This window comes from Comamonas sp. SY3 (assembly GCF_041730275.1).
GTDB classification, from domain to species: Bacteria; Pseudomonadota; Gammaproteobacteria; order Burkholderiales; family Burkholderiaceae_C; genus Comamonas; species Comamonas sediminis.
Genome location: NZ_JBGTYN010000015.1, coordinates 1 through 114,359 on the forward strand (window position 1 = coordinate 1; position 114,359 = coordinate 114,359).

Below are 114,359 nucleotides of genomic sequence, written 5' to 3' on the forward strand. Positions count from 1 at the left end.
CCAAAGACCGCTGACAGCCAGCAGTGCTGCGCGCTGCTGCGGGCCTGTAAGGCCCTGAGCGTAGCGAGTTTGTCGGTTCTTCGGCGCAGGCTCACATCGCTCGCGATGTGAAGGGCCGCCAGGCCCGGCCGAAGCCAACGTACGGACAAGGCTGCGCTGCTGCGTGCTGCTGCCGGTCTGAAGTAATTCAGGTCTGTCTTCACAAGAAATCCGCTCGGAATGATCCAGCGGATTTTTTTATGGGTACTCGTCAGCCAAGGCAACGCACTCACAGTCCTCTAGCACTCAGCGCCAGCTGCTGCCTGAACTCCGGCCGCACCCGGTGCAGCTGCGCCGGCCGGTGCGCGCCACCAGCCTGCATTTCGCCGGGCACGGGCTCGAGCATGCCCAGCTCGTCCATCTTGCGGCGAAAGCTCACCTTGTTCAGCGGCTCGCCCAAAATGCTTTCATAGACCTGCTGCAACTGCGGCAAGGTAAAGCTCTCGCCGAAGAAATGCACCGGCAGCGAGGAGTACTGGCTCTTGCTGCGCACCCGCGCCACTGCGGCCTGCAGGATTTGTGCATGGTCAAACGGCAACTGGCCGGTGGCAGTGACCGGCACCAGCTTCAGCCCGGGCCGATGGGTCGGCAGCTTCTGCTGCGGGATCAGTGCGCAATAGCTGATGGCGACCGACCAGCCGCGCGGGTCCCGTGCCGGGCCGGTAAACGTGGCCAGTTGCTCCAGATAAGCGTCTTCAATCCCCGCCTTGCTGCGCAGCACACGGGCGGCACTGGCATGGGCATCGGCGTCTTCTTGCGCATGGATGTAGCCGCCCGGCAAAGCCCACACCCCGGCAAACGGCGCGCGCTCGCGCTGCACCAGCACGACGCTCAACACCCCGTCCACCAAGGTCAGCACCACCACATCCACGGTGGTCAGCACCTGGCCCAAGGCGGTTTCACTTTGATTCATTTTTGCACCAAGTCTTTCTCATAAAGGGAAGTATGCCGCCGCAGCTACCCGGAATCAATACAAACATAGGCTTCAGGCCAAGGATTTGCTGCCGACCACCACAATCAGTTAGTTGCAAAATTATTTTAACAGGCGTAGACTGGCATTCATTGAAGGAGAAAGACATGCGCCAACGCACACAGCTGCTCATCATCGACCCGCAAAACGACTTTTGCGACCTGCCGCCAGATTGGCGCCCCAGCAGTGCGGCAAACCCCTCGCCATTTGCCCCCAGCCTGCCTGTGGCGGGCGCCCATGCAGACATGCAACGCCTGGCGCAATGGCTGCTGCAGCATGCCTCTCAGCTCGATGGCATCACCGTCACGCTCGACTCCCACCAGGCCTACGACATTGCGCATCCCGCCTTCTGGCAGCAAGGCGATGGCAGCCCGGTGCAGCCCTTTACCGCCATCACGGCCGCGCAGCTGCGCGACGGCAGCTTCAGGCCCCGCAACCCGGACGAGCAGGACCGCAGCCTCGCCTATTTGGATGCACTGGAAGCCCAGGGCCGCTACACCTTGATGGTCTGGCCGCTGCACTGCGAAATCGGCAGCATCGGCCACGGCGTGCACGCCGGCATCCTGAGTGCCTGCCGCCAATGGCAAAGCCAGCGCCAACGCGCCGTCAAGCATGTGTTCAAGGGCATGAACCCCTACACCGAACACTACAGCGCCATCTGCGCCGAGGTGCCCGATCCGCAGGATGCGGACACCGGACTCAACACCGCCCTGCTGCAGCAGCTGGCACAGGCCGATACGCTGGTGATTGCCGGTGAGGCGGGCAGCCACTGCGTGCGTGCCACCACCGAGCACATCGTGCAGCATATGGGGCCGCTTTGGGGTGCCGAGGATTTCTCGCGCATCGTCCTGCTGACCGACTGCATGAGCCCCGTCGCTGGCTTTGAAGCGGCACAAGAAACCTTTTTGCAGCAGATGCGCGCCATCGGTGTACGCTGCTGCACCAGCACTGCTTTCCATTTATAAATACTTCAGCGCCAGCACGGACTGAACTGGCGCTGGCAGCTCTCATTTTTGACAGAGAAAGACGCGGTATGCAGCCCATCATCACCAGCCTGCTCGACACCGATTTGTACAAGTTCACGATGTGGCAGGCCATGCTCCATCGCCATCCGCAGACCCAGTCCACCTACCGCTTTGTCTGCCGCTCGCAGACCGAGTTTCCGCTGGTCGATCTGCTGGCCGAGGTGCGCGCCGAGATCGACGCGCTGTGCGCGCTGAAGTTCAAGAAGGATGAGCTCGACTACCTGGCCAGCCTGCGCTTCATGAAGAGCGACTTCATCGACTTTCTGCGCATCTTCCAGTTCCAGCGTGATTTCATCGAGGTCGAGCCCGATGGCGATGGCCTGCATATCGTCGCCCATGGCCCCCAGGTGCATGTGATGGGCTTCGAGATCTTTGTGCTCTCCATTGTCAACGAGCTGTACTTCCGCCGCTTTGACCAGGCCAGCGCGCTGGCCGAAGGGCGCAAGCGCCTGGGCGCCAAGATCGTGCGGCTGCAAGAGTTGGCGCAAGAGGCCAAGCACCGCCATCCTTTTGAGCTGTTTGACTTTGGCGTGCGCCGGCGCTTTTCGGCCCCCTGGCAGCGCGAGGTGGTACAAGCTTTTGCCACGCAGACGGCGCAGTGGTTCAAGGGCACCTCCAATGTGCTGCTGGCCCGTGATCTGAACCTGGTGCCGATCGGCACCATGGCCCATGAATACCTGCAAAGCTACCAGGCCCACGGCGTGCGGCTGCGCGATTTCCAGATCGCCGCGCTCGAAGACTGGGTGCAAGAGTACCGGGGCGACCTGGGAATCGCACTGACCGACACGGTGGGCATGGATGCCTTCCTCGCCGATTTCGACATGTACTTTGCCAAGCTGTTCGACGGCTTGCGCCATGACTCCGGTGACCCCTATGAATGGGGCGAAAAAGCGCTGGCCCACTACGCCAAGCTGCGCATCAATGCGCATTCCAAGCGCCTGGTGTTCTCCGATGGACTGACCCTGGACAGCGCGCTGGCACTCTACCAGCACTTCGCCGATCGCATCCAGTGCGGTTTTGGCATAGGTACGCAACTTGCCAATGACATGGGTCTCAAGCAGCTCAACATCGTGATGAAGCTCACCCACGCCAATGGCCAACCGGTGGCCAAGCTCAGTGACAGCCCAGGCAAGACCCTGTGCGACGACGAGACCTACCTCGCCTACCTCAAGCAAGTGTTCCATGTGACGCATTAAGGAGCCGCCATGCTCAAGATCACCCTGGCCCAACTGAACCCCACTGTCGGCGACATGGATGGCAATATCGACCAGATGGTCGCCGCCGCCCGCCAGGCGCAGGCCGAAGGCGCGCAGCTGGTCGTCTTTGCCGAGCTGTCACTGACCGCCTACTACCCCGGCGATCTGCTCGACGAGCCCGATTTTCTGGCCCGCGTGGATGCCGGCATTGCGCGCCTGTTGCAAGAGAGCCAACAGCTGCCCGATCTGCACTGGGTATTGGGCGCGCCTACCCGCGCCGCCGGCCCGGGCAAGCATCTGCACAACAGCCTGCTGGTGCTGCACAACGGCGCCATCCGCCTGCAGTACGACAAGCAGCTGCTGCCCACCTACAACATCTTTGACGAGCGCCGCCACTTCGAGCCGGGCCGCGATGTGGCCAAGGTGCTGCGCATCGGCCAGATGCAGGTCGGCTTTCTGATCTGTGAGGACGGCTGGAACGACAGCGGTGCCGACTACGCGACCAACCCCTTCGAGCGCATGGCCGATGCGGCCCCCGATGTGGTCGTCAGCATCAACGCCAGCCCCAGCCACCTGGGCAAGCGCGAGGAGCGCCACCAGATCTTCAGCCAGGCCGCGCGCCGCCACGGCCTGCCGATCCTGTATGTCAACCAGATCGGGGGCCAGGATCAGATCGTGTTCGATGGTGCATCGTTTGCGGTGCAGCCCGAGCGCGGCATCGTCTGGGAAGCGCCGCGCTTTGTGCAAACCGTCTGCACCCTGGGCTTTGACAACGGCGGCTTCTGCCTGCCCGATGGCACGCCACCTGCCCGCCCACCGGCAGAAGGCCTGCCGACGATGGAGTTCTACCGCCAGCAGATCATTCTGGGTCTGCGCGACTATGCGCGCCGCTGCGGCTTTCGCCAGGTCGTCGTGGGCAGCTCGGGCGGCATCGATTCCGCGCTCACCCTGGCGCTGGCAGCAGAGGCACTCGGCCCCGAGAACGTGGTCGGCATCACCATGCCCTCGCACTACTCCTCCAGCGGCTCGGTGGACGACTCGGTGGCACTGTGCCGCAACCTGGGCATTGCGCTGCACACCCACCCGATTGCCGACCTGGTACAGGGCTATGCCCGGCAGTTTGAGACCAGCTTTGGCGCGCCACTGCAGGGCCTGCCGCTGGAGAACGTTCAGGCCCGCATTCGCGGCACCATCCTGATGGAGTACAGCAATGCCTTCGGCCATCTGCTGCTGACCACGGGCAACAAGTCCGAAATCTCCGTAGGCTATTGCACCCTGTATGGTGACACCAATGGCGGCCTGGGACTGCTGGGCGACCTCTACAAGACGGAGGTCTTCGCGCTCTCGCGCCACCTCAACGCCAGCGCCGGGCGCGAGTTGATCCCCGAGGCCATCATCGACAAGCCGCCATCGGCCGAGCTGGCCCCCGACCAGAAGGACGAGGACAGCCTGCCACCCTATGCGGTGCTCGACGAGATCCTCAAGATCCTGATTGAAGGCCAGCGCCTGTCGACCCTGGAATACAACGCCGCCCAGCAGTTCGTCGAGCGGCTGGCGCAGACGGACGCGGGCCGCCAGACCGTCGCCAAGGTGCAGCGCATGGTCCACCGCAGCGAATACAAGCGCCGCCAGGCGCCGCCCATTCTGCGCCTGCGCCCCCGCGCCTTTGGCACCGGCCGGCAAATGCCGATTGCGGCCTACTACCCCTGAAGCGAGCCGGCGCATGCCCAGCGCATAATCCCCAACAAACACACCAGCAGGCACCAAGACAACGAGATATGAGCGCAGCTAACGAGCACTATGACCTGGCGGTATTGATTGGCCGCTTCCAGCCGCCGCACCTGGGCCACCTGGCCTTGCTGCAGCACGCGCTTGCCCGCGCCAGCAAGGTGGTGGTGGTATTGGGATCGGCACTGCAGGCCCGCAGCCCGAAAAACCCCTTCACCTGGCAAGAGCGTGCGCAGATGTTTGCCGCAGCACTGAGCCCGGCCGATGCGGCGCGCCTGGTGTTTGTGCCCATCCGCGATTACTACGACGAGCCGCGCTGGGTCACGGCCGTGCGCGAAGCCGTCACCAGCCACAGCCAACCTGGCGCCCGCATTGGCCTGGTGGGCCACTTCAAGGACGAGAGCAGCAGCTACCTGGCCCACTTCCCTGGCTGGGAGCTGGTCAGCCTGCCGCGCCAAAACAGCATTGACGCCACCCCCATCCGCGACGCCTACTTTGGCTTGCAAGGCAATGATTCCGCAGCAGGCCTGTCCGCCTTGGCCGGCATGCTGCCGGCCAGCTCGCTGCAGTTTCTGCAGCAGTTCCGCGCCACCCCCGAATACGCCGCACTGCAAACCGAATGGCAGATGCTGCGCCGCTACCAGGCCTCCTGGGCGGCAGCACCCTACCCGCCGGTCTTCGTGACCGTCGATGCGCTGCTGCGCTGCGGCAATGATGTGCTGGTGATTCGCCGAGGCCATGCGCCGGGCAAGGGTCTGCTGGCCTTGCCCGGCGGCTTTGTCGAGCCGCGCGACAGCCTCTGGCAATCGTGCCTGCGCGAGCTGCAGGAAGAGACGCATTGCGCGTTGAATGAGGCCCAGTTGCAGGCCAGCTTGCAGTCGGTCACCGTGTTCGACCACCCGGACCGCAGCCAGCGTGGCCGCACTATCACCCATGTGCACTATTTCGACCTGCAGCGCAGCCCCAAGCCTGCGGTGCGTGCCGACGATGATGCAGCCGAGGCCTTCTGGCTCAGCATCGATGCGATACGCGCCCGCGAGGCCGAGTTTTTTGAGGACCATTTCCAGATCGTGCAGAAAGTGCTGGCGGGCAACGGACAATAGCGCCCATGCAAGCCTTTGTCTCCAACCGCCCAGGTGCCCGCTGGCCCTGGCTGCTCATTGCCGTGCTGGTGCTGCTGGGTACAGTTCGTTTTCTGGTGTTCAGCGCGCACTCGCCTGTGCTCGGCTACCCCAACAATTTCGATTTCCTGCGCACCTCCGGCTGCGTAGGCATCTGGAACTTTGACGCCCAGTCCGAAGCCTTCCACAGCCCTGCGCCTGACCGGGTGGTCGCGCAGCTGCACTACAACGGCGAAAGGCTGTGGCAGTTTTGCAATCCGACGGCTGAAACCATTTACCTCAGCGCACTCAAGCTGGGCCACAGCGTGGGCGACACCTTCCCCATCCAGCACCTGGCCTATGCCAAATGGGTCATCGTGCTGCTGGCCTATACCGCGCTGATGTGGGCCTTGCGCAGCATGCGCCTGCGCGTGTTTCTCAGTGCCTGTTTTGTGCTGCTGTGGTGGGACATGAGCACCTTGCTGTATTTCCAGTCGCTCTACCCGGTCTTCAGCAGCCTGTTCTTTTCTTTGTTCGTGGTGACGGTGCTGCTGGCCTGCCGCCTGGATGCGTTCTCGCGCAGTCCCTGGGCCTCGCTGCTGCTCGCGTTGCTGACTTTCATGCTCGGGTTTTCCAACCAGCAGTACTTTTACCTGGCCATCGTGCTGACGGCCGTCTTCCTGCTCCTCAATGGCCGGCAGTACCGCCTGCACAGTGCCGCCATGCTCTGCGCCGTACTGGTGGCCAGCCTGTGCCATAGCTATCTGCGCCCCGCACAAAGCCAGGAGTTCTATGCTGGCATCGACCGCGTCAACCGCACCGACACCATCTTTTATGGCGTGCTGATGCACTCCCGCAACCCTGAAGAAGCTGCAGTCAGCCTGGGTCTGCGCCCTGAATGCGCCCAGATGGCCGGCATTGGTGCACATGCCTTCAACCATGGCCTCAAACAGAATATCTGCCCGGAGGTTGCCAGCATCAGCCGCTTAAAGCTGCTGAACCTGGCAGTCAAGCAACCGTCGACTATTGCCAAGACGCTGCTCGCGGGCGTGGAGGCCTACAAACCGGTCTATGGCTTTTTCCCGCAACTCTATCCTTACCATGCCAGTGAGCTGTCTCCGGGCATGTATGCCAGTTCGCCCTCATCGCTGATCGTCAGTGCCCCACGAGGTCTGTACCTGGCAATGGTTGCTGTCATGGCCATGCTGGCAGCAGCGGCATTTGTCTATGCGCTCCTGCCTCGTGGTCGCCAATCCCTGTGCGCACATGCCATCTGGATCGGCGGCTTGCTGTGCTTCTACAGCATCTTCAGCTCGGTATTTGGCGACGGTATGGTCGAGGTAGAGCGCCATGCAGCCGTCTTCCTGCCGGGCTTTATCCTGCTCTGGTTAGGTGCCATTTTTGGCGTACTAGAGCGTCTGCGTGCTGCAAGATAGCGCCATGCCCGCGACCACTGCTTCGCCCTCTCAACGCCTGCTCGGCTTGCTGCGCCTGATGCGGCCACGCCAGTGGATCAAGAACGGTTTTGTGCTGGCACCGCTGGTATTCACCGGCTCGTTCACCGACCGGCATGCCGTAGTCCAGGCGCTGCTGGCCATGCTGCTGTTTTGTGTGGCCTCCTCGGCTACCTACATCGTCAACGACCTGCGTGATATCGATCAGGACCGCAAGCACCCCCGCAAATCCCGGACCCGCCCCCTCGCCGCGGGCCTGGTCACGGTGCGCCAGGCGCTGCTGCTGCTGCTGGTGCTGTATGCGCTGCTGCTGGCCGCCTGGCCATGGGCCCCGCAGGTGCTGCCAGTGATTGCCGCCTACCTGGTGCTGAATCTGGCCTACAGCTACTACCTCAAGCACCAGCCAGTCCTCGATATTTTCACGATCGCCATCGGCTTTGTACTGCGCGTATGGGGCGGCGCGCAGGCGCTGCAGGTGCCAATCAGCTCCTGGATGTTTGTCACCACCTTGTGTCTGGCGCTGTATCTTGCGGCGCTCAAGCGGCGCCAGGAATTGCTGCAAACGGGTACCGAAGCCCGGGCAGTCTTGCAGAAATATTCGGTGTCGCTGGTGGAGCGCTATGCCGAGATCGCTGCGACCGGTGCCCTGCTGTTCTACAGCATGTTTGTGATGTCGGTCCGCCCGCAACTCGTGGTGTCGATTCCGCTGGTCCTGTTTGGGCTGTTTCGCTACTGGTATGTGGTGGAAAAGCTCGACGGCGGTGAGTCGCCCACCGATGCCTTGCTCAGCGATCTGCCGCTGCTGCTGACGGTACTGGCATGGGTGCTGGTGTGCCTGTGGGCGCTGGCGGGACTGAAAGGATAAGCATGGATCTGTCCTATCTGCTGACCCCGCTGCTGGCCTGGCTGGTGGCCGGCTCACTGAAGTTTCTGATCAACAGCTGGCGCGCGGGCAAGCCCGCCTTTGGCTTGATCGGCTATGGCGGCATGCCCAGCAACCACAGCGCGATTGTCAGCAGCATGGCTGCGCTCGTCGCGTTCAAGCATGGCATTGACCATCCGGCTTTTGGCGTTGCCCTGACCCTGGCATTCATCGTCGTGTTGGATGCCAGCAGCCTGCGCCGGCAGGTAGGCAAGCATGCGCAGGCCATCAACCGTCTACAGCAGCAGGCCCCGGCGGCGACCACCACTGCACTGCGCGAACGCATGGGCCACAGCCTTGCCGAGATTCTGGGTGGCGTGGTTTGCGGCATTGTGCTGGCCTGGGCCGTGCACGCCTGGCTGCCGTTGTACGATTGAGCTTTTGCTTGCCAGCGCCCCACGCGGCTTTTCCGTATGCCATTGACCATTCGCCCCGCCACCATCGACGACACCGATACCATCCTGCGCTTTGTGCGCGATCTGGCGGTCTATGAAAACGCCGAGCACGAGGTGCTCTCCACACCCGCCCATGTGCACAAGACCATGTTCAGTGCAGGTGCCACCGCGCACGGCCTGATCTGCGCGGAGGATGGCCTGGCCATCGGCTTTGCGGTGTATTTCTTCAATTACTCCACCTGGCAGGGGCGCAATGGCCTGTACCTGGAAGACCTGTACGTGGACCCCAGCCACCGCGGCAGCGGCGCGGGCAAGGCCTTGCTGCGCCATCTGGCGCGCATTGCGCTGGACAAGGACTGCGGGCGCTTCGAATGGAGCGTGCTGGACTGGAACACCCCATCGATCCAGTTCTATGACAGCCTGGGCGCCAAGCCGCAGAGCGAATGGATCAAATACCGGATGACCGGCGAGGCGCTGGAAGCCTTTGCGAAGGGTTGATGCTGGGGCCCGCTCAGAGGAGCGCTTGCCCCGCCTCAGCCCATCGGGCGCATTTCCCGCGTTGGCCCCGTTGAACCAGCGTGACGGCAAGGCGCAACCCAGAGGGTTTGCGCCGCCGCCTCAGACCGCTGCAGGGTCAAAATCCAGCTGGTAGTTTTGCGGCCCGCGTGCTGCGATCTTCAGCGAGCCCATGCGGTTGCCCAGTTCCACGCATTGGCGCAGCGGGCGGCCATGCTCCAGGCCCCACAACAAACCACCGCGCCAGGCGTCGCCACAGCCGGTCGGATCGACGACCGCAGCGGCCTGGATGCCAGGCACATGGGTGCGCTCGCCGTTTTCCCACAGATCGCAGCCCTCGGCGCCCAGGGTCACCATCAGGCCCTGCACCTGGGTCGAGATATCGGCAAACGACAGGCCAGTGCGCTCGCTCAGCATCTTGCCTTCGTAGTCGTTCACGGTCACCCAGGTGGCCAGGCTGATGAAGTGGCGCAGGTCATTGCCATCGAACATCGGCAGGCCCTGGCCGGGGTCAAACACAAAGGGAATGCCGGCGGCATGCAGCTGCTCGGCGTGCTGGAGCATGGCGTCACGGCCATCGGGCGCCACGATGCCAATGGCTGCGCCGCAGTCCTTGGTGATGGTGTTTTGATGGGCCTGCATCATCGCGCCGGGGTGGAAGGCGGTGATCTGGTTGTTGTCCATGTCGGTGGTGATCATGCACTGGGCGGTGTAATGGTCGTCGAGCTTCTTGATGAAGCGCGTGTCGATGCCCAGCTGCTTGAAATGCGCTACGTAGCCATCACCGTCATGACCGACGACGGCCATCGGCAGGGCTTTGCCGCCCAGCAGGTTCAGCGCGTAGGCGATATTGCCGGCGCAGCCGCCAAAATCCCGCCGCAGGGTCGGCACCAGAAAGGACACGTTCAGGATATGAATCTGATCGGGCATGATCTGGTCGGCAAAGCGGCCAGAGAAGGTCATGATGTTGTCAAACGCGAGCGAGCCGCAGATCAGCGAAGCCATGAAGCTATTCTTTCTGTTATCAAAATTTCAAGGGTAGAACGCGAGTACGCGGTAGCCCACCACATCGCCGGCAGCCTCTGCCACCTGGATGACCATCTCCGCCGTCCACTCGCCATGCGCTTGTAGCTCGGCAGGTGCCTGCAGCTCCTGCGGGCGCAGCACGCGGCGCAGCACCAGCTTTTCTGCCGCGTCGTTGAGGCTCAACTCCAGCGCAGGGACTGCCACCGGATAGTCCGCCCCATTGCGCAACACCACCCGCAGCCGGAACTGGCGTGGCCCCACGGCGTTGAAACTGGTGCTGTCGATAGAGACGGACTGCAGTTGCCGAAGCGGCGCTATCTCGCAACCCGCCAGGCGGCAGGCCGCTTGCAGCGCTGGCCGCCACTGGGGCTGGGCCAGCGCCAGGCGGTCCCGCTGGGTCAGCGCCATCTGCAGCAGCAAGGCCGCCAACAGCAGCAGACCGAGCAGCAGCGACAGCACCACCACCCAGGGCTTGCGCCAGAACGCCTTGCGTTTGGCAGCGCGTACAAAGCCGGGCTCGGCGGCCCTATCCATGCCAACGGCAGCCGCGGCATCGGCCGCCGCGGCATCGGCCGCCGCAACGGCCTCATCCATCTGCGCCACATAGTTGGTCGGCCCGGACAGCGAGGGCTCTACCTTACCCGCATGCAGGCTTCTGCCCGCCATCTCGGGCGCCAGCAGCAGTTCATCCTCTTGCCGCGCTACCGGGGCGGGGTCGGACAGACCATGGGCGCTGCTCTGCCGCAAATACGGCGGAGGTGAAGCAGGTTCCGGGACATGCCGGTCGTTTGCAACAGGGTCAACAGGGGCAACAGGTGCCACCACCTCCGCAGCGAAGGGCAGCGGAGCATCATCCACAGCAGCGGGCTGCACTGGCGCTGGCGGCACAGGCACAGTTGCGGGCTTTTGACGCTCGGCAATGGCCTCCAGCAAGCGGCCCTCACGGGCTTGCAGCTCTGCCAGATCGTCGGTCGCCGAAAAATCCACCCGGCTGCTGCGCAGCGATTCCGGGCGCTGGTCGGCCATCGGCTGCCATTCGCTTTCCAGACCGCTGCGGTCCTGCGATGCAGGTGGCGCGGCGGGGGTCTGCGCTTCGGCCTCGTCCCCATAAGCCTGCATCCAGGACGAGTCCACATAGCCCGAATCCCCGCTGGCATTGGCACGGCGAGGAAACACCAGCACCGACAGCTCGGGCACCTGGGCATGGGGGTCGACCTGCAGCGAGTTCTCGGTCCGCAGCACCGCCGCCCCGTCCTGCGTGGGCTCGGGGCTGAGCGCCGCCGCCATGGACGGAGCCGCCACCGGGGCCTGCGCTGCAACAGGGGCATGTTCCACAGACGGCGCCCGCGGGCCGGCAGGCGCTGCCGGCGCACTGGCTACCAGGTGCGTGAGCGCGTCAAATACCGCCTTGCATTTGCCGCAGCGCACCCAGCCATCGGAGATGCGCAACTGGTCATCCACCACCTTGAAGCGGGTCTGGCACTGGGGGCAACGCGTTATCTGGCTCATCGCAGTGGATTGTAGGGTCAGAAACTCAGCGGCCTGTCCCGGTGGCGGAATCTGCTGCGCGCCGTGCCGTCATCAGCACCCAACCGTCTTCGCTATCGGCCACGTCCAGCTGCAGGTAAGGCGCATAGGCGGCCTTCAGCTCATCGGTCTGGCGCTCCAGAATACCGGCCAGCACCAGGTGGCCGCCTTCAGCCACATGGGCGCACAGCAAGGGGGCCAGCACCTTCAGCGGCGTCGCCAGGATGTTGGCCAGCACCGTCTGGTACACGCCCTGTGCGGCATCGGGCAAGCCGGCGCGCAGCTGCACGTGGTTGGCCTGGGCGTTGTACTCGGTCGATTCCACGGCAGCGGTGTCGATGTCCACCGCGTCGATGTCCAGCGCGCCAAACTTGGCGGCGCCAATGGCCAGAATGCCGGAGCCGCAGCCGTAATCCAGCACGCGGCCCAGATCCTGCCCCTCGGCGCCGCGCTGCGCAATCCAGCGCAGGCACATGCGGGTGGTGGGGTGGGTGCCGGTGCCAAAGGCGAGGCCCGGGTCCAGGCGGATGCTGCGGGTGGCAGCTGCCGGCAGTTCGTGCCAGGTGGGCACAATCCAGAAATCCGGCGTGATGTCCACCGGCGCGAACTGCGATTGGGTCAGGCGCACCCAGTCCTGCTCGGCCACTTCACGGATGCCCAGCAGGCTGCAGCCTGCAAAGAAATCCTGCAGCTGCAGCAGGCTCTGCGCCTCTTCGGCTGCAGCGCGCTGCGGGAACAGCGCCACGATGCGGCTGCGCTGCCAGCCATCCTTGGGCGGCGGCATGCCGGGTTCGCCAAACAGCGCCTGCTCGGCATCGGTCTGGGCATCGGCATCTTCGACCGAGACGCTGAGCGCATCGAGCGCATCCAGCGCTTCGCTCACGCTCTCGACCCGGTCTTCCGGGCACATCAGGCACAGTTCGTACATGACAGGGTTTCCTTAATGCAAAAAGCTGGCATTCCCTTGGAAATGCCAGCATCTATCACGATGAAAGGGGGTGCATCAACGCTTGCGCGCAGCCAGCCACTCTTCCAGATAGTGGATATTGGTGCCGCCGGCATTGAACTTGGCATCCACCATCAGTTCCGAGTGCAGCGGAATATTCGTCGAAATACCCTCGACCGCCGTCTCCAGCAGCGCGGTGCGCATGCGGGCAATGGCTTGTTCGCGGGTGTCGCCATAGACGATCAGCTTGCCAATCATCGAGTCGTAGTTCGGTGGCACGAAGTAGTTCGCATACACATGCGAATCGACCCGCACACCGGGGCCGCCGGGCATGTGCCAGGTAGTGACACGGCCAGGCGACGGCGTGAACTTGTAGGCATCTTCGGCGTTGATCCGGCATTCGATCGCATGACCGCGCATCTGTGCGTTGATCTGGCGCTGCGTGAACGGCAGTTTCTCACCAGCGGCGACCATGATCTGGGTGCCGACGATGTCGACGCCAGTGATCCATTCGGTCACCGGGTGCTCAACCTGCACGCGGGTGTTCATCTCGATGAAGTAGAACTCGCCGTTTTCGTACAGAAATTCGAACGTGCCCGCACCGCGGTAGCCGATCTTCTTGCAGGCGGCCACGCAGCGGTCGCCAATCTTTTCGATCAGACGGCGTGGAATGCCTGGGGCCGGCGCCTCTTCGATCACCTTCTGGTGGCGGCGCTGCATCGAGCAATCGCGCTCGCCCAGATACACGGCGTTCTTGAACTTGTCGGCCATCACCTGGATTTCGATGTGGCGCGGGTTCTGCAGGTACTTTTCCATGTACACCGCAGGATTGCCGAATGCAGCACCGGCTTCCGCCTTGGTCATCTGCACCGCATTGACCAGCGCTGCCTCGGTATGCACCACACGCATGCCCCGGCCACCACCGCCGCCAGCGGCCTTGATGATCACCGGGTAGCCGATGGCCTTGGCAATGCGGCGGATCAGCGCCGGGTCGTCGGGCAGTTCGCCGTCCGAACCAGGCACGCAAGGCACACCAGCCTTGATCATTGCCTGCTTGGCAGACACCTTGTCACCCATGATGCGGATGGACTCGGGCGTCGGGCCAATGAACTGGAAACCGCTCTTTTCCACGCGCTCGGCAAAATCGGCGTTCTCGGACAGAAAGCCATAACCAGGGTGGATCGCCTCGGCGTCGGTCACCTCGGCAGCCGAGATGATCGCAGGCATGTTCAGGTAGCTTTGGGCCGACGGCGCCGGGCCAATGCAAACCGCCTCATCGGCCAGCTTCACATACTTGGCGTCGCGGTCCGCCTCTGAATAGACCATCACGGCCTTGATGCCCAGCTCGCGGCACGCGCGCTGCACACGCAGTGCGATCTCTCCGCGGTTGGCAACCAGAATTTTCTTGAACATGGGCGAGGCCTTATTCAATGATGAACAGAGGCTGACCAAATTCCACGGCCTGGCCGTTCTCACCCAGGATCTGCTTGATCGTGCCGGACTTGTCGGCTTCGATCTCATTGAGGATCTTCATCGCTTCAATGATGCACACGGTATCGCCTTCCTTGACCTGGCTGCCCACTTCGACAAAGGCCTTGGCGCCCGGTGCCGACGAGCGGTAGAAAGTACCCACCATCGGCGACTTCACCGTATGGCCTTGCGCTGCAGCCGGAGCTGCCTCGGCCGGCGCAGCGGCTGCAGCAGGCGCTGCCGCTGCCGGGGCCGCAGCGGGCAGCACGGGCGCAGCCATCACTTGCTGCACCACAGCACCGCCGCCCTTCACAATGCGAACCTTGCCTTCTGCTTCGGTGATTTCCAACTCCGATACATTCGACTCGGACACGAGATCGATCAGGGTTTTCAGCTTGCGTAAATCCATGGGAGCTCCAACGGCTAAAAATCAAACAGGGCGCAAATTTACTCCAATTTCGCCCTATTTGACTCAATATCTTCGATTTTTGATCAACGGCAACACTGCCGTCCCGGCTTGCATGCCTTATAGACTTGCCCAATTTTGCAAGTCAGATGCAAGAAGTTGCCCCATTTTACGATGCTGTACGTTACCTTGCCTACCAAATACCACAGTGAACGGTAGGCCGCCGGCAGAATTGCCCAGGTCGCGTGTCAGTTGTGTGCCGCTCAGGCCCGCGATGCCGACGGGGAACGCGAGGGGCAGACGCTGCAAAAAGCGCTGCACTGCAGCATCCTGGTCCACGGCCAGACCCAGAACCTGCCAGCCCTTGCTTTGTTGCGCTGCATAGAATGCGTTGAGCATCGGCAACTCTTCCACACAAGGCGGGCACCAGGTTGCCCAAAAATTAAGCAGCAGCGGCTTGCCCTGGAACGCCTGCATGCGCACCTCGGTCTGGCCACCCGGTGCGGCAAAGGTCTGGTTCCACAGCCCGTCCAGCGCCGGGCTGCTGGGCTCGGAAAGACGGTGGCGCCACCAGGCCCAGCCCGCTCCCGCTGCCAAGGCCGCTGCGGCCACGCCTCCGGTCAGCAGCCGCCTGCGGCCGGCGCTGGCAGGCGGTAATGGCAAGGTTTGCGGGGTATCGACAGGGGGGCGTTCAGGTGTCGGCATCAGGCATCACTCCGTGGCGGGGATCAACAGGCGGCGCACCGCCTCCAGCGAGCCACGCGGGGTGCGCCCCTGCGCATCAGGCTTCAAGGCACCACGCAAGTCATCAAGGTCATAGACCAGGTAGTGCACGCCAATGCTTTCGTTCAGCGGCTTGCAAAAACTGCTGATCGACAAGGCGTCGACGGTCTCGCCGTGGAAACCGTTGATCGACGATACCTCATAGCGCACACCATGGTCAATCAGCGCAATCTCAGCGGATTTGGAGTCATCACAGAACAACTGTATATATATGTCAGACAGCCGCGTGGCGGTGCCATTCCAGACCGCCCCCGCCAGATAGGGCCGGAAGGCCTCCATGCGCTCCATCCACAGTACGGCCAGCTCGCGCAATGCACGCAGTTCGGTGGGTTGGGTGTCACCACAGAACAGCTCGAGGTAGTCGCGCACCGCTGCTTCAAGCAGATCGTTGTCGGGCAGCGCGGTGCGGCCCGGCAGCCCCAGTTGCTTGACGGCGCGCTTCTTGGCCGGCCCCCATTCCAGGCCTTCTTCCACCACCATGCGTGCGGCGGTATTGGCGATTTCCCAGCTTGCATCAGTCTTCATGCATTCCATTGTGTCGGATTTGCGCGGGCTGCGCGGCACTTGCTTGCAATTACGGCCGCCATCAGCGCGGGTTCTGCCTGGGCGCGCCGTAGAATCGATCTCCATGCACATTCATATTCTGGGTATTTGTGGCACCTTCATGGGTGGCGTGGCCGCCTTGGCCCGTGAGGCCGGGCACAAGGTAACGGGCTGCGACAGCGGCGTCTACCCGCCGATGAGCGACCAGCTGCGCGCGCTGGGCATTGAGCTGATCGAAGGCTTTGGCGCCGACCAGCTCGCACTGCAGCCTGACATGTATGTGGTGGGCAATGTGGTCAGCCGGGCCCGCCTGGATGATGGCTCGCCCAAGTTTCCGCTGATGGAAGCCATTCTGGATACCGGCGCCCCGTACACCAGCGGCCCCCAATGGCTGGCCGAGCATGTGCTGCAGGGCCGCCATGTGTTGGCCGTGGCCGGCACCCATGGCAAGACCACGACGACCTCGATGCTCACCTGGATTCTGGAGGCTGCCGGCCTGCAGCCAGGCTTTCTGGTCGGCGGCGTGCCACTGGATTTTGGCGTCTCCGCACGCCTGGGTGCGCCCACCCGGCCCGGCGATGGCGACCCGCGCCCCGTGTTTGTGATCGAGGCCGACGAGTACGACACCGCATTTTTCGACAAGCGCAGCAAGTTTGTGCATTACCGCCCCCGCACGGCCGTGCTGAACAATCTGGAGTTCGACCACGCCGACATCTTTGATGACCTGGCTGCCATTGAGCGCCAGTTCCACCACCTGGTACGCACCGTGCCCGCCAGCGGCCGGGTGGTGGCCAATGGCGTCGAGGAGAGCCTGACCCGCGTGCTGCACCAAGGCTGCTGGAGCGAGGTCGTGCGTTTTGGCGCGGCCATCGACGATATGCGCGCCGAGGGTGACCCGTCGAACTTTGAAGTGTTCTACAAAGATGCGCCCGCCGGTAAGGTGCAGTGGAGCCTGAGCGGTGTGCACAACCAGATGAATGCGCTCGCCGCCATGGCAGCCGCCCAGCATGTGGGCGTGGCGCCCGCAGAGGCAGCCCAAGCCTTATCGCGCTTTCAGAATGTCAAGCGGCGCATGGAACTGCGCGGCAGTGCCGCCGGCATCCAGGTCTATGATGATTTCGCCCACCACCCGACGGCCATCCGCACCACCTTGGATGGCCTGCGCCAGCAGGTGGGTGCGCAAACCCGCATTCTTGCGGTGTTCGAGCCACGCAGCAACACGATGAAGCTCGGCACGATGAAGTCGCAGCTGCCCTGGTCGCTGGAATCGGCCGATCTGGCCTTTTGCCACACCGCCGGCCTGGACTGGGACGCTGCGCAGGCGCTGGCCCCGATGGGCGCACGCGCGCAGACTGCAGGGGACATCGACAGCCTGATCGCCCAGGTGCTGCAGGCAGCCCAGCCGGGCGATGTGATCGTTGGCATGAGCAATGGCGGCTTTGGCGGTATCCAGGACAAACTGCTGAAGGCGCTCGCAGCCCGCCACTGATCGGCCGGCGCGACCGCACTCCCCAAGAAAAAGGCGAGCCTCCGGTGCTCGCCTTGGTCTGGATAGCGGTGTCGCACCAGGCCCGCTGCCCTGCCTCAGACAGCGGCCTCCTGCGCTCGATGGCGTTTTACCAGCCACCGGTAGCCCATGGGCCCCAGCACCACGGCCGCAGCCAGCACCCAGAGGACCATGCAGACCGTGCTGGCCCAAAGAATGGACACATCGCCATTGGTGATGGACAGCGCGCGCCGCAGGTTTTGCTCCATCATCGTGCCCAGAACGACACCCAACACCATCGGCGCCATCGGAACGTGGAGCTTGCGCAGCAGGTAACCGACCACGCCGATCGCGACCACCGCCATCAGGTCGAAGGTCGTGGCACTGATGGCGTAGACACCAATGAAGCTGATCGCCAGGATGCCCGGCACCAGCAGCCAGCCGGGGATGGACAGCATCGCGGCAAACACCCGCACCATCGGGATGTTCATCACCAGCAGCATCACATTGGCAATCAGCAGTGAGGCAATCAGACCCCAGACCAGCGCGGGCTGCTGCTCAAACAGCACCGGCCCGGGCGTGATGTTGTAGAGCGTGAGCGCGCCCATCATCACCGCCGTCGTACCCGAGCCGGGCACGCCCAGGGTGAGCATCGGAATGAAGGAGCCGGTCGCTGCACTGTTGTTGGCCGCCTCGGGTGCAGCCAGGCCGCGCATATCCCCCTGGCCGAATTTGGCGTCCGGGTCCTTGTCTTCTATATAGCGCTTCTCGTTGGCGTAGGCCACGGCCGATGCGACGCTGGCGCCAGCGCCGGGCAGCACGCCGAGCACAAAACCGAGCAGACTGCCCCGTGCAGTGCTGCCCGAGGTCAAACGCAGCTCACGCAGATTGAAAAGTTTGCGTTGGCTCGGCGGCACTTCGACGCTTTGGCCCGACAGCTTGTTCTCCAGCATCTGCAGCATTTCAGCGACGGCAAACAAGCCAATGACGACCACGACAAAATCCAGGCCATCGGTCAGGTGCGGAATTCCGAAGGTGTAGCGGTAAACGCCCGAGTTGGCATCCACGCCGATCGTCGCGATCGACAGGCCGATGGCAGCCGCCAAAACGCCTTTGACAGGCTGCTCACCCAGCAGGCTGGTCAGCGCACAAAAGGCAAACACCATCAGGACAAAATACTCTGCCGGACCAAAGGCCAACGCCCACTGCGCCAGAAAGGGCGCAAACGCCGCGATGCCGACGATCGCGATGAGCGAGCCGACAAAGGAGGACCAGGCCGACAGCGACAAGGCCACGCTTCCCAGACCCTGCCGCGCCAGCGGATAGCCATCCAAAGTCGTCATCACCGCTGCGGCCTCGCCCGGCACATTGATCAGAATCGACGTGATCCGGCCCCCATATTCAGCACCCACATAGACTGCGGCGAGCAAGATCAACGCGGTATCTGCCGGCAGGCCCATGGCAAAGGCGATCGGCACCAGCATCGCCACACCATTGGTGGGACCCAGGCCGGGCAGCACCCCAACGATGGTGCCAAAAAAGGAGCCGATCAGTGCGACCAGCAGGTTGGTACCTGAAAAGGCAACGCCAAAACCCAGCGACAGGTTGTCCAGCATCGAACTCATAACAGGCCCTCCAACCAGCCCAGCGGCAGCACGACGTCCAGCACGCGGTCAAAAAGAAAATAGAAAAGCAGGCTCAGGCTGGCGCCGCCGATGCCGCACTGCATCCAACTGCCGCCGAAGAGCCGGCCCACGCAAGCGGCCGTGACAGCCGTTGCCACGACAAAGCCGACGACCTGGAACAACCCGGCATACACCACCACGAGCACCACCATCCAGGCGATGCGCATGTTGGCGCCCAACGGGTTAGGCGCTGCCGGGTTGCCGCCCTTAACGACCAGGCGCAGACCGCACAGCGCAATCACGGCCGCCAGCAACAGCGGAAACGCCCGTGGGCCCACGGGCTCGTAGGCAAAAGGCGCCTCTAGTCCACGCCCAAACCATGCCAAGAAAGCAGATAGCAGCAGTGCTGCCACGCCAAGAACGCGATCATTGAGAACCATCGATATATCTCCGGATGAGTGGCGGCCGCGAACACCTGTCGCTGCGCCGCGAGGGGTAAGAGCCCCTGCCTGCGGCCCCGTGCCGAAGCAAGACCATTGCGCCGCCCTATAGGACAAGGCCTTACTTGAGCAGATCGAACGAGCGGGCCAATTCGCTGTAATGCCGTGTGCGGTCTTTCACATAAGCCTCCAGCTCGGCGCCGGTTTTATTGAAAGGCATGAGCCCCAGCTGTGCCTGGGCTTTGCCGAACTCCGGGGTGGCCATGGCCTTGTCAAAGGCTTGCTGCCACCAGCGGTAATCTGCATCCGACACTTTGGGGCCCACATAGAAGCCACGGATGATGGGCCATTCAATGTTGAAGCCCTGCTCTGCCGCGGTGGGTACCTGGGCAAGCGCACCGGGCAAACGTTCCGAGTGGTAGACCGCGAGCACCCGGATCGGAGCGCCCCCTTCCAGCATCGTGACGGCCTCTGCCGCATCGCCCATGAAGGCCTGGATATGGCCACCCCGCAATGCGGTCACCGCTTCGCCGCCGCCTTCGAAGGCGACAAAGCGCATCTTCTTGTAATCGACGCCGGCGGCACGGGCGGTCAGCGCGGCCTTCATCCAGTCCTGGCTGCCGATGGAGCCACCGGCGCCCAGCACGATCTTCGCAGGGTCCGCCTTGAAAGCAGCCATCAGGCTCGGGAGATCCTGGTAAGGTGAATCCGCGCGCACCATCGCTACGCCATAATCGGCGCCGACGGTGGCCAGCCAGCGCACATCCTCGACGCTGTACTTGCCAAATTTTCCCTGTGCCAGGTTGAGCAGTGAACCACTGGAGAACGCCGCGATGGCTCCACCATCGGCAGGACGCTGGGTGATGATGCTGTTGTAGGCCACCGCACCGATGCCGCCCGGCATGTAGACGATGCGCATGGGCCGCTGCAGCGCTTTGGACTCGCGCATGCCGGTCTGCGCCAGGCGGCAGGTCAGATCAAATCCACCGCCGGGCTGGGCCGGGGCAATGCACTCCGGACGGCGGGGCTCGGTCTGCGCCATCGCGGGCGCCACCGTGCCCGCTGCAAGGGCGGCACTGGTGAAGAGGCGCAAGGCCTGGCCTGATAAACGGCTGGTAAACATATGCTGTGTCTCCTGAACTGGAATGAACGCTTGAGCGCCGTTGCTGCGGTACCGGTCACGACACGCAGGACGGACGGCACGCGAAACCTTGCCTGGCAAAGGAATCACCCTCAAGGTAGACAAAGACTAAACAGATATGGCTTTCAATAGCCTTTCATTTTGGGGTTATTCCTAGGTCTGCTGCCGCCCGTGGCAATCGGAAGCGGCAATGCAAACCCAGCTTCCCCTGGGCATCGTGTCCATTGCTCAACGTCAACTCCGCGCCATGCATGCCTGCAATGGCCTGCACAATGGCGAGCCCCAGCCCTGCGCCTTGTTGGTGCTTTCCAGCCGCGCCACGCCGGAAGCGGCTGCCGGCCCGTTCCCTGTCGTGATCGCTCATCCCCCCGCCACTGTCGATGACGACCAGGCTGATCGATGTGGCATGGCCGATTACCTGCAAGGTGACCTGGCCATGCCTGGGTGTGTAGCGAATCGCGTTATCCACCAGGTTGCTGATGGCTTCGCGCAGCAGCCATTCCACAGACAGCAGCCGGCGCTCCTGGCCGTCTGCAAAACCGTTCAGCTCCAGCCCCAGGTCAATCTGCTTGGCACGTGCCAGCGGCCACAGCGTCGCGACGACCTCTTCCGCCAGCACCACGACATCGACATGGGCAAACTGCGACCGGAGACTGTTGGCCGCCCCGGCATCCCGCGCGCGCGCCAGCGCCAGCATCTGCTGGGTCAGGCGTTCAGCATGTCCTAGACCGTCCTGCATCGCATGCAATGCAGCACGTATCTCGGCCGGGTCTCGCTCACGCAATGCATAGCCCATCTGTGTGCGCAGCAGCGCCAGCGGTGTCCGCAGTTGGTGAGAGGCATCATCCAGAAACTGCCGCTGGGCGGCGGCGCTGTGCGCATAGCGCTCCACCAGGAGGTTCAGCGATTGCACCAGTGGCCGCACTTCTGCCGGCAAGCTGGCGGCGTCGATAGGCGACAGGTCATCCCAGGCACGCGCATCGAGACGCTGGCGCAGGTGCTTCAAAGGCCTGAGTGCGCGCACCACACCAGCGACCAGCAGCACCACACTGATGGCGACCAGCAGCATGTCGCGCAGGATGGCATTCGCCACCATGCGCCTCTCCACCAGCGCGCGCTGCTGAAGATTTTCTGCCACCTGCACGATGATGCGGCCCTGCGGGTTGCCAGACACCGGCGGGTTTGCGAGGCGTGCCCAGGCGGCCACGCGAATCGGCTCGCCCAGGTACATGGCGTCATAGAACTGGGGCACATCGGGTTCCAGTTCGCCATCAGGCAAAGGCAGTCCAGGATTGCCAATTTCGACCAGCCCGTCCTCGGTCGCGACCCGAAAGTAGACCCGGCCATTGACGGTCAACTCGAAGAATTCCAACAACAAATAGGGCTGCTCCACACTGAGGCCGCCGCTGGCCGTGGAGATGTTGTAGTTGATCGCGCGCAGTGCACCGGCCAGCGCGCGGTCATAGGCCTCATCGACCTGGGTGCGCTGGCTGTAGACAGACCACAGCAGACTGCCGCCCATGCCCACCAGCAAGCCCGGCACCAGCCACATCAGCAGCGCAGCCTTGAGAGACTGCGTGCCCCACTGCGCCAGCTCAAGAAAATCCGCCTTCTGCCAGATCATGCTTGCGGCATGGCAGCGCTGGCCACCAAGCGGCTGTGCACTTCTTCAAGGCAGTAGCCCATTCCTCGCAATGTGACAATCTGAACGCCACGGCCAACGAGCTTCTTGCGCAGCCGAAACACCAGGACCTCAATGACCTGGAGATTCACATCGCGGTCTCCGTTGAACACGCGGTCCAAAATACTCTGCTTGCCCACCGGCTCCCCGCTGCGCTGTATCAGGGCCAGCAGCACCGCATGCTCTCGCGGCGTCAGCGGCAGGGTCTCCCCGCCCATCGAAAAGCGCTGCGCTGCCACATCGAACAGCAAAGGTCCACAGGACAGCCGGGGATGGGCCCGCCCCCGGCTGCGACGCACCAGCGCCTGCAGGCGCGCCTCCAATTCATCAAGCAGGCAGGGCTTGGCCAGAAAGTCGTCAGCGCCGTTTTTCAGCGTGCCTACGCGCTCGGTCAAGGAATCACGCGCGGTCAGCACAATCACCGGCGTGCGGTCATCGCGCCCGCGCATGCGCTCCAACACGGTACGGCCGTCCATGCCGGGCAGACCCAGATCGAGCACCACGGCATCAAAATCCTCCTGCTGCAGGCGCAGATCGGCCATCCGCCCATCGCCTGCCCAGTCCACGAGGATGCCGGACTGCTGCGCCAAGCTCCTGGCTAGCCAATGCGCCAGGTCTTGTTCATCCTCCACCAACAGTATTCGCATCGGCTTTTCTCCCAGTGCCATTGACCAGATGACACTGCTGATGCGAATGACACCCTCTCCAGCCCCATTGATAGCGGCTGTTTAACGATGCATTCTCCACAATAGAAAAAACCTGCTTTAGATAAGCAGGTTTTTTTGGACACACCAGCGGGCGTTGGCCCCGCTTTTGCACGTCAGCGCATACCGGACACCCGAGGCCTCAAAACGAGGCCGTCATCGCCTTGGTGTTCACCACCACCGTGGGGCGGCCTACCGCACCCACGCTGGCACGGGCAAACTGGGCCAGCCACTGGGCATCGCCCAGCAACTGCGCGCCGGCCGCCTTGGCAACGACGACGACCTTGTCGACGATCAGCACCTTGCCACTGGCGCGCAATGGCTCGCAGTCCATGCGCAGAAATTCCTGGTCCAGCCAGCGGCGGCCCTCCTCGTTGGACATCGCCTCGTCACTGTCAAAGCCATGGACAAACTCTTGTCCATCCTCGAGCAGAACCCGTACCTCATTGCGCATGACAATCCCTTGTTGATGGTGCTGAGGGGCAAGCAACGGCCCCCAAAGTCGCCAGCTTACACCGTTGCAGCGGCGGTCTCCTCGGTGTTTGCGCGCACCCGGCGGGCCTGCACGGCGTCGGACAGCTCAGCCAGGGTAGCCAACGAATCGTCCCAGCCCAGGCAGGCGTCGGTGATGCTCTTGCCGTATTCCAGGCTGTCCGGGTCGTTCTTGCCCGGGGTGAACTTTTGCGCACCAGCCTGCAGGTGGCTCTCGATCATCACGCCAAACACACTGCGCGAGCCGCCTTCGATCTGCTGCGCGATATCACGCGCGACCTCTTTTTGCTTCTCGTGCTGCTTGCTGCTGTTGGCATGGCTGCAGTCGACCATCAAAGTCGCGGGCAGGTGTGCGGCCTCCAGATCCTTGCAGGCCGCAGCGACGTGGGCGGCATCGTAATTGGGCGTCTTGCCGCCACGCAGAATCACGTGGCAGTTCGTATTGCCCTTGGTGTGCACGATGGCGACCTGGCCATTCTTGTGCACCGACAGGAAGTGGTGCGGGCGGCTGGCCGACTGGATCGCATCGGTGGCGATGCGGATATTGCCATCGGTGCCATTCTTGAAACCCACCGGTGCCGAGATGCCCGAGGCCAGCTCGCGGTGCACCTGGCTTTCGGTGGTGCGCGCGCCAATCGCACCCCAGCTGATCAGGTCACCAATGTACTGGGGCGAGATCATGTCCAGGAACTCGCTGCCGGCCGGGACGCCCTGGCGGTTGATCTCGATCAGCAGCTGGCGCGCAATGCGCAGGCCTTCGTCGATGCGGTAGCTCTCGTCGAGGTAGGGGTCGTTGATCAGGCCCTTCCAGCCGACCGTGGTGCGGGGCTTTTCGAAGTAGACCCGCATGACGATCTCCAACGTGCCTTCGTACTGCTTGCGCACGGCCTTGAGGCGGCGGGCGTATTCCAGCGCAGCCTGCGGATCATGGATCGAGCAAGGGCCGATGATGACCAGCAGGCGGTCATCGGTGCCGGACATGATGTTGTGGATGTTTTGGCGGGTGTTGCTGATCAGCGATTCAACGGGCGTTCCGTTGATGGGGAAGAAGCGGATCAGATGCTCGGGTGGCGGCAGCACAGTAATGTCCTTGATACGTTGGTCGTCGGTTTGGCTGGTTTTCTCGACACCGCGATACCAAGCATCGCTTGTGGGTTGGGCTTGCTGAGTCATCTGAGGATCCTGAATGTGTGGGTGGTTTATGCAACAAAAAACCGCCGGGCTTTGCAGCTTCGGCGGTTGTCTGGGAGGTTTAGGTGCTCGCGCGCTCTTAGACCTCTCGTCCGCCTGGGACAGAGAACCAAAAGTAAAAGGTAAAAGCGCTACGTGCTTGCATGTTTTTCAATGTACCACATCCGCAGGCAGCGTAATTCATCATTCTGTACAAAACGCACAAAAATTGCAAAAATCCCGATTTCCACATTGAAATCACATCAATATATTACCGATTTGTCGTTATACGCAGTTTTATTGCAACCCTCAGAAAGACACGCTGAAGAAAGATGTCTAAAAACAAACGCCTGCGCGGCAGAAGCCGCGCAGGCGCTGGGTTGCATCTGGCTTTTAGCCGCAGACCATCAAGCGGCTGGCGTGGGCCATCAGGCCGTACCGCCGACTGTCAAACCGTCGATGCGCATGGTCGGCTGGCCCACGCCGACTGGCACACTCTGGCCTTCCTTGCCGCAGGTGCCCACGCCACTGTCAAGGCGCATGTCGTTGCCGATCATGCTGACATGCTTGAGGCACTCGGGGCCGCTGCCCACAATGGTGGCGCCCTTGACCGGGTACTGGATCTTGCCGTTTTCCACCCAGTAGGCTTCGCTGGCCGAGAACACAAACTTGCCGCTGGTGATGTCGACCTGGCCGCCACCAAAATTGGTCGCGTACAAGCCCTTTTTCATCGACGCGATGATCTCCTGCGGGTCTTTGTCGCCCCCGAGCATGTAGGTATTGGTCATGCGCGGCATGGGGATGTGGGCATAGCTCTCGCGCCGGCCGTTGCCTGTCGGCTTGACCTTCATCAGGCGTGCATTCATCGCATCCTGGATATAGCCCTTCAGAATGCCATCCTCGATCAGCACATTGCGCTGCGTGGGCTGGCCTTCGTCGTCCACATTGAGCGAGCCGCGGCGGTCGGCGATCGTGCCGTCGTCCAGCACCGTCACGCCCTTGGCCGCCACGCGCTGGCCGATCATGCCGCTGAAGGCGCTCGAGCCCTTGCGGTTGAAGTCACCTTCAAGGCCATGGCCCACCGCCTCATGCAGCAGCACGCCGGGCCAGCCCGGGCCCAGTACCACGGTCATCACACCGGCAGGCGCAGGGCGCGATTCCAGGTTGACCAGCGCCGCCTTGACGGCCTCGTCGACATACTGCTGCACCAGCGCGTCGTCAAAATAGGCCAGACCGAAACGGCCACCGCCGCCGGCCGAGCCCACTTCACGGCGGCTCTTGCTCTCGGCAATCACCGTGACCGACAGGCGTACCAGCGGGCGCACATCGGCCGCCAGGGTGCCATCGGCACGGGCCACCAGCACCACATCGTGCTCGGCTGCCAGGCCGGCCATCACCTGCTTGACACGCGGGTCCTTGGCGCGGGCCAGCTTCTCGACCTTCTCCAGCAAGGCCACCTTGGCGTTGCTGTCGAGGCTGGCAATCGGGTCCAGATCCGGGTAGAGCGAGCGGCTCAGTGCAATCTTCCTGCCCGGCACACGCACTTGGCGCGACTGGCTTTGCGCGCCAATGCTGCGCACCGTATGGGCGGCGTCCAACAGCGACGCCAGCGAGATGTCATCCGAATAGGCAAAGGCCGTCTTCTCCCCGGCGACGGCACGCACGCCCACACCTTGGTCGATCGAGAAGGAGCCCGTCTTGACAATGCCCTCTTCCAGGCTCCAGCCTTCGGCCCGGGTGTACTGGAAGTACAGGTCTGCATCGTCCACCTTGTGGGCGCGGATGTCCGCCAGCGCACGCGTGAGGTGGCTTTCATCGAGACCAAAGGGTGTCAGCAGCAGGCTGCGCGCCATCTCCAGTCGTTGTTCGGTGGAAGCCGCCAGCGGCTGGGCCACAGCAAGGTCAAAAGGTGCATTCATAACGGAGATTTTAGGGCTTGCGCAATGGCCGTGGGCCCATGCGTTGATTTGTGGCGGTCAGCAACGCAGCCGCTGCCTCCCCAGCATCTGCGGCTGACGGGGGTATTTTCAATGGCGGAGCCCCTGGCAACGCTGCCCAAAGGGGCTCACAGGCGCGGCGCCTGCTCCCGCGCCAACTGGCGCTGCGATCTGGCGACCGACATCAGGATGCCCAGCGCCAGCCCCAGGGTGACCATGGCCGTGCCCCCGTAGCTGACGAAGGGCAAGGGGACGCCCACCACCGGCAGGATGCCACTGACCATGCCCATGTTGACAAAGGCATAGGTGAAAAAGATCATCGCCACCGCACCGGCCATCAGGCGGCCAAACAAGGTCGGCGCGCGCATCGCAATGGCCAGCCCGCGCCAGACCAGCAGCAGAAAGAAAAAGATCAGCAGCAGGTTGCCGGCAAGACCGAACTCTTCGGAAAACGCAGCGAAGATGAAGTCGGTGGTGCGCTCGGGAATGAACTCCAGATGGGTCTGCGTGCCTGCCATGAAACCCTTGCCCATGAAGCCCCCCGAGCCAATCGCGATCATCCCCTGGATGATGTGAAAGCCCTTGCCCAGCGGATCCCGGGTCGGGTCCAGCAAGGTGCAGATGCGTTGCCGCTGGTATTCATGCAGCACCACCAGGTCCATGCCGTCTTCGCACAGGTGGTGGCCATAGATGGCGATCAGCAGCAGCCCGACCACGCCCACCAGCACCGGCGGGATGATCAGCTTCCACGACAGGCCGGCAAAATAGATCACCGCCAGGCCGGCGGCCATGACCAGCAAAGAAGTCCCCAAATCCGGCTGTTTCATGATCAGCCCAACGGGAATGATGAGAATCGCAAACGCGACGACAAAGTCGGCCGGGCGCAAGGCCCCTTCGCGGCGCTGGAACCACCAGGCCAGCATCAGCGGCATCGCAATCTTCAGCAGCTCACTGGGCTGGATGACAATGCCCAGGTTCACCCAGCGCTGCGCGCCTTTCTTGGTGATACCGAACAGGGCCACCGCAACCAGCAACGCAACGCCCAAGCCATACAACGGCAACGCAAAGCTGGCCAGCCGGTGCGGAGGGATCTGCGAGACCACCAGCAGGATGCCCAGCGCCAGCAGCATGTTGCGGCCATGGTCGGAAAAGCGGCTGCCATGGTCGAATCCGGCGGAATACATGGCCGTCAGTCCGATGGCGGCCAGCATGCCGATGATGAAGATCAGTGGCCAGTCATAACCGCGCAGCATCGGCAACAGACGCTGGAACAGATTCGGTTTATCAAGAACTTCGGACATGGCCGCCATTATCCCTGCTTGGCACAGAACGCCCGAAAGCGCTAGCGGTAAAGACCGGTTTTACATGTGTCACCCGAACCACATCAATTCAACAAAACAACTAAGGTTGTCAATGCCTTAGCGGTGGCGGTCTGCGCGCTATCATTTGTGCATGACGACCACCCACTTGCTCTATCTGCACGGCTTTCGCTCCTCCCCCCAATCGGCCAAGGCCCAGCGCCTGCAGCGCCATATAGAAGACACCCGCCCGCATGTCGTGTGGTGCGCACCACAGCTGCCCCCTTCGCCCCGGCAGGCAGCCGATCTGCTGCTGGAGACCACCCGCAGCTGGGCCGGCCTGCCTCCCGAGAGCCTGGCAGTCGTCGGCTCCTCGCTCGGCGGCTTCTATGCCAGCTGGGTGGCCCAGCAGTTGCGCTGCAAGAGCGTGATGATCAACCCGTCGACAACGCCCTGGGTCACGCTCGAGCAGCACTTGGGCGAGCAAACCGCCTGGCACAAGCCCGAGGAATCTTTCTTCTTCCGTCCGGAATACCTGGACGAGCTGCAGGCGCTGAATGTCGGCGGCCAGCCCCCCGCTGCTGCCCAGCTGCTGATCGCTGCGATGGGCGACGAGGTGCTGCACTGGCAGGACATGGTGGCGCGCTACCCTGCCGCACAGCTGCTGCTGGACGAGGGCAGCGACCACGCGCTGTCCAACTTTGAGAGCTACCTGCCGCAGATCGACAAGTTCCTGGGCTGGTAAAACCCGCGCCGGCTGGCCCGCCCGCAGGGGGCCGGCCAGAACCCCCACGCAAAAAAACCTGCGGCCGCGCCCCGGGACCATCCCGCATGGGAAAATGCGCGGCTATGTATGCACTGTTCGACGACGCTGGCAAATTTCTGGCCGGCCGTATCCTCTCCGAAGCTGAAAGCTCTGCACAAATTGAACTGGACTCCGGCAAACGGGTCAAGGTCAAGGCCGCGAACCTGCTTCTCAAATTTGACAAGCCCACGCCTGCCGAGCTGATCGCACAGGCGCAAACCCTATCGGACGACATCGACCCCCAGCTCGCCTGGGAATTTGCGCCCGAGCAGGAGTTTGGCTTTGCCGACCTGGCACGCGACTACTTCTCCGAGAACGCCTCGATCACCGAACAGGTGGCCGCGCTCTTCAAACTGTTCGAGGCACCGCACTACTTCCGCCGCGCGGGCAAGGGCCGCTTCAAGAAGGCGCCGGCCGAGATCGTGCAGCAAGCGCTGGCCGCGATCGAGAAAAAGGCCCAGCTCCAGGCGCAGATCGACGCCTGGGCGGTCGAGCTCGTCAATGGCCAGTGCCCGGCCCCGGTGCAGCAGCAGCTCTACAAGATTCTGTTCCGCCCCGACAAGAACGCGCCGGAGTACAAGGCGGTCGTCGAGGCCAGCCGCAAGGCGCAGCTGGCACCGCTGGCGCTGCTGCAAAAGGCCGGCGCTATCGATTCGTCCTACCAGTTCCACTGGCAGCGCTTCCTGTTTGACAACTTTCCCAAGGGCACGGGCTTTCCCGCGGTCACGGCGCCGCTGCCACCGGCCGATTTGCCGCTGGCCACGGTGGAGGCCTACTCCATCGACGATTCGGCCACGACCGAAATCGACGATGCGCTGTCGGTACAGGGCCTGGGCTCTGGCCAGGTGATCGTCGGCGTGCACATTGCCGCGCCTGGTCTGGCGATCGAGCCCGGCTCGGCGCTCGACCACCTGGGCCGCAGTCGCTACTCCACCGTCTACATGCCGGGCTACAAGGTCACGATGCTGCCCGACGAAGTGGTGCAGATCTACACGCTGGATGAAGGCCGCGCCAACCCGGCAGTGTCGCTCTACGTCACCTATGACGAAGCAACGCTGGAAGTGCTGAACAAGGAAACGCGCCTGGAGCGCGTGCCCGTCGTCACCAACTTCCGCTACGACAAGCTCGACCATATCGCCACCGAAGCCTGGCTGACCGATCCGGCGCTGCAGGTCGAAGACACGCCCCAGTCCCTGCTGGACAAGCGCGCCGAGCTGAGCTTTCTCTACCGCCTCTCGCGCCACCTCAAGGCCGGCCGCGAAGAGGTGCGCGGCAAGCCCGAGAACTTCAACCGCCCCGACTACAACTTCCGCCTGCAAGGCCATGGCGACCAGGTGCCCGACGGCACCGAGACCGTGCAGATCTCCGTGCGCAAGCGCGGCGCACCGCTCGATTTGATCGTGGCGGAAGCAGCCATCGTCGCCAACAGCAGCTGGGGCCAGTTGCTGGCCGACTATGGTGTGCCCGGTATCTACCGCAGCCAGGCCAGTCTGGCACCGGGCATCAAGGTGCGCATGTCCACTAAGGCGCTGCCGCACGCGGGCATTGGCGTCAAGAGCTATGTCTGGGCCACCTCGCCGCTGCGCCGCTACACCGACCTGGTCAACCAGTGGCAAATCATCGCCTGTGCCCGCCACGGCGCCACCGCTGCCCTGGTTGCACCGTTCAAGCCCAAGGATGCGGAGCTGTTCTCGATCATCAGCGGCTTTGACGCCGCCTACAGTGCCTACAACGGCTACCAGGCCGGCATGGAGCGCTACTGGACCCTGAAGTACCTGACCCAGAACCACATCAGTGACCTCACCGCAACAGTTATGAAGGAAGGCCCGGCGGGCAGCATGCTGGTGCGCGCAGATGAACTACCATTAGTGTTTCCGGTGCTGGGTGCGCAGAGTCTGCCGCGTGGTGCCCAGGTCCGGGTCAAGCTCGGCGAGATCGACGAGATCACGCTGGATGTGACAGGAACGGTGCTGGAGAGACTGGACGACGAACAGGCCAACCAGGCCGAGACAGAGTCGCCAGAAGACGAGGAGGAGGCTGTGGCTGGGCCCATCGCAATCGCGGTGGACATGAGCGACGGTGAGGACGCGGCGACCACAAAAACCGATTAACCCGGAACCGTGAAGTTTTTGCAATTTCTTCGATCGCTGTCCACGCTGCAACTGGCGCTGGCCGTGTCTGTGCTGGTGCACGCTGCCATCCTGAGCATCCGCTTTGTCGACCCCCAGGCCTTTGACCGGGTGTTCGAGGACACCCCGCTCGAAGTGATTCTGGTCAACGCCAAGTCCAATGACGCGCCGCCTGACAAGGCCCAGGCCGTCGCCCAGGCCAACCTGGCCGGCGGCGGCGAATCGGCCAACAGCCAGGAGCGCGCCACCAGCCCCATGCCCTACTCGGCCATCACCAACATGGGGGATGACTTTGAAGAGCGCCAGCGCCAGCTCGATGCGATGCAGGCGCAGCAGATGCAGCTGCTCGCCGACCTGCGCAACCAGCTGGCCCAGTACCAGCCGCCTGATACGCGCAAGGCCAGCGCAACGCAGGCCGACATCGAGCAGGAAGAAAAGCACAAGCAGCTGCTCAAGATGCTGGCCGAGATCGAAAAGCGCATCCACGAAGAAAACGCCCGCCCCAAGAAGCGCTACATCAGCCCCGCCACGCGCGAAGAGGTGTTTGCCATCTACTACGACCAGCTGCGCCGCAAGGTCGAGGACCGGGGTACCAGCAATTTCCCCGAAGCCGGTGGCCGCAAGCTTTATGGCGAGCTGGTGATGATCATGACCGTCAACCATGACGGCCGCGTGCTGGGCACCGAGGTCTACAAAAGCTCGGGCAACCAGCAGCTGGACCGCCGGGCCGAGGCCATTGCCGTCAGCAGCGGGCCTTTTGGCCACTTCGGGCCCGCGCTGCGCGCCAAGGCCGACCAGATTGCCGTGGTCTCCAAATTCCGCTTCACCCGCGAGCAGACATTGGAAACGGCCAATTTGCAGTAAAGTGGCAGGCGCTTGAGCGGCATCCTGACAGGCGTCGACAGGTCGCCACGGTATCCCCAAGCGCATGCCCTTTTTATGCGATGCGCGGCCAGCGTCCTCAATGCGCAGCCGCCATGGCCCAGGCCCCTACCACCATGCCCCTTCCAGACCGCTATTGCGTGATGGGCAACCCGATTGCTCACAGCCGCTCCCCCCGCATCCACACGCTGTTTGCACAGCTGACCGACCAGGCGCTGGTCTATGAGGCCGAGCTGGTGGCGCTGGACGGATTTGACGCGGCCCTGCGCCAGCTAGTGCAAACAGGCACCCGCGGCATGAATGTGACCGTGCCCTTCAAGCTGGACGCCGCACGCCTGGCCGACAGCCGCAGCGACCGGGTGCGCCGCGCGGGCGCGGCCAACACCTTGGTGGTCGGCGCCGATGGCCGCGTCCATGCGGACAACACCGATGGCCTGGGCCTGGTGGCCGACATCGTGCGCAATGCGGGTGTGACACTGGCCGGCCAGCGCGTGCTGCTGCTGGGCGCCGGCGGCGCCGCTGCCGGTGCGCTGGCACCGCTGATCGCCCAGGCACCGGCGCTGCTCGTGGTCTGCAACCGCACCCATGCCAAGGCCCAGGATCTGGTGGCCCAGCATGCCGACCTGGTCGAGGACTCGGCCACCCAGTTGCTGGCGCTGGAAGCCGGCGCACTCAAAGGCCACTTCGATGTGGTGATCAACGCCACTGCCAGCAGCCTGCAGGGCGCGGCCATTCCGGTGGCTGGCCATGTGCTGCGCCCCGGCGCGCTGGCCTACGACATGATGTACGGCCCCGCTGCCCAGCCCTTTTTGCAATGGGCCGCGCAACACGGTGCCCAGGGCCGCGATGGCCTGGGCATGCTGGTCGAGCAGGCGGCCGAAGCCTTTGCGCTGTGGCGCGGCGTGCGCCCTCCGTCGCAGCCCGTGCTGGCGCAGCTGCGCAGCGAACTGGACGCCCACTGAGCGCAAGCGCCGATGCCCACCCGCTTTCTTCCCGGCAGGCCCCATCCATGAAAGCGATTGCGCGCTGGATCGGATGGGCGCTGCTGCTGGGCATCGCGCTGCAGCTGTTCTTCATCGCACGCATCGCGGTGATGGCCAGCGTGGATCCGGCCTCCACCGCCTTCGAGCGCAGCGAGGCCTGGCGCCAGCTGCGCCAGGACGGGCAGCTGCACTGGCGCCAGCAATGGCGGCCTTTGGCGCAGATATCGCAAAACCTGCAGCGCGCCGTGATCGCTTCCGAAGACGACGACTTTGTCAACCACGACGGCGTGCTCTGGGATGCGATTGAAAAGGCCCGCGCGCGCAATGCCAAGGCCATGGAGCGCGCCGAGCAGCGCCAGGAAAAAGCGGTGGCGCGCGCCCAGGCCCAGGCTGAGCGGCGCGGTGAGGCTTTTGACCCGAGCTCGGTGCAAGCGGGCCCGCCGGTCAAGATCATGGGCGGCTCCACCATCACCCAGCAGCTGGCCAAGAACCTGCTGCTGTCGTCCGAGCGCAGCCTGCTGCGCAAAGGCCAGGAGCTGCTGCTGACCTACAGCCTGGAGTTCCTGCTGACCAAGCAGCGCATTCTGGAGCTGTACCTGAACCATGCCGAATGGGGCGATGGCATCTTTGGCGCCGAGGCCGCTGCGCAGCGCTACTTTGGCAAATCGGCCGCCCAGTTGAATGCTTACGAGGCAGCGCGCCTGGCCGTCATGCTGCCCAACCCTAAGGGCGCGGACAAGAACCCCAACTCCGCCTACCTGAACCGCCGCACCGCCACCATTGCTGCACGCATGCGCTATGCTGAGCTCCCCTGACCGGCGACACCTTCGCTACCCCTTTTGAACCGCATGAGAATCCTTGGTATCGATCCTGGCCTGCAGACCACCGGCTTTGGCGTCATCGACGTCGATGGCCAGCGCCTGTCCTATGTGGCCAGCGGCACCATACGCACCACCACGCTGAACCTGGGCGACCTGCCCGGCCGCTTGAAAATGATCTTTGACGGTATCTGCGAAGTCAGCCAGCGCTACCAGCCGGACATGGCCTCGGTGGAAATCGTGTTCGTCAATGTCAATCCCCAATCGACCCTGCTGCTGGGCCAGGCCCGGGGCTGCGCGCTGACGGCGCTGGTGTCGCAAAACCTGCCGGTTGCCGAGTACACGGCGCTGCAGATGAAAAAGGCCGTGGTCGGCCATGGCCGTGCCGCCAAGAACCAGATCCAGGAGATGGTGCGCCGCCTGCTGCAGCTGCCGGGCCTGCCCGGCACCGATGCGGCCGATGCGCTGGGCCTGGCCATTACCCACGCCCATGCCGGGCTGGCGATGGCGCGCGTGGCCGAGGCCAGCCCCCTGCAGCGCCGCCAGCACGCGATGTACAAGGCCGGGCGCAGCTACTAGCGGACACGGCCCCAGCCAGAGCGGCCCGGCAACCCTCACCGCCCGCAGCGCGCAGGCAAAAAAAAAACCTGTGCATCGCTAGCGTGCACAGGTCTGGCCGGCTACAGGCTCCTTATGCGTGGATCCGTGCGCTCCGTGAAGCAGCGCTCGGCATAAGGTGCAACCACCAAAGTAAGCTTTGGAGTAAGGCGCCCTCTAAAGGTTCGTTGATGGCGCCATGCAAACCCTCAATTATCGCGACTTCGCAGCGCCTCAATAACCATTGATGACAATATTGGCGATCAACCCGGTGCCAATGGCGATCAGCAGGTAGTCACCGCCATACTGGATCCATTGGTAGCCACGGGGTGGTGCACTGAGGCGGTGGCCGCGCCAGTCACCGACAACATAGCTGTAGCCCCTGTATGGAGCTGGCACATAGCCGCCGCGGTACCAGTCGTTGCGCGGACCTACGCCACGGCCACGGTCTGGAACGACCACGACGCGGGGAGGCGGACGGTGGTCATGGCGGTAGTCCCGGCGCTGCTCATGGTAGCGGCGGTCCCGCTCCCGTTCGCGCTCCCAGCGGCGGTGATCGCCGTGGCCACGGCGGTCATCGCGCTGGTAATGGCGGTCACCATGGCGGCCATCAGGCTGGGCCTGTACGGGCGCACTGAAGGCCAGCGCACCGGCCAATGCCAGGGCCAGGCTGCCCAGGCCCGCCAGGCGGCTGAAACGGCTTTGGTGGTTGATCATGACGGAATCCTTTCAGGTGAACCAGCAGTGGCTGGTGCGAGCGGCAAGGTGCCCCCATGGAGGTTTAACGCCCTTCAGCGCGCCACCGTTTACCCGCCGAAGGGCGTACGGGCACCGCCGGCTTCCTTTGTAAAGTTGGGGGGGACGGGGAAAACCGCATGGGCAGACGGCTGGGGCGGGAATGCACGCGCCTGCTGCCGCCCGGGGTTTACCGCACTTTACCTGTCGCGCACCTGCAAAAAACGGCGTGCGGCCTCAGACCATGCGGCCCATAAAGAGCACAGCAAAGAAGGCCAGGCCCGCGACGACGGTCCATTTGATCAGCAGCAGCGACCACTGCCGGTAGCGGCGCTGGCCCGTGCCCAGGTAAAAGCAAAAGCTGAGGGCCGCTAGCAGCACCAGCAGCATGAAGACCCAGCGGAACAGCAGCATCGGTGCCAGCCGCCTTACCAGGCCAGCGCAGATTGCGCGAAGCCCTGCGGGGCTTCACGCACATGGTCGAAGGTGACGATGTCCCAGGCATCCTGGCGCTGCATCAGCTCGCGCAGCAGCAGGTTGTTGAGGCCATGGCCCGAGCGGAACGCGCTGTAGGCGGCCAGCAAGGGATAGCCCACGATGTACAGGTCACCAATGGCATCGAGGATCTTGTGTTTGACGAACTCGTCGTCATAGCGCAAGCCGTCGCTGTTGAGCACCTTGTAATCGTCCATCACGATGGCATTGTCCAGGCCACCGCCCAGCGCCAGACCGTTGGAGCGCAGCATCTCCACATCCTTGGTAAAACCAAAGGTGCGGGCCCGGGCGATATCGCGGCTGTAGTTGCCGATGCCCAGGTCGAACTCATAGGTCTGGCCGGTGGAATCCACCGCCGGGTGCGAGAAATCGATCTCGAAGCGCAGCTTGTAGCCATGGTAGGGGTCCAGGCGCGCCCACTTTTCGGCAGCGCCCTCGCCCTGGCGGATCTCGACCGGCTTGGTCAGCCGCAAAAAGCGCTTGGGCGCATTCTGCAGCTCAATGCCGGCGCTCTGCAGCAAAAACACAAAGGAGGCGGACGAGCCGTCGAGAATCGGGATCTCCTCGGCCGTCACGTCGATATAGAGGTTGTCGATGCCCAGGCCGGCGCAGGCCGACATCACATGCTCGACCGTATGGATGCGCACATCGCCCTTGCCCAGGGTCGAAGCCATACGGGTGTCCACCACCGCTTCGGCGTTGACCGGGATATCCACCGGCTCGGGCAGGTCGACCCGGCGAAACACAATGCCCGTATTGGGCTGGGCAGGGCGCAGGGTGAGCTCGACCCGCTGGCCGCTGTGCAGGCCCACGCCGACGGCACGGGTTAAAGACTTGATGGTTCGTTGCTGGAGCATAACTTGTTGATTTTACGCCGTACGTCCACTCGGGACGCGTAAATATGCCAATCACCCAGATAGCGCAAGCCTTGTAGGACAAACACTTGCCTTGTCGGCCAATCTGTGCACAAAGCCGCCCATGCAGTAACTGCCACGGCAGGCGGCGGACAGCGAACAACCACGCAGCCCTATAAGAACCTGTTCAAACACTGTCGCGGCGCGAGAAGACTTTAAACCGGTTTTAAATAACAACGCGCTGAACCCCCGAAAGGTTTCAGCGCGTCGTATTCAAAGCCGGTCCATCTCACCATCTGGACCGGCTTTTGCGAAAGCCCTGCAAGACGATCAATCCGCCTGCTTGCGCAGGAAGGCAGGGATCTCCAGGTCTTCCATCCCGCTCGACGACATCGCATCGACGCGGGCCGAAGCCGCATTGCGGCCCGTGCGCCAGACCGATGGGGTCTTCTTGTCGGCAAAGTCGTTGGCAAAGGCATTGCCCATCGGCACGGCATTTTGCACACCCAGGCCCGAGACGGGGCTGTTGACCGACTGGGGCGTGTAGGCGATATCGTCGGTACCGGTACGCAGACCGGCGCTGCCCTGGATCACCGAGATCGGCTGGCGCTTGGCCACAGGACGCGACAGGCCAGTGGCCAGCACAGTCACGCGGATCTCGTCGCCCAGCGTCTCGTCGTAAGCCGCACCGAAGATCACGTGCGACTCTGGCGAGGCGTAGGCATTGATGGTGCTCATCGCCTGGCGCGATTCGGCCAGCTTCAGGCTGCCCTTGGTTGCGGTCACCAGCACCAGGATGCCCTTGGCACCCGACAGATCGATGCCTTCCAGCAGTGGGCAGGCAACGGCTTGTTCCGCAGCGATGCGTGCACGGTCCGGGCCGCTGGCCGTTGCCGTACCCATCATCGCCTTGCCGGGCTCGCTCATCACGGTCTTCACGTCGGCAAAGTCGACGTTGATGTAGCCGTGGTCGTTGATGATCTCGGAGATGCCGCCCACGGCGTTCTTCAGCACATCGTTGGCATGCGCAAAGGCCTGGTCCTGGGTGATGTCATCACCCAGCACATCGAGCAGCTTTTCGTTGAGCACCACGATCAGCGAGTCGACATTGGCCTCGAGCTCGCTCAGGCCGCCATCGGCATTGGACATGCGGCGCTTGCCTTCCCATTCGAAAGGCTTGGTCACCACGCCCACGGTCAGGATGCCCATCTCCTTGGCCACGCGAGCGATCACCGGCGCAGCGCCGGTGCCGGTGCCACCACCCATGCCGGCAGTGATGAACAGCATGTGCGAGCCCACGATCGCAGCGCGGATGTCTTCGATCGCGGATTCGGCAGCCTCGCGGCCGTTCTCAGGCTTGCTGCCCGCGCCCAGGCCGGTTTCACCCAGCTGGATCACGCGGTGGGCATGGCAACGCTCCAGCGCTTGCGCATCGGTGTTGGCCGAAATGAATTCGACACCTTGCACGCTGTTGGCGATCATGTGCTCGACCGCATTGCCGCCACCGCCACCGACGCCGATCACCTTGATCTGGGTGCCTTGGTTGAATGTGTTGCCTTCATACATTTCGATGGTCATTGCCTGCTCCTCTCGCTCTCGCGTCAACATGAGAAAAATGGGTTACGAATAATTCACTCTTTAATGAACATTGGTTGCTTGGTGGCCCTTTAGGTCTCCAAGGGTCATACCCTTTGAGCCTTGAAGGGCTGCTTTGCGCCAGCCAACAAGTGGTGTCATGCATGGTTAAAAGTTCCCCACAATAAAGTCCTTCAAACGCCCAAATGCCGATTTCACCGAACCGGACTTCTGGGCCACCTTGTAGCCACGCATGCGGGCCATGCGGGCCTCTTCCAGCAGGCCCATGACGGTGGCAGCACGGGGCTGCGCCACCATCTCGGCCAGGGTGCCGGAATACTTCGGAATGCCGCGCCGCACCGGCTTGAGGAAGATGTCTTCCCCCAGCTCGACCATGCCCGGCATCACCGCGCTGCCGCCGGTGAGCACAATGCCCGACGACAGCACCTCCTCATAACCAGACTCGCGGATGACTTGCTGCACCAGCGAGAAAATTTCTTCGACGCGCGGCTCGATCACGCCCGCCAGCGCCTGCTTGCTCAACAGGCGCGGGCCCCGGTCACCCAGACCGGGCACATCCACCTGCGTATCGGGATCGGCCAGCAGCTGCTTGGCGCAGCCGCTCTCGACCTTGATGTCCTCGGCATCCTTGGTCGGCGTGCGCAGCGCCATCGCGATGTCGCTGGTGATCAGGTCACCGGCAATCGGGATCACCGCCGTATGGCGGATCGCGCCACCGGTGAAGATCGACACATCGGTGGTGCCCGCGCCGATATCGACCACGGCCACACCCAGTTCGCGCTCGTCATCGGTCAGCACCGCCTGGCTGGAGGCCAGCGGGTTGAGCAGCAGCTGCTCCACCTCCAGGCCGCAGCGGCGTACGCATTTGATGATGTTCTCGGCTGCGCTCTGCGCGCCGGTCACGATGTGGATCTTGGACTCCAGGCGCAGCCCGCTCATGCCGATGGGCTCGCGCACATCCTGGCCGTCGATCGCGAACTCCTGCGGCTCCACCAGCAGCAGGCGCTGGTCCGAAGGGATGTTGATCGCCTTGGCGGTGTCCAGCACGCGTGCCACATCGGCGGCCGAGACTTCCTTGTCCTTGACGGCCACCATGCCGCTGGAATTGATGCCCCGGATATGGCTGCCGGTGATGCCGGTGTAGACCCGCTGGATGTTCAGGTCGGCCATCAGCTCGGCCTCCTTGAGCGCCTGCTGGATGCTCTGCACCGTGGCATCGATGTTCACCACCACACCGCGCTTGAGCCCGTTGCTGGGCGCAACGCCCAGCCCGGCCAGCTTGAGCTCGCCATTGCCCAGCACCTCGGCGACGACCACCATGATCTTGGCGGTGCCGATGTCCAGGCCGACTACCACGTCTTTGCTATCTCGCGCCATAGTCAGTTGCCCTCGCTGATCAAGTGATTGGTATGGTTCATGTTTCGCATCTCTGTGTTCTATTTTTTGACTGGCGCCCGGCCCGATGTCGGGGTGCCCGTGGTCACCCCCTGCATGCGTACCGCATAGCCCCCGGCATGGCGCAGATCCGCCGACGTCAGCGATGCCACGCTGCGCCTGTAGGTACCGGTGACTTCAGGCAAAGATTCAACAAATTTACGTACCCGCTCGCTCAGGACCTCCTCCCGGCCCTGGCCCATCTCGATGACCGCGCCGGACTGCAAGGTGGCCTTCCAGCTGCCGCTGTTCGACTCCGCCAGCGCCACCAGCGCGTTGTCCAGCTTGGCGTAGATCGGCGCCAGCGCCCGGAACATGGCCAGCACCTCTTGCGAGCGCCCGGCCGGGCCCGACAGGTGCGGCAGATGCAGCAGATCCGGGTCGGTGGAATCGCCTTCGAACATCTGGCCTTCGCTGTTGAGCAGCCGGGACTCGCCTTCGGCGCCCCAGATTGCGGCCGCGTCCTGCTCGGTGATCGTCACCGCCAAGGTGCTCGGAAACTCGCGCTTGATCCGCGCCTGGCGCACCCAGGGCGCCTGCTCGAAGATGCGGCGTGTCTCATCCAGGTCCATCGTGAAGAAGTTGCCCTTGAGCGATGGCATCACATTGGCCTGCAGCGACACCGCGCTGTTGTGCTCCATCTCGCCCTGCACCACGATGCGTGCAATGCTCAGCGCCGGATGGTGGATGGCCCAGCGCACCCCTGCCAGCACCAGCAACGCGCCGCAGCCGAGGAACAATGCCGTGGCCAGCATGTTCATCAGCTTGACGTCGAAGGGGACTGGCATGGTCTGCTCCATGGATCGCATCTCCTTGTCTTACAGCTCCGCGCCTTGGGCCGCATCGGTCGATGCATGGGCCACCAGGTGCAAACACAGGTCTTCGTAGCTCATGCCGGTGGCACGGGCGGCCATGGGCACCAGCGAATGGCTGGTCATGCCCGGCGAGGTATTGATCTCCAGCAGGAACAGCTGCTGGTCCGAGGCACGCACCATCACATCGGCACGCGACCAGCCCCGGCAGCCCAGGGTGCGGAACGCCTTCTCCGCCAGGTCGCGGATCGCCGTCTCCATCTCTGCAGGCAGCCCGCTGGGGCAGAAGTACTGGGTGGTGTCGGTGAAATACTTGTTCTGGTAGTCGTAATTGCCGTCCGGCGCGACGATCTTGATCACCGGCAGCGCCTTGGCGCTGCGGCCCTGGCCCAGCACAGCGCACGTCGTTTCCATGCCCTCGATGAACTGCTCGCACAGCACTTCGGGGTCATAGCGGGAGGCCAGCGCATAGGCCTGGGCGCATTCTTCAGGGCTGCTGACCTTGGACAGGCCAATCGTCGAGCCCTCGCGTGCGGGCTTGACGATCATCGGCGCGCCGAGCGCGGCCAGCGCATCGCGCGTGTCCTGCTCGCTGGCGGCCATGCGCCACTCGGGGGTGGACAGGCCTTCAAAGCGCCAGATGCGCTTGGTCATGATCTTGTCCATCGCGATGCTCGAGGCCATCACGCCAGGGCCGGTGTAGGGAATGCCCAGCAGCTCCAGCGCGCCTTGCACCGTGCCGTCTTCGCCATGGCGGCCATGCAGCGCGATGAAGCAGCGCGCAAAGCCTTGCTTGCGCAGCTCGCCCAAATCCTGCTGCGACGGGTCAAACGCATGCGCGTCCACGCCCTTGGACTGCAGCGCAGCCAGCACGCCCTTGCCGGACATCAGCGACACCTCGCGCTCTGCCGAGCTCCCGCCCATCAGCACCGCGACCTTACCCAAGGCCTTCACATCAATATTGTTCATGGTTTCACTCATACCGCGCTCCCTTGCGGCGCTACACGCTCTTGCCCATCGGCCAATGCCATCACCTTGGCAGCCACCGCACCAATCGATCCCGCGCCCATGCACAGCAGCACATCGCCGTCCTGCGCCTGGTCCAGAATCTGCTGGGGCAGGCTGCTGATCTGCTCGACAAACACCGGCTCCACCTTGCCAGCCACACGCACCGCGCGTGCCAGCGCACGGCTGTCGGCTGCCACGATCGGTGTTTCACCGGCGGCATAGACCTCGGCCAGCAGCACCGCATCGGCGCCGCCCAGCACCTGGACAAAGTCCTCAAAGCAATCCCGCGTGCGGGTGTAGCGGTGCGGCTGAAAGGCCAGCACCAGCCGGCGGCCCGGAAACGCGCCGCGCGCGGCCGCAATGGTGGCAGCCATTTCGACAGGGTGATGGCCGTAATCGTCAATAACCGTGAACTCGCCGCCATGGGGCAGCCGGGCCTGGCCATAACGCTGAAAACGGCGGCCCACGCCCTTGAAGCCTTGCAGCGCCCGCTGCAGGGCCGCGTCATCAATGCCGATGGCAGCGGCCACACCCACCACCGACAGCGCATTGAGCACGTTGTGCTCGCCAGGCAGGTTCAGCACCACCTCCAGATCGGGCAAGGGCTGGGCCAGGCGGCGCTGCACGGTAAAGCGCATCTGGCCGTTGTCGGCCTGCAGGTTCACGGCGCGGATCTGGGCGTTCTCGCTCAGGCCGTAGGTCGTGACCTTGCAGGCCACGCGCTCGATGATGTCGCCGACGGCCGGGCTGTCGATGCAGACCACGGCATTGCCATAAAAGGGCATGCGGTTGAGAAAGTCGACAAAGGCCGTCTTGAGCCGGCCAAAGTCATGGCCATAGGTGTCCATGTGGTCGGCATCGATGTTCGTGACCACGGCCATCACCGGCAGCAGGTTCAGGAACGAAGCATCCGATTCATCGGCCTCGACCACGATGTACTCGCCACTGCCCAGGCGCGCATTGGCGCCGGCGCTGTTGAGCTTGCCGCCAATGACAAAGGTCGGGTCCAGGCCGGCCTCGGCCAGCACGCTGGTCACCAGGCTGGTGGTCGTCGTCTTGCCATGGGTGCCGGCAATCGCGATGCCCTTGCGCAGGCGCATCAGCTCGGCCAGCATCAGCGCGCGCGGCACCACCGGAATCCCCATGGCCCGGGCGGCCACGACTTCGGGGTTGTCGGCCTGCACGGCCGTCGATGTCACCACCGCCTGGGCACCGGCGATATGCGCCGCATCGTGGCCCACAAAGGTGGTGATGCCCGCATCGCGCAGATGCGCCATGGTGCTGCTGTCCGACAGGTCCGAGCCCGAGACGGCATAGCCCAGGTTGTGCAGCACTTCGGCAATGCCGCTCATGCCTGCACCGCCAATACCGACAAAATGAATGCGTTGGATGGCGTGTTTCATCGTGCCACCTCCGCGCAGGCATCCGCCACCACCTGGGCGGCTTCCAATTTCTGCATTTTCTTCGCCTTTTGGGCCATGTCCACCAGGCCCGTCCGCTGCATATTCTCTAGCATCTGAGCCAGGTTTTCCGGGGTCAGAACGCTTTGTTGCACCAACCAGCCGGCGCCGGCATCCACCAGAAAGCGCGCATTGGCCGTCTGGTGGTCATCGACCGCCGCGGGAAACGGCACAAACACCGCCGCGGCGCCCACGGCGGCCAGCTCGGTCACCGTGCTGGCGCCTGCGCGGCAGACGATGACATCGGCATCCGCATAGGCCTTGGCTGCGTCGTCGATGAAAGGGGTCAGGCTGGCTTGCACGCCAGCGGCCGCATAGTTGGCCTGCAGCGCATCGATCTGCTTGGCGCCGCTTTGGTGGGTGACCACCGGGCGGGTCTCGGGCGCCATCAGCGCCAGCGCCTGGGGCACCACCTCGTTCAAGGCCTTGGCACCCAGACTGCCGCCCACCACCAACAGCTGCAGCGGGCCGCTGCGGCCGGCAAAGCGCTGTGCCGGTTCGGGCTGCTGCAGGAACTCGGCACGCAGCGGATTGCCCACCCACTGGCCGCCAGCAATCGCATTCGGGAAGGCGCTGAACACGCGCTGGGCCATGCGGGCCAGCAGCTTGTTGGCCATGCCGGGCACCGAGTTCTGCTCATGCAGCACGATCGGCACACCGGCCAGCCTGGCCGCCAGGCCGCCTGGCACGGTGATATAGCCGCCCATGCCCACAACCACATCGGGACGGACCTTGCGCAGCACGGCGCGCGCCTGCTGCAATGCCTTCAACAGGCGCAGCGGCATGCCGGCGAGCGAGCGCAGGCCCTTGCCGCGCACGCCCGAGAACGCCACCCGCTCCAGTGCAATGCCCTGGGGCGGCACGAGGCGCTCTTCCATGCTGTCGGGCGCGCCCAGCCAGTGCACCGTCCAGCCACGGCTGCGCAGCTCCTGGGCCACGGCCAGGCCGGGAAAGATATGGCCGCCGGTGCCGCCCGCCATGATCAGTGCCGTCTTGCCGCTCATGATCGCGCCCCCCCGGCACCCATGGCCTTGTTTTCGCAGTCGATGCGCAGCACGATGGCAATCGCCACCAGGTTCATCAGAATCGCCGACCCGCCGAAACTCATCAGCGGCAAGGTCAGTCCCTTGGTGGGCAAGGCGCCCAGGTTCACACCGGCATTGATGAAGGTCTGGAAGCCCAGCCAGATCGCAATGCCTTGCGCCACCAGGCCGGAGAAGATGCGGTCCATGCGGATCGCCTGGCGGCCGATTTCCACGATGCGGCGTATCATGAAGAAGAACAGACCCAGCAGCGCAATGATGCCGACCAGGCCCAGCTCTTCGCCGATCACGGCCAGCAGGAAGTCGGTATGGGCTTCGGGCAGCCAATGCAGCTTCTCGACGCTGCCACCCAAGCCCACGCCAAAGATCTCGCCCCGGCCAATGGCAATCAGCGAATGCGAGAGCTGGTAGCCCTTGCCCAGCGCATGCTTTTCGCTCCAGGGGTCGAGGTAGGCAAAGATGCGTTCTCGCCGCCATTCCGAGGTCATCACGATCAGCGCAAAGGCGGCCACCAGCACCAGCGCAATCAGGAAGAACATGCGGGCGTTGACGCCACCCAGGAACAGGATGCCCATGGCGATCACGGCGATCACCATGAAGGCGCCCATGTCGGGCTCGGCCAGCAGCAGCGCACCGACAATGCCCACGGCCAGCCCCATCGGCAGCACCGCGCGGAAGAAGCGCTCCTTGACCTCCATCTTGCGCACCATGTAATCGGCGGCATACATGATGACCGCGATCTTGGCCAGCTCGGACGGCTGGAAGTTCATGATGCCCAGCGAGAGCCAGCGGCGCGCGCCATTGACCACCGTGCCCACATGCGGAATCAGCACCGCAATCAGCAGCAGGATCGAGGCGATGAACAGCCAGGGCGCCCAGTGCTCCCAGACCTTCATCGGGATCTGGAAAGTGAGCACCGCTGCGACAAAGCCCAGGCCCACGCTCATCAGGTGGCGCTGGAAGAAGTAGTAATGGGCAATCTTGCCAAAGCGCGGGTTGTCCGGCATCGCGATCGAGGCCGAGAACACCATGACGATGCCCCAGGACAGGATGGCCACCACCAGCCAGATCAGCACCTGGTCGGCTCCAAAGATATTGGTCGTGTTCGATGGGGTCTGGCGGTATTCATTGCCGCCGACACGCACCGGCAAAATATCGACAGGCTTTTCCCCGGCCGGTTTGAACCAGCCCGAAAACCTGCCGCGCAGTCCGGTCTCGGTGCTCATGGCTGCACCTCCAGACTGGTGCCGCGCTCTTCAGCCAGCGCCGCCACGGCCTGGCAAAACACCTCGGCGCGGTGGCCGTAGTTCTTGAACATGTCAAAGCTGGCGCAGGCGGGCGACATCAGCACCGCGTCGCCGGCGACGGCCTTCTGGCTGGCCAGCAGCACGGCTTCGTCCATGCTGGGCGCGTGCAGCAGGGGCACACCGGTGTCGGCCAGTGCAGCCTCGATCAGCGGCGCATCGCGGCCAATCAGCACCACGGCGCGCGCATAGCGCAGCACAGGCGCGGCGAGCGGCGAGAAATCCTGGCCCTTGCCCTCGCCGCCCAGGATCAGCACGATGCGGCGCTCGGCACCCAGGCCCATCAACGCGGCCACGGTGGCACCCACATTGGTGCCCTTGCTGTCGTCAAAATATTCCACATCGCTGACGATGCCGATGGGCTCGACCCGGTGGCGCTCGCCCCGGTATTCGCGCAGGCCAAACAGCATCGGCGCAAAACCGGCCCCTGCGGCATGGCCCAGCGCCAGCGCAGCCAGCGCATTCATCGCGTTGTGGCGGCCCCGGATGCGCAACGCGTCAGCAGGCATCAGCCGCTGCAGGAACACATCGTCCGCTGCCGTCTGGTTGCGCTTGTTGCTGGCACTGTTGCCATCGTCCTGTGCACGCACCAGCCAGGCCATGCCGTTGACCACTTCCAGGCCATAGTCGCCCGGCTGGGTGGGCAGATCCAGCCCAAAGCTGATGTGCGGGCGCAGTTGAGGGCGCTGCAGCTTGATACGCACCGGTGGCGGCAGCATGGCCATCACGGCCGGGTCGTCGCGGTTGAGCACCATCAGCGCATCGCTGCCGAAAATCTTGGCCTTGGCGCCCGCATAGGCCGCCATGCTGCCATGCCAGTCCAGGTGGTCCTGGCTGAGGTTGAGCACCGTCGCTGCCGTCGGGTTGAAAGCATGCGCATCTTCGAGCTGGAAGCTGGACAGCTCCAGCACCCAGGCCTGCGGCAGGCTTTGCGCATCGATGTGCTGCGACAGCGTGTCAAGCAGGCTGGGGCCGATATTGCCGGCCACAGCGGTGGACATGCCGGCATGGGCCAGCAGCTGTCCCGTCAACGAGGTCACCGTGGTCTTGCCATTGGTCCCCGTGATCGCCAGCACCTTGGGCACATAGCCATGCGCCTGGGCCAGCGACTGCAGGGCCAGGCTGAACAGATCCAGCTCACCGCTGACCGGCAAGCCAATGGCGCGCGCCGCATCGACGACAGGCGCCACCGTCTCGGGGCTCAGGCCGGGCGAGCGGTAGACCACGCGCACCGGCTGGCCATCGACCAGCGCGGCGGTCAAAGCGCCCGCGACAAAGCGCACATCGGGCAGCTCGCTGCGCAGCTGTGCCAACTGGGGCGGAGCCTCGCGTGTATCGGCCACCGTCACCTGGGCGCCGCAGCGCGCACACCAGCGCGCCATCGCCAGACCGGAAGTACCCAGGCCCAGAACCAGCACATGCTGTCCTTGCAGCGCATGCTCCTGCCCCTGCGGCCACTGCGCAGGCACCGGGGCATAAACCACCTCGGCCTCCTGCGGCTGTATATCCACGGCGGTCACTTCACTGCTGGCCGCATCGGACACGCCAGGATCGGCAAAAATCTGCGCCACAAAGGCGGCCGCGTCCTTGGCGGCCGTCAAGGTCGACACATCGGGAACCGGCGCCATATCCACCGCCGGCGCTTCGGCAGCCGGCGCCGCTGCTGCATCTGCGGCATCGGTGGCGACCGCGGCTGACTCATCTGCAGCAGCCTCCACCGGCATGCCATCCGCCAGCAAAGGCTGCTCCAGCGGTGGTGCATCGGCGCCAGGTGCTGCCGCTTCAGGCTGCAGCCCGTCAGGCTGGGCCACGCCTGCCGCAGACACCGGCGCCACTGCTGGCGTCAACGGCGCAGCCGCAGCCTCTGCCGAGGGATCAAGGGGGTGGAGGTGCTCGGTTGACATGGTGCTCACCGCAGCTTCAGGGTAGACAGACCGATCAGACACAGCAGCATCGTGATGATCCAGAAACGCACAACGACCTGGGTCTCGCGCCAGCCGCTCTTTTCGAAATGGTGGTGCAACGGGGCCATCTTCAACAAGCGGCGGCCTTCGCCATAGCGCTTCTTCGTGTACTTGAACCAGACCACCTGCATCATCACGGACACGGCCTCGGCCACAAAGATGCCGCCCATGATGGCCAGCACAATCTCTTGCCGGACGATCACCGCAATCGTGCCCAGTGCGCCGCCCAAGGCCAGCGCGCCCACATCGCCCATGAAGACCTGGGCCGGGTGGGTGTTGAACCACAGGAAGGCCAGGCCTGCGCCGGTCATCGCGCAGCAAAACACCAGCAACTCACCGGTGCCGCCAATGTGCGGGAACAACAGATAGCGCGAGAAATTGACGCTGCCGGTCACATAGGCGAACACGCCCAGGGCCGAGCCGACCATGACCACCGGCATGATGGCCAGACCGTCGAGCCCGTCGGTCAGGTTGACTGCATTGCTGGCACCGACGATGACCAGGTAGGTCAGGATCACAAAGCCCAGCACGCCCAGCGGGTAGTTCACCTGCTTGAAGAAGGGCACCATCAGGCCGGCATTGGGTGGCAGATCCAGCGAGAAGCCCGATTGCACCCAGCTGACGAACAGGCTCCAGACCTCGGCATTGGTGTTCTCCGAGATACAGAAGACGAGGGCCAGCGCTGCAGCCAGACCCAGCACCGACTGCCAGAAATACTTTTCGCGCGAGCGCATGCCTTCGGGGTCCTTGTTGACCACCTTGCGCCAGTCATCCACCCAGCCAATCGCACCAAAGCCCCAGGTCACAATCAGCACGATCCAGACAAAGCGGTTGGACAGGTCAAACCACAGCACCGTCGAGATCGTGATCGCCAGCAGGATCAGCACGCCGCCCATCGTCGGGGTGCCGCTCTTGCTCAAATGGCTTTGCATCGCATAGCCCCGGATGGGCTGGCCGATCTTCAGCGCCGACAAGGTACGGATGACGCGGGGACCGGCCACCAGGCCGATCACCAGCGCCGTCATCGCCGCCATCACGGCGCGGAAGGTCAGGTACTGGAAGACGCGCAGAAAGCCGAATTCGGGCGACAGGCTTTGCAACCAGCTGGCGAGCACTATCAGCATGCGGCCTCCTCACGGGCGCTGGGCCCCTTGTCTGCGCACGACTGCATCGCCTGCACCACTTGCTCCATCTTCATGAACCGCGAACCTTTGACCAACACACTGCCCAATTGAGGCATCAATTTGCACACCGCATCCTGCAACGCAGGCATGCTCTCGAAATGCTGAGCGCCATCGCCAAAGGCCTCGGCGGCCGACTGGCTTTGGGCGCCCAGCGTAAACAACTGCGTAATGCCTTGCTCGCGGGCGAGCGCGCCGGCCTCGGCATGGAACTGGGGTCCTTGGTCGCCCACCTCACCCATGTCGCCCAGCACCAGCAGCCGGGCTGCGGGCAGCTCGGCCAGCACCTCGATCGCGGCTTTGACCGAATCCGGGTTGGCGTTGTAGCTGTCATCGACCACCGTCAAGCTGCGGCCCGCGACGGGTATCGCCAGCGCACGTGAGCGGCCCTTGACCGGCTCGAACGCCGACAGGCCCCGGGCAATGGCCGCCAATGGCACACCGGCGGCATGGGCCGAGGCGGCCGCTGCCAGTGCATTGCGCACGTTGTGGCGGCCGGCAATCTGCAGCACCACCGGCGCCGCGCCATCGGGCAGGTGCAGCTGCAGCTGCCAGGCGCCATCGCGCCACAGCACATCGCTGGCATAGGCCTGGGCACCATCGGCCTGTTCGCCGAACAAACAGGTCGCCCGGCCCGCTGCCAGTTCCTGCCACAGCGGGGTATAGACATCGCCGGCAGGGAACACGGCCACGCCATCGGCCGGCAACGCTGCCAGCACGCTGCCGTTTTCACGGGCCACGGCTTGCACCGTGTGCATGAACTCCTGGTGCTCGCGCTGCGCGTTGTTGACCAGGGCCACCCGGGGCTGCGCCATCGCGGCGAGCACGGCGATTTCGCCAGGGTGGTTCATGCCCAGCTCCACCACCGCAGCGCGGTGCGCAGCCGTCAGGCCCAGCAGGGTCAGCGGCACGCCAATCTCGTTGTTCAGGTTGCCACGCGTGGCCCAGGCGGCATCGCCAGCATGGGCGCGCAGGATGGACGCCAGCATCTGGGTGACCGTGGTCTTGCCGTTGCTGCCGGTCACTGCGATCAGCGGCAGCGCAAACTGGGCACGCCAGCCGGTGGCCAACGCCCCCAGCGCGGCCAAGGTGTCGGGCACCACAATGCCGGGCAGGCCTGCGTCGGCAGGGTCGGCATGGCACAGCGCAGCCGCTGCGCCGGCCGCTTGGGCCTGGGCCAGAAACTGGTTGGCATCAAAGCGCTCGCCTTTGAGCGCCACAAACAAATCGCCCGCCTGCAGGCTGCGCGAGTCCGAGTGCACGCGCAGCAGCGGCACGGCACCATCGCCCACCAGGCGGGCCTGGGGAACAAGGGGCTCAATGAAGCCCAGCGCCTGCTGCAGGGTCATCATGCTCATAGGGGTTCTTTCCGCTTGGCCAACGCAGCACGGGCGTGCGCGGCATCGAGAAAGGGCAGCTTCACGCCGGCCACTTCCTGGTAATCCTCATGGCCCTTGCCGGCCAGCAAAACCACATCCTGGCTGGCCGCGCGCAGCACCACCTCGTCGATGGCGGCTGCCCGGTCGGCCTGGACATGCCAATGCGCATCGGGCGTCATGCCGCGCAAAATGTCGTCGATGATGGCCTGGGGCTGCTCGCCGCGCGGGTTGTCGCTGGTCACCACCACCTCGTCTGCACCTGCCTGGGCAATGCGGCCCATCAGCGGGCGCTTGCCGGCATCGCGGTTGCCACCACAGCCAAACACACACCACAGCCGGCCGCCGCGCTGCGCAGCCAGCGGGCGCAGCGCCTGCAAGGCCTTGTCCAGTGCATCGGGGGTGTGGGCATAGTCGATGGCCACCAGCGGCGCACCGGGCTGGCCGACCTGCTCCATGCGGCCCGGCACTGCCGCCAGCACCGCGCAGGCCTGCGCAGCCTGCTCCAAGCTCGCTCCCAGCACCCGCAGGCTGGCCATCACCTGCAGCAGGTTGAGCACGTTGTACTGGCCAATCACCTGGCTGTGCAGGGTCACGGCAGCACCTTCGGCGCCGGCCTCTACGACGTCGAACACCAGACCACGGTCGCCCGCGCGGATGGACCGGGCAGACAGACGGGCCTGGGTGGAGTTATCCACCGAGACGGTCCACAGATCCAGCGCGCGCCCAGTCAACGAGGCCGCCAGCGCCGCGCCCCGGGCGTCGTCCAGATTGACCACGGCCGATTGCAGGCCCGACCAGTGGAACAGCGCCTCCTTGGCGGCCCAATAGGCATCCATGCTGCCGTGGTAGTCCAGGTGGTCCTGCGTGAAATTGGTGAAGATGGCCAACCGGATACGGGCGCCCGCCAGGCGGTGCTCGGCAATGCCGATGGACGAGGCCTCGATCGCGCAAGCGCCGTAGCCGGCATCGGCAAAGCCCCGGAAGGCGCGCTGCAGCAGCACCGGATCGGGGGTGGTCATGCCGGTCACATCCAGCTGGTGCGGCGGTATGCCGACACCCAGGGTGCCGACCATGGCGCAGCCCCGGTGCTGCAGCACGCCGGCTTCGCAGAGCTGGCTGACCGCCTGGGCCAGCCACCAGCTGATGCTGGTCTTGCCATTGGTACCCGTCACGGCCAGCACATCCAGCTGCTCGCTGGGCTGGCCAAACCAGGCGCTGGCGATCGGGCCGGTGGCGGCCTTCAAACCCGGCATGGCCGCAACCGGCATGCCTTGCATATCAAATTGATCGAGGCCCGCCTGCTCCACCAGGCACGCAGCGGCGCCGCGCTGCACGGCCTGCGCCACATAGGCGCGGCCATCGTTGACGCCACCCGGCCAGGCGATGAAGGCATCGCCGGCCTGCACCTGCCGGCTGTCGGTTTGCAAGGTGCCGCTGGTCACACGCTCGCGCAGCCATTCAACGGCGGCGGCGGTGCTGTGGACAGTGGTCACGGTCGTGGTGGCGCTCATAGCGGCTCCTCCACATCGTTGGCCACGATCTGCGGCTTGACAGACATATCGGGCTGCACCCCCATCAGGCGCAAGGTCTGTTGCACCACCTCGCTGAAGACCGGGCCGGCGACGGTACCACCGTAAAAGCTGCCCTGGCTGGGTTCGTCGACCATCACGGCGACGATGATGCGCGGGTTCTCAATTGGCGCAATGCCGGTGAACCAGGCGCGGTACTTGCCTGCGGCATAGCCCCGGCCCTGCTGCTTGCGGGCCGTGCCCGATTTGCCGCCGATGGAGTAGCCGACCGTCTGCGCCTTCTGGCCCGTGCCACCTGGGCCAGCGGCCAGCCACAGCATGTGGCGCACCAGCTCGGCCGTCTTCTTGGAGAACACCGGCGTGCCTGCGGGGCGGCCACTGCGCTTGAGCATGGTTGCCGGAATCACATTGCCGTCGTTCGAGAATACCGTGTACGAGCGCGCCATCTGGAACAGCGAGGCCGACAGGCCATAGCCATAGGAAATGGTGGCCTGCTCGACGGGCTTCCAGCTCTTCCAGGGACGCAGACGCCCACTGGCCGCACCAGGGAAGGCAATCTGGGGCTTTTGCCCGTAGCCCAGCGCCGAGTGCACATTCCACATCTCCTGCGCCGACATCTTCTGCGCCACCTTCAACGCACCGACGTTGCTGGATTTCTGGATCACACCGTCCACCGTCAACGCACCATAGTTGTGGGTGTCGCTGATCGTGAAACCGCCGATCGCATAGCGGCCGGGCGTGGTGTCAATGATGGTGTTGTTCTTGACGCGGCCCAGCTCCAGCGCTGTGCCCACGGTGATCGGCTTCATGGTCGAGCCGGGCTCGAAGGTGTCGGTGATCGCGCGGTTGCGCAGCTGTTCACCGGTCAGGCGCGAGCGGTTGTTCGGGTCGTAGCTGGGGTAGTTGGCCAGCGCCAGCACTTCGCCGGTGTGCGCATCCATCACCACGACGCTGCCGGCCTTGGCCTTGAAGGCAGCAACCTGGTCGCGCAGCTTCTGGTAGGCAAAGAACTGCACCTTGCTGTCGATCGACAGCTGGATGTCCTGGCCCTCCTGGGGCGGCGTCTCCACACCGACGCCGTCGACGATGCGGCCCAGGCGGTCCTTGATCACCCGGCGCGAACCGGCCTTGCCGCCCAGCTCGGTATTGAAGGCCAGCTCCATGCCCTCCTGGCCCTGGTCTTCCACATTGGTGAAGCCCACAACGTGGGCGGCTGATTCGCCTTCGGGATACTGGCGCTTGTATTCCTTGCGCAGGTAGATGCCCTTGACATCGAGCGCCTTGATCTTCTGCCCGATGTCCCAGTCAAGCTGGCGCTTGATCCAGACAAAGGACTTGTCCTCGTCGGCCAGCTTCGCATCGAACTGCGCCTTGGGCATGCCCATCAGCTTCGCAATCTCGGCCAGCTTGCCCTTGATGGCCGGGTCGTCCTGGTCCACATCTTCCGGAATCGCCCAGATGCTGGCCGCAGGCACGCTGGAGGCCAGGATCAGGCCATTGCGGTCAAGAATGCGGCCCCGGTTGGCCGGCAGCTCGATCGTGCGGGCAAAGCGCACCTCGCCCTGGCGCAGGAAGAAATCATTGCCGATGACCTGGACATAGGCGGCACGGCCGATCAGACCGGTAAAGGCCAATGCCAGACCGATCATGATGAAGCGGCTGCGCCACATCGGCGTGCGCTCGGCCAGCAAGGGACTGGTGGAGTAGCGCATGTCCTTGCTCATGGTGCCACCGCTCCAGCGCCCGGCTCAGACACGTAGACAGTGACCGCAGGGGTGGCCGTCTGCATGCCCCATTTCTCGCGGGCCAGTTGCTCCAGCCGCAGCGGCGTGGCCTGTGCCCGCTTTTCCACCTGCAGCCGCTGGTGGTCGGTCTCCAGCTGGCGCGACTCGGCCAGCGCACGGTCAAGCTCGGTGAACAGCTTGCGCGATTCATACTGCGACTGCACCAGCGCCATCGCGCTGACGATTGTCACCATGAGCAGCAGAATGTTCAGGCGCAGCAGCACGGCGCCTCCTTGTGGCATCGTCCGGGCAGGCGGCGCGTGGTCATGCAGCCACCTCGGTGCGTTCGGCCACGCGCATCACCGCACTGCGGGCGCGTGGATTGGCGGCCACTTCTGCGTCGCTCGGCTTGATGCGGTCCAGCGCCTTGAGCAGCATCGGCTTGGGCGCGGCAAAGGGTGCGCGGCGGTCGAACACCTCTTTGGAATGCTTGGCAATGAACTGCTTGACGATGCGGTCTTCCAGCGAGTGAAAGCTGATCACCACCAGACGGCCGCCGGGCGCCAGCACGCGCAGGCTGGCCTCTAGCGCCTGCTCGAGCTCTTCAAGCTCGGCATTAATGAAAATCCGAAGAGCCTGGAATGTCCGCGTGGCAGGGTTTTGCCCAGCCTCGCGGGTCTTGACTGTGCCAGCCACGAGCTCGGCCAGATCGGCAGTGGTGGCGACTGGCGAGCCAGCCTCCCGCCGCGCAACAATCGCCTTTGCAATGGGCCCAGCAAACCGTTCTTCACCGAAGTCACGTATCACCTCCGCTATTTGCTGTGTTTCCGCCTCTTGCAGCCACTCGGCCACACTCTGGCCACGGGTGGTATCCATGCGCATGTCGAGCGGGCCATCGAAGCGGAAACTGAAGCCGCGCTCGGGACTGTCGATCTGCGGGGAGCTGACCCCCAGATCCAGCAGCACGCCTGCCACCGAAGCGGCGGGCAGCTGTGCCATGTGGCTGAAGCCCTCATGGCGAATGGAAAAACGGGCGTCCGCAATCTTGCCGGCCTCGGCAATCGCTTCGACGTCCTTGTCAAAAGCAATGAGCCGGCCCTCGGCCGGCAACTTGGACAGCACCAGGCGGGAGTGCCCGCCTCTGCCAAAAGTCCCATCGACAAAGACCGGGTCCATCGCAACCCTGGCCTCCAACAAGGCGTCTACGGCCTCGTTCAGCAGGACGGTCGTGTGCAGGTAGTTCTTGGTTTCCACATGCACCTCAGAATGCAAAGTTATCCAGGGCATCGGGCGGCAGATTCTGCAGGGCTTCCGCCTCCTGCTTCTCGTATGTCGCCTTGTCCCACAATTCAAAATGGCTGCCCATCCCCATCAGGATGGCGTCCTTGGTGATGTTGGCAGCAGCGCGCAGCTCGGGAGAGACCAGTACACGGCCAGTTCCATCCATCTCCACATCCATCGCACTGCCGAGAAAAATCCGCTTGAGCACCTGCTCACCCATCTTCACCTGCGCAATGCGCGCGCTGAAAACCGCCCATTCATCCTGGGGGAAAATCATCAGGCAACCATGGGGGTGGCGGGTAATCGTGAGAGTCGGTCCGGGCTTGGTCAGCGCGTCACGATGCCGGGTCGGTATCGACAACCGACCTTTCGCATCGAGACTGAGTGAAGAAGCTCCTTGAAACACGGCGTGGACTCTGGTTGGGGTTTCGGAGGACAAGCAAGTGCACGATTTCCCACAAAACTGCACTTTTCCCCACTGTATCAGGAATTCCTGATCGCGCCACACTCCACCACAATGATTTGCAATGAAAATACAAGTAAATCAATAACTTATAACGTACTTCACGCAAAATCCGCTATGAAATTCTCTTTATTTGATAGGCACTTACAATCGCCTCTATATCCAGACTCTTAGCAAAATTGGCAGAACCGGCGATGAGCAGCTTCCGGCCTTTTGTTACAAAAGTAGAAGCTCTCCTACACGCCCACATGTGGCGCTTGGCCCAAAAGCAAGTGCCCGCCAACCAGGGCGGGCACTTGCAGCAAACTGCGCCACAAAGCGCAATCAGCGTTAGAGAATGTAACGAGACAAATCTTCGTTCTGGCTCAGGGAACCCAGGCGCTGGTCGACATAGGCAGCGTCGATCACCACGGTCTGCCCACCCAGCTTGACGGCATCGAAGCTGATCTCTTCGAGCAGACGCTCCATCACGGTCGCCAGACGGCGAGCGCCGATGTTTTCAGTCCGCTCGTTGACATCAAAGGCAATGCGCGCCAGGCGCGTGATGCCCTCGGCCTCGAACTGCAGCTTCACGCCTTCAGTGGCCAGCAGCGCTTCGTACTGCTTGATCAGCGAAGCATGGGTCTGCGTCAGAATGGCCTCGAAATCCTGCACCGACAGCGAACCGAGCTCCACCCGGATCGGAAAACGCCCCTGCAGCTCAGGGATCAGGTCGCTGGGCTTGGCCAGGTGGAAAGCGCCGGAGGCAATGAACAGAATGTGGTCCGTCTTGACGATACCGTACTTGGTCGACACCGACGTGCCTTCGACCAGGGGCAGCAGATCGCGCTGAACCCCCTGGCGGGAGACATCGCTGCCGCTGGTTTCCTGGCGCGTCGCGACCTTGTCGATCTCGTCGATGAAGACGATGCCGTTCTGCTCCAGGTTCTCGATCGCGCGGGATTTGACATCGTCCTCGTTCACCAGCTTGGCCGCCTCCTCATCGGTGATCAGCTGCAGCGCTTCGCTGATCTTGAGCTTGCGGACCTTGCGCTTTTCCTGGCCCATCTGGCTGAACATGCCGCGCAGTTGCTCGGCCATCTCCTCCATGCCCTGGGGTCCCATGATCTCGAGCTGCGGCTTGGCCTCGGCCACTTCGATCTCGATCTCCTTGTCGTTGAGTTCGCCCTGGCGCAGTTTCTTGCGAAATACCTGGCGCGTGCCGGTATCGGATGCGGCCTCGCCGGTGCGCGCGGGCGGCAGCAGCGCATCCAGGATGCGCTCTTCGGCGGCGTCCTCGGCACGCACGCGCAGTTTCCTCACATCCGATGCACGGGTTTGCTTGACCGCCACTTCAGCCAGGTCACGGATGATGGCATCCACATCCTTGCCCACATAGCCCACCTCGGTGAACTTGGTCGCCTCGACCTTGATGAAAGGCGCATCGGCGAGCTTGGCCAGGCGGCGGGCAATTTCCGTCTTGCCGACACCGGTGGGGCCGATCATCAGGATGTTTTTCGGGGTGATCTCCTGGCGCAGGCCATCGGCGACCTGCTGGCGGCGCCAGCGGTTGCGCAGCGCGATGGCGACTGCGCGCTTGGCATTGGCCTGGCCAACGATGTGGTTGTCGAGTTCGGAAACGATTTCCTGGGGTGTCATCGAGGACATAGTGCAAATTCCGGTTGGCACCCGCCGGGCAACGGGTGCAGCTGTCGATCAGTGGGAGCGGGCGGCCTGCAGGGGTGCAGCGGCCTGCAAGGCGCTTACAGGGTCTCGATGGTGTGGTGCATATTGGTGTAGATGCACAGCTCACCGGCGATGCCCAGCGATTTGCGCACCACCTCTTCGGCCGACAGCTCGGTGTTGTTCAGCAGCGCCTTGGCCGCCGAATGGGCATAGGCGCCTCCAGATCCAATGGCCACAATGCCTTGCTCGGGCTCCAGCACATCGCCATTGCCAGTGATGATCAGCGAGGCCGAGTGGTCAGCCACCGCCAGCATCGCTTCCAGACGGCGCAGCACCCGGTCGGTGCGCCAGTCCTTGGTCAGCTCGATCGCTGCACGGGTCAACTGGCCCTGGTGCTGGTCGAGCTTGGCCTCAAAACGCTCGAACAAGGTAAAGGCGTCGGCCGTGGCGCCGGCAAAGCCGGCCAGCACCTTGCCGCCATAGAGCTTGCGCACCTTGCGCGCGGTGCCCTTGACCACAATGTTGCCCAGGGTGACCTGGCCGTCGCCGCCGATGGCGACCTGGATGCCTTGCGGGGTTTCGCGCCGCACGCTGAGAATGGTTGTGCCGTGATACTGTTCCATAGTTCTGCCTATATAGAGCCATGCACCCGTTTTCCAAGGCGCCAGCGGCAGGGCAGGCGCAAATTAAAAAACGCACCCGAGGGTGCGTTCGTCGCGAGGCATCGCAGCCCCTTCAGTTCTCGCGCTGGTTGACGATGGAATGCTCGTTGATGCCAATCAGGTTGAAGAACACAGCATTCAGACGGTGCAGATTGCCAAAGCGCACAAGCACATTCTTCTGCTGGCATTCGGCCACCCAGTTCAGCACCGAGCCGGCGGCCACAAAATCGATGCGCATCAGGCGGTCGCAGCGCACGGTGAACGGCATGTCGGGCTGCACCATCGGGCTGAAGGTGTCCAACTGCCGGGAAACGTCCCCTTCGACAACGCCTTCAAGCACGGCCTGCGGGCTGTCGGCAACCGCTGGCTTTCTCTCCGGCAGATCCAGCACCATGGACAAATCGGGGGCGAACGGTGCGCCAGAGCGGGTGCTGTCACTGCTCATCTCTGCCCGAGGCGGCACCCAGGACGGTGGTGATACCTCATAGGTAATGCAGTAATCGAGCGCAGCGGCTTCAAAATCCTGCTCCAACCGCAGCAATCGCAGCAACGCCATGCGCAGCGACCACAGGTCCTGGCGCACCTGGTTGTCACCAACAGGTGTTTGCGCTTCGAGCACCGACAACAACTGGTCTGCCCCGGCAAACACCAGGCGCACATCCGGCTTGTCCGCCCAGGCGCGAAACTGTGCCAGCAACGGCACTACCGCCTCGTCGCGCACCTCGGTCACGCGGGACCAGTTCAAGGTCCAGGGTGGCGCAAAGCGCTTGAGGTTGCCCAACAGGCCATTGAGTGCAGCAACACTGAGCACCGGCGGAGCCTGCCAGTTGAGCAGCCGCACCTCTTCTGCCGGCGCATCCCCCCCTTGCAAAGCCTTGGCGCCCAGCTCCTGCGGCATCGAAAACCACACCGGTGCCGAGCGGCCGTATTTGCTGGCGAACTCGATCGCATGGAAGTCAAACTTGGTCTGGTCGCCGGTCGCACGGTAGAGGTCGAACAGCGTCAACCAGATCGTCAGCTGGCCCATCAGATCGCCTCGGCGCTGCTGCACCAGCGCCAGCAGCGATGCCTCGGCGCCCGCTGCATCACCATTGGCAAACAGCACTGCCGCCTCTTCGAGATCGGTATCGTGGATGAAGCGGGCGGATTCGACCTGCGCATCGAAAGCGGCTGGAGGCAAGGTGGCCTGCGCAGGAGCCACTGCAGGCACTGCGGCAGCCTCGGCGGGTTCTGCGGCCAGCGGTGCAGCAGCAGGCGCAACCGGCACAGGGGCACTGGCAGGTGCAGTTTCAGTCGTAGCGCTGGGCGCGGCCGCCGGCGCACTGGCGCTGTCGCCCGACCACCACTGCTTGGACATCTGCCGCTCGATCTGGTTGATTTTCTCGATGGTGTGCGAAGGATGGGCAGGCTTGCCCGCGGCAATGGCAGCGCCATCGGGCGCGGCGCCGCCTTCGAGCATCGCTGCCGAGCTGGCAGCGCCCAGGCCATCGGCGCCTGCGCTGCTGGACTTGTTGGCCTCGCGACGGATCTTGCGCAGCTGGTCAAACTCCAGCTTGCGCACAAAGTCGTTGCGGCGCTTGCGCTCCATGATCTCCTTGAGCGCCTGTTTGGAAAACTGCGCCTCTGGATTCTCCGGCTCCGGCGTCTTGTCCAGCTCCGACCACTGTGTCGTGGGTTTGGTAACAAAGCGCACCACTTTGGACAACAAACCCTTGTTTGGCTTCTGAGCCTCACTCATGGTTACTCCCTCCCCTTATGTGTCCGGTGCGCTGCCTCAGCTTCAGTCACCAAACATTTTTTGCTTCAGTTCGCGGCGCTGCTGCGCCTCCAGTGACAACGTGGCCGTAGGACGCGCCAGCAGACGGCCCACACCAATGGGCTCACCCGTCTCGTCGCAATAGCCATAGTCACCCGCATCGATGCGGCTGATCGACTGGTCGATCTTCTTCAAGAGCTTACGCTCGCGGTCGCGCGTACGCAAGACAAGCGCATGCTCTTCCTCAATGGTAGCGCGGTCTGCCGGATCGGGCACGACGACGGTGTCTTCGCGCAGGTTTTCCGTCGTGGCATCGGCATTGAGGTGGATACCGGTCTTCAGTTCCACCAGCTTCTTGCGAAAGAACGCCAACTGGATGTCGTTCATGTATTCGCTCTCCGGCATGGACAGCACCTCATCGTCAGTGAGGGTGTCTACCGTCTTGGACTTCCAGGCATTGGCCAGCTTGGCGTCGCGTTTAGGGATGGTTTGCGTAGTGGTAGGCATAGTTCTCTCGACTGGCTAGCGCAGTTCTTACATGCGACGGATGTCCGTCTCGTTACAAAAGGTGCCAAGCCCGGCAGGCTCAGCCCCCTGATCAACTCGCCCGGATCCGGCAGGATCCTGGCACATCTATGAAGTCGGGCAGGTGCCCGCATCTCCGTCATCTTGCAGGCCGACGCCACTCGCTGGCAGCGTTCAGCTCGCTTGCACAAGCCTCCTTCTCCATCAACGCTGTGCACGGGCCCCTGCCCCTGCGCCACAGCGCCCTCTCATCGACATCTCTTGGGTCAAGCACGGCCCCGTGCCTTACCGCTTGCCTGCTTTGCTGCATTTCGGGCCGCGATTGTATATGGCATCGCGGCACGGCAACAAGTGATTGCAGCCCCGATGCAACGCGGGGTTTCCCCGAGGGCTAGCGCTGGCAAAGCCTGCGGCCGGGATCAGGCCTCGACCACGCACTGGTCCAGACCTTGGCGCAGGATGTCCTGCGGCAGATCGATGCCAATGAAGACCATCTTGCTCTGGCGGCGCTCGTCGGCACCCCACTCGGGTCCCAGATCGCTGCCCATCAGCTGGTGCACGCCCTGGAAAATGACCTTGCGGTCGGTGCCCTTCATCGCCAGCACGCCCTTGTAACGCAGCATGCGCGGGCCATAAATGTTCACAATGGCGCCCAGGAAGTCTTCCAGCTTGGCCGGGTCAAAGGCCTTGTCGGCACGGTACACAAAGCTCTTGACGTCGTCGTCATGGTGGTGGTGGTGCGGATGGTTGCAGTGTTCGCCATGCTCGTGGTCGTGGCCATGGTCGTGACCGCAGTTTTCGTCGTGCACATGGTCATGGTCGTGGCCGCAATGCTCGTCATGCACATGCGCGTGGTCATGGCCTTCTTCCTTGAGGAAGTCCGGGTCGATGTTGAGCGTGGCATTCAGGTTGAAGCCGCGCAGATCGAACACATCCTTCAGCGGCACATCGCCAAAATGCACCGCACGGATCGGTGCGCGCGGGTTCATGTGCTTGAGGCGGTGGACCAGCGCGTCCTTGTCGGCCTCGCTGACCAGGTCGGTCTTGGACAGGAAGATCTGGTCGGCAAAGCCCACCTGGCGGCGTGCTTCCTGACGGGTATCGAGCTGCTGGCCGGCATGCTTGGCATCCACCAGGGTGATGATGGAGTCGATCAAATAGGTTTCGGCGATTTCTTCATCCATGAAGAAGGTCTGCGCAACCGGGCCGGGGTCGGCCAGACCCGTGGTCTCGATCACGATGCGCTCGAAATCCACCATGCCCTTGCGGCGCTTGGCGGCCAGCAGCTGCAGCGCTTCGCGCAGGTCTTCACGGATGGTGCAGCAGATGCAGCCGTTGCTCATCTGCAGAATCTGCTCTTTCGATTCCGTCTTAAGGATGTCGGTGTCGATGTTTTCTTCGCCGAACTCGTTCTCGATCACGGCGATCTTCATGCCGTGCGACTCATGCAGCACGCGCTTGAGCAGCGTGGTTTTGCCCGAGCCCAAAAAGCCCGTGAGGATGGTGACTGGAATGAGTGACATAGGACCCCTGATAGTTACACATAAGGTGGCCAACGCAAGCCGCGCCACGCGCCCGGCCTGTCCGCCCACCGGCCCATCGCGCAAGCACAGGCCTTTGTATCAAACACCGTTATGTGGGGCCATGCCAGGCAATATCAAGACCGCTGCAGTAAATTCTGTGGCCATGCCAGAAGCGGGCTATTGTTGCATGTTTTGCCTGCGGCCTGGCCGCAGGCATTGGCCTTCATCAAAGCCTAGTGAGATCGATTCAATTTGCTATCAAATTAATACCAACCTGCAGCCAGCTGCACACTGCGGGCATATTCCCGCCCTGGGCCCTTTAAAACCGCTCGTAACCCTGCAGATAGCGCCATTGCCCTGGGGGCAGCTTGCTCAGCGATATCCGGCCGATCCGCAAACGCTTGAGCGACACCAGCTCCAGTCCGAGCGCGGCGCAGATGGCGGGCAGCCATTCAGGGGCTACGCGTTTGAGCGCAAATCGCAGATGGGTCTCGTTTTGCCAGCTGGCCTTGAGAGGAGGCAGGCGCTCGCCATCCACATACAGACCATTGGCCAGCAGGGCCAGGCCCTCCTCGATCATCTCGCCCTGTACCTCGGCCAGGCATTCCTGCTCCAGCAAGTCGGCCTCGTCGCTCAGGTGGCGGATGATGCGTGGATCCTGGCTGTAGACCACCAGGCCGCTGGCAGCGCGGGGAATGGGCAGCAAGAACTGCTGGTGGCGAAAATGGCGCGGCAAAGGCCGAACGGGCTGCGGCGTGTCTACCTCAGCCAGGTTCTCCGGCGTCAGCAGGTCCAGTGCACTGAGGCCGGGGCGGCCGGACTCCAGCGCGCGCAGGCTGTAGCCCGCCGGCTTGTGCAGCAGCAAGGTCACCGGCTGGATCGGACGCAGATCGGCGCCTGGCTGCAACACGACGGTCTGGCTGGGCAACACACGGGCACCGGGAGTGTCCTGGATCTGGCCATCCACGGTCACAAAGCCGGCATCGATATAGTGCTCGGCCTCGGCGCGCGAGCAACCGATGTCGCTCGCCAGGCGCTTGGACAGGCGAATGGCTTTGGGGTCTTGGGCTTGCATGGGCGGCAACACTGCGGCGTGGCACGGTACCGCACCATCCGCTCCTTCAAAAATAGCAAAGCTCTGCAGCTGCAGAGCACATGGGCTATTTTAAGCGCCTGCCGTCGCCAGCGCCCTGCGCGGGTACTGCGAGCCCGGGCCGGCTCAAGCGGGCGCAAAACGCAAACGGAACCGTGCACCGCCTCGGGACGAGCTTTCGGCATGCGCCACGCCCCCCTGCAACTCGGTCAGCGCCTGCACAATGGACAGCCCCAGGCCCGAGCCCTCCCGCTTGCGCCGCCCCGGCGCCATCGCAAAGCGCCGGAAAGGGTGGGCCCGCAACTCCTGCGGCAGGCCAGGGCCGGCATCGCTGACCAGCAGCTCCACCCAGACATGCCCTTGCGCATCCCGCGTACTGCGCACTTCCACCTCCAGCCAGTGCCCGCTGGCCGCGTGGCGCAGCGCATTGCCGACCAGGTTGGCAATGATCTGGCGCATGCGCAAAGGGTCGGCGCGGATCACGCTGATGGCATCGTCCTCGGGCAGTACCTGCGACAGCGCCATTTCGGCCTGCTGCAGCTGAGGCTGGAGCTCCTGCAGGCTCTCGCGCACCAGCGCGCCCAGACTCAGACGCTCCTTGCGCAGCGACATCTCGCCCGCCTCGGCCATCGCCAAGGTATGCAGGTCGTCAATCAGCCGGCCCAGGTGCTCGGTCTGCGCCAGCAGCAGCCGAAACTCCAGCTCGCTGGGGACGATGACGCCATCGCACATCGCATGCAAATGGGTCTTGAGCACCGACAGGGGCGTGCGCAGCTCATGCGAGATGGACGCGGCCGAGGCCTGGCGCTCGGCATTGAGCTTTTGCAGCGCATCGATCATCGCGTTGAAGGTATGCACCACCTCCTTGAGCTCGCCGTGCGCGCCCTCCTCGACCACCCGGGTCGAGCTGAAATCCCCGTGCGCCACACGCTGCGCCACCTCCACCATCGATGCCAGCGGCCGCGTGATGTAGCGCGATACAAAAAAGCCCATCGCCAGGCCAAACGGCAGGCAGACCAGCAGGCCGATGAACAGCGACACCTGCTCGCCAAAGAACACCTCGCCGCGCCAGTATTCACCATAGATCTGCATCGCGCGCGGGCTGTTGTCCAGGTCGCGCTCGATCAGGTCATCGAGCTCTACCCGCACCGATGTGGGCAGGCTTTGGTAGAACTGGTTGTACTGCACCGCGTTGAACGCCCAGGCACAGGCGCTCAGCAGTGCAATCGTGCTGAGCAGGGTGCCGGCGATCCAGAAGCCAAAGCGGACCCAGATGCGGTTCAGTCCCCGGGCCATAGACGGTATCCAATGCTGCGCACGGTCTCGATCAGCTCTTCCTGGCCGGCCAGCTGCAGTTTGCGCCGCAGCTTGGACAGGTGCGAGTCGATGACCCGCTCCAGCGCATCGCTCTCGGGCAGGCAATGCTCGATCAGCTGCGCACGGGAAAAGCAGCGCCGGGGCTGCGAGGCCAGCAACGCCAGCAGGCGGAACTCGGTCAGTGTCAGCGGCAACGGTATGGCCTGCCCGGCCAGGTCATAGACCCGGGCGCTGTGCTCGGCCGGGTTGATCTCCAGCGCGCCTACGCGTATCGGCGCCATCGGCACGGACGCAGCCTTGGGTTGGCTGCGGCGCAGCACCGCACGCACGCGCGCCACCACTTCGGCGGGGTTGAAAGGCTTGACCACGTAATCATCCGCGCCCAGGCGCAGGGCCACCAGCTTGTCCACATCGTCAGCCAGTGCCGTTACCATGATCACCGGGGTCTGGCCCTGGTCGCGGATAAAGCGCAGTACGTCGACACCGTCCATGCCGGGCAGATGGATGTCCAGCAGCACCAGGTCGGGCTGGTGTTGGCGGAAAAGCTGCACGGCCTGTTCGCCATCGCGCGCAAACAAGGTGCGCAGACCATCGCGCTCCAGGTAGGCCACCAAGATCGTGGCGATGCCGGGCTCGTCCTCCACGACGAGCACCAGCGGAGCCGCCACAGGTGGCGTAGGTAGTTTCATCGCGGACGCATTCACAAATAGGCTCCAGCGGCACCATCAAAAAGAGGCCCGCACGCTGTTGAAACAAGCCATTATGACCGTGCCGACCGCCTGCTGCACGCCTGGGCGGCCTCCATGTTTCCTCCATCAATTGTGCAAGCTTGCGCAAGCTTGGCAGGGTTGAATGGACCGCATATTTGTCCTGCCTGCGCGGCCAGGCCGCCACGGCCGCCACCGGCCAAGAACCGACTCCATTGCACGTGAAACCCTTGTTCTGCAAAACACTGCTGGCACTGGCACCCGCCGCTTTGCTGGCCGGTTGCATGACGCCGCCGCAGCCCTCGCTCCAGCCCGACACCCCGGCGCAGTGGCGCCAGGCGGGCACCAGCGCGGCCGATGCGCGCGCCATCCAGGCCGCCGATCTGGCCGCCTGGTGGAAACTCCTGGACGACCCGGCCCTGGACAAGCTGGTGGAGCAGGCGCTGGCCCAGAACCTGGACCTGGCCCAGGCCCAAGGCCGGCTGCAGGCCCAGCGCATCCTGCTGGGCATGGCCACCGCCGCCTACAAGCCAGAGCTCACTGCGGGCGTGCGCACGCTGCAGGACGTGGCCGCGCTCGACTCCTACTTCCATGCCAGCCTGGACATGAGCTGGAACCTGGGCCTGTTTGGCGCTGCTGAATCCACCGCGCTCGATGGCCAGGGCCAGCTGCTCGATGCCCAGGCGCAGTTGCAAGCAGCCAAAATCCAGCTCGTCGCCAATGTGGTGCAACGCTATCTGGAGATCTGCGTAGCGCAGCAGCAACGCTTTGGGCTGGACCAGCAACTGCAGCTCGATACGCGCCGGCTGCAGCTGCAGCAGGTCCGGGTGCAGCAGCGCATGGGCAGCACCGAGCAGGTGCAGCAGGCCCACCTGGAACTCAACCGCAGCCGCGGCCAGGAGGCCGAGCTGCTGCAGCACCAGGCGCGCGCCGCGCATGCGCTGGCGGCGCTGCTGGGCCGCAGCGAGCCCGACGCCGCCTGGCTGGCCGCCTCCAGCACCCCCCACATCCCCAGCGCAGCGGCGCTCAAGCTGCAGGTGCTGCCGGCCGAGCTGCTGCGCAGCCGCCCGGCCATCCTCGCGGCCGAAGCCGCGGTGCAGCGCGCCGCTGCCGCTGCGGGCCTGTCGAACTCGGCGCTCTACCCCCGCTTTGCGCTGGGTGGCTCGCTGCTGTTCTCCTACAACCTGACGCAAAACCGCCGCTCCAGCTCCAACCACGAGCCCATGCTCGGCCCGGTCATCGACATTCCACTGTTCGACTGGGGCCGCCGGCGTGCGCAGGCCGATGCCGACGCGCTGCAGATGGACAACGCCGTCAAGGCCTACCGGCAAAGCGTGCTGGACGGTGTGGCCGAGGTGGAAACCGCACTGGCAGGCCTGAGCGCACAACAGCTGCGCCAGCAGTCGCTGGCTGCCCAGACGCCGCTGCTGCGCAGCCGCGCCCAGCAGCTGCAGCGCCGCCAGCAGCTGGGACTGGCCAGTGAGCTCGACACCTTGGAGCCGCGCCGCCAGCTGCTGCTGCACCAAAGCCAGCAAAGCGTGGCCCAGGCCGCACAGGCACTGGCCTTTGTGGCCCTGTTCCAGGCGCTGGGCGGCGCCCCGCTGCCAGCGCAAGCCCCACCTGACACGCCGGGAGCCACACGATGATTGCCCTGGCGCGCAAAACCCTGGTCTACGAGTGGCGCCGATTTGTCCCGTCGGTCTTCGCGGTGGGCTTTGCCGGTGTGCTGCTGGTCATGCAGGCTGCGCTGGTGCTGGGCATTTTCAGCTCGGCGGCGATCTACATCACCGCCAGCTCGGCCGATCTGTGGGTCGGCTACCCCGGCACCCAAAGCGTGAACTTTGGCCGCAACATCGGCCCGGATGTGGAAATGCGCCTGCGCATGGATCCGGACATCCGCGCGGTCGAACCGTATGTCTGGGTGGATGGCGACTGGCGCGCCGACCAGGGCACGGGCCAGGCCGCCGGTGCAGTATCGGTCTACCTATCGGGCATCTCCACCTCCGGCACCGCCATGGTGTTCGACCGGGTCATTGCGCCGTGGCAGCGCAAGCTGCTGCGCGAGCCCGGCGCCGTCATCGTGGACCGTGCCGATCTGGCCAGTCTGGCCACCCATGAGGGCGGCACCGCCTGGATCAACAACCACCGCGTCCGGGTGGTGGCCGCCGTCGATGGCTTGCGTGGTCTGGGAGGCGTCAACGTACTGGCCTCGCTGGAGAACGCACACCAGATCGCGGGCAGTGCCCCCAGCCAGGGCAGCACCTACCTGCTGGCGCGCGTGCGCAAAAGGGTGGACAACCACGCCGTGCAACAGCGCCTGAGCAGCGAGTCGCGCAGCTTCGGCCCGCACGAAGTCTGGACTGCCGACAGCTTTGCGCACCGCTCCCAGCGCTACTGGATGCTCGATACCGGCGCCGGTGCCGGCGTGCTGTTCATGGCCATCGTCGTCTGCCTGGTCGGCGCTGTCGTCACCAGCCAGTCACTCAAGAGCGTGATCGCGGGTTCGGTGCGCGAATATGCGGTGCTCAATGCGCTGGGCGTCAGCCGTGCAGCGCTGGGCCGGGTGGTCGTGGAGCAGGCATGCTGGATCGGCGCCGCCGGCCTGCTGCTGACCACCATCGCCAGCGTGGCGCTGGTCTCGCTGGCCCAAGTCTACCGGGTGCCTGTCGCGCTCAATCTGCAAGCGGTGCTGGCCTGCGCCGCACTGGTCGCTGCGTTGGCGTTGCTGTCGGGCCTCGGCGCGATGCGTGTGCTTTTGCGCACCGATCCGGCCACCCTGCTGCGATGAGAGGTGGTGCGATGACCCATACCCCCCGCTCCACCCCCACGCTGCAGGCCGTCGGATTGCGCAAAAGCTATGTGTCCGGCGCCATCCGCATCCAGGTTCTGCAGGACCTTTCGGTGGATCTGTATTCCAGCGAGTTGACGCTGATCTCCGGCCCCTCGGGCTGCGGCAAAAGCACCTTGCTGTCGCTGATGTCGGGCCTGCTCACGCCCGATGAAGGCCAGACGTTTGCACTGGGCCAGAACCTGACGACCATGCCCGCCCGCGAGATGGAGCGCTTTCGGCTGCTGCACACCGGCTTTGTGTTCCAGGGCTTCAACCTGTTTCCGGCGCTGACGGCACTGGAGCAGGTCCAGCTGCCGCTGGGGTACCTCGGCATACGGCGCGCCGAGACCTTGAAACGGGCGCAGGACGCGCTCGAGGAAGTCGGCCTGTCCCACCGCGCGCACATGCGGCCGGCCGAGCTGTCCGGCGGCGAAAAGCAACGCGTCGCCATCGCCCGCGCGCTGGCCAAGGCCCCGCAGCTGTTGTTTGCCGATGAGCCCACCAGCGCGCTGGACGCCGAAAGCGGACAACGCGTGATCGACATCCTCCACCGCGTAGCCCGCAGCCACGGCACCACGGTGCTGTGCGTCAGCCACGATCCGCGCCTGGTGGGGCATGCCGATCGCGTACTGGATATGGAGGACGGCGCCGTGTACCGCGACCGGCGCCAAAACACCATGATGGAGAACCCAACTTGACCAAGACCCACACAACCTCTTGGCCCGTTCTGCACGCCTGGCATCTGCTGGGCCTGCTGTGCCTGGCAGGCGGCGGGCTCGCAGGCTGCACACCGGCAGCCGATAGCCCGGCCGTTGCCAACACCACCCAGCAGCACCAAAACCCGGTGGCCGTGGCCCGGGGCAAGATCGAGGTCGACGGCGGTCTGCTGGAGTTGGCCACCGCCGTCGACGGCACCGTGCAGCAGATTGCCGTCCGCGAAGGCCAGCAGGTCCAGGCCGGCCAGCTGCTGCTCAAGGTCCATGACGAGGACCTGCGTGCCGAGCTGTCCGTGGCCCAGTCCTCGTACCAATTGGCCCAGGCCAGGCACAAGGCGCTGGCCGCCAAGCTGCCGCTGCTGCAGACCCAGCTCAAGCGCCTGCAGGCCGCTGCCCGCGATGGCGCGGCCGATCTGCAGGAGGTGGACAACGCCCAGGCCGCGCTGCGCAATGCGCAGTCCGAGGCCGAGGTGGCACAGGCCGAGGTGAAGCTGGCCCAAACCAAGACCCAGCAGTTGCGCGAGCGCCAGCGCCTGTATGCCCTGCATGCGCCAGAGGCCGCCACCGTGGTGCATCTGCGCGCCCAGGTCGGCAGCCAGGTACACACCAGCCAGGCGGCGATGCGGCTGCTGCCGCTGCGCCCGCTGCGCATCCGCGCAGAGCTCAACGAGAGCTTTGCCGGCACGGTGCAAAAAGGCATGCGCGCCAGCGTGGTGCTGGACAACGACAGCAGCACCGCGCTGCCCGAGGCCCGGGTGCTGCGCATCAACCCCATGTATGGGCCTTCCACCCTGCAGGACGACGCCCAGCGCGGACCGTTGCGCGTGGTCGAGTGCGTGCTCGAGTTCGAGACGGCTCCCGGCAATGTGCGTGTGGGCCAGAACGTGAGAGTGAGCTTCCATGAATAAACACTTGCTTGCGCAGGCGCCTGCCTGCCACAACGCCGCTGGCTGGATGATCCAGTCCGACTTTGACGGCACGATCAGCCTGGTCGATGTCACCGACAGCCTGTTGCAGCGCTTTGGCCTGCCTGGCTGGACCGGTCTGGAAGACGCCTGGGAGCGTGGCGACATCGGATCGCGTGACTGCATGCAAGGCCAGGTCGCGCTGCTGGACATGGACCAGCAGGAGCTGGACGCCCACCTGGACGGCATCGCCATCGACCCCGGCTTCCCCGGCTTTGTGCAGGCAGCGCAAGTGCTGGGTCTGCGGGTACAGGTGGTCAGCGACGGAATCGACTATGCGATCCAGCGCGTGCTGGCACGCCATGGCCTGGGCCACCTGGAGGTCATCGCCAACCGCCTCGTGCAGAAAGACACCCGGCGCTGGGCACTGGAGGCCCCCTGGGCGAGCCCGCACTGCAAGCGTGCCAGCGGCAACTGCAAGTGCGACCGTCTGGCGGCGCAGCAGGCGATCACCGGGCGCGTGCTCTATGTGGGCGACAGCACGTCAGACTTTTGCGTCTCCCACGAGGCCGACTATGTGCTGGCCAAGTACCGGCTGATCGGCCACTGCGAGCGGCATGGCATTGCGCATGCACCGTTCCTCGGTTTCAGTGACGCCACCCCGTGGCTGCAGCAGTTCATGCAGCAGCAGGAGGCCCTCGCATGAATCCCCATGACGCACTGGCCCAGCATCTGGCGGGCCAACCGCAGGAAAGGGCCGCAGAAGCAGCCTTGCAAACCCTGTGCCTGACACCCCACGAATTCGCCCTGCCCGGCTCCGGCACGGCCGCACGCACCGGCGTGCTGCTGGTGCACGGCCTGACCGGCACCCCGGCCGAGATGCGCCTGCTGGCCAAGGGTCTCAACCGCGAAGGCTTTACCGTCTACGCCGTGCAGCTGGCAGGCCATTGCGGCAGCATGCAGGACTTGGTCCAGACGCGCTGGACCGACTGGCTCGCCAGCGTGCAATCGGCGCTGCTGCGCTTTGCCCCCCATGTGGACCGGGTCGTCGTCGGCGGTCTGTCGATGGGCGCCTTGCTGTCGCTGGCGGTGGCCACCTCGCACCCGCGCCAGGTCGCCGGGGTGGCGGCGCTGTCCACCACCTTCCGCTATGACGGCTGGAGCATTCCGCGCTACACCAGGCTGGCCTTTCTGCTGCCGCTGTTTCGGCTGCTGGGCATCGGCCGCGACCGCGTGTTCATGGAAGCCCCCCCTTACGGCATCAAGGACGAGGCCCTGCGCGCAAGGGTGGTGGCGCAGATGCACAGCGGCGACAGCGCTGCTGCCGGCCTGCCTGGCAATCCCTGGTGGTCCATCATCGAGCTGCGCAGGCTTTCGGCCCATGTTCGCAGCCACCTGCGGGATTTGCGCGCGCCCTGCCTGGCCATCCATGCCAGGGAGGACGACATCTCCCACCGCTCCAATGCCGAGGACATCGCCACCGGCGCGGTCCATGCGAGGGTCGAGGTCGTGCTGCTCGACAACTGCTACCACATGATCACGATCGACCGCGAGCGCCGCACGGTGATCGCCAAGGTGCATGACTTTGTCGCCCGCATCGGCGGCGCACGCACACAGGCAGTGGCACATGGGCGCTGACATCACGCCGCTGGTGGTCAGCCTGTGGCTGATCAATATCCTGGTCGACAGCGGCGGGCAACTGGCGTTCAAGGCCGCTGCCAGCCAGACCCCCAGCACGGCCACCGGCATGGCCCACTGGCGCTTCATGCTGGCACGCCCCTGGATCTGGATCGGCGGTGCCTGCTACGTGGTGGAATTCGTTGCCTGGCTGGCCTTTCTGTCGCTGGTCCCGCTGTCCGATGGCGTACTGCTGGGCAGCATCAACATTGTGGCCATCATGGTGGCCGGGCGCCTGTTCTTTCAGGAAAAGCTGGCACCGCTGCGGGTCGCAGGCATCGTGCTGGTCTCCATCGGCGTGGCCGTCGTCGGGCTCAAGGGGTAACGGCATGAAGCGCTTCTACCTGGTCGGCTTTCTGGTTCTGATGGCCTTCGACACGCTGGCCCAGCTGAGTTTCAAAAAGGCGGGCGATGCCGCACTGCCGCTGGAGTTCAGCCCCTCCTGGCTCTGGCGCGTGTTTGCCCAGCCCTGGATCTATGGCGCCTTGATCGGCTACATCGGCGCCTTTTTCACCTGGATGCATCTGCTGCGGCGCGCACCCGTCGGCCCCGCCTTTGCCGCCTCGCACCTGGAGATCATCTCGGTGCTGGTGCTGTCCCACTACCTGTTCCAGGAGAGCATCGGCCTGCCCCAGATTCTGGGCTGCATGTTCATCGTGGCCGGCATTGCCTGCCTGGCCCTGAGCGAAGCCCGGGACCATGGTGCCGCCAAGCCGGGAGAGAACCTGGCGGACGGTACCGGCGCCAGCGCCGCTGCACGCTGATGGCGCGCCACAGCCCTGGCCACCGCCGATGACTGTGCGCCGCATCTCCGTGCCTCCCACCGCAGGCTTGGCGCTGCGCTGCGCCGATCTGCGCCCCTGGGGAGACAAGCGCCTGGACCGGGCGCTGGCCGCCTGGCTGGAAGTGGACGAGGTGCTGCTGGAGTGCTCGGGCACCTCCGCGCTGGTGCTGGCACTGCGCACGCTGCAGCAGCTGGCTCCCGATCGCTGCGAGGTGGTGGTGCCCGCCTACACCTGCCCGCTGGTGGCGCTGGCCGTTGCGCAGTGTGGCCTGCAGCTGCGGCTCTGCGATCTGTCACCTGACTGCCTGGACATGGATGGCGATGCGCTCGATGCGCTGCTCAGCCACCGCACCCTCGCACTGGTGCCCACCCACCTGGGCGGCCGTGTGGCCGATGTCGCCCGGCTGCTGCCCCGCGCCCAGGCCTGCGGCGCCTATGTGATCGAGGACGCCGCCCAGGCCCTGGGCGCCCGGGTGCACGGCCGCAGCGTGGGCCTGCAGGGCGACATCGCGCTGTTCAGCCTGGCAGTGGGCAAGGGCCTGAGCACCTACGAAGGCGGCGTGCTGCTGGCCCGCGACCCGGCGCTGATGGCGGCGCTGCGAGCACAGCACCAGGCATCAATACGCCCCCACCTGGCCTGGGAGCTGCGCCGCAGCCTGGAGCTGCTCGGCTATGCCGCAGCCTTCCGCCCGGCGCTGCTCGACCGGGTCTACGGCGCACCGCTGCGCCGCAGCCTGGCGCGGGGCGACTGGGTGACAGCCGCTGGCGATGACTTCGGCAGCCACATCCCGCAGCACAGCCTGGGCGCCTGGCGCCAGCGCGTTGGCCTGCGTGCGCTGGCCCGGCTGGATGCGCACTGGGCGCAGGCGCAGCAGCAGGCGCAGCAGCGCATCGCCCAGCTGCGCACGCTGCCCGGTCTGGAGGTGGTGGAGGACTCCCCGCCCCAGGCGCAAGGCATCTGGCCGGTGATTCTGCTGCGCTTGCCCAGTGCCGCCCAGCGCGATGCGCTGATGCGGGCGCACTGGGCCAGCGGCTGGGGGCTGTCACTGCCCTTCAGCCGGGTGCTGCCCGACTACGAGCGCTATGCGCCCGTCCTGGGCGAGGCGATGGATGACCCGGTGCCGCAGGCCCGCGATTGGGCACAGCGCCTGCTGGCCATCAGCAACAGCGCCTGGCTCAGTGATGCGTTGTTTGGCCAGTTGCTGGATGCGTTGCGGCAGACAATGCCGCCATCAGCCGCTGGTTGAGCGCATGCTGGCCCGCCTGTGCCTGCGCCAGCGCCGGGGCATCGATGGCCGTGTCCTGGCCGTCACCCGCACTGAGCCAGCGCTTCCACCAGGTGCTGTATTGCCAGGACGAGACATCGCCGGTGATGTCGCTGCCCACCAGCTGGCCGCCCAAGGCCGCGATGATGCCCATCGCCTGCGCCTCGCGCATCTGGCCTTGGTCCCAGTTCGTGGTGACCACGTCCGTGGTAAACACATCCTTGTCGATGCTGAGGTAGGTGCTTTGGCGCTCGCTGGCCAGGGTGGCGGTCAGGGCATCGGCCAAGGCATCGATGCCGGGAAAAGCCCGAAAGGCGGCCGACATGCCCAGGCGCCGCGCCCAACCGGTGTCCACGCCGCAGCTCCAGTAGCTGAGCTTGCCGGCATGCAGCGGACGCAGGTAGTTCTCCCAGGCATGGCCGGCGCCAATATCGGGCGAGGTGATGCCCGCGACATGCACATGCGATACCGCCGGATGCATGGCGATGCGCCGCACCCAGGAGCCGCAATGCACACCCCAGGGAAAGCGCATGTTGTCCGGATGGTTGTCCAGCACCACCACCCGCAACGGGCGCGCGGGGCTGAAGCGCTGGCGGGCGATGCAGTGCTCGATCAGCAGCCAGGACAGGTGGTGAAAATCGCCACTGCCCATCCAGGCCGTGCCATGCTGCGGCGGCAGCTGGGCCTGCAGATGGCGGCGGAACTGCTGGTAGCGGCCCAGCGATGCGCCAAAGCGGATCGCCTCCTGCCAGTCGCCCAGCGCCAGGCGCAGCTCACCCGCCAACGGGCCGACGGAGCCATCGACATCCAGCACCAACGGGGTCATCGCTGTTCCTGCCATGCGCGGTCACTTTCAAAATGCCGGGAAAACCGCCGCCCCAAGGCCCGTAGCAGCGGGTTGCGGATATAGACCGCATGCTGGGTAAAAGTGAAGCTGGCGCCCAGTTGCGCCTTGACTTCGGGATCGGTCCAGCCGGCCACATAGTGTGACAGCCCGCATTCCAGCGCATATTCCAGGTTCACGATCCAGCTGACGAAGTACAGGTTGGTCTGGCGCGCACGCGGGTAGGACAGGCCGATGTATTTGTCGACCAGCCGCCCATCATGCGCAAAGCACAGGTTCCAGCCCAGCAAGCTGCCATCCTGCACATCGCGGTACTCAAACACCAGGCCCTGGTTGGCGGCATCGCGCAGCACTGCGGCAAAAAAGCTGCGGCTGAGCTTGTCAAAATGCAGCTCGCTTTGTGCATACACGGCCTCGAACAGCGCATAGTAGGCATCGACCAGGGCCTCGTCGGCAAAGGCCGGGCCGGTGGGAATGCGCCGGATCTGCAGCTGGCTGCGGCTCTTGAGCTTGCGGCGCAGGTCGGAGCGCCTGTTTTTGGACAGCCGCGCCAGGTAGCCGTCAATGCTGTCGAAATCGATAGGCACATAGGCCAGCGCCTGGCCTTCCACCAGGATGAAGCCTTCGTGCTGCAGCGCCTGGGCCAAGCGATGGGCATCGGCATTGTCGGCCGGCGGCAGCAGCGGCGATGCCTGCGGCAGGTCCTTGACAATGGTCAGCATGCAGCGGCCGGCGTAGCGGCACAGCTGGCTGGCCAGCTTGTCCATCGCCACATCCGGGGGCAGCACCAGGTACTCGCTCAAGGTGGAGCCGACAAAATCGGTGCGCAGCCGCAAGCGCTGCGCCAGCCAGGCCCCGCCGGGCAGCTGCAGCACCCAGCGCTTGACGGCCTCGTCAGCCGTGGTCAGCAGGTCAAAGGGCGCGCGAAAGGCCGGGAACGGCCGGTCCGAAAACACCGCAAAGCCCTCGGGCGGATGCGCGGCAAACTGCCGGATCAGCGCAGAGGGCTCCAACTGGTTGCGCGAGGGGCGCAAGGATTCACTCAAGTTCAGGACGCCTTGGCCAGGGTGATCAGCTGGTCGAGCAGCACCAGCGCTTCATCGATCTCGCTGCGGCTGATCATCAGCGACGGCGCGAAGGTGATCACGTTCTTGTAGTAGCCGCCCACGTCGAGCACCAGGCCCCGTTTTTGGCCCTGGTACGTGAGCTTGGCTTCCAGGCCCAGGTCGACCATCTTGTCCAGCAGCGCCTTGTTGGGGGTAAAGCCATCGGCCGTGCAGATCTCGGCGCGCAGCGCCAGGCCCATGCCATCGACATCGCCGATTTCCGGATGGCGCTTTTGCAGCTGTTGCAGACCATCGAGGAAATAGGCACCCGACTCGCGCACCTGGCGGCCAAAGTCCATCTCGTGGGTCATCTTCATCACTTCCAGGCCCAGCGCCGTGCCCAGCGGGTTGGAAGCAAAGGTCGAGTGGGTCGAGCCTGGCGGGAACACCGTGGGGTTGATCAGCTCCTCACGGGCCCACAGACCGGACAGCGCGTTCAGGCCATTGGTCAGCGCCTTGGCGAACACCAGCACATCGGGCTTGACGCCGAAGTTCTCCACCGACCACAGGGTGCCGGTGCGCCAGAAGCCCATCTGGATTTCGTCGACCACCATCAGCACGCCATGGTCGTCGAGCACCTTCTTCAGGCCTTTGAAGAAATTGGGCGGTGGCACCACATAGCCGCCCGTGCCCTGGATCGGCTCGATGTAGAAGGCCGCGTACTCGCACTGCTGGGTCTTGGGATCCCAGACGGCGTGGTACTCGTTCTCGAACTTGCGCGCAAACTCCTGCACGATGGAATCCGCATACTCTTCTGCAGTCATGCCCTTGGGGCGGCGGAAAGGGTACGGGAAGGGAATGAACTGCGCGCGGTCACTGAAATGGCCGAAGCGGCGGCGGTAGCGGTAGCTGGAGGTGATGCTCGAGGCACCCAGGGTACGGCCGTGGTAGCCGCCTTCAAACGCGAACATCAGGCTTTTGCCATGGGTGGCATTGCGCACCACCTTGAGCGAGTCTTCAATCGCCTGGGCGCCGCCCACGTTGAAGTGCACGCGGCCTGGCATGCCCCATTTCTTCTCGGCATCCTGCGCAATGAACTTGGCCAGCTCGATCTTCGTCGGGTGCAGGTACTGGCTGGCCACTTGCGGCAGCTCGCGCAGCTGCTCGATCATCTTGTCTTCGAGGCGCTTGTTCTTGTAGCCGAAGTTCACGGCCGAATACCACATCTGCAGATCCAGGTAAGGCGTGCCTTCCTGGTCATACATGTAGCTGCCCTCGCAGCCGCTGAAGATCTTGGGGGGATTGACGTAGTGAACGGTGTCGCCAAAAGAGCAGTATTGGGCTTCATCAGCCAGCAGTTGTTCGGTATTGAAAGTCACGGCGGAGGGCTCCAGTTTTGAGTGCCGCCAGTCTGGCCCTGCAATGTTGTGGCTCCGCCTACATTGTTTGTAGGATTGATGGAGATCTTGCCCGCTTGATGGAGCATGGCGGCTGCCTGGTTTGGCGCTGGCCCATACAGGGTGTACCATGGTCGGCAACCAGGGCGCCCCCCAGAGGCGGCCCGTGCATTTGAGCCGCAGACACCATCTTCCATGAATAGTCCACACAAACGCTTTTCGATGATTCGCGAGTTCCACCTCGCAGACTGGTTCACCCTGGGCAATGCCGTCTGCGGCGTAGGCGCACTGTTCTCGGCGATGACCTTTCTGGAAACCTCGGACCGCCGGCATATCTACTTTGCCGCCGCCCTGGTGCTGGCCGCGCTGATCTTCGATATCTTTGATGGCCGCATTGCACGCTGGCGGCAAAAATCATCGGCGATGGGCCGCGAGCTCGATTCGCTGGCCGATGTGATCTCCTTCGGTGTGGCACCTGCCATCATTGCCTATGCCTGCGGCATGCAAGGCATGTGGGACCGCATCGTGCTGGGCTACTTTGTGGCCTGCGGCGTCTCGCGCCTGGCGCGCTACAACGTCACGGCAGAGTCCCTGTCGGAGGGTCCCTCGGGCAAGGTGAAGTACTTTGAAGGCACCCCCATCCCCACGTCGATCGTGCTGGTCGCGCTGCTGGCACTGGCCGCCGCCATGAATGCGGTGCGGGCCGATCTGTGGTTCGGCATGGTACTGATCGGCGGCTTCACCTTGCACCCGCTGGTGCTGCTGTTTGCAGTGTCGGGCTCGTTGATGATCAGCCGCATCAAGATCCCCAAGCTTTAAGAGCCTGGGCCTCGCGCCCACGGCCCGATCACATCCCGCGAATATGCTCTACGTGGGCCAGCAGTGACCGCTTGGCCACCGGCCACAGCCGCTCGGGCGTGTCGGCATAGGCGATTGCCACCCAGTCCTCCGGCGTGCCATCGGGCGCTTGCGCCATGGCCTGGCGGACCTTCTCCTCGCGCGCCATGCGGTGTGCCTGCAGCTTGGCAATCACCTGCAGCGGCTGGGCCAGCACATAGCCATGGGCCGGCAGGATGAAGCCGATCTCCCCCTGTTCACATACCTGGGCCAGCTTGGCCAGCGAGGCCAGGTACAGGCGCATGTTGCCATCCGGCGGATCCACCACGGTGGTGCTGCCGTTCAATATATGGTCGCCGCTGAACAGCAGGCCGTCCTCTTCCAGCACCAGACAGACATGGTTGGCCGCATGGCCGGGCGTGTGCACCACGCGCAGGCTGTGGCTGCCTGCGGGATCGCCCGGGTGCGCCAATCGCAGCACCTGACCGTCCTGAAGTTCCTGGTCGGGCGTGAACTGGCTGCCCGCGCGCGCCGTGCAGGCAGACGACAGGCCCCAGATCAGCGGCTTGCTGCGGCCTGCCTGGGCGACCAGCGCCTGCAGCGGTGCTGCACCGGGTGAATGGTCGGCGTGCGAATGGGTGCAGACGATGGCGCGGATATCGCCACCGGTGGCGGCCATGATGCGGCTCAGGTGCGGGTCGTCCTGCGGCTGCGGCCTGGGGCCGGGGTCGATGACGATATAGCCTGTCTCGGCGTCTCCGACCAGGTAGGTGTTGGTGCCGGGGCCGGTCATCGTGCCGCCGTTGTCGGCCGTCAGGCGCTGCACGTTCTTGAGCAACGGCACCGGCTGTGCGCTCTGCCAGCCCAGCGCATGGTGCAGCTGGCCATCGGGGCAGACCAGGGCCAGCTCGCCATAGGCGGTCTCATGCTCCATGAATCGGCGCACCTCGCCGTTCACCACCGCGCCCCGCGGCATCGACTGCCAGAGCCATTGGCCGGGCTGCACCTGCTGCAGCGCCTGCAGCACATCGAGCAGCGCCTGCACCGTGGGGTAGGCGGCCAGGCGCTCCAGCGTGACCCGGGTGGGGAACATCACCGTCATCTGCCCGTCGGCCGCGCGCTGCAAGGCCTGCGCGGGGTGCACCCACAGCGGCTCGAACTGTTCGGTGTCATCGGTCACCGCTTCCTGCCCCTGCGGCATGCGCGCCACCAAAAAAGGCACGTCAAAGCGGATCGGTATTTCCTGCGCCGCCGTCCAGCGTGCCAACGGCCACAACACATCGGCGGCCAAGGTCAAGCCCAGCGCCGCGCACTGCGGCAGCAGAGGCTGGCTGCGGTCAATGCTGGCCACCTCGGCCTGGCTGGCCCAGCGGCCATCGGCGTGGCGGGCCAACAGCACGCCCATCTCCTCCATGCTCTCGCGGATGGCGGCCTGGGCGTAGGTCAGCTCCTCGGTGGTTTGCGCCGTGCGGCGCGCCAACAGGTCGTGGTGCTGGGCATCGCTGGCATCCACAGCCCCTCCGGGGAAGACATAGTGCCCGGCGGCAAAGCGCGCCTGGTCGGAGCGGCGCGACATCAGCACCTCCAGCCGGGTGGCGCCGGGCCCCGCGTCAGGATCGGGCGCATCGCGCAAGAACAGGGCCGTGGCGGCTGCGCGGGCCGGTGCGGGCTCGCGTTGCACATGGAGAAGCTGGCTGGTACGGGTCATGGGCCCATTATCAACACTTGCATGGCTGGCCCGTGTCACGCGCAGGGCCGGCAAGGACGGCATTGCCCCAGACTGTCCGCATCTACAACCTCGGGGCGCGGTGCGGGTAATGAGGCCCTCTGTCCCGCAGTGCAGCCGGCCGGGCCCAAAAAGCGATAATACGCAGATGGACATCCGTTTTACCAAGATGCAAGGCGCCGGCAATGATTTTGTCGTGCTCGACGAGACCGCCGGCCCGCTGGGTTTGCGTGCCGACCAGTACCGCTTTCTGGCCGACCGCCATTTTGGCGTTGGTGCCGACCAGATCCTGACGGTGCGGCCGTCGCCCGCTCCTGGGGTGGATTTTGAATACATCATCCACAACGCCGATGGCGGCGAGGTGGAGCAATGTGGCAACGGCGCGCGCTGTTTTGCACGTTTTGTCTATGACAAGGGCCTGACCGACAAGCGCGCGATCCGGGTTCAGACCCAAAAAGGCGTGATCGCCCCCGAGCTGATGGCGGATGGCCGCGTCACCGTCAACATGGGCCAGCCCCGCCTAGTGCCCGAAGACGTGCCCTTCAACACCAGCGGCCTCACGCCGGTGGCCCAGCACCACACCCAGAAATGGCCGCTGGCGCTGCAAGTGCCGGCCGATCCCACCACCGTGTTCGTCGTACCGGTGTCCATGGGCAACCCGCATGCGGTGATGCTGGTCGACGATGTGGACACTGCGCCGGTCGCCTCCCAGGGCCCCGTGCTGGAGTCCCATCCCCGTTTTCCCGAACGCGTGAATGTCGGCTTTCTGCAGGTGCAGACGGCGCACCAGGTGCGGCTGCGGGTGTTTGAGCGCGGCACCGGCGAGACCCTGGCCTGCGGTACCGGCGCCTGCGCGGCGGTGGTGGCCGGCATCGAGCTGGGCCTGCTGCAAAGCCCGGTGGATGTGCAGACCCGGGGCGGCCTGCTGACCATCGCCTGGAGCGGCCAGGCCGCCGACCCGGTGATGATGACCGGCCCGGCCACGACCGTGTTCGAAGGTGAGATCCGCATTCCGGACTAGGCACGGCGCTGCACCTTGCGGCTACCGATTGAGGAGACGGCGAGCAGCCGATACGAGAGAGACCGATGAGCGCAAACAACAACCAGGTTCCCCCCATTACCGAAGAAGACATCGCCGAGTTCCTGGTGCAGACACCGGATTTCTTCGAGCGCCAGGCCCAGGTGCTGACCGGCGTGCACATGGTCAGCCCCTACGGCAACCGCACCGTCAGCCTGCAGGAGCGCCAGGCCGAGATGCTGCGCGACAAGATCAAGGGCCTGGAGCACCGCATCATGGACATGATGCGCAACGGCAGCCAGAACCACCACACGATTGACCGCATCCACCACTGGACCTGCGATGTCGTCAAGACCCGCAACCCGCTGCAGCTGCCCGAGGTGATTGCCGACAGCCTGATGCAGCACTTCGAGGTGCCCCAGGTCGCGCTGCGGCTCTGGGATGTGGCCGAAACCTACCTGAACGAGCCCTTCGCCCAGGGCGTGAGCGCCGATGCGCGCAGCTTTGCGAGCTCGCTGTCCACCCCCTACTGCGGCCCCAATGTCGGCGTCGAGCCGGCCGGCTGGCTGCCCGACAGCGCGCAGGTGCAGTCGGTGGTGCTGCTGCCGCTGCGCGACGGCGCCATCCTGGGTGACACCCCCGCCTGGGGCCTGCTGGTGCTGGGCTCTCCCGATCCGGCCCGCTTCCAGGCCGACATGGACACCGATCTGCTCGAGCGCATGGGCGAGATTGCCGCCAGCGTGCTCTGCCGCCTGCGCTAGGCCCATGGACAGCGCCGTGCTCAGCACCCCTATGCTCCAGTACCTGGAGCATGTGCGCGTGCAAAAGCGGCTGGCGCCGCGCACACACACGCTCTACACGCTGGATTTGCAGCGCCTGTCGGCCATGGCCGCCGAGGCCCACACCGAGGTACTGCAACTGGGGCCCCAGCATATCCGCCGCTTTGTCGCGCAGATGCATGCCGCAGGCCGCAGTGGCCGTGGCATTGCGCTGATCCTGAGCGGCTGGCGCGGCTTTTTCAACTGGGCTGGCCGCGAAGGCCTGGTCGAGCGCAACCCGGTGCAGGATGTGCGCGCCCCTAAATCTCCGAAGCCCTTGCCCAAGGCCTTGTCCGTCGACGATGCGGTGCGCTTTTCCGAAGCCAGCCATGCGCAGGGCGACCCCTGGGTGCAGACCCGCGACAGTGCCATGGTCGAGCTGATGTATGGCAGCGGCCTGCGCGTGGGCGAGCTCGTGGGCCTGGATACCGCTGCCAGCGTGCAGGCGCTGGGCTGGATCGATATGGAGGCAGCCGAGGCCCATGTGCTGGGCAAGGGCAGCAAGCGCCGTGTGGTGCCTGTGGGCAAGGCGGCGCTGGTGGCGCTGCAGGCCTGGCTGGCCGTGCGTGACCAGGTCGCGCCCTGCGATGCCGCGCTGTTCATCGGTGTGCGCGGCGCCCGCCTGTCGGCCGCCAGCGTCTGGCAGCGCCTGCGCGAGCGCAGCCTGGTCGCCGGCATGACCACGCCGGTGCACCCGCACATACTGCGCCATTCCTTTGCCAGCCATGTGCTGCAGTCCAGCCAGGATTTGCGCGCGGTGCAGGAGTTGCTGGGACACGCCAGCATCACCACCACCCAGGTCTACACCCGGCTCGATTTTCAGCACTTGGCCCAGGTCTACGACCAGGCCCATCCGCGCGCCCGCAAAAAGGACTGAGCGGAAAGCAAAACGGCCACCGATGGGCATCGGTGGCCGCTGTGCGCGATCAGGTGTGAAGTCTGCCGATAAGCCGGATTCTGTGCACCCGGGTTGCCCCAGGCGTGACCGCCATTACTCTGGGCCGGGTGTCACCACCACGGCTCGACGCTACCTACCCGCCAACTCTGCGGAACCACATCAACGCTGGCCTACTTGGTATTGCTGCGCGTAGAGATTGCCCGTTTCACCCCGGGTGGTTTACCTTGCGGTACGCCCCCCGGACTCGTCTCTGTTGCTCTGATCCTCACCTCACGGTGGGCAGCCGTTAGCTGCTACGCTGTCCTGTGCAGTCCGGACATTCCTCCAGTGCGGCCTTTCGGCACTAGCACCAGCGGCGGTCTGGCAGGCTTCACAGGCATGATTATTCCACCGAATGGCAGCCGCCCGCGCCAGCCGGGCAAAAACTGCAGGCCGCTGCCAGGATAAACGGCCAACCGCCGCCCTATTCGGCCACCGCGCTGCCGAACTCGCGCCGGAACTGCTCGGGCGGCATGCCCGCAGCGCGCTGGAACATCGCGATAAAAGCTGAGGCCGTGCTGTAGCCCAGGTCAAAGGCGATCTCCTGCACCGTCCGGCCCTGGCCCAGCGCATCCACCGCGCAGAGGTGGCGCAGGCGCTGGCGCCATTCGGCCAGGCCCATGCCCAGCTCATGGTGGCAGTGGCGCGCCAAGGTCCGCTCGGTCATATGCACTGAAGCCGCCCAATCGGCCATCGTGCGGCGGCTGCCAGGCTCGGCCTTGAGGGCATCGAGCACGGCCACCAGCGCCTTGGACTGGGCCGATGGCAGAAAGCTGTGCTCGGGCGGCGCCAGCCGCAGCTGGTCCACCATGACCTCGGCCAGGCGCAGGTCCTCGGCCGTTGATGGCCGGCGTATGTCGCGCTGTGCCAGATCGGCGAGGATGCTGCGTGCAATGGCGCTGATGCGGATGATGCAGGCCTGCTCGGGAAGGCCTGTGCACAGCGCCGGCTGCACATAAAACGAGCGGTAGACGGCCGCCTGCGGCACATAGCAGTTGTGCTCCACCGCCGGCGGAATCCAGATGCCGTACTGCGGCGGTGCCACCAGGCTCCGCCCCTGGGTGACGATGGTCATCGTGCCATGCGATGTGTAGTTCAGGTGGCCGGGCCGGTGGCTGTGCGCATCTGCAAAACTGCCGGCGGCAAACTCGTCGTAGCGCACCAGATAGGGCGCCGTCTCGGCATCCACGTCGTAAATTTTCAGTGCCTGGCCTGTCGCCATCGCGGCCTCCTTGCCTGCCGCACCGCGCAATATGTCTGGCTTGGTGCTTTAAATGTCTGATTGCAGCTATAGGCTTTAAACCCGCCACGGCGATGATAGCAGCCAGATGTTTTTGAATGCTTGAGATATGCAATACCTGTATCCGCTGCTGGCGGTCTTGATCTGGTCGGGCAACACCGTTGTCAGCAAACAGGCCGCTGGCGCCATTGCGCCGATTGAAATCGGCTTTCTGCGCTGGGTGCTGGCGGTGCTGCTGGTCACCCCCGTGCTGCTGCCGGCAGTCTGGCGCAACCGCGAGGCCATCCGGGGCCATGCCGGCCAGATCCTGGTGCTGGGCGTACTCGGCATGGTGGTCTACCAAAGCTGCGCGTACTTTGCCGCCGCCTACACCACCGCCACGCACATGGGCATCATCCTGACCCTGTCGCCCTTGGTGGTGCTGGGCATCTGCGTGGGCCTGCTCGGCCAGGTGCTGACGGCCGGTGGCGCCCTCGGCTCGGTGCTGGCCTTTGCCGGTGTGGTGCTGGTGATCAGCGAAGGCCACCCCGGGTCCTTGCTGGACCAGGGCATCAACCGGGGCGATCTGCTGATGCTGCTGGCCTGCCTGGCCTATGCGGCCTACAACATCCTGCTCAAGCGCTGGGCCATGCCGCGCGTGCCCAGCTGGCAGTTGCTCTACCTGCAGATGGTGGTGGCCATGGTCGCGCAGCTGCCGTTCTACCTGGCCTCGCCCAAGGTCGGCCTCCATGCCGATAACTGGTACCTGGTTGCCTATGCCGGCACGATGGCGTCCATCGTGGCCACCTGGATGTGGATGACGGCCGTCGCCAAGCTCGGGCCCAGCCGCTCGATCATGTTCTTCAACCTGACCCCGTTGCTGACCGCGCTGATCGCCTCGGCCTGGGCCAAGGAGCAGTTGCACAGCTACCTGTGGATCGGCGGCGCGATGACCATCCTGGGTGTGCTGCTGGCCGAGCTGTGGAAGACGCCGCTGCGCCGCGCCAAACCGCGCGCCAGCACAGCGGCCTGACGCCAGGGAACCTGGTGGCGAACCAGGGTCTGCTCAGCCCATCGCCAGCAGGTCGTAGATGATCCTGGCCATCAGCGCCAGCAGGCCGCAGACCGATACCAGCATCAGCCACGGCGCCCAGCCTTTGTCGCGCCAGGAAAAACCCAGCAACAGGCTGACGCAGCAGATGGCCAGTAAGACCAGGGTGGTGTTGAAACTCAGCAAACCGCCTCCTTGCACAGCGATGACATGCAGAGGCATCTTCGCCCCGACGGCCGGATGCGGTATTGATGCCCGTCAAGGAATGCAGCCGGCGACGCTAAGAAACATCCTAGGCATATTGATATTCCAGATGGAATGATCAACTGCGTCACAATGGTTCGGCAATTTCCACCCCCTTGTTCATCCTGATCTGCTGGAGGCACCATGAAAGTTGAGAATATTCTGCACACCATCGGCAATACGCCGGTGGTCCGTATCAACCGTTTGTTCGGCGCTGGCGCCCAGGTCTGGATCAAGTCCGAACGCAGCAATCCGGGCGGCTCCATCAAGGACCGCATCGCGCTGGCGATGATCGAAGATGCCGAGAAGTCCGGCGCGCTCAAGCCCGGCGGCACCATAATCGAGCCCACCAGCGGCAACACCGGCGTGGGCCTGGCGCTGGTCGCCGCGGTCAAGGGCTACAAGCTCATCCTGGTGATGCCCGAGAGCATGTCCATCGAGCGCCGCCGCCTGATGCTGGCCTATGGCGCCAGCTTTGACCTGACTCCCAAGGAAAAGGGCATGAAGGGCGCCATCGCCCGCGCCGAGGAACTGGCCGCGCAGACCCCTGGCTCCTGGATCCCGCAGCAGTTCGAGAACCCCGCCAATACCGCCGTGCATGAGCGCACCACCGCGCAGGAAGTGCTGGCCGATTTCCCCGATGGCCTGGATGTGCTGATCACCGGCGTCGGTACCGGCGGCCACCTCTCGGGCGTGGCCCATGTGCTCAAGGCCAAGTTCCCCCAGCTCAAGGTCTATGCGGTCGAGCCCACCGCCTCGCCCGTCATCTCCGGCGGCCAACCTGCTCCGCACCCGATCCAGGGCATTGGCGCCGGCTTTATCCCGCGCAACCTCGACACCAGCGTACTCGACGGCGTGATCCAGGTCGATGCCGAGCCCGCCCGTGAATACGCACGCCGCGCGGCGCGCGAAGAAGGCCTGCTGGTCGGCATCTCGTCGGGCGCCACCCTGGCTGCCATCGCGCAGAAACTGCCCGATCTGCCGCCCAACGCCAAGGTGCTGGGCTTCGCCTATGACACCGGCGAACGCTACCTGTCGGTGGACGGCTTCCTGCCGGCCTGATCTCCCACGGCGCCTGCTTCGCCGTCAGCCCCTGGCCTGCCAGCCAGGGGCTTTTTCTTACCTATCGTCACATCAAAATAGATAACCCGGGTTAATTTCACCGGGCAACCGTGCCATATTGCAGGCCGGGCGCGTTGACCAGCCCAGGCCCGTGGCGACTTCCTTTGACGGCCTCCGTCTGGGGAGCATTCCAAGCCCATGGCACCGGCGGACCCGGCTTTTCGCCAAGAAACGCGCTCGCTCTTCAAACCCGAAATACCAAAACACCTTGGAGGCTCAGTGATGCAATTTTCCTGGAACGATCCCACGGCGATCATGTTCGCCATCTACCTGGTGGCCATGCTCGCCATCGGCTGGCTCGGTTACCTGGGCACCAAGAACCTGTCCGACTACATCCTCGGCGGCCGCAGCCTGGGCAGTTTTGTCACGGCGCTGTCGGCGGGCGCGTCCGACATGAGCGGCTGGCTGCTGATGGGCCTGCCAGGCGCCATCTATGCCACCGGGCTGTCCGAGTCCTGGATAGCCGTCGGCCTGATTTTCGGCGCCTACCTCAACTGGTTCTTTGTGGCGGGGCGCCTGCGCCTCTATACCGAGCGCGCCGGCAATGCATTGACCTTGCCGGACTACCTGGCCAACCGTTTCGAGGACCGCAGCAATGTGCTTCGCATCGTCACCGCGCTGGTGATCCTGGTGTTCTTCACCCTGTACTGCGCCTCTGGTGTCGTGGCAGGCGCGCGCCTGTTCGAGAACATGTTCGGCATGCCCTACACCACCGCGCTGTGGGTGGGTGCTGCCTGCACCATCGCCTATGTGCTGATTGGCGGCTTTCTGGCGGTGAGCTGGACCGACACCATCCAGGCCTCGCTGATGATCACCGCGCTGCTGCTGGCACCGGTGATCGCCTGGCTGGCGGTGCAGGGCCAGCTGCAGCCGGGGCAGGATCTGCATGCCATCGTCAGCGCCGAGAAGTTCGACCTGCTGCGCGGTGCCAGTGTTGCGGGCATCGTATCGCTGCTGGCCTGGGGCCTGGGCTACTTTGGCCAGCCGCACATCCTCGTGCGTTTCATGGCCGCCTCGTCGGTGCAGACCATTCCGGCGGCGCGCCGCATCAGCATGACTTGGATGGTGCTGTGCCTGGGCGGTGCGGTGGCCGTGGGCTTTATCGGCATTCCGTACTTCGCGGCCCACCCTGAAGGTGCAGCCGCCGTGAACGCCAATGCCGAGACCGTGTTCATGGAGATCACCAAGCAGCTGTTCAACCCCTGGATTGCGGGTGCGCTGCTGGCCGCCATTCTGGCTGCGGTGATGAGCACCCTGTCCTGCCAGTTGCTGGTCTGCTCCAGCGCGCTGACCGAAGACATCTACCGCGTGTTCCTGCGCAAGCAGGCCAGCCAGAGCGAGCTGGTCTGGGTAGGCCGCGCGATGGTGCTGCTCGTGGCGCTGATTGCCATTGCCATCGCCAGCAATCCGGAAGCCAAGGTGCTGGGCATGGTGAGCTATGCCTGGGCGGGGTTTGGTGCGGCCTTTGGTCCGGTCATCATCCTGTCGCTGTTCTGGGGCCGCATGACGCGAGGCGGCGCACTGGCCGGCATCATCGTTGGCGCTGTCACCGTGCTGGTCTGGAAGCAGCTTGGCTGGCTGGGTCTGTACGAGATCATCCCGGGCTTTGTGTTTGCATGGATCGCCGCCGTAGCCGTGAGCCGCATGGGGCCGCCACCGTCGGCCACAATGCAGCGGGCCCATGCCGATGTGGAGCGCGAATTCTCCCAACTGCAGCGCTGATTTCCGCCAGCGTAAAAATGCAAAAACCGCTCCTGAGAGCGGTTTTTGCAGGGGCAGCAGAGGCTTACTTGGCCGCCACGACGCCCGCCCCAGAGGTCTCTTGCGCGATGGCCTGCGCCACCTTGCCCACGCTGGAGCGCTTGCGCCAGGTCGACCAGGTCACGGCAGCCAGCAGGAAGACGCTGATGCAGACAAAGGTGGCGCTGATCGGGCGCTGCATGAAGACCATCATGTCACCCCGGGACAGCAGCAGCGCGCGGCGGAAGTTCTCTTCCATCATCGGGCCGAGCACAAAGCCCAGCATGATCGGCGCCACCGAGAAGTCCAGCACCATCAACACCGCACCGATGATGCCGAAGGCCAGCACCTCCCAGATATGGAACAGGCTGTTCTGCGTGGTGAATACCCCGACCGCAATGAAGAACATTGCTGAAGGGAACAGGTACTTGTAAGGCACGGCCAGCATCTTGACCCAGACACCGATCAGCGGCACGTTCAGAATCATCAGGATCACATTGCCAATCCAGAAGCTGGCGATCAGGCCCCAGAAAATGTCCGGATGCTCGGTGATCAGCTGCGGGCCGGGCTGGATGCCCTGGATCAGCAGCGCGCCCAGCAGCAGCGCCATCACGGCGTCGCCAGGGATGCCCAGACTCATCGTCGGGATGAAGTCCACCTGGGTCTTCGAGTGCGCCGAGGCCTCGGGGGCTGCGACGCCAGCGATCATGCCGGTACCAAAACGGCTCGGGTCCTTGGCCACCTTTTGCTCCAGCGCGTAGGCAATGAAGGTGGTGATGGTCGGACCGGTGCCGGGCATAGCGCCAAACAGGGTGCCCACCGTGGTGCCGCGCACCATCGGCCAGAACGCCTCCTTGAGCTCGGCCATCGAGGGCCGCATGTCACGGATGCGCATCTTGGTGTTGCTGGTGATCGCCTTCATCTTGTTGACGTTGAGCAGCAAGTCGGCAATACCGAACAAGCCCATCGCCACGGCCACCATCTCCAGGCCATCGCTCAGATCAGGCAGGTCGAACGCGAAGCGGAAGGTGCCGCTGTTCACGTCGGTACCGACCACGCCGCAGAGCAGGCCGAACAAGGTCATCGCCACACCCTTGAGCGGCGAGCCGCGCGACATCGTCGAGCCCGCGAGCAGGCCCAGCAGCATGATGGAGAACAGCTCGGCGGGGCCGAACTTGAACGCGATCGTGGTCAGCAGCGGCGAGGCGAAGATCATCACGATGATGCCGACCGACGCGGCAAAGAACGAGCAGATCATCGTGATGCCGAGCGCGGTTCCGCCCTTGCCCTTCTTGGTCATCGGGTAGCCGTCCAGGCAGGTCACGGCATGTGGCGGGTGCGATGGCAGGTTCAGCAAGATCGCGCCAATGGCGCCACCGTACTGCGAACCATAGAAGATACCGGCCAGCATCAGGATCGCAGGCACCGGATGCATGGTGTAGGTCAGTGGCAGCAGAATCGAGATCGCCGACAGCGCGCCCATGCCCGGCAACACGCCGATCAGGTTGCCCACCAGCACGCCGAAGAATGACCACATCAGGTTATGGCCCTGGAAGGCGATGCCAAAGCCGTACCAAAGGTCTTGCAGTGCTTGTCCCATGGCTTACATCCCCCACCTGACCAGCGGCATCTGCACCTGCAGCGCCCACCAGAAAATCAACACGGCGACGATCATCATCGACATGGCCAGCACAAAGCAGGCCATCACGCTGTTGCTGCGGTCACCCAGGGCGCAGATGAACACGATGGCAAAGGTCGCCGGCAGCAGGCCCAGGTATTCGCCACAGAAGTAGAAGGCAATGGTGCCCAGAATGATGCAGGCAGCGCCCCGGAAATCCGGAATCTCGTGCTTGTGTCCGACCAGTGCCGCATCGTCACCGGGGCCTTTTTTCTTGGCGTTCAGCGCGATCAGCACGCCCGTCAGCGCCAGCAGTACGCCGACCGCAAATGGGAAGTAGCCCGGCCCCATGTGGGCCAGCGAGCCGATGTTGTAGCCTTGTGCCGCATAGGCAGCGCTGCCACCGATCAGGACCATCAGCGCGCCGCCGTAGTAATCCTTGTTGTAGCTCTTGCCGCCGGTGCTCATGGCCGCTCCTTGGCGGGCGCCCGGCGCCCCTGCACACCCGCAAGGGTGGACCTGTGTTGACCCATATTCGTCTCCTTTTCTTACAACTTGCGCGGAAAGTCTAGAAAACGAAGCTGCCAAACAGCTGCCAAACGCCGGGCAGCGCCTCAAAATACGTAAATCTACTTAGCGAAAACAGTCCCCCAAAGGACAGTGCGCTCAGGCCGGATCGGGAGCCAGCGGCAGGCGCACCAGCGCGGTGAGCCCCCGGCCAGCCGCGCCATCGCTGGCATCGCTGGCATCGCTGGCATCGCTGGCATCGCTGGCATCGCTGGCATCGCCATCTTGCAGCAGCAAGTCGCCATGGAAGCGCTGCACATACGCCCGGGCGATGGCCAGTCCCAGGCCCGATCCTCCCGGCGCCAACGCCGTATCGGCCTGCAAGCGGCTGAAGCGCGCAAAGGCGCGCTCGCGGTCCTCGGGCGCAATGCCGGGGCCGTTGTCCTGCACACGGATCTCCACCCAGGCACCCTCGCGCTGCACCGACACATTGATGCGGCCCCCGGCAGGTGTGTAGGCAATCGCGTTGTGCACCAGGTTGGCCAGCAGCTCATAGACGGCGGTGGCGGCCGCCTGCACCGGTGCAGCCATCGCCGCGCCCGGGTCGGTCTCGCCTTCGGCATCGCCCTCAAAATCCTGGCCGCGTACATCGGTCCATCCCAGGTCCTGCTGCTTGTCGAGCGCCAGTGGCAGGTAGGCCAGTACCACCTCGCGCGCGACCGCATTGGCGTCGCAGACCGCGCCGTCCAGCGCCTGGGGAGATGCCGGCTGGCTGGCATGGGCCAGCGCCAGCAACTGTTCGGACACGCGGCGGCCCCGCTGCAGCTGCTGCAGCATGCTGCGCAACGTGGCCTGCACGGCGTCGGGGTCGGTCTCACGCAGCGCATAGCCGGCCTGCGTGCTAAGAATAGCCAAGGGCGTGCGCAGCTGGTGCGAGGCATCGGCCAGAAACTGGCGCTGCTGGGCCAGTGCATCGCGCTGCTGCGCCAGGTGCAGGTTCATCGCATCGACCAGGGGCCGCACCTCGCCGGGCACAGCCTCGGTGGCCAGCGGCTGCAGGTCGTCGCTGCGGCGCTGCTGCACCGCCCGGCGCAGCGCCTGGAGCGGCCGCAGGCCCCAGGCCACACCCAGCCACACCACCAGCACCAGGACGAGCAAGGTGCGGCCATCGCGCAGCAGGCTGTCCCACATCAGGCTGCGCACCGTGCGCTCGATGCCGGCGCTGGTCTGTGCGGTCTGGATCAGCACGCGCCACTCCTGGCCCGACTGGTCGTGCAGTACCCGCAGCAGCGCCAGCACCCGCACCGGCTGGTGGTCCACCTCGGCGGCATACGACACCCGCGTGCCATCGTCGGCAGCGCGAAAGGGGCGGCTGGGGTAGGCCGGGTCATGCGCGGGCTCGGGGAACTCGGCGGCACCCAACAGCAGGCGCTGCTGCGTGCCGTCGGGCGTCTGCAGCTGCACGCGCAAGAACTTGCGCCGGCTGCTGAGCACCTCGAACATCGAGATGATGTGCAAGGGCTCATCCAGGCTCAGTTGGCCTTCCGCATCCCAGCGCAGGTTGTCCGACAGCGCCTGGGCCGGCTCCAGCAGGCTCTGGTCATAGGCCCGCTCCAGCTCGCGCGCCAGGCTGACGCTGTCGCGCCAGCTGTCGAGCACCAGCAGGCCCATCAGCACGGGCACCAGCACCCACAGCAGGCGCAGACGCAGGCCGTTGGAGGAGCGCAGGCGCGGGCGCATCGGATTCAGGAAGAAAGTGTGCTGCCCGGGCCCTTGGGCACCAGGGTTTCGAGCATATAGCCCAGGCCGCGCACCGTCACGATATGCACGTCACCGCCCGCCAGCTTGCGCCGCACCCGGTGCAGCACCTGCTCGATGGCATCGGGGCTCACGCTGCTGTCCTGCGGGAAGACCTTGGCTGTCAACTTGGACTTGCCCACCGGCGCGCCAGTGCGCGCCATCAGCGCTTCGAGCGCCGCATGCTCACGCGGGGTCAGCGCCAGCATCTGCTCAGCCAGCCAAAAAGTGCGGTGGTTGCTGTCATAGCGCAGCGAGCCGCATTGCTGCATCGCCTGGGCCCGCCCCTGGCTGCGCCGGTGCAGCGCGGCCAGGCGCGCCTCCAGTTCGGCCACTTCAAATGGCTTGGTCAGGTAGTCATCGGCGCCCCGGTGCAGGCCTTCGACCCGGTCCTGCACCGCGCCTTGCGCGGTCAGCACCAGCACCGGCTCACGGTGGCCCTGCGCTCGCATCGCCGACAGCCAGTCAAAGCCATGCTGGTCGGGCAGCTGCAGATCGAGCACCACCACGTCAAAGCGGCCATCGGGCAGCAGGCGCGTGGCCATCGCAGCCTGTGAGGCATGCACTGCTTCGATATTCGATTGCTTGAGGGCGCGCACCAGCCAGGCGGCCATCTCCTGCTCGTCTTCAATCAGCAAAATGCGCATCGTTGTCGCCCGCCCGTAGACCCACAAAGAGCGCGATCATACGCCCAAGTGGCCGCTGCACGGGCACGCCATGCCCAGCGCTACTCCTGGATGGGTGACGGAATGCCAGGCGTGGGCACCGGTGGGGGTTGCACCGGGGCGGGGTCTTTCACAGGCGGGGCTTCCGGGTGCCGGGGGTCTATATGCATTCTGGGCTCCTTGCAGGTCAATGCTGCGATTGTGCCCAGGCCCGGCAGGGCGCGCTGTCAGCAAACGCCCTGCCCTGGCAGCCCGGCACCGGCTCAGCGCGCCAGCACAGGCGCCAGCGCCTTGCCGGTATGCGTGCCCACCTGCACCAGGTCTTCAGGCGTGCCAGCGGCCACAATGCGGCCACCGGCATTGCCGCCTTCCGGTCCGAGGTCGATCACCCAATCGGCTTCGGCAATCACATCCAGGTCATGCTCGATCACCACGACGCTGTGGCCGGCATCGACCAGGCGGTGCAGCACGTGGATGAGCTTGTCCACGTCGGCCATGTGCAGGCCAACGGTGGGCTCATCGAGCACATACAAGGTGTGGGGAGCCTTGTTGCCACGGCGCGTGATGTCATCGCGCACCTTGGTCAGCTCGGTCACCAGCTTGATGCGCTGCGCCTCCCCGCCCGACAAGGTGGGCGAAGGCTGGCCCAGGGTCAGGTAGCCGAGGCCCACATCCTGCAGCAGCTGCAACGGATGGGCGATGCTCGGCATGCTGGCGAAAAAGGCCACGGCCTCATCCACCTCCATCTGCAGCACCTCGCCAATGCTCTTGCCACGCCAGGTCACCGCCAGGGTTTCGGCATTGAAGCGCGCACCATGGCAGACCTCGCAAGGCACTTTCACGTCGGGCAGAAAGCTCATCTCGATGGTCCGCATGCCCTGGCCCTCGCACGCAGGGCAGCGCCCTTCGCCGGTGTTGAAGGAGAAGCGCCCGGCCGCATAGCCGCGGGCCTTGGCCTCCAGGGTCTCGGCAAACAGCTTGCGGATCGTGTCCCAGAACCCGATATAGGTGGCAGGGCAGGAGCGCGGCGTCTTGCCAATCGGTGTCTGGTCCACTTCCAGCACCCGGTCGATGCCTTCAAAGCCCTGCAGGCCCTTGCAGCCCGTCAGCGCCGGGGCCTTGCCGGCATCCATGTCGTCACGCCCGGCCTTGGTCGCGCGCTGGGCGACCCAGGCCGCAACATTGGTCAGCAGCACATCCCGCGCCAGGGTCGATTTGCCCGAGCCAGACACCCCCGTCACCGCGACCAGGCGCTTGAGCGGCACGCGTGCGTCCACGTTCTGCAGGTTGTGCAGGTTGGCACCCAGCACCGTCAGCCAGTGCAACGGCGCCATCGCATCAGCCCGGGCCGGTGCGGCCAGCGCGGCATTGGCCTCGGCGCTGTCGGCCGCCAGCGCGGCAGCAGCGTCGGCGGCGATCTGCTTCTTAGTGCGCTTCTTGGCGACCGGCTTGGCCTCCTCGGCGGGCACAGCCACCGCATCGGCCACACCATGCACCAGGCGGCGTGGCTGGAACGGATGGCGCATCGCATGCAGCAGGTAGCGGCCGGTCTGCGAATCGGCCGCGTCCATCACATCCTGGGTTGTGCCCTGGGCCACCAGGCGGCCACCGCGCTTGCCGGCGCTGGGGCCGATGTCGATCACATGGTCGGCACGTCGGATCGTGTCCTCGTCATGCTCCACCACCACCAGCGTATTGCCCTTGGCGCCCAGCTTGTGCAGCGCATTGAGCAGGATGTGGTTGTCGCGTGCATGCAGGCCAATGGTGGGCTCGTCGAGCACATAGCACACGCCCTGCAGATTGCTGCCCAGCTGCGCGGCCAGGCGAATGCGCTGCGCCTCGCCGCCCGACAAGGTCGGCGCGCCCCGGTCCAGGGTCAGGTAACCCAGGCCCACTTCTTCCAGAAAGGCCAGGCGACTGTGGATCTCGGGCACCAGGTCGCGGGCAATATCGCTTTCGCGGCCCGACAGTGCCAGCCCCTCGATCCAGAGCCGCACATCGGTGACCGACAGGCGCGCGATCGACGAGATCGACTGGCCATGGAACAGCACCGCCCGCGCGGTGGCATTGAGACGCGTGCCCTGGCAGGTCGGGCAAGTGGTTTCGCCCACATCCTCGGCCTCGGGCTCCTCGAAGCTTTGCTCGCGGCCCCGGTTGTCCTGGCTCATCACCGAGTCGTCATAGACCTTGCGCTGGTCCTTGGTGAGCTTGACGCCGGTGCCCACGCAATCGGGACACCAGCCATGCTTGCTGTTGTACGAGAACAGGCGCGGGTCCAGCTCGGCATAGCTGGTCGCACACACGGGGCAGGCGCGCTTGGTGGAGAACACCTGCAGCCGGCCAATGGCTGCCGTGTCGCTGCCGGCCAGCATCGCCGCCTCCAGCGTGTCGATGGCCGACAGCACATGCAGCACGCCCTTGCCCAGCTCCAGCGCGGTGGCCAGCTTGTCGCGCAGCAGGGCCTCGTTCTCGGGCCTGATCTCGATGCTGGCGACCGGCAGCTCGACCGTGTGCTCCTTGAAGCGGTCCAGGCGCGGAAAGCCGGTGGTCGGCAGGAACTGGCCATCGACGCGCAGATGCGTATAGCCACGGGGCCGCGCCCAGTCCGCCAGCTCGGTGTAGACGCCCTTGCGGGCGACGACCAGCGGCGCCATCAGGCCAATCAGCTGGCCCCGGTACTGCGTCATCAGCTGCGCGGTAATGCTCTCGGGCGTTTGCGGTTGCACAGCGGCACCATCCTTGGTGCAGTGCTGCACACCCAGCTTCACATACAGCAGGCGCAAAAAATGCCAGACCTCGGTCGTGGTGCCCACCGTCGATTTGCGGCCACCGCGCGAGAGGCGCTGCTCGATCGCCACCGTCGGCGGAATGCCGTAGACCGCATCGACCTCGGGCCGGCCGGCCGGCTGCACGATCGAGCGCGCATAGGCGTTCAGCGATTCCAGGTAGCGGCGCTGGCCCTCATTGAACAGAATGTCAAACGCCAGGGTCGACTTGCCCGAGCCCGACACCCCGGTGACCACGTTGAACTTGCCGCGCGGAATATCGACGCTCAGGTTCTTCAGGTTGTGTTCCTTGGCATTGATGATCTGGATGCTGTCGCTGGGCGCCACGGCTGCGGTAGCCGGCGCACTGCGCTCCAGCGCATAGCCGGCGCGCGGCTCGCGCACCTCATGGGGCTGGCCGTCGGTACGCCCACCCAGCATCGCCACTTCGTAATCGCGCAGCGCCTGCGCGGTGTAGGAGCGGCCGGACTTGCGCACCTCTTCGGGCGTGCCCTCTTCCACCACCTTGCCGCCGTCTTCGCCGGCATCGGGCCCCAGGTCGATCAGCCAGTCACTGGCACGGATCACATCGAGGTTGTGCTCGATGACGATCAACGAATGGCCGGCCTCCAGCAGCTTGCGCAGCGCGCGCATCAGCTTGGCTATGTCCTCAAAATGCAGGCCGGTGGTGGGCTCGTCGAACAGGAACAGGCTGCCTTTGCGCGCCAGGGTCTGCTTGGATTTGGAGGCGCTCTTGGCAGCCTCGGCCAGGAAACCGGCCAGCTTCAGGCGCTGGGCCTCGCCGCCCGACAACGTGGGCACCGGCTGGCCGAGCTTCACATATTCCAGCCCCACATCGACGATGGGCTGCAGCGCACGGATCACCTCGCGGTCCTTGGCGAACAAGATGGCCGCTTCGCTGACGGTCAGCTCCAGCACATCGGCCACATTCATCAAGCGGCCGTCGCGCTCGATGCGCACTTCCAGAATCTCGGCGCGGTAGCGCTTGCCATCGCAATCGGGGCAGCGCAGGTAGACGTCGGAGAGGAACTGCATCTCCACATGCTCAAAGCCCGAACCGCCACAGGTGGGGCAGCGGCCATCGCCGCTGTTGAAGCTGAACTTGCCGGCGGTGTATCCGCGCTGCAGCGACAGCGGCGCCGTCGCAAACAGCTCGCGGATGGCATCCCAGGCGCCCACATAGCTGACCGGGTTGGAACGCGCGGTCTTGCCAATCGGCGATTGGTCGACAAAGACGACATCGGACAGGTGGTCGGCCCCCAGCAGGCGCTGGTGGGCGCCGGCCAGCTCGGTCGGCTTGCCAAAATGGCGCATCAGGGCCGGCGCCAGCACATCCTGGATCAGGGTGGACTTGCCCGAGCCCGACACGCCGGTCACCACCACCATGCGCTGCAGCGGGAAATCCACCGACACGTTCTGCAGGTTGTGCTCGGTCGCGCCTTCCAGAATCAGGCGTGGCGTGCTCTCGGTGACCATGCGCTTGGCGCCCATGCCCACCTGCTTGCGGCCGCCCAGGTAGGCGCCGGTCAGGGTGTCGGCATGGCGCAGCTCGGCCGTGGTGCCGTCGAACACGATCTGGCCGCCCTTCTCGCCCGGGCCGGGGCCCATGTCGATCATGCGGTCAGCGGCGAACATCACCGCCGGGTCGTGTTCGACCACCACCAAGGTGTTGCCGGCGTCGCGCAGCCGCTTCATCGCGACGGTGATGCGCTCCATGTCGCGCGGGTGCAGGCCGATCGAGGGCTCGTCGAGCACGAACAAGGTGTTGACGAGGGAGGTGCCCAGCGCCGTGGTCAGGTTGATGCGCTGCACCTCGCCGCCGCTCAAGGTGCGGCTCTGGCGGTCCAGGGTCAGGTAGCCGATGCCGACATCGCAGAGGTACTGCAGCCGGTTGCTGATCTCTTCATGCAAGAGCCGCAGCGCCTGTGCGTCGCCATCGTTGCTGCGGCGGATGTCCATGCTGGCAAAGAACTGGCGCAGCCGCACGATCGGCAGCAGCATCAGGTCATGCAGGCTCAGGCCTGGCAGGGCTTCGAGCTGCTCGCGGCTCCAGGCCACCCCGCGCGGCATGAAGCGCTGTGCGGGCGGCAGGGCCGCATCGGCAGCGGCCTTGGAGCCCACGCGCCACAGCAGGCTCTCGGTCTTGAGACGTGCACCGCCACAGACCGGGCAAGGCGTGTAGCTGCGGTACTTGGACAGCAAGACGCGGATATGCATCTTGTAGGACTTGGTTTCCAGGTACTCGAAATACCGGCGGATGCCATACCACTGGCGGCTCCAGTTGCCATCCTTGTAGCCCTCTTCGCCATTGATGACCCAGTCCTTCTGCGCCTCGGTCAGCTTGGCCCAGGCGGTATCGCGGGGAATGCCCTGCGCCTCGGCATGGCGCATCAGATCGTCCTGGATCTCTTTCCAGGCCGGCGTCTGGATCGGCTTGATCACACCGGTGCGCAAGGTCAGCTTGTCGTTGGGGATCACCAGGCCCCAGTCCACACCGATGACCCGGCCAAAGCCCCGGCAGGCATCGCAGGCCCCAACGGCCGAGTTGAACGAGAACATCGACGGCGTCGGCTCGCGGTAGCGCAGGCCGCTTTCCGGGCAGTGCAGGCCGGACGAAAACTTCCACAGCGCGGGCTCGGCGGTGTTGCCGTCGGCATCCGCCTCGGCGATGGCATACACCGTCATATGGCCGCTGCCGCGCTTCAAAGCCACCTCGATGGCTTCAATCACACGCGCCTTCTCGGCCTTGCTGAGGCGGAAACGGTCGGCCACCACATCGAGCAGCTTGACCCGCTGGGGCGCCTCCGACGCGGCCTGCTTGCCGGCCTTGGGCTTTTTCTTGCTGCTGTCCACGGCAGCGGCGTGGCGCACGGCATCAACCTCACGCTCAGCCTGCACCTTGGTAAAGCCGCTGGCCGACAACCATTGCTCGAGCTGCTCGGCGCTGGTGTTGGCCGGCAACTCGACGGGGAAGGTCACCACGATGCGCGGATCGTCCGCCTGGGTGCGCTGCAGCAGCTGCTCGTAAATGCTCTCGGGCGTGTCGTGTTGCACCGGCAACGCGGTCTGCTGGTCAAACAGGTGGCCGGCGCGTGCCACCAGCAGCTTCAGGTGGTCGTTGAGCTCGGTCATCGTGCCCACCGTCGATCGCGAGCTGCGCACCGGGTTGGTCTGGTCAATCGCAATGGCGGGCGGCACCCCCTCGACCTTGTCGACCGCAGGCTTGTCCATGCGGTCGAGAAACTGGCGCGCATAGGCGCTGAAGGTCTCGACATAGCGGCGCTGCCCTTCGGCATACAGCGTGTCGAACACCAGGCTGGACTTGCCCGAGCCGCTGGGCCCGGTCACCACCGTCAACTCCCCCGTGCGGATATCCAGATCCAGATTCTTGAGGTTGTGCTGACGCGCACCACGGATGCGAATGTTTTCCTGAGACATACCGATGAGCTATCCAGTAATTCGTTGGCGCAGTCCAGCAACCGGATAAGCAAGGCCCCGGCTCAGTAGCAGGGAAGCCCGGACTTGGAAGGCTGACACGACTGCGTGGGGGCAAAATGATCGTGAACAACCATTCTAGGGAGTTCATTCATCGGCTGAATCAGCTCGCGGCAAAGCCCTGCAAACCACTGTACAAATTTACAGATATTAGCAAGTCAACGATGTATCCGGACCACAGGCCCTGCCCCCACGAAAAAGCCCGCATCCTGTCGAATGCGGGCCTGGCAGCAGAAGGCGCGCGGGGCGCCTGAGGGTGCCCCCTCAGAAGTGGTGGCGTATGCCCAGCGCAAAGGTGCTGAAGTCGGCACCGTCGGTGCCGGTGGCATACCGGGCGTTGGCCTTGTTGTCCACCCTGGTGTAGCCGGCATACACCTTGGTGCGCAGGCTCAGGTGGTAGTTGTAGCCCAGGATCAGTTGGCGCGCGCTGCTGCTTCCCACCCCGCTCCAGTTGCCCGCCCAACCAAACCCGGCAATCAAATCCGATAAACCCAGGCTGTACAACGCAGTGACGCGGCCCGCATTGCGCTTGCCGCGCAGGTCTTCATCGGTGCGCTGGTAGTAGGCGCCTATTCGGAAGGCGTCAAAGGTGTACTGGGCATGCAGGCCCAACGTGGTGCTGTCGTGGACCTTGGTGACGCCTGTGGCCAGCGACAGCGGCCCTTTGGCCCACTTCGCCGTGAGGTCGTAGCCGTTCTTGTTGCCGCTGTTTTCTCCGTTTTCATGGAATGCGCTCGCGCCCTCCACCGTCAGGCCGCCCCACAACACGGGCGTGCGATAGGCCACCTTGTTGGCATCCGGCATCGGGTAGTAGTAGAGCGCATCAGACAGCGAACCCAAGTCATGGTTGGGCTGGCCCATCACCCCTTGGGCGGCCATGGCAATATAGGATTCGGAAGGCATCGAGCCCAGGCGCAGGCTGCCAAAATGCCCCGACAGGTTCACTTCACTCTGGCGCCTGAAGTCGATGCCCGTGCCTCCACGGCCGCTCCCATCGTCCGAATTGAAATCTGCCTCCAGCACGAAGCCTGCTCTCAGCCCGCCACCCAGGTCTTCGGTACCGCGAAAGCCGATGCTCGAGCGGTTGTTGAACAGCCCGGTGGTCGTTACATCTCCTGTTTTTTGCCGTTCCAGCGTGGTATTGATGCGGCCAAAAATCTCCACACTGCTTTGCGCCATTGCCCCAGACGAGCCGGCAGCGGCCAGGCCGGCCAAGGTCATACGGTTAATCAGTACACGCATGTTGTCTCCTCACGGAAAGTCTTTGAAATCGCCAGACAGGACCGCCGATTTCTACATGAAGACCGGTCTGGCTATTTATATTTAATACCCAAACATGGTTTTTAATAGTTATTTTCTATTTTAAAAAGTGCAGTTTGGTTAATGCAGGCAAGACCGTTTGGATAAACGTGGGAGGTAGGCAGAATCAGGCTAAACCCATTGATGCCGAAAAATAAAAAACCCGCGTTCTTGCGAATGCGGGTCAGTGCGCAACAGCGCGCGACAGGTAACACCTTCATCGAGAAGCCATTACCGCGATAAAAAAACCCGCGCTCTTTCGAACGCGGGTCGTGAAGCGGAAGGCGCGCTGGGCGCCCGGCTTGCTTAGAAGTTGTGGCGGATACCTGCAGCGAAGGTGCTGAAGTCGGCGCCGGAGATGCCGGTGGCGTAGCTGGCATTGGCCTTGTTGTCGACCTTGGTGTAACCAGCGTACAGCTTGGAGCGCTTGCTCAGGTTGTAGTTGTAGCCCAGGATCAGCTGGCGGGCGCCGCTGTTGCTGACGTCGTCCCACTTGCCAGCCCAGCCGAAGCCAGCGACAAATTCGGACGCGCCCACGGTGTACATACCGGTCACGCGGGCCGCGTTGCGCTTGCCGCGCAGCTCTTCGTCAGAGCGTTGGTAGTAAGCACCCAGTTGGAAGGCATTGATGGTGTAGTGCGCGCGCAGGCCCAGTTGCTTGTCGCCACCGACCTTGCTGAAACCTGCACCCAGCGCCAGAGGGCCGCTTTCCCAGTTGGCAGCCAGGTCGTAACCATGCTTGTCGTTCGTGCCAGCGGCCTTTTCGTGGAACGATGCAGCGCCTTCGATGGTCAGGCCGCCCAGGAACACGGGGGTGCGGTAGGCGATCTTGTTGGAGTCACGCATCACGTAGGTGTACAGCGCATCCGACAGCGAACCGGTGTCGTGGTTGGGCTGGTCCAGCACGCCGTAGTCGGCCACCGCATAGTAGGACTCGGAGGTGAAGGTGCCCAGACGCAGCATACCGAAGTTGCCAGCCAGGTTCACTTCGCTCTGGCGGCGGAAGGTCAGACCACCTGCGGAGCCGGTGCCCGAGCCGTCGTCCGAGTTGAAACCCGATTCCAGCACGAAGCCAGCCTTCAGGCCGCCACCCAGGTCTTCCGTGCCACGGAAGCCGATACGCGATGCGTTGTTGAACAGGCCGGTGGTGGAGACATCGCCCACCTTCTGGCGCTCCACCGAGGTATTCACACGGCCATAAACCTGCACGCTGCTTTGAGCCAGTGCAGCGGTAGAGCCAGCAACGGCCAAGGTGGCAATCATCAAACGATTCAGTGAGCGCATAGTGTCCTCGGGGATGTAGTCATTAAAAATGGTTGGACGGTGCTGATAGCGTTTGCACAGAGCAGTATTCGGCCCGTCACATATTGTTAATTCTAGGCGGCAGACCCCATTTATCGTGCTTTCCATCGCGCAGATTTTGAGAGAGTGACGCATCGCTACCACACTTTGATGACACACCCTGGTATTAACCATGAGAGCCGGAAAGGGGCAAAAAAAACAGCACCCGGAGGTGCTGTGGGGAGGTGAAGGCCTCGAGTATCACGCAGTGCAGATAACCGGGGCCTGCTCGCAGTTGCGCTGGTCAATCGTCGGCGTAAATATCGACATCCTTGGTTTCGCGAACGAACAAGGTACCGATCACGAAGGTGATGCCGGCGATGATGATCGGGTACCACAGACCGTTGTACATGTTGCCGGTCTGGGCCACGATCGCGAAGGCCGTCGTGGGCAGCAAACCACCGAACCAGCCATTGCCGATGTGATAGGGCAGCGACATCGAGGTGTAGCGGATGCGGGTCGGGAACATTTCCACCAGCATCGCGGCAATCGGCCCGTACACCATGGTCACCAGCAGCACCAGGTAGGTCAGCAGTACCACCGTCAAGAGCTTGTTCATCTTGGAAGGATCGGCCTTGGCGGGGTAGCCATCCTTGGCCAGCGTTTCCGCCACAGCCTTCTTGAACGCGCCATCCTTGGCCTTCAGATCGTCGCCGCTCAGGCCCACCGCTGCATAGCTGGGGATGGTGTCGTTGCCGATCTTGATGACCGCCGTTGTGCCCGCTGGTGCCGCCTCGGTTTCATAGCTCACCGAATTGGCCGCCAGCAGTTGCTTGGCCACGTCGCAGGAGCTGGTGAACTTGGACGTCCCCGTCGGGTTGAACTGGAACGAGCACTCGGCCGGGTTGGCCACCACCACCACCTTGTTCCTCGCTTGCGCTGCTGCCAGATCGGGGTTGGCCGCTTCGGTCAGCATCTTGAACACGGGGAAGTAGGTCAGCACGGCCAGCAGGCAGCCCGCCATGATGATGGGCTTGCGGCCGATCTTGTCGGACAGCGAGCCAAAGATCACGAAGAAGGGCGTTGCAATCAGCAGGGCCACGGCGATCATCAGGTTGGCGGTCACGGCGTCGACCTTGAGCTGCTGGGTCAGGAAGAACAGCGAATAGAACTGGCCGGTGTACCAGACCACGGCCTGACCAGCGGTCAAACCCACCAGTGCCAGGATCACGATCTTCAGGTTCTTCCACTGGCCGAACGATTCCTTCAGCGGCGCCTTGGAGGTCTTGCCTTCGGCCTTCATGCGCTGGAACGCAGGCGATTCCGACAGGGTCATGCGGATCCACACCGACACGCCCAGCAGAATGATCGACACCAGGAACGGAATGCGCCAGCCCCAGTCATTGAACGCAGGCTCGCCCATCGCAGTGCGCGTGCCCAGAATCACCAGCAGCGACAGGAACAGACCCAGGGTGGCCGTGGTCTGGATCCACGAGGTGTAGGCACCGCGCTTGCCGTTGGGGGCATGCTCGGCCACATACGTCGCAGCACCACCGTATTCACCACCCAGCGCCAGACCCTGCAGCATGCGCAACACGATCAGGATGATAGGCGCTGCCACGCCAATGCTGGCGTAGTTGGGCAGGATGCCGACGATGAAGGTGGAGGCGCCCATCAGCAAGATGGTGACCAGGAAGGTGTACTTGCGCCCGATCATGTCGCCCAGGCGGCCGAACACCAGCGCGCCAAAGGGGCGCACGATGAAGCCGGCAGCGAAGGCCAGCAACGCAAAGATGAAGGCGGAGGTGGGGTCCAGTCCGGAGAAGAACTGCTTGGCGATGATGGCCGCCAGCGAGCCGTAGAGATAGAAGTCGTACCACTCAAAAACGGTGCCGAGTGACGAGGCAAAGATGACCTTGCGCTCCTCCTTGGTCATCGGCCGTGCTGCTGCACTGGTTGCCATGCTGTTGTCTCCTTGTAGTGTTGCCGCACTTTTGTTTGGCGGACACTGCATTCTTCAAGCAAGCGCTGACCCAAGTCTGACGGTTTTCCAACACTAGCTTGCAAGCTGCTGACAATTCGCTGACAAAATCCAGCGCAACCCGCAGAAAAGGTTTTGCTATGTGGAAAATCGCTGCACTGCAGCAGCAACCAAGGGAAAGTCCCAGGGCTGGCAAATCCACGGGAAAAGGTGTTTGCAGCGACTCAGAAGCCGGACATCAGCGTTTGGCCAATCCGGAAGGACGGTCGGCCGACGCATCCCACTGGCCATCTGCAAACCAGGCACCGCCGTTCAGGTAGGCACTCAGCATCGGCAAGCCATCGAAACCCCAGAACAGCTTGCCATCCAGCACCATGCTGGGCACGCCAAACACGCCGGTGGCCACTGCGGCGTCGGTATTGCTGCGCAAGGCCTGCTTGGCCTCCTGCTCGGCCGCATCGCCAGCGCGCAGCTGCTCGGCAAGTGTCTGCTCCAGCGCCTGCAGGCGTTGCGCATCCAGCGCGTCGGCCCCTCCCAGCCAGACATGGCGGAAGATGGCGTCGGCCGTGAAGCGGTTGATACAGCCGCCCTGCGCTGTGCGCAGCGCCAGGCGCAGCAACGGCAACGGGTTGAAAGGATGCTCGGCGGGCATCTGCAGACCGCAGCCCTGCCGGTGGCCCAGCCAGCTGGCGTGGCGGTAGGTCCATTCGCGCTTGCCGGCGATGCCGGCCGGCCCGGGATTGGCATGCTGCTGCAGCAACGCACCCAGCAGCACAGGCCGGTAGCGCACATGCACGCTATGGCCTTGCAAGGCCTGGGGCAGCGCATCAAAGGCCAGCCAGGCATAGGGAGAGACAAAGTCCAGGTAGAAATCGATGGTTTTCATACCGGACCCCGGTCAAACCGCCGGCACCAAGGGCCGGCCGTTGCTGCCCAGGCCCGCACGGCCCAGTGCCTGCAGCCAGATCTGCTGGCGCTCGGCGGTATCGGCCTTGGACCAGGCGCGGATCTCGTCAATCGAGCGGTAGCAGCCGATGCAGTGGCTGCGGTCCGCGTTCATCTTGCACAGCGACACACAGGGCGATGGCACCACATCGGCGTAACCGGCCGCAAAGGCACCGGTCACCCGGACCTGCTTGGTGCGCGCTGCCAGCGGCGCGGGCGAGGCCACGGGCAACGCCACCGGCTTGTCCGCTTGCTCTGTCATGCCGCCTCCTTGACCACATCGGCCACCGGCGCGCCGGTCAGCGCTTGCAGATCGGCTGGCGCCAGCGCGAACACGCCATTCGGGTGGCCTGCTGCAGCCCAGATCTGTTCAAAGCGGAACAGCTCGCGGTCAATCAGAGTAACGGGCTTGCTCAGATGGCCGACCGGCGAGACACCGCCAATCGCAAAGCCGGTGCGCGCTTTGACAAAGTCCGCATCCGCACGGCCCACCGGGCCGACCAGCGCGGCCACCTTGGCCTCGTCCACGCGGCAATCGCCCGAGGTAATGACCAGCACGCAGGCGTCATCGCTCTTGCGGCGAAAAATAATGCTCTTGGCAATCTGGCCCAATGCAATGCCCAGCGCATCGGCGGCCTCCTGGGCTGTGCGCGCTGAGACCTCCAGCATCTGCGGCCCATGCGGATGGCCCTGGTCCTGCAGCACCCTGGCTACCCGCTGCACCCCTTCGGGCAGGCTCAGCAATTCCGCTCCACACATGGTTTGACTCCTGGTTAAGCCATGATTGTGCCGGCTTGCGCCCCCGGCTGCAGCGCCCCGGGCATTCGTTCCCCAGACATTCGCGTCCCGGACATTCGCGCCCCCGCCTCGGCCCTTCAGCCCGCGCGCTTGTTCATCAGTGCCACGGCCACGCGCGAGTTGGGCTTGCGCTGCAGGAAGTCACTGATGTAGATGCCTGCATCGACCAGCTTGTCCAGATCGATGCCGGTCTCGATGCCCATGCCCTGCAGCATGTAGACCAGGTCCTCGGTGGCGACATTGCCGGTTGCGCCCTTGGCATAGGGGCAGCCGCCCAGGCCGGCGATGGAAGACTGGAAGTTCCAGATGCCCAGCTCCAGCGAGGCCAAGGTGTTGGGCAGCGCCTGGCCATAGGTGTCGTGGAAATGCCCGCTGACATGGTCAACATCGAAATACTGCAACGTGGCCTCCAGCGCCTTTTGCACTTTGATCGGCGTGCCCACGCCAATGGTGTCGGCCACATCCACGCGCTCCACGCCAATGCCCTTCATCAGCTCGGCCAGGTAGGCCACGCGCGAAGGCGCAATCTCCCCTTCATAGGGGCAGCCGACGGCGCAGCTCATCGCACCACGCACGGCAATGCCGGCAGCCTTGGCCGCGTCCACCACGGGGGCAAAGCGCTCGATGCTCTCGGCAATCGAGCAGTTGATGTTGCGCTGGCTGAAGGCCTCGCTGGCCGCGCCAAAGACCACGATCTCATCGGGCTGCGAGGCCACGGCCGCTTCATAGCCCTTCAGGTTCGGGGTCAGCACCGAATAGCGCACACCGGCCTTGCGCGCCAGCCCCGCCATCACCTCGGCGTTATCGCCCATCTGCGGCACCCACTTGGGACTGACAAAGCTGGTCACCTCAATCTCGGTCAGGCCTGCCTCCTGCAGCCGGTGGGTCAGCTCGATCTTCACGGCGGCCGGCACTGGCGATTTCTCGTTCTGCAGGCCGTCACGGGGGCCGACATCAATCAATTGGACACGTTGGGGGTAGCGGGCCATGGGGCGTCTCCTGGAGTATTTCTCAAAAACGGGGGGCGGAATCAGTATCCGCGATCGGCATAGACCATGCCGCCAGGCTTCTCTCCGGCGGCAAAGGCCTGGAGCTTGTGCAGGATCTGCTGCAAGGTCTCTTCGGGCAAGGTGCGGGCGGAGCTGTGGGGGGTGATGCGGATCCGCGGATGCTGCCAGAACGGGTGGCCGGCGGGCAGCGGCTCGGTGCGGAACACGTCCAGTGTGGCGCCTGCGACCTGGCCGCTGTCCAGCGCCGCCAGCAGGTCGGCATCGACCAGGTGCGCGCCGCGCGCCACATTGATCACATAGGCGCCCGGCTGCAGCTGCGCCAGCAGGCTGGCGTCGATGATGTTCTCGGTCTGCGGGGTCAGCGGCAGCAGGTTGACGAGGATGCGTGTGGCGCTCAGAAAGGCCGGCAGTTGGGCACTGCCTGCATAGCAGTCCACACCAGCGATCTGCTTGGGCGAGCGGCTCCAGCCGCGCACCGGAAAATCAAACTGCGCCACCGCCCGGGCCACGCGCTCGCCCAGCACACCCAGGCCCATCACGCCGACGGGAAAATCGCTGCGCAAGCGCAAGGGCTGCTGTGCCCAGACGCCGTCGCTTTGCTGGGCGCGGTACGGCGCCAGGTCGCGGAAATGGTCGATGACCGCATGGCAGACATACTCGGCCATCTGCACGGCCATGCCGGCATCTTCGAGCCGGAGCACCGGCACGCCAGGCGGCAGCCGGCGCGCGAACAGCGCATCGACGCCGGCACCCATGTTGAAAATGGCCTTGAGGCCCGCGCCTTGCTCGTCCAACAGCTGCTGCGGCGGCTTCCAGACCAGCGCGTAGTCGGCCTGGGCCATGCCCGGGGTCCAGCCGCTGGCGTCCGCCTGGGGCAGGTGCAGCCGAATCGCGTCCAGCCAGGGCTGGAGCGCATCGCTGTCGGTGTAGACGAGAATTTTCATGGCCGGCATTTCAGCACAGAAAGCAGCGCAGCGCCGTCACAGACAGCGCAGAGGCGCATACGTCAGGACGCAGCGACCTGCAGCTTGAGCAGCTCGGCGCCTTCGGTCACCTGGTCGCCGGGTGCAAACAGCAGCTCCAGCACCTCGCCATCGGCTGGGGCGGCAATCGTGTGCTCCATCTTCATTGCCTCCATCACCGCCAGCGGCTGGCCCTTGCTGACCTTGTCGCCCGCCTTGACCGCAAACGACACCACCTTGCCCGGCATCGGCGCCGTCAGGCGCCCGCCTTCGCTGCCAGCGTCGCCGGCATGGGCCAGCGCATCGATGGCGGTGATCTCGGCCGCACCACGCGGAGCAAACACATGCACCACCTCGCCCTGCTGCCAGGTCTGCACCTGGTCGCGCTGGCCGTTGAACTGCAGCTCCACCAGCTCGCCGTTGGGGCTGAACTGCAGCGGGCCGGTGGCATCGCCCACCGTCAGCACCAGGCCGCCCGCCTCGTAGCGCAGCGCCGCCTGCAGCTTGTCGCCGCCAAACTCAAAGTCAAAACGGCGCTCGGTCACGCCATGCGATTGCCAGCCGTCGCGGCGGCTGAAGGGGTCGTTGCTCTCGGTAGCGCGCTCCTGCAGCAGCTCGGCCACCACGGCAGCGGCCGCAGCGGTATCCAGGCCCAGGCCGCGCGGCTTGAAGAGCAGCGCCTCTTCGCGCTGGATCAGTGCCGTATCGAGCTTGGCCTGGCCAAACGAGGGCGTGGCCAGGATATGGCGCAGAAACTGCACATTGGTCTGCAGGCCGACGATGCGCACGGCCGCCAGCGCCGCATCCAGCCGTGCCAGCGCCTGGGCGCGGTCTGCGCCATGGACGATGAGCTTGGCGATCATGCTGTCGTAGAACGGGCTGATGGCATCGCCTTCGCGCACGCCATCGTCAATGCGCACATCGCTGATCGCAAAACTGCTGCAGTCGGGCTTGCGGTAGACATGCAAGGTGCCGGTGGCGGGCAGGAAGTTGTTGTCCGGGTTCTCGGCGCAGATACGCGCCTCGATCGCGTGGCCGCTGATCTTCAGCGCGGCCTGCTGCTTGGGCAACGGCTGGCCGTTGGCCACCAGCAGCTGCCACTGCACCAGGTCCTCGCCGGTGATGGCCTCGGTCACCGGGTGCTCGACCTGCAGGCGCGTGTTCATTTCCATGAAGTAGAACTTCATCGCCTCGGGCTGGTCGTAGCCGCCGGGCTGCTCGACGATGAATTCCACCGTGCCCGCACCCACATAGCCCACGGCCTTGGCCGCTGCCACCGCCGCCTCGCCCATCTGCTGGCGCAGTGCGGCCGTCATGCCGGGCGCTGGTGCCTCTTCCAGCACCTTCTGGTGGCGGCGCTGTACTGAGCAGTCGCGCTCGAACAGGTAGACGCAGTTGCCTTGCGTATCGCCAAACACCTGGATCTCGATATGGCGCGGGCGCAGCACGTATTTCTCGATCAGCACCGCATCATTGCTGAAGCTGTTGATGGCCTCGCGCTTGCAGGATTCCAGCGCGGCGGCAAAGTCCTCGCTTTTTTCCACCAGGCGCATGCCCTTGCCACCGCCGCCGGCGCTGGCCTTGATCAGCACCGGGTAGCCGATGCGGTCGGCCTCCTTGTGCAGCAGGGCCGGGTCTTGCCCTGCGCCGTGGTAGCCCGGCACCAGGGGTACGCCGGCCTTTTCCATCAGCTGCTTGGATTCGGCCTTCAGGCCCATCGCCCGGATGGCGCTGGCAGGCGGGCCGATGAAGACCAGGCCCGCAGCGGCGCAAGCGGCGGCAAAGTCCTCGTTCTCGCTCAGAAAGCCGTAGCCGGGGTGGATGGCCTGGGCGCCGGTGGCCTGGGCGGCCTCGATGATGCGTTCCCAGCGCAGGTAGCTGTCCTTGGGGGCGCTGCCACCGATGTGCACGGACTCGTCGCAGGCGGCCACATGCTTGGCATGGGCGTCGGCATCAGAGTACACGGCCACGGTCTTGACACCCATGCGGCGGGCGGTAGCGGCGACGCGGCAGGCAATCTCACCACGGTTGGCGATCAAAATTTTCGAGAACATACAACAATCTCCTCAGTCTTCTTCCCTGTCCCCGGCCCGCCTTCGCAAGCCCTGGGTCAATATCGTTGGTGATCCGCGCCGGTGGCGGCCAGGGCCACCGGCTCTTCATGGCCGAGCCACCGGCGAATCCGGCGCACCACAGCCCGCAAAAACTTCCACAGCGCCCAGGTCATCACCCACATCAGCACCAGCACCACGGCCAGCGCCACCGCAAACACCAGCGGGTGGTTGATGGCCAGCCACACTGCGCCGACCGACACCCCGTCTTCCAGCAGGCTCGCCCCCCAATTGGAGAACGGCTCCGGGCTGGTGTTGATCGCCGCGCGCGTGGTGGTCTTGGCCACCTGGCTGCTCAGCGCCAGGGTGCCGCCCATCAAGGCGGCCGCCGTGGCCATCGTCGCGTTGTCGGTACCAAACACGCTGGCGGCCAAGGCCGCGCCAGCGGGCACACGCACGACGCTCTGCACCACATCCCAGACCGAATCCACGCCGGGGATCTTGTCGGCAAAGAACTCGACAAACAGCAGCGCGCCACTGATGACCAGGATCACCGGCTGCTGCAGCACCGTCAGCCCGCCGGGCAGGTGCAGCACGCCCGTCGCGCCCAGCATGCCCGTCACAAACACCACCGCGTAGAGCCGAAAGCCACTGGCCCAGCCCAGCGCGGCCGCCAGGGCCATCAGCTGGCCCCAGTCCCACTGCGCCATGGCCTGGCCCATCTGGCCGGCCACCTGGCCGACCTGGTCGGCCGCCTGCCCCACCGTTTGGGCGGTGTCCTTGTCCAGATGCAGGCCCATGCCGTGCAGCCAGTTGACGATGGTGTTCCAGGTATCCATGGTGGGGGCTCCTCAGTGCCAGTCAGCAAACGCGCTGTTTATAGCGCCAACGCCTGCTTGCTGTCTGCCATCCAAGGCCGTGTTATGCGTACTTCAGCCTCCCAGCCAGCTGGGTTTGCGTTTGTTCAAGAATGCCTGCACGCCTTCCTTGCCTTCGGCGCTGGCGCGGATATCGGCAATGCCGGCCACCGTCTCGGCGATCAGCGCCTCGTCCATCTCGCGGCCGGCCACATCGAGCACCAGCTTTTTGCAGGCCTGCACCGCTGCCGGGCTGGCGCTCAGCAGGTGCTTGAGCAGGCCGTCCACAGCGCTGTCCAGCGCCTCGGCCTCCACCACCTGGTGCACGAAGCCGGTGCGCAGTGCTTCAGCGGCGTCAAAGCGCTCGCCGGTCAGAAAGTAGCGGTGCGCCGCACGCGGGCCCATCGCGCGGATCACATAAGGGCTGATCGTGGCCGGGATCAGACCGATCTTCACCTCGCTGAGGCAAAAACCGGCATGGCTGGCCGCCACCGCCATGTCGCAGCAAGCGACCAGACCCATGCCGCCGGCGTAGACATCGCCTTGCACCCGCGCGATCGTCGGCTTGGGGCAGGTGTAGATCACGCGCAGCATCTCGGCGAGCTTGCCGGCATCGACCAGGTTCTCCTCACGGGTGTAATCGGCCATCGCGCGCATCCAGTTCAGGTTGGCGCCGGCGCAAAAGGCCGGGCCTTCGGCGGCCAGCACCACGGCGCGGACCTGGGCCTGCGCCCCCACCCAGCTGAAGGCGCGGGTGATGTCGGCAATCACCTCGTCGCTGAAGGCATTGCGGACATCGGGCTGGGTCAGCGTGATGGTGGCCACCGGCCCAGCGGCTTCGACGGTCAGAAATGTGCTTTTCATGGTGTCCTCTCTGTCTCAGGGCATTACATGCGGAAGACGCCGAACCTGGTGTCTTCGATCGGTGCATTGCGGGTGGCTGCCAGGCCCAGCGCCAGCACGCGGCGGGTATCGGCCGGGTCGATGACGCCGTCATCCCACAGGCGTGCCGAGGCGTAGTAGGGGTGGCCCTGGTCCTCGTACTGCTGGCGGATGGGTGCCTTGAAGGCCTCCTCCTCCTCCGCCGTCCAGGCGCCGCCCCGGCCCTCGATGCCATCGCGCTTGACCGTGGCCAGCACGCTGGCCGCCTGCTCGCCGCCCATCACGCTGATGCGTGCGTTCGGCCACATCCACAGGAAGCGCGGGCTATAGGCCCGGCCGCACATGCCGTAGTTGCCGGCGCCAAAACTGCCACCGATGATGATCGTGAACTTGGGCACGCTGGCCGTGGCCACCGCCGTCACCAGCTTGGCGCCGTGGCGGGCAATGCCCTCGTTCTCGTACTTGCGGCCCACCATGAAGCCGGTGATGTTCTGCAGGAAGACCAGCGGAATCTTGCGCTGGCAGCACAGCTCGATGAAGTGCGCGCCCTTGACGGCCGACTCGCTGAACAGAATGCCGTTGTTGGCGATGATGCCGACCTCCATGCCCTCGACCCGGGCAAAGCCGCAAACCAGGGTTGCGCCAAAGCGGGCCTTGAACTCGTCGAAATCGCTGCCATCGACAATGCGGGCGATGATTTCGCGCACATCGAAAGGCTTGCGCGTATCGACGGGGATCACGCCATACAGCTCATCGGCCGGGTAGGCCGGTGCCTGCGGCGCCTTGTCCGCGGCATGGGGCTGCTTGGCCTTGTTCAGATGGCTCACGGCCTTGCGGGCCAGCGCCAGCGCATGGGTGTCGTTGTCGGCCAGGTGGTCGGCCACACCCGACAGGCGGGTGTGCACATCCCCGCCGCCCAGGTCTTCGGCGCTCACCACCTCGCCGGTCGCAGCCTTCACCAGCGGTGGGCCACCGAGGAAAATCGTGCCCTGGTTCTTCACGATGATGGACTCATCGCTCATCGCGGGCACATAGGCGCCGCCGGCGGTGCAGGAGCCCATGACCACGGCGATCTGCGCAATGCCCTGGGCCGACATATTGGCCTGGTTGTAGAAGATGCGGCCAAAGTGCTCGCGGTCGGGGAAGACCTCGTCCTGGTTGGGCAGGTTGGCGCCGCCCGAATCGACCAGGTAAATGCAGGGCAGGCGGTTTTGCGCCGCCACTTCCTGCGCGCGCAAATGTTTTTTAACCGTCATCGGGTAGTAGGTGCCGCCTTTGACCGTGGCATCATTGCACACGATCATGCAGTCCACCCCGCTGACCCGGCCCACGCCGGCAATCAGGCCCGCGCCGGGCGCATCGTTGTTGTACATGTTCAGTGCAGCCAGTGGTGCCAGCTCCAAAAAGGGCGTGCCGGGGTCCAGCAGCATCTGCACGCGGTCACGCGGCAGCAGCTTGCCCCGGCCCAGGTGCTTGGCCCGTGCGGCTTCACCACCGCCTTGCGCCACCTTGGCAGACTGGGCCCGCAGGTCCTCCACAATGCTGCGCATGGCTTGCGCATTGGTCTGAAAATCTGCCGACCGGGCATTCAGCTGGGTTGCGAGTTTGCTCATGCTTGTCCTCTTCAATGTTCTAGCGTTCCGTTCAGAAACGCGTTTTCTTTAAAAATAGTCTGCTGCCAAACGAATCCGCACCATGCACACCGTCGAAACCGTCCTGCTCGTCCTGATGATCGGTGCCGTCACCGGCATCATTGCGCGCTACATCCGGGCCATACCGCTGCCGCTGATCCAGATCATGCTGGGTGCTGCGCTGTCCTGGCCGCAACAAGGCCTGCATATCGATTTCGATCCCGGCCTGTTCATGCTGCTGTTCATTCCGCCGCTGCTGTTTGCCGACGGCTGGCGCATTCCCAAGCGCGAGTTCTTTGCGCTGTACCGCCCTATTTTGCGGCTGGCCTTTGGCCTGGTGCTGTTTACCGTGATTGGCCTGGGCTACCTGATCCACTGGATGATTCCGGAGATCCCGCTGACCGTGGCCTTTGCGCTGGCCGCCGTGATATCGCCCACCGATGCGGTGGCCGTCTCGGCCATCACGCGCAACCTGGGCATGCCGGCCCACACCATGCATGTGCTCGAAGGCGAGTCGCTGCTCAACGATGCCTCGGGCCTGGTGGCGCTGAAATTCGCCATCGCCGCCACGTTGACCGGCGTGTTCTCCTGGACCCAGGTCACGCAGGAATTTCTGTGGATCGCGCTGGGCGGCCTGGGCGTGGGTGCGGCGGTGGGCTGGGGCTTCAGCTACCTGCGCGATACCGTCACCCGCCGCCTGGGCGATGTGGCGGCGACCCAGATGGTGCTGCTGCTGGTGCTGCTGCCGTTTGCAGCCTACCTGCTGGGTGAAAAGATTGGCGTCTCCGGCATTCTGGCGGCCGTGGCCGCTGGCGTGGCCACCAATTTTGGCGATCTGAACCGGGCCGACTACATCTCCGAGCGCATGCAGACCGCCGGTACCTGGGCGATGGTCGAATCGGCCTTCAACGGCGCGATCTTCCTGCTGCTGGGTCTGCAGCTGCCGTCGATCATTGGCGTGACCTTGCGCGATGCCGGCCATGACTGGTGGATTCTGGTGGGCTATGTGGCCATCATCTCGATCGCGCTGCTGGCGCTGCGCTGGATCTGGCTGATGCTGGGCGTCAGCCGCAGCCTGCACAAGGCCCACCAGGCCGGCAAGCTGATCAAGAAACCCGATCTCTGGCTGAACCTGGCCACCACCTTGGCGGGCATTCGCGGAGCGGTCACGCTGGCCGGTGCGCTGTCCGTGCCGCTGCTGCTGAACAACGGCCAGCCGTTTCCGGCAAGGGACATGCTGATCTTTCTGGCCACCGGCACGATCTTGTTCACCCTGGTGATCGGCAGCATCGGCCTGCCGCTGGTGCTGCGCCGCGTGCAGGCGGTGAGCGAGCCCGAATCGGTGCGCGAAGAGCGCCAGGCGCGCATTGCAGCCTGCCGCGCAGCGATCAACAGCCTGGCGATGAGCGATGACGATGCCGCCCAGCAGCCCACCGAATGGCAGGCCCAGCAGCATGAAATCGAAGGCCGCATTGCGCGCGAATACCGCAACCGTATCGACCTGCTCGACGAAGAGCGCACGCCCGAATCGGCCGAGGTGCAGGACCTGGCCACGCCTGACGCCGTGCAGGAGCGGCGCCTGCGCTATGTGGCCGAGCTGGAGATGCGGCTGAACTGCATCAAGGTCGAGCGCCACACGATCTACGCCGAGCGGCACAACAACCGCATCAATGACGAATCGCTGCGCAGCCTGGTCCAGGAGCTGGACCTGAGCGAGATCACCTTGCGCAAGCGCCTGGAAGTGGCCCGCCGCGCCGCTGCCAAGCAGGCAGCCAAGCTGGAAGGGCATTGATCGTACAGGCGGTTGCTGCATGGCGGCGCTCTGCGCGGTTCAGGCCGTCTTGCTCACATCCAGCTTCAGCGATTCGATCATCGCCTCGCGGATCTTGAACTTCTGGATCTTGCCGGTCACCGTCATCGGGAAGGCCTCGACAAACTCGATGTAGCGCGGCACCTTGTAATGGGCCACCCGGCCCTTGCAGTAGCTGCGCAGTGCCTCGGCATCCAGGCTTTGGCCGGCCTTGACGATGACCCAGGCGCAGAGCTCTTCGCCAAAGCGGCTGTCGGGCACGCCGACCACCTGTACATCCTGCACCTGCGGGTGGGTGTAGAGGAACTCCTCGATCTCGCGCGGGTAGATGTTCTCGCCGCCCCGGATCACCATGTCCTTGATGCGGCCGACGATGTTCACATAGCCTTCGGCATCCATCGTGGCCAGGTCGCCGGTGTGCATCCAGCCATCGCCATCGATGGCCTCGCGCGTCTTGGCCTCGTCGCCCCAGTAGCCATGCATGACGGAGTAACCGCGCGTGCAGAGCTCACCCGATTGGCCGGGGGCCACGGTCTCGCCGGTCTCGGGGCTGACGATCTTGACCTCCAGGTGCGGATGCACCTTGCCGACAGTGGAGACGCGCTTGTCCAGCGGCGTATCGGTCGAGCTTTGGCAGCTGACCGGGCTGGTCTCGGTCATGCCGTAGGCGATGGTGATCTCGGACAGATGCATCTGGCTGACGACGCGCTTCATCACCTCGATGGGGCAGGGGGAGCCAGCCATGATGCCGGTGCGCAGGCTCGACAGGTCGAACTCGGCAAAACGCGGGTGGTCCAGCTCGGCGATGAACATCGTGGGCACGCCATGCAGGCCGGTGCAGCGCTCGGCCTGCACCGTCTCCAGCACGGTCAGCGCATCAAAGCCATCATTGGGGTAGACCATGGCCGCACCATGCGTCATGCAGGCCATATTGCCCAGCACCATGCCAAAGCAATGGTAGAGCGGCACGGGGATGCAGAGCCGGTCCTCTTCGGTCAACCGCATCGCCTCGCCAATGAAATAGCCGTTGTTGACGATATTGCGGTGGGTCAGGGTGGCGCCCTTGGGAAAGCCGGTGGTGCCACTGGTGAACTGGATATTGATCGGGTCGTAAGGCGTCAAGGTGGCGCCGATCTGCGCGACCTGCGGGTCGGCTGCCTCACCGCTGGCGATAAAGCGCGAGAAGCGCTGCATGCCCGGCTGCTCCTGGCCCTGGCCTGCGACATCGATCCAGACCACCAGGCGCAGATCGGGCAGCGCCGCGATCTGCAGTGCGGCGCTGCCTTGTGTCTCCAGCTCCGGCGCCAGCGCGCGCACCATGCCCAGGTAGTCGCTGGTCTTGAAGCGCTCCATCACGAACAGCGCCTTGCACTGCACCTTGTTCAGCGCATAGGCCAGCTCGGAGGTGCGGTAGGCCGGGTTGATGTTGACGAGGATGATGCCCACATGGGCGGTGGCCAGCTGCAGCAGCACCCATTCCACATTGTTGTGCGACCAGATGCCGACCCGGTCGCCTTTGGCGATGCCGGCACGCAGCAAGGCACTGGCCAGTTGCTGCGATTGCGCCAGCAGCTGCTGGTAGCTCAGGCGCAGGCCCTGGTGGCGGCTGATGAGCGCATCACGCGCGCCAAAACGGGCCGCCGTCTCGCTCAGTTGCTGGCCGATGGTCTTGTTCAGCAGGCGCGGCTCGCTGGCGCCCCGTGCATAGCTGCTGGTCAATCTGGTCTCGCTCATGGTGTCTCCTGTCCGCCGCCCAACCAGCCGGGCCGGCGGCCTTTTTCCTTGTCTTTCAGCATACGCGAGCGTGCCGCGCAAATGATGGCAGGATGGTTGCAAATGTCGCCAGTACAATGGCCCTGCTTGGCGCTATTTAAACCCCACCCTCCATGCCCAAACCCCTGCCCTCTTCTGCCGTCGTGCACCACCCCGCAGTCACGCCCATTGCCTTTGTCCGGGCAATCGCCCGTGCCTACCAGCACCGGGGGCTGAGCGCGGATCGTGCGCTGCAATTGGCGCAAATCGATCCCTTGGCGGTCGAAAAAGACGGCCCCGGCATCACCGCCTT

101 protein-coding genes and 1 other RNA gene (1 of these 102 running past the window's edge) are annotated in these 114,359 nt (G+C 64.6%); 33 read left to right on the top strand and 69 right to left on the bottom strand.

Annotated features, from left to right (window positions below; translation table 11 throughout):
• Together ACCQ08_RS17325 and ACCQ08_RS17330 are read right to left on the bottom strand one after the other, a co-directional pair.
• Nucleotides 1-272 (bottom strand): hypothetical protein (locus ACCQ08_RS17325; protein ID WP_373450508.1); only part of this gene is annotated, 272 nt, incomplete at its 3' end.
• On the bottom strand, nt 269-952 hold the full coding sequence (locus tag ACCQ08_RS17330; protein ID WP_312833764.1) for an NUDIX domain-containing protein: 684 nt from the start codon (nt 950-952) through the stop codon (nt 269-271). The genes ACCQ08_RS17330 and ACCQ08_RS17325, both read right to left, overlap by 4 nt.
• Nucleotides 953-1,116: 164 nt before the next feature.
• Here ACCQ08_RS17330 and ACCQ08_RS17335 point away from each other — a divergent pair, with 164 nt between their 5' ends.
• From ACCQ08_RS17335 to ACCQ08_RS17370, 8 genes are all read left to right on the top strand, one after another.
• Nucleotides 1,117-1,974 carry a cysteine hydrolase gene (locus ACCQ08_RS17335; RefSeq protein ID WP_373450509.1) on the top strand — a complete coding sequence of 286 codons (858 nt, stop codon included), beginning with the start codon at nt 1,117-1,119 and terminating at the stop codon, nt 1,972-1,974.
• 68 nt (nt 1,975-2,042) lie between these two features.
• Nucleotides 2,043-3,230, top strand: a complete 1,188-nt coding sequence (gene pncB / locus ACCQ08_RS17340; protein WP_239810714.1) for a nicotinate phosphoribosyltransferase — start codon at nt 2,043-2,045, stop codon at nt 3,228-3,230.
• 9 nt (nt 3,231-3,239) lie between these two features.
• Nucleotides 3,240-4,940 carry an NAD+ synthase gene (locus ACCQ08_RS17345; RefSeq protein ID WP_239810713.1) on the top strand — a complete coding sequence of 567 codons (1,701 nt, stop codon included), beginning with the start codon at nt 3,240-3,242 and terminating at the stop codon, nt 4,938-4,940.
• 68 nt (nt 4,941-5,008) lie between these two features.
• Nucleotides 5,009-6,061, top strand: coding sequence for a bifunctional nicotinamide-nucleotide adenylyltransferase/Nudix hydroxylase (locus ACCQ08_RS17350; RefSeq protein ID WP_312833766.1), 1,053 nt, complete (start codon nt 5,009-5,011; stop codon nt 6,059-6,061).
• Nucleotides 6,062-6,066: 5 nt separating this feature from the next.
• The gene (locus ACCQ08_RS17355) at nt 6,067-7,494 is read left to right on the top strand and encodes a hypothetical protein (protein ID WP_373450510.1); all 1,428 of its coding nucleotides are present in this window, start codon (nt 6,067-6,069) and stop codon (nt 7,492-7,494) included.
• Between the two features lie 4 nt (nt 7,495-7,498).
• Nucleotides 7,499-8,377 carry a decaprenyl-phosphate phosphoribosyltransferase gene (locus ACCQ08_RS17360; protein ID WP_312833768.1) on the top strand — a complete coding sequence of 293 codons (879 nt, stop codon included), beginning with the start codon at nt 7,499-7,501 and terminating at the stop codon, nt 8,375-8,377.
• A 2-nt stretch (nt 8,378-8,379) separates the two neighbouring features.
• A complete protein-coding gene (locus tag ACCQ08_RS17365) occupies nt 8,380-8,811 on the top strand; it encodes a divergent PAP2 family protein (RefSeq protein WP_239810709.1) in 432 nt (143 codons plus the stop codon).
• 36 nt (nt 8,812-8,847) lie between these two features.
• Nucleotides 8,848-9,327 (top strand): N-acetyltransferase family protein, encoded by a 480-nt coding sequence (locus ACCQ08_RS17370; protein ID WP_373450511.1) that lies wholly within the window; start codon nt 8,848-8,850, stop codon nt 9,325-9,327.
• Between the two features lie 120 nt (nt 9,328-9,447).
• Here the strand turns inward: ACCQ08_RS17370 and ACCQ08_RS17375 are convergent, their stop codons facing one another.
• From ACCQ08_RS17375 to ACCQ08_RS17405, 7 genes are all read right to left on the bottom strand, one after another.
• Entirely contained in the window at nt 9,448-10,350 is a 903-nt protein-coding gene (locus tag ACCQ08_RS17375) for a carbohydrate kinase family protein (protein WP_239810707.1), read from the bottom strand.
• A gap of 27 nt (nt 10,351-10,377) precedes the next feature.
• Nucleotides 10,378-11,880, bottom strand: a complete 1,503-nt coding sequence (locus ACCQ08_RS17380; RefSeq protein ID WP_373450512.1) for a zinc-ribbon and DUF3426 domain-containing protein — start codon at nt 11,878-11,880, stop codon at nt 10,378-10,380.
• A gap of 25 nt (nt 11,881-11,905) precedes the next feature.
• A complete protein-coding gene (prmA, locus tag ACCQ08_RS17385) occupies nt 11,906-12,826 on the bottom strand; it encodes a 50S ribosomal protein L11 methyltransferase (protein WP_312417393.1) in 921 nt (306 codons plus the stop codon).
• 75 nt (nt 12,827-12,901) lie between these two features.
• Nucleotides 12,902-14,257, bottom strand: a complete 1,356-nt coding sequence (gene accC, locus ACCQ08_RS17390) for an acetyl-CoA carboxylase biotin carboxylase subunit (protein WP_021026145.1) — start codon at nt 14,255-14,257, stop codon at nt 12,902-12,904.
• A gap of 10 nt (nt 14,258-14,267) precedes the next feature.
• Nucleotides 14,268-14,723: an acetyl-CoA carboxylase biotin carboxyl carrier protein gene (accB, locus tag ACCQ08_RS17395; protein ID WP_239810704.1), complete on the bottom strand. Its 456-nt coding sequence runs from the start codon at nt 14,721-14,723 to the stop codon at nt 14,268-14,270.
• Nucleotides 14,724-14,840: 117 nt separating this feature from the next.
• On the bottom strand, nt 14,841-15,317 hold the full coding sequence (locus ACCQ08_RS17400; RefSeq protein ID WP_312417397.1) for a TlpA disulfide reductase family protein: 477 nt from the start codon (nt 15,315-15,317) through the stop codon (nt 14,841-14,843).
• 114 nt (nt 15,318-15,431) lie between these two features.
• Nucleotides 15,432-16,028, bottom strand: coding sequence for a hypothetical protein (locus ACCQ08_RS17405; protein ID WP_239810702.1), 597 nt, complete (start codon nt 16,026-16,028; stop codon nt 15,432-15,434).
• Nucleotides 16,029-16,131: 103 nt separating this feature from the next.
• Here ACCQ08_RS17405 and mpl point away from each other — a divergent pair, with 103 nt between their 5' ends.
• Nucleotides 16,132-17,535 (top strand): UDP-N-acetylmuramate:L-alanyl-gamma-D-glutamyl-meso-diaminopimelate ligase, encoded by a 1,404-nt coding sequence (mpl, locus tag ACCQ08_RS17410; RefSeq protein WP_373450513.1) that lies wholly within the window; start codon nt 16,132-16,134, stop codon nt 17,533-17,535.
• Nucleotides 17,536-17,630: 95 nt separating this feature from the next.
• Here the strand turns inward: mpl and ACCQ08_RS17415 are convergent, their stop codons facing one another.
• From ACCQ08_RS17415 to rodA, 9 genes are all read right to left on the bottom strand, one after another.
• Nucleotides 17,631-19,157 carry a tripartite tricarboxylate transporter permease gene (locus ACCQ08_RS17415; protein ID WP_373450514.1) on the bottom strand — a complete coding sequence of 509 codons (1,527 nt, stop codon included), beginning with the start codon at nt 19,155-19,157 and terminating at the stop codon, nt 17,631-17,633.
• On the bottom strand, nt 19,154-19,597 hold the full coding sequence (locus ACCQ08_RS17420) for a tripartite tricarboxylate transporter TctB family protein (protein ID WP_373450515.1): 444 nt from the start codon (nt 19,595-19,597) through the stop codon (nt 19,154-19,156). Before ACCQ08_RS17420 ends, ACCQ08_RS17415 begins: the two co-directional genes overlap by 4 nt.
• Before the next feature lie 121 nt (nt 19,598-19,718).
• Nucleotides 19,719-20,720 carry a Bug family tripartite tricarboxylate transporter substrate binding protein gene (locus ACCQ08_RS17425; protein WP_373450516.1) on the bottom strand — a complete coding sequence of 334 codons (1,002 nt, stop codon included), beginning with the start codon at nt 20,718-20,720 and terminating at the stop codon, nt 19,719-19,721.
• Between the two features lie 154 nt (nt 20,721-20,874).
• The gene (locus tag ACCQ08_RS17430) at nt 20,875-22,362 is read right to left on the bottom strand and encodes a sensor histidine kinase N-terminal domain-containing protein (protein ID WP_373450517.1); all 1,488 of its coding nucleotides are present in this window, start codon (nt 22,360-22,362) and stop codon (nt 20,875-20,877) included.
• On the bottom strand, nt 22,359-23,066 hold the full coding sequence (locus ACCQ08_RS17435) for a response regulator (RefSeq protein ID WP_373450518.1): 708 nt from the start codon (nt 23,064-23,066) through the stop codon (nt 22,359-22,361). Before ACCQ08_RS17435 ends, ACCQ08_RS17430 begins: the two co-directional genes overlap by 4 nt.
• Nucleotides 23,067-23,265: 199 nt before the next feature.
• Nucleotides 23,266-23,577: a hypothetical protein gene (locus tag ACCQ08_RS17440; RefSeq protein WP_239810696.1), complete on the bottom strand. Its 312-nt coding sequence runs from the start codon at nt 23,575-23,577 to the stop codon at nt 23,266-23,268.
• A gap of 56 nt (nt 23,578-23,633) precedes the next feature.
• A complete protein-coding gene (locus tag ACCQ08_RS17445) occupies nt 23,634-24,788 on the bottom strand; it encodes a 3-deoxy-7-phosphoheptulonate synthase (RefSeq protein WP_373450519.1) in 1,155 nt (384 codons plus the stop codon).
• 425 nt (nt 24,789-25,213) lie between these two features.
• Nucleotides 25,214-26,704: a metalloprotease TldD gene (gene tldD / locus ACCQ08_RS17450; RefSeq protein ID WP_239810694.1), complete on the bottom strand. Its 1,491-nt coding sequence runs from the start codon at nt 26,702-26,704 to the stop codon at nt 25,214-25,216.
• A gap of 146 nt (nt 26,705-26,850) precedes the next feature.
• Complete coding sequence (rodA, locus tag ACCQ08_RS17455; protein ID WP_239810693.1) at nt 26,851-28,023, bottom strand: rod shape-determining protein RodA; 1,173 nt, start codon at nt 28,021-28,023, stop codon at nt 26,851-26,853.
• 151 nt (nt 28,024-28,174) lie between these two features.
• Between rodA and ACCQ08_RS17460 the strand changes: the two genes are divergently transcribed.
• The 6 genes from ACCQ08_RS17460 to ruvC all read left to right on the top strand — a co-directional run bounded on the left by ACCQ08_RS17460 (nt 28,175) and on the right by ruvC (nt 34,216).
• A complete protein-coding gene (locus ACCQ08_RS17460) occupies nt 28,175-28,765 on the top strand; it encodes a YqiA/YcfP family alpha/beta fold hydrolase (protein ID WP_239810692.1) in 591 nt (196 codons plus the stop codon).
• A 104-nt stretch (nt 28,766-28,869) separates the two neighbouring features.
• Nucleotides 28,870-30,936 carry a ribonuclease catalytic domain-containing protein gene (locus ACCQ08_RS17465; RefSeq protein WP_239810691.1) on the top strand — a complete coding sequence of 689 codons (2,067 nt, stop codon included), beginning with the start codon at nt 28,870-28,872 and terminating at the stop codon, nt 30,934-30,936.
• Nucleotides 30,937-30,945: 9 nt separating this feature from the next.
• A complete protein-coding gene (locus ACCQ08_RS17470; RefSeq protein WP_239810690.1) occupies nt 30,946-31,818 on the top strand; it encodes an energy transducer TonB in 873 nt (290 codons plus the stop codon).
• A gap of 134 nt (nt 31,819-31,952) precedes the next feature.
• On the top strand, nt 31,953-32,798 hold the full coding sequence (aroE, locus tag ACCQ08_RS17475; protein ID WP_373450520.1) for a shikimate dehydrogenase: 846 nt from the start codon (nt 31,953-31,955) through the stop codon (nt 32,796-32,798).
• Nucleotides 32,799-32,845: 47 nt separating this feature from the next.
• Nucleotides 32,846-33,634 carry a transglycosylase domain-containing protein gene (locus tag ACCQ08_RS17480; RefSeq protein ID WP_312529275.1) on the top strand — a complete coding sequence of 263 codons (789 nt, stop codon included), beginning with the start codon at nt 32,846-32,848 and terminating at the stop codon, nt 33,632-33,634.
• A gap of 33 nt (nt 33,635-33,667) precedes the next feature.
• Nucleotides 33,668-34,216 (top strand): crossover junction endodeoxyribonuclease RuvC, encoded by a 549-nt coding sequence (ruvC, locus tag ACCQ08_RS17485; RefSeq protein WP_230770451.1) that lies wholly within the window; start codon nt 33,668-33,670, stop codon nt 34,214-34,216.
• A gap of 252 nt (nt 34,217-34,468) precedes the next feature.
• Here ruvC and ACCQ08_RS17490 read toward each other — a convergent pair whose 3' ends face one another.
• From ACCQ08_RS17490 to ACCQ08_RS17615, 26 genes are all read right to left on the bottom strand, one after another.
• Complete coding sequence (locus ACCQ08_RS17490; protein WP_312417419.1) at nt 34,469-34,951, bottom strand: RcnB family protein; 483 nt, start codon at nt 34,949-34,951, stop codon at nt 34,469-34,471.
• Nucleotides 34,952-35,206: 255 nt separating this feature from the next.
• On the bottom strand, nt 35,207-35,383 hold the full coding sequence (locus ACCQ08_RS17495; protein ID WP_373450521.1) for a hypothetical protein: 177 nt from the start codon (nt 35,381-35,383) through the stop codon (nt 35,207-35,209).
• Between the two features lie 14 nt (nt 35,384-35,397).
• Complete coding sequence (gene lpxC / locus ACCQ08_RS17500; protein ID WP_182325531.1) at nt 35,398-36,321, bottom strand: UDP-3-O-acyl-N-acetylglucosamine deacetylase; 924 nt, start codon at nt 36,319-36,321, stop codon at nt 35,398-35,400.
• 327 nt (nt 36,322-36,648) lie between these two features.
• The gene (gene ftsZ, locus ACCQ08_RS17505) at nt 36,649-37,896 is read right to left on the bottom strand and encodes a cell division protein FtsZ (RefSeq protein ID WP_021026171.1); all 1,248 of its coding nucleotides are present in this window, start codon (nt 37,894-37,896) and stop codon (nt 36,649-36,651) included.
• A 165-nt stretch (nt 37,897-38,061) separates the two neighbouring features.
• The gene (ftsA, locus tag ACCQ08_RS17510) at nt 38,062-39,291 is read right to left on the bottom strand and encodes a cell division protein FtsA (RefSeq protein ID WP_230770449.1); all 1,230 of its coding nucleotides are present in this window, start codon (nt 39,289-39,291) and stop codon (nt 38,062-38,064) included.
• Between the two features lie 59 nt (nt 39,292-39,350).
• A complete protein-coding gene (locus ACCQ08_RS17515) occupies nt 39,351-40,136 on the bottom strand; it encodes a cell division protein FtsQ/DivIB (protein WP_239810684.1) in 786 nt (261 codons plus the stop codon).
• 30 nt (nt 40,137-40,166) lie between these two features.
• On the bottom strand, nt 40,167-41,141 hold the full coding sequence (locus ACCQ08_RS17520) for a D-alanine--D-alanine ligase (RefSeq protein WP_312458351.1): 975 nt from the start codon (nt 41,139-41,141) through the stop codon (nt 40,167-40,169).
• The gene (gene murC / locus ACCQ08_RS17525; RefSeq protein WP_313330025.1) at nt 41,138-42,571 is read right to left on the bottom strand and encodes a UDP-N-acetylmuramate--L-alanine ligase; all 1,434 of its coding nucleotides are present in this window, start codon (nt 42,569-42,571) and stop codon (nt 41,138-41,140) included. The genes ACCQ08_RS17520 and murC overlap by 4 nt, the downstream gene beginning before the upstream one ends.
• Entirely contained in the window at nt 42,568-43,632 is a 1,065-nt protein-coding gene (gene murG, locus ACCQ08_RS17530) for an undecaprenyldiphospho-muramoylpentapeptide beta-N-acetylglucosaminyltransferase (RefSeq protein ID WP_373450522.1), read from the bottom strand. The genes murC and murG overlap by 4 nt, the downstream gene beginning before the upstream one ends.
• Complete coding sequence (gene ftsW, locus ACCQ08_RS17535) at nt 43,629-44,897, bottom strand: putative lipid II flippase FtsW (protein WP_239810680.1); 1,269 nt, start codon at nt 44,895-44,897, stop codon at nt 43,629-43,631. The genes murG and ftsW overlap by 4 nt, the downstream gene beginning before the upstream one ends.
• On the bottom strand, nt 44,894-46,879 hold the full coding sequence (murD, locus tag ACCQ08_RS17540; RefSeq protein ID WP_373450523.1) for a UDP-N-acetylmuramoyl-L-alanine--D-glutamate ligase: 1,986 nt from the start codon (nt 46,877-46,879) through the stop codon (nt 44,894-44,896). Before murD ends, ftsW begins: the two co-directional genes overlap by 4 nt.
• A 5-nt stretch (nt 46,880-46,884) precedes the next feature.
• Entirely contained in the window at nt 46,885-48,063 is a 1,179-nt protein-coding gene (gene mraY / locus ACCQ08_RS17545; RefSeq protein ID WP_239810679.1) for a phospho-N-acetylmuramoyl-pentapeptide-transferase, read from the bottom strand.
• Nucleotides 48,057-49,472 (bottom strand): UDP-N-acetylmuramoyl-tripeptide--D-alanyl-D-alanine ligase, encoded by a 1,416-nt coding sequence (gene murF, locus ACCQ08_RS17550; protein WP_312458597.1) that lies wholly within the window; start codon nt 49,470-49,472, stop codon nt 48,057-48,059. Before murF ends, mraY begins: the two co-directional genes overlap by 7 nt.
• 2 nt (nt 49,473-49,474) lie before the next feature.
• Complete coding sequence (locus ACCQ08_RS17555; RefSeq protein ID WP_373450524.1) at nt 49,475-51,010, bottom strand: UDP-N-acetylmuramoyl-L-alanyl-D-glutamate--2,6-diaminopimelate ligase; 1,536 nt, start codon at nt 51,008-51,010, stop codon at nt 49,475-49,477.
• Entirely contained in the window at nt 51,007-52,752 is a 1,746-nt protein-coding gene (locus tag ACCQ08_RS17560; protein WP_239810677.1) for a penicillin-binding protein 2, read from the bottom strand. The genes ACCQ08_RS17555 and ACCQ08_RS17560 overlap by 4 nt, the downstream gene beginning before the upstream one ends.
• Complete coding sequence (gene ftsL / locus ACCQ08_RS17565) at nt 52,749-53,033, bottom strand: cell division protein FtsL (RefSeq protein ID WP_373450562.1); 285 nt, start codon at nt 53,031-53,033, stop codon at nt 52,749-52,751. Before ftsL ends, ACCQ08_RS17560 begins: the two co-directional genes overlap by 4 nt.
• 43 nt (nt 53,034-53,076) lie before the next feature.
• On the bottom strand, nt 53,077-54,006 hold the full coding sequence (gene rsmH, locus ACCQ08_RS17570; RefSeq protein ID WP_373450525.1) for a 16S rRNA (cytosine(1402)-N(4))-methyltransferase RsmH: 930 nt from the start codon (nt 54,004-54,006) through the stop codon (nt 53,077-53,079).
• Nucleotides 54,007-54,013: 7 nt separating this feature from the next.
• Nucleotides 54,014-54,439: a division/cell wall cluster transcriptional repressor MraZ gene (gene mraZ, locus ACCQ08_RS17575; protein WP_312417427.1), complete on the bottom strand. Its 426-nt coding sequence runs from the start codon at nt 54,437-54,439 to the stop codon at nt 54,014-54,016.
• Between the two features lie 387 nt (nt 54,440-54,826).
• Nucleotides 54,827-56,143, bottom strand: coding sequence for an ATP-dependent protease ATPase subunit HslU (gene hslU, locus ACCQ08_RS17580; RefSeq protein WP_373450526.1), 1,317 nt, complete (start codon nt 56,141-56,143; stop codon nt 54,827-54,829).
• A 95-nt stretch (nt 56,144-56,238) separates the two neighbouring features.
• Nucleotides 56,239-56,784 (bottom strand): ATP-dependent protease subunit HslV, encoded by a 546-nt coding sequence (gene hslV / locus ACCQ08_RS17585; protein WP_239810674.1) that lies wholly within the window; start codon nt 56,782-56,784, stop codon nt 56,239-56,241.
• A 112-nt stretch (nt 56,785-56,896) separates the two neighbouring features.
• Nucleotides 56,897-58,561: a hypothetical protein gene (locus ACCQ08_RS17590; RefSeq protein ID WP_373450527.1), complete on the bottom strand. Its 1,665-nt coding sequence runs from the start codon at nt 58,559-58,561 to the stop codon at nt 56,897-56,899.
• A 42-nt stretch (nt 58,562-58,603) separates the two neighbouring features.
• Nucleotides 58,604-59,086, bottom strand: coding sequence for an RNA polymerase-binding protein DksA (dksA, locus tag ACCQ08_RS17595; RefSeq protein WP_027010726.1), 483 nt, complete (start codon nt 59,084-59,086; stop codon nt 58,604-58,606).
• Between the two features lie 437 nt (nt 59,087-59,523).
• Nucleotides 59,524-60,627: a GTP-binding protein gene (locus ACCQ08_RS17600; RefSeq protein WP_312458312.1), complete on the bottom strand. Its 1,104-nt coding sequence runs from the start codon at nt 60,625-60,627 to the stop codon at nt 59,524-59,526.
• A 319-nt stretch (nt 60,628-60,946) separates the two neighbouring features.
• The gene (locus tag ACCQ08_RS17605; protein ID WP_373450528.1) at nt 60,947-61,702 is read right to left on the bottom strand and encodes an RNA pseudouridine synthase; all 756 of its coding nucleotides are present in this window, start codon (nt 61,700-61,702) and stop codon (nt 60,947-60,949) included.
• Between the two features lie 144 nt (nt 61,703-61,846).
• A complete protein-coding gene (locus ACCQ08_RS17610; RefSeq protein WP_239810670.1) occupies nt 61,847-63,016 on the bottom strand; it encodes an ATP-binding protein in 1,170 nt (389 codons plus the stop codon).
• On the bottom strand, nt 63,001-63,726 hold the full coding sequence (locus tag ACCQ08_RS17615) for a response regulator (protein ID WP_239810669.1): 726 nt from the start codon (nt 63,724-63,726) through the stop codon (nt 63,001-63,003). The genes ACCQ08_RS17610 and ACCQ08_RS17615 overlap by 16 nt, the downstream gene beginning before the upstream one ends.
• A gap of 239 nt (nt 63,727-63,965) precedes the next feature.
• On the opposite strand from ACCQ08_RS17615, the gene ACCQ08_RS17620 reads away from it, so the two are divergent.
• From ACCQ08_RS17620 to ACCQ08_RS17660, 9 genes are read left to right on the top strand one after another with little or no spacing between them, the layout of a single operon-like run.
• Nucleotides 63,966-65,390: a TolC family protein gene (locus ACCQ08_RS17620; protein ID WP_373450529.1), complete on the top strand. Its 1,425-nt coding sequence runs from the start codon at nt 63,966-63,968 to the stop codon at nt 65,388-65,390.
• Nucleotides 65,387-66,532: an ABC transporter permease gene (locus tag ACCQ08_RS17625; RefSeq protein ID WP_373450530.1), complete on the top strand. Its 1,146-nt coding sequence runs from the start codon at nt 65,387-65,389 to the stop codon at nt 66,530-66,532. The genes ACCQ08_RS17620 and ACCQ08_RS17625 overlap by 4 nt, the downstream gene beginning before the upstream one ends.
• A gap of 11 nt (nt 66,533-66,543) precedes the next feature.
• Nucleotides 66,544-67,272, top strand: a complete 729-nt coding sequence (locus ACCQ08_RS17630; RefSeq protein ID WP_239810666.1) for an ABC transporter ATP-binding protein — start codon at nt 66,544-66,546, stop codon at nt 67,270-67,272.
• On the top strand, nt 67,269-68,198 hold the full coding sequence (locus ACCQ08_RS17635; protein ID WP_312417443.1) for an HlyD family efflux transporter periplasmic adaptor subunit: 930 nt from the start codon (nt 67,269-67,271) through the stop codon (nt 68,196-68,198). The genes ACCQ08_RS17630 and ACCQ08_RS17635 overlap by 4 nt, the downstream gene beginning before the upstream one ends.
• On the top strand, nt 68,191-68,901 hold the full coding sequence (locus ACCQ08_RS17640; RefSeq protein WP_373450531.1) for an MtnX-like HAD-IB family phosphatase: 711 nt from the start codon (nt 68,191-68,193) through the stop codon (nt 68,899-68,901). The genes ACCQ08_RS17635 and ACCQ08_RS17640 overlap by 8 nt, the downstream gene beginning before the upstream one ends.
• A complete protein-coding gene (locus tag ACCQ08_RS17645; protein WP_239810663.1) occupies nt 68,898-69,833 on the top strand; it encodes a carboxylesterase in 936 nt (311 codons plus the stop codon). Before ACCQ08_RS17640 ends, ACCQ08_RS17645 begins: the two co-directional genes overlap by 4 nt.
• On the top strand, nt 69,823-70,197 hold the full coding sequence (locus ACCQ08_RS17650) for a hypothetical protein (RefSeq protein WP_239810662.1): 375 nt from the start codon (nt 69,823-69,825) through the stop codon (nt 70,195-70,197). Before ACCQ08_RS17645 ends, ACCQ08_RS17650 begins: the two co-directional genes overlap by 11 nt.
• A gap of 4 nt (nt 70,198-70,201) precedes the next feature.
• Complete coding sequence (locus ACCQ08_RS17655) at nt 70,202-70,636, top strand: EamA family transporter (RefSeq protein ID WP_373450532.1); 435 nt, start codon at nt 70,202-70,204, stop codon at nt 70,634-70,636.
• A 28-nt stretch (nt 70,637-70,664) separates the two neighbouring features.
• Nucleotides 70,665-71,903: a DegT/DnrJ/EryC1/StrS family aminotransferase gene (locus ACCQ08_RS17660; RefSeq protein ID WP_373450533.1), complete on the top strand. Its 1,239-nt coding sequence runs from the start codon at nt 70,665-70,667 to the stop codon at nt 71,901-71,903.
• On the opposite strand, the gene ACCQ08_RS17665 is transcribed toward ACCQ08_RS17660, so the two are convergent.
• The 3 genes from ACCQ08_RS17665 to ACCQ08_RS17675 are packed head-to-tail and all read right to left on the bottom strand — an operon-like array spanning nt 71,833 to nt 75,190.
• Nucleotides 71,833-72,747: a hypothetical protein gene (locus tag ACCQ08_RS17665; RefSeq protein ID WP_373450534.1), complete on the bottom strand. Its 915-nt coding sequence runs from the start codon at nt 72,745-72,747 to the stop codon at nt 71,833-71,835. The genes ACCQ08_RS17660 and ACCQ08_RS17665 overlap by 71 nt on opposite strands.
• A complete protein-coding gene (locus ACCQ08_RS17670) occupies nt 72,744-73,811 on the bottom strand; it encodes a GNAT family N-acetyltransferase (protein ID WP_373450535.1) in 1,068 nt (355 codons plus the stop codon). Before ACCQ08_RS17670 ends, ACCQ08_RS17665 begins: the two co-directional genes overlap by 4 nt.
• A 2-nt stretch (nt 73,812-73,813) precedes the next feature.
• Nucleotides 73,814-75,190 (bottom strand): aspartate aminotransferase family protein, encoded by a 1,377-nt coding sequence (locus tag ACCQ08_RS17675; protein ID WP_239810658.1) that lies wholly within the window; start codon nt 75,188-75,190, stop codon nt 73,814-73,816.
• Between the two features lie 213 nt (nt 75,191-75,403).
• Here ACCQ08_RS17675 and pssA point away from each other — a divergent pair, with 213 nt between their 5' ends.
• A complete protein-coding gene (gene pssA, locus ACCQ08_RS17680) occupies nt 75,404-76,027 on the top strand; it encodes a CDP-diacylglycerol--serine O-phosphatidyltransferase (RefSeq protein WP_373450536.1) in 624 nt (207 codons plus the stop codon).
• A 28-nt stretch (nt 76,028-76,055) separates the two neighbouring features.
• On the opposite strand, the gene ACCQ08_RS17685 is transcribed toward pssA, so the two are convergent.
• Nucleotides 76,056-77,753 carry an MBL fold metallo-hydrolase gene (locus ACCQ08_RS17685; RefSeq protein WP_373450537.1) on the bottom strand — a complete coding sequence of 566 codons (1,698 nt, stop codon included), beginning with the start codon at nt 77,751-77,753 and terminating at the stop codon, nt 76,056-76,058.
• 166 nt (nt 77,754-77,919) lie between these two features.
• Here ACCQ08_RS17685 and dapF point away from each other — a divergent pair, with 166 nt between their 5' ends.
• The 3 genes from dapF to ACCQ08_RS17700 all read left to right on the top strand — a co-directional run bounded on the left by dapF (nt 77,920) and on the right by ACCQ08_RS17700 (nt 80,484).
• A complete protein-coding gene (gene dapF / locus ACCQ08_RS17690; protein ID WP_239810655.1) occupies nt 77,920-78,792 on the top strand; it encodes a diaminopimelate epimerase in 873 nt (290 codons plus the stop codon).
• A 65-nt stretch (nt 78,793-78,857) separates the two neighbouring features.
• Entirely contained in the window at nt 78,858-79,550 is a 693-nt protein-coding gene (locus ACCQ08_RS17695; protein WP_312417456.1) for a DUF484 family protein, read from the top strand.
• Between the two features lie 4 nt (nt 79,551-79,554).
• Nucleotides 79,555-80,484, top strand: a complete 930-nt coding sequence (locus ACCQ08_RS17700) for a tyrosine recombinase XerC (RefSeq protein ID WP_373450538.1) — start codon at nt 79,555-79,557, stop codon at nt 80,482-80,484.
• A 53-nt stretch (nt 80,485-80,537) separates the two neighbouring features.
• On the opposite strand, the gene rnpB is transcribed toward ACCQ08_RS17700, so the two are convergent.
• Together rnpB and ACCQ08_RS17710 are read right to left on the bottom strand one after the other, a co-directional pair.
• An RNA gene (gene rnpB, locus ACCQ08_RS17705) (RNase P RNA component class A) lies at nt 80,538-80,877 on the bottom strand.
• A gap of 91 nt (nt 80,878-80,968) precedes the next feature.
• Nucleotides 80,969-81,766 (bottom strand): helix-turn-helix transcriptional regulator, encoded by a 798-nt coding sequence (locus ACCQ08_RS17710; RefSeq protein ID WP_373450539.1) that lies wholly within the window; start codon nt 81,764-81,766, stop codon nt 80,969-80,971.
• A 127-nt stretch (nt 81,767-81,893) separates the two neighbouring features.
• Between ACCQ08_RS17710 and ACCQ08_RS17715 the strand changes: the two genes are divergently transcribed.
• Entirely contained in the window at nt 81,894-82,796 is a 903-nt protein-coding gene (locus tag ACCQ08_RS17715; protein ID WP_239810651.1) for a DMT family transporter, read from the top strand.
• A 33-nt stretch (nt 82,797-82,829) separates the two neighbouring features.
• Here ACCQ08_RS17715 and ACCQ08_RS17720 read toward each other — a convergent pair whose 3' ends face one another.
• Nucleotides 82,830-83,000 carry a hypothetical protein gene (locus tag ACCQ08_RS17720; protein ID WP_239810650.1) on the bottom strand — a complete coding sequence of 57 codons (171 nt, stop codon included), beginning with the start codon at nt 82,998-83,000 and terminating at the stop codon, nt 82,830-82,832.
• A 201-nt stretch (nt 83,001-83,201) separates the two neighbouring features.
• Here ACCQ08_RS17720 and cysK point away from each other — a divergent pair, with 201 nt between their 5' ends.
• Nucleotides 83,202-84,119 (top strand): cysteine synthase A, encoded by a 918-nt coding sequence (cysK, locus tag ACCQ08_RS17725; protein WP_239810649.1) that lies wholly within the window; start codon nt 83,202-83,204, stop codon nt 84,117-84,119.
• A 282-nt stretch (nt 84,120-84,401) separates the two neighbouring features.
• Nucleotides 84,402-85,901, top strand: coding sequence for a sodium/proline symporter PutP (putP, locus tag ACCQ08_RS17730; protein ID WP_373450540.1), 1,500 nt, complete (start codon nt 84,402-84,404; stop codon nt 85,899-85,901).
• Between the two features lie 64 nt (nt 85,902-85,965).
• Here the strand turns inward: putP and ACCQ08_RS17735 are convergent, their stop codons facing one another.
• The 17 genes from ACCQ08_RS17735 to ACCQ08_RS17815 form a co-directional block, all read right to left on the bottom strand.
• Entirely contained in the window at nt 85,966-87,519 is a 1,554-nt protein-coding gene (locus ACCQ08_RS17735) for a tripartite tricarboxylate transporter permease (RefSeq protein WP_373450541.1), read from the bottom strand.
• Nucleotides 87,520-87,522: 3 nt separating this feature from the next.
• Entirely contained in the window at nt 87,523-88,005 is a 483-nt protein-coding gene (locus ACCQ08_RS17740) for a tripartite tricarboxylate transporter TctB family protein (RefSeq protein WP_373450542.1), read from the bottom strand.
• 198 nt (nt 88,006-88,203) lie between these two features.
• Nucleotides 88,204-89,784, bottom strand: a complete 1,581-nt coding sequence (locus ACCQ08_RS17745) for a sensor histidine kinase (protein ID WP_373450543.1) — start codon at nt 89,782-89,784, stop codon at nt 88,204-88,206.
• Nucleotides 89,785-89,789: 5 nt separating this feature from the next.
• Nucleotides 89,790-90,488, bottom strand: a complete 699-nt coding sequence (locus ACCQ08_RS17750; RefSeq protein ID WP_239810644.1) for a response regulator — start codon at nt 90,486-90,488, stop codon at nt 89,790-89,792.
• A gap of 281 nt (nt 90,489-90,769) precedes the next feature.
• On the bottom strand, nt 90,770-96,730 hold the full coding sequence (uvrA, locus tag ACCQ08_RS17755) for an excinuclease ABC subunit UvrA (RefSeq protein WP_373450544.1): 5,961 nt from the start codon (nt 96,728-96,730) through the stop codon (nt 90,770-90,772).
• A 321-nt stretch (nt 96,731-97,051) separates the two neighbouring features.
• Nucleotides 97,052-98,029, bottom strand: coding sequence for a porin (locus ACCQ08_RS17760; RefSeq protein WP_373450545.1), 978 nt, complete (start codon nt 98,027-98,029; stop codon nt 97,052-97,054).
• Nucleotides 98,030-98,392: 363 nt separating this feature from the next.
• Nucleotides 98,393-99,370, bottom strand: a complete 978-nt coding sequence (locus tag ACCQ08_RS17765) for a porin (RefSeq protein WP_239810641.1) — start codon at nt 99,368-99,370, stop codon at nt 98,393-98,395.
• Nucleotides 99,371-99,671: 301 nt separating this feature from the next.
• Nucleotides 99,672-101,330, bottom strand: a complete 1,659-nt coding sequence (locus tag ACCQ08_RS17770) for an MFS transporter (RefSeq protein ID WP_373450546.1) — start codon at nt 101,328-101,330, stop codon at nt 99,672-99,674.
• Between the two features lie 256 nt (nt 101,331-101,586).
• Nucleotides 101,587-102,234: a 2-hydroxychromene-2-carboxylate isomerase gene (locus tag ACCQ08_RS17775; protein ID WP_373450547.1), complete on the bottom strand. Its 648-nt coding sequence runs from the start codon at nt 102,232-102,234 to the stop codon at nt 101,587-101,589.
• Between the two features lie 12 nt (nt 102,235-102,246).
• Complete coding sequence (locus ACCQ08_RS17780) at nt 102,247-102,555, bottom strand: DUF1289 domain-containing protein (protein WP_239810638.1); 309 nt, start codon at nt 102,553-102,555, stop codon at nt 102,247-102,249.
• A complete protein-coding gene (locus ACCQ08_RS17785) occupies nt 102,552-103,052 on the bottom strand; it encodes a YbaK/EbsC family protein (RefSeq protein ID WP_239810637.1) in 501 nt (166 codons plus the stop codon). The genes ACCQ08_RS17780 and ACCQ08_RS17785 overlap by 4 nt, the downstream gene beginning before the upstream one ends.
• 116 nt (nt 103,053-103,168) lie before the next feature.
• The gene (locus ACCQ08_RS17790; protein ID WP_373450548.1) at nt 103,169-104,080 is read right to left on the bottom strand and encodes a hydroxymethylglutaryl-CoA lyase; all 912 of its coding nucleotides are present in this window, start codon (nt 104,078-104,080) and stop codon (nt 103,169-103,171) included.
• Nucleotides 104,081-104,121: 41 nt separating this feature from the next.
• The gene (locus tag ACCQ08_RS17795) at nt 104,122-105,045 is read right to left on the bottom strand and encodes a 2-hydroxyacid dehydrogenase (protein ID WP_373450549.1); all 924 of its coding nucleotides are present in this window, start codon (nt 105,043-105,045) and stop codon (nt 104,122-104,124) included.
• Nucleotides 105,046-105,107: 62 nt separating this feature from the next.
• Entirely contained in the window at nt 105,108-107,117 is a 2,010-nt protein-coding gene (locus tag ACCQ08_RS17800) for a biotin carboxylase N-terminal domain-containing protein (protein ID WP_373450550.1), read from the bottom strand.
• 56 nt (nt 107,118-107,173) lie between these two features.
• Complete coding sequence (locus tag ACCQ08_RS17805) at nt 107,174-107,953, bottom strand: DUF4126 domain-containing protein (RefSeq protein WP_373450551.1); 780 nt, start codon at nt 107,951-107,953, stop codon at nt 107,174-107,176.
• A 93-nt stretch (nt 107,954-108,046) separates the two neighbouring features.
• Nucleotides 108,047-108,835 (bottom strand): enoyl-CoA hydratase/isomerase family protein, encoded by a 789-nt coding sequence (locus tag ACCQ08_RS17810; RefSeq protein ID WP_373450552.1) that lies wholly within the window; start codon nt 108,833-108,835, stop codon nt 108,047-108,049.
• A gap of 23 nt (nt 108,836-108,858) precedes the next feature.
• Entirely contained in the window at nt 108,859-110,466 is a 1,608-nt protein-coding gene (locus ACCQ08_RS17815) for a carboxyl transferase domain-containing protein (protein WP_312529224.1), read from the bottom strand.
• Nucleotides 110,467-110,548: 82 nt separating this feature from the next.
• Here ACCQ08_RS17815 and ACCQ08_RS17820 point away from each other — a divergent pair, with 82 nt between their 5' ends.
• A complete protein-coding gene (locus tag ACCQ08_RS17820; protein ID WP_373450553.1) occupies nt 110,549-112,276 on the top strand; it encodes a Na+/H+ antiporter in 1,728 nt (575 codons plus the stop codon).
• Nucleotides 112,277-112,315: 39 nt separating this feature from the next.
• Here ACCQ08_RS17820 and ACCQ08_RS17825 read toward each other — a convergent pair whose 3' ends face one another.
• Nucleotides 112,316-114,028: an AMP-binding protein gene (locus tag ACCQ08_RS17825; RefSeq protein WP_239810629.1), complete on the bottom strand. Its 1,713-nt coding sequence runs from the start codon at nt 114,026-114,028 to the stop codon at nt 112,316-112,318.
• A gap of 152 nt (nt 114,029-114,180) precedes the next feature.
• On the opposite strand from ACCQ08_RS17825, the gene ACCQ08_RS17830 reads away from it, so the two are divergent.
• Nucleotides 114,181-114,359 carry the beginning of an AraC family transcriptional regulator gene (locus tag ACCQ08_RS17830; protein ID WP_373450554.1) on the top strand. The gene runs 865 nt beyond the window's last position, so the window shows 179 of its 1,044 coding nt (coding positions 1-179); the start codon lies at nt 114,181-114,183; its stop codon lies off the right edge, out of view.

What these genes read in the sequence shown, in the direction of transcription:
- ACCQ08_RS17430 (WP_373450517.1), bottom strand. Translation starts at nt 22,362, where the DNA reads ATGATCTGGCAGAAGGCGGATTTTCTTGAGCTGGCGCAGTGGGGCACG.
- ACCQ08_RS17590 (WP_373450527.1), bottom strand. Translation starts at nt 58,561, where the DNA reads ATGAGTGAGGCTCAGAAGCCAAACAAGGGTTTGTTGTCCAAAGTGGTG.
- ACCQ08_RS17615 (WP_239810669.1), bottom strand. Translation starts at nt 63,726, where the DNA reads ATGAAACTACCTACGCCACCTGTGGCGGCTCCGCTGGTGCTCGTCGTG.
- putP (WP_373450540.1), top strand. Translation starts at nt 84,402, where the DNA reads ATGCAATTTTCCTGGAACGATCCCACGGCGATCATGTTCGCCATCTAC.
- ACCQ08_RS17740 (WP_373450542.1), bottom strand. Translation starts at nt 88,005, where the DNA reads ATGAGCACCGGCGGCAAGAGCTACAACAAGGATTACTACGGCGGCGCG.
- ACCQ08_RS17710 (WP_373450539.1), bottom strand. Translation starts at nt 81,766, where the DNA reads ATGGCGACAGGCCAGGCACTGAAAATTTACGACGTGGATGCCGAGACG.
- ACCQ08_RS17365 (WP_239810709.1), top strand. Translation starts at nt 8,380, where the DNA reads ATGGATCTGTCCTATCTGCTGACCCCGCTGCTGGCCTGGCTGGTGGCC.
- ACCQ08_RS17715 (WP_239810651.1), top strand. Translation starts at nt 81,894, where the DNA reads ATGCAATACCTGTATCCGCTGCTGGCGGTCTTGATCTGGTCGGGCAAC.
- ACCQ08_RS17760 (WP_373450545.1), bottom strand. Translation starts at nt 98,029, where the DNA reads ATGCGTGTACTGATTAACCGTATGACCTTGGCCGGCCTGGCCGCTGCC.
- ACCQ08_RS17700 (WP_373450538.1), top strand. Translation starts at nt 79,555, where the DNA reads ATGGACAGCGCCGTGCTCAGCACCCCTATGCTCCAGTACCTGGAGCAT.
- ACCQ08_RS17650 (WP_239810662.1), top strand. Translation starts at nt 69,823, where the DNA reads ATGGGCGCTGACATCACGCCGCTGGTGGTCAGCCTGTGGCTGATCAAT.
- ACCQ08_RS17645 (WP_239810663.1), top strand. Translation starts at nt 68,898, where the DNA reads ATGAATCCCCATGACGCACTGGCCCAGCATCTGGCGGGCCAACCGCAG.
- murD (WP_373450523.1), bottom strand. Translation starts at nt 46,879, where the DNA reads ATGTCAACCGAGCACCTCCACCCCCTTGATCCCTCGGCAGAGGCTGCG.
- hslU (WP_373450526.1), bottom strand. Translation starts at nt 56,143, where the DNA reads ATGTCCTCGATGACACCCCAGGAAATCGTTTCCGAACTCGACAACCAC.
- ACCQ08_RS17660 (WP_373450533.1), top strand. Translation starts at nt 70,665, where the DNA reads ATGACTGTGCGCCGCATCTCCGTGCCTCCCACCGCAGGCTTGGCGCTG.
- ACCQ08_RS17380 (WP_373450512.1), bottom strand. Translation starts at nt 11,880, where the DNA reads ATGAGCCAGATAACGCGTTGCCCCCAGTGCCAGACCCGCTTCAAGGTG.
- ACCQ08_RS17790 (WP_373450548.1), bottom strand. Translation starts at nt 104,080, where the DNA reads ATGGCCCGCTACCCCCAACGTGTCCAATTGATTGATGTCGGCCCCCGT.
- ACCQ08_RS17330 (WP_312833764.1), bottom strand. Translation starts at nt 952, where the DNA reads ATGAATCAAAGTGAAACCGCCTTGGGCCAGGTGCTGACCACCGTGGAT.
- murG (WP_373450522.1), bottom strand. Translation starts at nt 43,632, where the DNA reads ATGAGCGGCAAGACGGCACTGATCATGGCGGGCGGCACCGGCGGCCAT.
- ACCQ08_RS17780 (WP_239810638.1), bottom strand. Translation starts at nt 102,555, where the DNA reads ATGACAGAGCAAGCGGACAAGCCGGTGGCGTTGCCCGTGGCCTCGCCC.
- ftsZ (WP_021026171.1), bottom strand. Translation starts at nt 37,896, where the DNA reads ATGACCATCGAAATGTATGAAGGCAACACATTCAACCAAGGCACCCAG.
- ACCQ08_RS17465 (WP_239810691.1), top strand. Translation starts at nt 28,870, where the DNA reads ATGTATGCACTGTTCGACGACGCTGGCAAATTTCTGGCCGGCCGTATC.
- uvrA (WP_373450544.1), bottom strand. Translation starts at nt 96,730, where the DNA reads ATGTCTCAGGAAAACATTCGCATCCGTGGTGCGCGTCAGCACAACCTC.
- aroE (WP_373450520.1), top strand. Translation starts at nt 31,953, where the DNA reads ATGCCCCTTCCAGACCGCTATTGCGTGATGGGCAACCCGATTGCTCAC.
- ACCQ08_RS17355 (WP_373450510.1), top strand. Translation starts at nt 6,067, where the DNA reads ATGCAAGCCTTTGTCTCCAACCGCCCAGGTGCCCGCTGGCCCTGGCTG.
- ACCQ08_RS17810 (WP_373450552.1), bottom strand. Translation starts at nt 108,835, where the DNA reads ATGAAAAGCACATTTCTGACCGTCGAAGCCGCTGGGCCGGTGGCCACC.
- hslV (WP_239810674.1), bottom strand. Translation starts at nt 56,784, where the DNA reads ATGGAACAGTATCACGGCACAACCATTCTCAGCGTGCGGCGCGAAACC.
- ACCQ08_RS17520 (WP_312458351.1), bottom strand. Translation starts at nt 41,141, where the DNA reads ATGAGTGAAACCATGAACAATATTGATGTGAAGGCCTTGGGTAAGGTC.
- ACCQ08_RS17625 (WP_373450530.1), top strand. Translation starts at nt 65,387, where the DNA reads ATGATTGCCCTGGCGCGCAAAACCCTGGTCTACGAGTGGCGCCGATTT.
- ruvC (WP_230770451.1), top strand. Translation starts at nt 33,668, where the DNA reads ATGAGAATCCTTGGTATCGATCCTGGCCTGCAGACCACCGGCTTTGGC.
- ACCQ08_RS17825 (WP_239810629.1), bottom strand. Translation starts at nt 114,028, where the DNA reads ATGAGCGAGACCAGATTGACCAGCAGCTATGCACGGGGCGCCAGCGAG.
- ACCQ08_RS17495 (WP_373450521.1), bottom strand. Translation starts at nt 35,383, where the DNA reads ATGCTGCTGTTCCGCTGGGTCTTCATGCTGCTGGTGCTGCTAGCGGCC.
- ACCQ08_RS17600 (WP_312458312.1), bottom strand. Translation starts at nt 60,627, where the DNA reads ATGTCACTCATTCCAGTCACCATCCTCACGGGCTTTTTGGGCTCGGGC.
- ACCQ08_RS17445 (WP_373450519.1), bottom strand. Translation starts at nt 24,788, where the DNA reads ATGACTCAGCAAGCCCAACCCACAAGCGATGCTTGGTATCGCGGTGTC.
- ACCQ08_RS17405 (WP_239810702.1), bottom strand. Translation starts at nt 16,028, where the DNA reads ATGAAGACTGATGCAAGCTGGGAAATCGCCAATACCGCCGCACGCATG.
- tldD (WP_239810694.1), bottom strand. Translation starts at nt 26,704, where the DNA reads ATGAATGCACCTTTTGACCTTGCTGTGGCCCAGCCGCTGGCGGCTTCC.
- mraY (WP_239810679.1), bottom strand. Translation starts at nt 48,063, where the DNA reads ATGCTGATAGTGCTCGCCAGCTGGTTGCAAAGCCTGTCGCCCGAATTC.
- ACCQ08_RS17560 (WP_239810677.1), bottom strand. Translation starts at nt 52,752, where the DNA reads ATGAGCAAGGACATGCGCTACTCCACCAGTCCCTTGCTGGCCGAGCGC.
- ACCQ08_RS17610 (WP_239810670.1), bottom strand. Translation starts at nt 63,016, where the DNA reads ATGGCCCGGGGACTGAACCGCATCTGGGTCCGCTTTGGCTTCTGGATC.
- ACCQ08_RS17685 (WP_373450537.1), bottom strand. Translation starts at nt 77,753, where the DNA reads ATGACCCGTACCAGCCAGCTTCTCCATGTGCAACGCGAGCCCGCACCG.
- ftsW (WP_239810680.1), bottom strand. Translation starts at nt 44,897, where the DNA reads ATGAGCACCGAGACCGGACTGCGCGGCAGGTTTTCGGGCTGGTTCAAA.
- ACCQ08_RS17775 (WP_373450547.1), bottom strand. Translation starts at nt 102,234, where the DNA reads ATGAAAACCATCGATTTCTACCTGGACTTTGTCTCTCCCTATGCCTGG.
- ACCQ08_RS17785 (WP_239810637.1), bottom strand. Translation starts at nt 103,052, where the DNA reads ATGTGTGGAGCGGAATTGCTGAGCCTGCCCGAAGGGGTGCAGCGGGTA.
- ACCQ08_RS17655 (WP_373450532.1), top strand. Translation starts at nt 70,202, where the DNA reads ATGAAGCGCTTCTACCTGGTCGGCTTTCTGGTTCTGATGGCCTTCGAC.
- ACCQ08_RS17440 (WP_239810696.1), bottom strand. Translation starts at nt 23,577, where the DNA reads ATGCGCAATGAGGTACGGGTTCTGCTCGAGGATGGACAAGAGTTTGTC.
- ACCQ08_RS17640 (WP_373450531.1), top strand. Translation starts at nt 68,191, where the DNA reads ATGAATAAACACTTGCTTGCGCAGGCGCCTGCCTGCCACAACGCCGCT.
- ACCQ08_RS17765 (WP_239810641.1), bottom strand. Translation starts at nt 99,370, where the DNA reads ATGCGCTCACTGAATCGTTTGATGATTGCCACCTTGGCCGTTGCTGGC.
- ACCQ08_RS17335 (WP_373450509.1), top strand. Translation starts at nt 1,117, where the DNA reads ATGCGCCAACGCACACAGCTGCTCATCATCGACCCGCAAAACGACTTT.
- ACCQ08_RS17695 (WP_312417456.1), top strand. Translation starts at nt 78,858, where the DNA reads ATGAGCGCAAACAACAACCAGGTTCCCCCCATTACCGAAGAAGACATC.
- ACCQ08_RS17360 (WP_312833768.1), top strand. Translation starts at nt 7,499, where the DNA reads ATGCCCGCGACCACTGCTTCGCCCTCTCAACGCCTGCTCGGCTTGCTG.
- ACCQ08_RS17460 (WP_239810692.1), top strand. Translation starts at nt 28,175, where the DNA reads ATGACGACCACCCACTTGCTCTATCTGCACGGCTTTCGCTCCTCCCCC.
- ACCQ08_RS17745 (WP_373450543.1), bottom strand. Translation starts at nt 89,784, where the DNA reads ATGCGCCCGCGCCTGCGCTCCTCCAACGGCCTGCGTCTGCGCCTGCTG.
- ACCQ08_RS17435 (WP_373450518.1), bottom strand. Translation starts at nt 23,066, where the DNA reads ATGCGAATACTGTTGGTGGAGGATGAACAAGACCTGGCGCATTGGCTA.
- ACCQ08_RS17425 (WP_373450516.1), bottom strand. Translation starts at nt 20,720, where the DNA reads ATGTTTACCAGCCGTTTATCAGGCCAGGCCTTGCGCCTCTTCACCAGT.
- ACCQ08_RS17480 (WP_312529275.1), top strand. Translation starts at nt 32,846, where the DNA reads ATGAAAGCGATTGCGCGCTGGATCGGATGGGCGCTGCTGCTGGGCATC.
- ACCQ08_RS17770 (WP_373450546.1), bottom strand. Translation starts at nt 101,330, where the DNA reads ATGGCAACCAGTGCAGCAGCACGGCCGATGACCAAGGAGGAGCGCAAG.
- ACCQ08_RS17515 (WP_239810684.1), bottom strand. Translation starts at nt 40,136, where the DNA reads ATGCCAGTCCCCTTCGACGTCAAGCTGATGAACATGCTGGCCACGGCA.
- ACCQ08_RS17750 (WP_239810644.1), bottom strand. Translation starts at nt 90,488, where the DNA reads ATGCGCATTTTGCTGATTGAAGACGAGCAGGAGATGGCCGCCTGGCTG.
- ACCQ08_RS17420 (WP_373450515.1), bottom strand. Translation starts at nt 19,597, where the DNA reads ATGGTTCTCAATGATCGCGTTCTTGGCGTGGCAGCACTGCTGCTATCT.
- prmA (WP_312417393.1), bottom strand. Translation starts at nt 12,826, where the DNA reads ATGTACGAACTGTGCCTGATGTGCCCGGAAGACCGGGTCGAGAGCGTG.
- ACCQ08_RS17375 (WP_239810707.1), bottom strand. Translation starts at nt 10,350, where the DNA reads ATGGCTTCGCTGATCTGCGGCTCGCTCGCGTTTGACAACATCATGACC.
- ACCQ08_RS17490 (WP_312417419.1), bottom strand. Translation starts at nt 34,951, where the DNA reads ATGATCAACCACCAAAGCCGTTTCAGCCGCCTGGCGGGCCTGGGCAGC.
- dksA (WP_027010726.1), bottom strand. Translation starts at nt 59,086, where the DNA reads ATGCCTACCACTACGCAAACCATCCCTAAACGCGACGCCAAGCTGGCC.
- ACCQ08_RS17345 (WP_239810713.1), top strand. Translation starts at nt 3,240, where the DNA reads ATGCTCAAGATCACCCTGGCCCAACTGAACCCCACTGTCGGCGACATG.
- pssA (WP_373450536.1), top strand. Translation starts at nt 75,404, where the DNA reads ATGAATAGTCCACACAAACGCTTTTCGATGATTCGCGAGTTCCACCTC.
- mpl (WP_373450513.1), top strand. Translation starts at nt 16,132, where the DNA reads ATGCACATTCATATTCTGGGTATTTGTGGCACCTTCATGGGTGGCGTG.
- pncB (WP_239810714.1), top strand. Translation starts at nt 2,043, where the DNA reads ATGCAGCCCATCATCACCAGCCTGCTCGACACCGATTTGTACAAGTTC.
- accC (WP_021026145.1), bottom strand. Translation starts at nt 14,257, where the DNA reads ATGTTCAAGAAAATTCTGGTTGCCAACCGCGGAGAGATCGCACTGCGT.
- ACCQ08_RS17665 (WP_373450534.1), bottom strand. Translation starts at nt 72,747, where the DNA reads ATGACCCCGTTGGTGCTGGATGTCGATGGCTCCGTCGGCCCGTTGGCG.
- rodA (WP_239810693.1), bottom strand. Translation starts at nt 28,023, where the DNA reads ATGTCCGAAGTTCTTGATAAACCGAATCTGTTCCAGCGTCTGTTGCCG.
- murC (WP_313330025.1), bottom strand. Translation starts at nt 42,571, where the DNA reads ATGAAACACGCCATCCAACGCATTCATTTTGTCGGTATTGGCGGTGCA.
- ACCQ08_RS17555 (WP_373450524.1), bottom strand. Translation starts at nt 51,010, where the DNA reads ATGAGCGCCACCACGACCGTGACCACTGTCCACAGCACCGCCGCCGCC.
- ACCQ08_RS17350 (WP_312833766.1), top strand. Translation starts at nt 5,009, where the DNA reads ATGAGCGCAGCTAACGAGCACTATGACCTGGCGGTATTGATTGGCCGC.
- lpxC (WP_182325531.1), bottom strand. Translation starts at nt 36,321, where the DNA reads ATGCTCCAGCAACGAACCATCAAGTCTTTAACCCGTGCCGTCGGCGTG.
- ACCQ08_RS17605 (WP_373450528.1), bottom strand. Translation starts at nt 61,702, where the DNA reads ATGCAAGCCCAAGACCCCAAAGCCATTCGCCTGTCCAAGCGCCTGGCG.
- accB (WP_239810704.1), bottom strand. Translation starts at nt 14,723, where the DNA reads ATGGATTTACGCAAGCTGAAAACCCTGATCGATCTCGTGTCCGAGTCG.
- ACCQ08_RS17415 (WP_373450514.1), bottom strand. Translation starts at nt 19,157, where the DNA reads ATGAGTTCGATGCTGGACAACCTGTCGCTGGGTTTTGGCGTTGCCTTT.
- ACCQ08_RS17820 (WP_373450553.1), top strand. Translation starts at nt 110,549, where the DNA reads ATGCACACCGTCGAAACCGTCCTGCTCGTCCTGATGATCGGTGCCGTC.
- ftsA (WP_230770449.1), bottom strand. Translation starts at nt 39,291, where the DNA reads ATGGCGCGAGATAGCAAAGACGTGGTAGTCGGCCTGGACATCGGCACC.
- ACCQ08_RS17735 (WP_373450541.1), bottom strand. Translation starts at nt 87,519, where the DNA reads ATGGGACAAGCACTGCAAGACCTTTGGTACGGCTTTGGCATCGCCTTC.
- murF (WP_312458597.1), bottom strand. Translation starts at nt 49,472, where the DNA reads ATGATGACCCTGCAGCAGGCGCTGGGCTTCATTGAGCCCCTTGTTCCC.
- cysK (WP_239810649.1), top strand. Translation starts at nt 83,202, where the DNA reads ATGAAAGTTGAGAATATTCTGCACACCATCGGCAATACGCCGGTGGTC.
- ACCQ08_RS17800 (WP_373450550.1), bottom strand. Translation starts at nt 107,117, where the DNA reads ATGTTCTCGAAAATTTTGATCGCCAACCGTGGTGAGATTGCCTGCCGC.
- ACCQ08_RS17815 (WP_312529224.1), bottom strand. Translation starts at nt 110,466, where the DNA reads ATGAGCAAACTCGCAACCCAGCTGAATGCCCGGTCGGCAGATTTTCAG.
- ACCQ08_RS17805 (WP_373450551.1), bottom strand. Translation starts at nt 107,953, where the DNA reads ATGGATACCTGGAACACCATCGTCAACTGGCTGCACGGCATGGGCCTG.
- ACCQ08_RS17630 (WP_239810666.1), top strand. Translation starts at nt 66,544, where the DNA reads ATGACCCATACCCCCCGCTCCACCCCCACGCTGCAGGCCGTCGGATTG.
- ACCQ08_RS17795 (WP_373450549.1), bottom strand. Translation starts at nt 105,045, where the DNA reads ATGAAAATTCTCGTCTACACCGACAGCGATGCGCTCCAGCCCTGGCTG.
- ACCQ08_RS17370 (WP_373450511.1), top strand. Translation starts at nt 8,848, where the DNA reads ATGCCATTGACCATTCGCCCCGCCACCATCGACGACACCGATACCATC.
- dapF (WP_239810655.1), top strand. Translation starts at nt 77,920, where the DNA reads ATGGACATCCGTTTTACCAAGATGCAAGGCGCCGGCAATGATTTTGTC.